Source organism: Pseudomonas sp. F9001 (assembly GCF_013385435.1).
Taxonomy (GTDB): Bacteria; Pseudomonadota; Gammaproteobacteria; order Pseudomonadales; family Pseudomonadaceae; genus Aquipseudomonas.
Map to the genome: position 1 here is coordinate 170548 of NZ_JACAPX010000005.1, position 95991 is coordinate 266538.

Consider the following 95991-nt stretch of genomic DNA (forward strand, 5'->3'; position numbering starts at 1 on the left):
TACGCCCTGCTGCCCAAGGACATCGAGCAACTGGCCGCCCTGCCCTTGCACGTGCTGATCCTTGACGAAGCGCAGTACATCAAGAACCCCAACAGCAAGGCGGCCCAGGCGGCCCGCGAGCTGAACGCCCGCCAGCGCCTGTGCCTCAGCGGTACACCGCTGGAAAACCACTTGGGCGAGCTGTGGTCGCTGTTCCACTTCCTGCTGCCGGGTTGGCTGGGGGACGTGAAGAGCTTCAACCGCGATTACCGCGTACCGATCGAAAAGCGCGGCAGCGATGTGCGATTGCAGCACCTTAATGGTCGGATCAAGCCGTTCCTGCTGCGTCGCACCAAGGAGCAGGTGGCGACCGAGCTGCCGCCCAAGACCGAGATCATCCACTGGGTCGACCTCAACGAAGCCCAACGCGACGTGTACGAAACCATGCGCCTGGCGATGGACAAGAAAGTCCGCGACGAGATTACCCGCAAGGGTGTGGCGCGCAGCCAGATCATCATCCTGGAGGCGCTGCTCAAGTTGCGCCAGGTGTGCTGTGATTTACGCCTGGTCAATGATGCAACCCTGCCGGCAAAGGGCAGTAGCTCGGGCAAACTCGACAGCTTGATGGAGATGCTCGAAGAGCTGTTTGCCGAAGGCCGCAGGATTCTGCTGTTTTCCCAGTTCACTTCGATGCTGAGCCTGATCGAGGCCGAGTTGAAGAAGCGCGGCGTGGCTTATGCGCTGCTTACCGGTCAGACGCGGGATCGGCGCACGCCGGTGAAAGACTTCCAGAGCGGCAAGCTGCAGATCTTCCTGATCAGCCTGAAGGCAGGCGGCGTCGGACTTAACCTGACGGAAGCCGACACGGTGATTCACTACGACCCGTGGTGGAACCCGGCCACGGAAAACCAGGCCACCGACCGTGCGTACCGCATCGGCCAGGAGAAGCCGGTATTCGTCTACAAGATGATTGCCCGGGGCACCGTGGAAGAGAAAATCCAGCATTTGCAGCAGGAAAAGTCTGATCTGGCGGCGGGCGTTCTGGATGGGCGGACGACGGGGGATTGGAAGTTGGGGAATGAGGATATCGAGGCGTTGTTTGCGCCGTTGCCTCACAAGCAAGAGAAGCGCTGACTGTTAGATCGCCTTCGCGAGCAAGCCCGCTCCCACATTTGACCGCATATACCCTGGAGGAATGCGGTCTGATGTGGGAGCGGGCTTGCTCGCGAAGGGCGCACCGCAGTTGTCAGTCGATCAACTGAGCATCTCGCAGCGCACCCAACGCCGCCAACCAACGCGGATCCTGCTTGTACTCGGTCGACGCCACAGCCTGACCACGCATCCGAGCGATACGCGCCGACGGAGTGACCTTCATGCGCTGGGCGGCACTCAGGGCCAGCTCGGCGGCGGCGCGGTCGTTGCACACCAAGCCCATGTCGCAACCGGCAGTCAACGCCGCCTCAATACGACTGGCAGCATCACCGACCACATGAGCCCCCGCCATCGACAGGTCGTCACTGAAGATCACCCCGTCGAACTGCAACTCGCCACGCAGGATGTCCTGCAACCAGCGCCGGGAGAAGCCGGCCGGTTGCGCGTCCACTTGTGGATAAATCACATGGGCCGGCATGACGGCTGCCAGTTGCTTGCTCAGGCGCGCGAAAGGCACCAGGTCATTGGCGCGAATCTGTTCCAGGCTGCGCTCGTCGTTGGGAATGGCGACGTGGGAATCGGCTTCGGCCCAGCCGTGGCCGGGGAAGTGCTTGCCGGTGGCCGCCATACCGGCGCTGTTCATACCACGGATGAAGGCGCCCGCGAGCACGGCGGCGCGCTCGGGATCGCCTTCGAAGGCGCGAGTGCCCACGACGGCGCTGCGTTGGTAATCGAGGTCCAGCACCGGGGCGAAGCTCAGGTCCAGGCCAACCGCCAGCACTTCGGTTGCCATGATCCAACCGCACTGCTCGGCCAGTTGCTCCGCATTCGGGTTGTCGGCCAAGGCACGCATCGCCGGCAGACGCACAAACCCCTGACGCAAGCGCTGCACTCGGCCGCCTTCCTGATCGACCGCCAGCAACAGGTCCGGGCGCACGGCGCGAATCGCCGCGCTCAATTCACGCACCTGCCGAGGATGCTCGATATTGCGTGCAAAAATGATCAGGCCGCCCACCTCGGGCTGACGCAACAAGTGGCGATCCTCAGCCGTCAGCCAGGTGCCGGCAACGTCCACCATCAAAGAGCCTTGCAGGGCTTGGGTCATATAGCTTCCTTAAATAACGCACGCAGCCCGAAGCCCCCGCGAGATCGCATCGCCAGGATTGAATCTGGAGACGGACGCTCAGCGAGCGCAACGGGCTGTGGATAAATAGCTGAAATCGGCATGGGCGGCTAGCTTAGCGGATGCAAGCGGCCGCGCACACCCGGGAGGGGTTAAACCTTGGCCGGGACCGGTACTGACTTGCTGCGCGGGCGCAATTGGGCGGCGGCCATGGCCTGGTCGGTGACGCCGGTTTCGGCACGCATGCCGGCGGCGAGAAACGGCACCATCAGGCGCATGACCTGCTCGATGGAGGTGTTGACGCCGAAGTCGGTCTCGGCAATCGCACGCAGTGCCTTGATCCCGGACATGCTGAATGCCGCGGCACCGAGCATGAAGTGCACGCGCCAGAACAGTTCGATTGGCGGGATACGCGGGGCGGCTTCGTTGACCAGCAACATATAGCGGCGGAACACCTTGCCGTACATGTCTTCCAGATAGCGGCGCAGGTGGCCCTGGCTCTGGCTGAACGCCAGGCCCAACAGGCGCATGAAGATCGACAGGTCGTTGCCGCTGCGTGGCTGAACCACCAGGGCTTGTTCGACGAGGATCTCCAGCAGGTCTTCCAGGCTTGGCTTGTTTTCAGGCTTGGCCTGGCGACGCTCCAGCTCACGGTCGAGGCTGATGCAGAAAGGCCCCAGGAACCGAGAGAACACGGCCTGGATCAGCGCCTTCTTGGAGCCGAAATGGTAGTTCACTGCCGCCAGGTTGACCCCGGCCTTGCTGGTAATCAGCCGCAATGAAGTTTCAGCAAATCCTTTTTCCGCGAACAACTGCTCGGCAGCATCGAGAATGCGTTCAACGGTTTCCGACTGGGCCATGGCTACTCCGCCTGACAAACACTTGTTTGAAACATACGTTTCAAGCTATGTCTTGTCAAGCCTGCAGGTCGGTTTGCGGCTGGCCGGTCAGCTAGTTCATGGCCATTTAATCACATTCGCCAAGGTCTGTAGGCAGCGCTGTCTCCAGTGTGTAGGACAGGTGATAAATGACCGTCCAGCGGAGTGACTGAAAACGGTGATTGCCAAGCGCAGTCCACTGTATATAATCCCAGTCACTGTATAAAAAGACAGAGCGATCAACATGCTAAAACTGACGCCACGCCAAGCTGAGATTCTGGCTTTTATCAAGCGCTGCCTCGATGACAACGGCTACCCGCCGACCCGGGCGGAAATTGCGCTGGAACTGGGATTCAAGTCACCCAACGCCGCTGAAGAACACCTCAAGGCCCTCGCCCGCAAAGGCGCGATCGAGATGACCCCGGGTGCTTCACGCGGTATTCGCATCCCTGGCTTCGAAGCCAAGGCCGACGAGTCGACACTGCCGATCATCGGCCGGGTCGCTGCCGGTGCGCCGATCCTGGCGCAACAGCACGTCGAGGAATCCTGCAACATCAACCCGACCTTCTTCCATCCCCGTGCCGACTACCTGTTGCGGGTCCATGGCATGAGCATGAAGGACGTGGGCATTTTCGACGGCGACCTGCTGGCCGTCCACACCACACGTGAAGCTCGCAATGGCCAGATCGTCGTCGCCCGTATCGGCGATGAAGTGACGGTCAAACGCTTCAAGCGCGAAGGCAGCAAGGTCTGGCTCCTGGCCGAGAACCCCGAATTCGCGCCGATTGAAGTGAACCTGAAGGATCAGGACCTGGTGATTGAAGGCTTGAGCGTCGGCGTTATTCGCCGCTAACGGAGGCATCATGCAGTTCCTACAGACCCCACAACACACTCAACTGTCGCTGTTTGAGGCCTTTATGGCCCAGCCCCTTGCGCCCATCCTCAAGGAAGTGGTCGAAGCGCCCTGGAGCGCCGAACCCGAGGCGTTCAGTGAACTGTCGTTGCGCGGTGCTGCCGGGAACTGCCTGAGCCTGTTGGCGCCGATCCTTCGCGAATTGAGCGAGGAACAGGACGCCCGCTGGCTGACGCTGATCGCCCCGCCGTCCAGCCTGACCCAGGCCTGGCTGCGGGATGCCGGCCTGAACCGCGAACGCATCCTGTTGCTGCAACCCCGTGGTGCTCAAAGCGCCCAGCAGTTGACCTGCGAAGCCTTGCGCCTGGGCCGTAGCCATACGGTGGTCAGCTGGCTGAACCCGCTGACCACGGCGGCCAGGCAGCAACTGATCAGCGCCGCCCGCACAGGTGATGCGCAAAGCTTGAACATTCGGTTGGGATAAAACGATACGCGGGTAACTGACAGCTGTCAGGATCCGCCATGACGCGAGGCTTCTTCAGAATTGAGAAGCCGATCTGCACAATTGAAGCCTGTAAAAAAGTCGACAGACGGACTCAGTGAAGAATCCGCGGACCGTCTTCCTTTTCCGGTTCGCCTTCAGCCAGGCGCCCCGCCATCTGCACACCTACGCTCAACATGGCTTTTGCCACTTCCACGTGCTGGCCCTGCAGGAACGCTTTTGCGTCCTCGGAAAAATCCAAGATCACCAGAGAACCCTCGTCCTCAGCCCGGCGCAGCTCGATTCGGCCGTCGGGCAACTCAACAATTTCCAGAAAGGACGTTGGCATAAAAGTCTGTTCTCCACGAAAGGCCGGCATTATATCAGTCTTGTGGCGAGCGGGCTTGCCCGCATTGGGCTGAGCCGCGGCCCTCCGACAGCTGACACTGCCAGGCCTGAAAAGCCTTGGGGCTGCTTCGCAACCCAGCGGGAGCAAGCTCCCTCGCCACAAGAGCGGTAGTTGTCAGCGAAAAGCCTTCAGCACTCGTTCAATCCATCCCGAAACCGAATGGCCAACTTCTTCAGCTCCTGCCGCCAGCTTTCCAGCTCTTCCCGGCTCAACGGCTCGGGTCCTTCTTCGTCCAGGCTTACGGCCACGATCAGCGGCTGGGTCACATCGCCTTTGGGCGTGTGCTTCACCCGTGGCGGTTGGAACATCTCCGCGTGGGCTACCAGCAAGCGCGCCAGCCAACTGTCCGGGCTTTGCGCCATCTCCACCAGTTCGGCCAACTCCGGGATGGCCATGGACTCCAGCACATCCCGGTGGATGATCATTTCCGCACGCGGCGAGCCGGCCTGCGGCAGACGGTAGAACCCGGCGATCTCATGGCATAAGCCAAGCAAGGCGCCATACAGGTGGAACAGCGCGGCTTCACGCCCGGCCTGTACCAGCGCGATAGCGTTCATCTCCTTTCCTTCCTCGGCACGGCCAAGGGCTTCCAGGGACAAACCCGCGAAGTAAATTTTCTGGTTGGTACGGGTATAGAGTTCGTTGGCCATGAAGGCAGTCTCCACAACGAATAAAGCGTGATGCTGGCTGAACAGTGTCACGGATCAGCCAAGGCCACTGCAAGCGCAAAAAAAGGCCGCCTATCAAGGCGGCCTTTGTGCATGTAGCTGATCGTATCAAGCGCCCTGGCGCTTGTCCTCGACCTTCCACTTGCCACCGTCGTAGAACGCTTTCCAGCCGGTAGGCTTGCCTTCAACCTCGGTCTGCACGTACTGCTCCTTGGTCTTGCGGCTGTAGCGGATTACGGACGGGCGACCGTCCGGGTCCTTCTTCGGCGCTTCGCAGAGGAAGTGGTACTTCGGATCGATCTCGTCCTTGTGGGGCACGATCTCCATCACCAGCGGTGCACGGGTCTCACGGTTTTTCGGGAACTGGCTGGCAGCCAGGAACAGCCCCGAAGCACCATCACGCAGGATGTAGGTGTCGTTGACCTTCTCGCACTTGAGCTCAGGCATCTTCACCGGGTCCATCTTCGGCGGCGCTGCGTCACCGCTTTTCAGCAGTTTGCGGGTGTTCTTGCACGTCGGGTTGGTGCAACCGAAGAACTTGCCGAAACGGCCGGTCTTGAGCTGCATCTCGCTGCCGCACTTGTCGCATTCCAGGCTCGGGCCTTCGTAGCCCTTGATGCGGTAAGTGCCTTCTTCGATCTCGTAGCCGTTGCAATCCGGGTTGTTACCGCAGATGTGCAGCTTGTGCTTCTCGTCCAGCAGGTAGGCATCCATTGCCGTGCTGCAGATCGGGCAACGGTGCTTGCCACGCAATACCAGTGACTCGGATTCACCCTCGTCATCGGCCGCGATTTCATCGCCCGGCACCAGGTTGACGGTGGCCTTGCAGCGCTCTTTCGGCGGCAGGCTGTAACCCGAGCAACCGAGGAACACACCGGTGGAGGCGGTACGAATCTGCATCGGGCGACCGCAAGTGAGGCACGGAATGTCCGTCATCACCGGCTGGTTGGCCCGCATGCCGTTCTCGGCGCTTTCAGCCACTTCAAGTTTCTTTTTGAAGTCGCCGTAGAACTCGTCGAGCACGTTTTTCCAGTCGCGTTCGCCCTGGGCCACGTCATCGAGGTTCTCTTCCATGCCGGCGGTGAAGCCGTAGTCCATCAGGTTGGAGAAGCTCTCGGACAGGCGCTCGGTGACGATGTCGCCCATCTTTTCCGAGTAGAAACGACGGTTGTGCAAGGCCACGTAGCCGCGGTCCTGGATGGTGGAGATGATCGCCGCATAGGTCGAAGGACGACCGATACCGCGCTTTTCCATCTCCTTGACCAGGCTGGCTTCCGAGTAACGCGCCGGCGGCTTGGTGAAGTGCTGGGACGGGTCGAGCTTGATCAGCTTCAACACATCGCCCTGTGCCATGTCCGGCAGTACATCGTCGTCGCCCGGCTTGGCGATTTGCGGCATCACGCGGGTGTAACCGTCGAACTTGAGGATACGGCCCTTGGCGCGCAGCTCGAAGTCACCAGCACCCACGCTGACAGTCGTCGACAGGTATTGCGCCGGCAGCATCTGGCAAGCCAGGAACTGGCGCCAGATCAGCTCGTAGAGGCGCTCAGCGTCGCGCTCCATGCCGCTCAGCTTGCTTGGCTCGGTATTGGCGTCGGAGGGACGAATCGCTTCGTGAGCCTCTTGTGCGCCTTCCTTGCTGCTATAGACGTTCGGCTTCTCCGGCAGGTACTTCTTGCCGAACTCGCTTTCAATATAAGTACGCGCCATCGCCACCGCGTCTTGCGACAGGTTGGTGGAGTCGGTACGCATATACGTGATGTAGCCCGCTTCATACAGACGCTGGGCCATCATCATGGTCTTCTTCACCCCGAAGCCCAGGCGGTTGCTCGCGGCCTGTTGCAGGGTGGAGGTGATGAACGGCGCCGACGGCTTGCTGCTGGTGGGCTTGTCTTCACGCTTGACGATGCTGTAGCTGGAAGCCTTGAGCTTCTCCAGCGCGGCCATGGCCTGGGCTTCGTTGAGCGGCTTGAAGGCCTCGCCTTTCTCGCGGGCCACTTCAAAGCGTACGTTGTTGCCCTTGGCAGTGCCCAGGTCAGCGTGCACTTCCCAATATTCTTCAGGGTTGAACGCACGAATCTCGCGCTCACGCTCCACCACCAGCTTTACCGCAACCGATTGCACACGGCCGGCGGACAGGCCACGAGCGATTTTCGCCCACAGCAGCGGCGAGACCATGTAACCCACGACGCGGTCGAGGAAGCGACGGGCCTGCTGGGCATTGACGCGGTCAATGTCCAGTTCGCCCGGCTTGGAGAAGGCTTCCTGGATCGCCTTCTTGGTAATTTCGTTGAACACCACGCGCTTGTAGCGGCTGTCGTCACCCCCGATGGCTTCCCGCAGGTGCCAGGCAATAGCCTCCCCTTCGCGGTCCAAGTCGGTTGCGAGATAGATGGTGTCAGCATCCTTGGCGAGCCGGCGCAGCTCTTCGATGACCTTTTCCTTGCCCGGGAGGATCTCGTACTTGGCTTTCCAGCCATGATCGGGATCGACACCCATGCGCGAGACCAGCTGCTTGCGCGCTTTCTCTTTAGGCGTGAGCACCGGACCTTCGCCCGCAGCCGCCTTGCCGCGCTTGGCGGCAGGCTCCTTGCTGGCGCTAGCCGAACCGCTGGTGGGCAGGTCTCGGATATGGCCGATACTCGACTTCACCACGTACTCGTTACCCAAGTACTTGTTGATGGTCTTGGCCTTAGCCGGGGATTCCACAATGACCAGCGATTTGCCCATGGATCGGAAAATTCCTGAATTCGAGAAGTGAAAGGCGGTTGGCGCCTGACGCGGCAACGCTATATATAGTGGCAACAAGGTGAGGTCAAGCGCAGCATTCTGCGCGGCCTGCCTTTATTGCACGGAAAAAAGGCTGGGTTCGGCCTGCATCAAAGCAAAGCGCGGGACCTGTTCGCCGTCAACTTCGACGGTCTCCAGGAACATGCTCAAGGGACGCACCCAAAAGCCGTAATCGCCATACAGTGCTTGGTAGAACACCACTTCCTCTTCGGTCTCGGAATGCCGCGCCACATTAAAAACGCGGTACTGCGGACCTTTATAATGCTGGTAGAGCCCTGGTTCGACTTTCATGCTCTGGCCCTCTTACAAAATTTGTTAAAAAAAAATATAAAAAATTCCAAAAAACAAAAACCGGGGCACTGGGCCCCGGCTTCCGTCAACGAAACGTTTAGATACGTTCGAAGACGGTGGAGATGCCTTGGCCGAGGCCAATGCACATGGTTGCAACCCCAAGGTTGCCGCCATTTTGCTTCATCACGTTAAGCAACGTGCCGGAGATACGAGCGCCGGAACACCCAAACGGGTGACCCAAGGCAATCGCGCCGCCGTGCAGGTTAACCTTCTCGTTCATCTTGTCGAGCACTTTCAAATCTTTCAGCACTGGCAGGGCCTGTGCGGCGAAAGCTTCGTTGAGCTCGAAGAAGTCGATGTCGGAGATAGTCAGGCCTGCGCGCTTCAATGCTTTTTGTGTGGCCGGTACTGGACCATAGCCCATGATTGCCGGGTCCACACCTGCGACTGCCATCGAACGAATCACGGCCATCGGCTGGATGCCCAGGTCCTGGGCACGCTGGGCCGACATCACGATCATGCACGAAGCACCGTCAGTGATCTGCGACGAAGTACCGGCTGTCACGGTGCCGCCCTTTGGATTGAAGGCCGGCTTCAGGGCCGCCAGGCTTTCCAGGGTGGTGTCCGGACGAATGGTTTCGTCGTAGTCGAACAGTTTCAGGAAACCGTTCTCGTCGTAGCCGTTCATCGGGATGATTTCATCCTTGAACTTGCCTTCCACGGTGGCCTTGTGGGCCAACTGGTGGGAACGCAGGCCGAATGCATCCTGGGCTTCGCGGGTAATGCCGTGCATTTTGCCAAGCATTTCAGCGGTGAGGCCCATCATGCCCGAGGCTTTCGCCGCGTACAGGGACATGTGCGGGTTCGGATCCACACCGTGCATCATGCTGACGTGGCCCATGTGCTCCACGCCGCCAACCACGAACACATCACCGTTACCGGTCATGATCGCTTGGGCAGCGGTGTGCAGCGCGCTCATGGACGAGCCACACAGGCGGCTGACGGTCTGGCCGGCAGCGGTGTGCGGGATCTGCGTCATCAGGGAAGCCATGCGGGCGATGTTCCAGCCCTGCTCCAGGGTCTGGTTGACGCAGCCCCAGATCACGTCTTCGACTTCGTTCGGGTCGACCTTGACGTTGCGTTCCAGCAATTTGCTGATCAGGTGCGCCGACATGTCTTCGGCACGGGTGTTGCGGTGCATGCCGCCCTTGGAGCGGCCCATCGGAGTACGACCGAAGTCGACAATCACGACGTCTCTTGGATTCAAGCTCATAAATATTCTCGCTCTAGTCGTCTGGGCACTTAACCGAAGAAGCTCTGGCCGTTCTTGGCCATCTCGCGCAGCTTCGCAGTCGGGTGGTACAGCGGGCCCAGATCAGCGTATTGATCAGCCAGGGCAACGAACTCGGCCACACCGATGGAATCGATGTAACGCAGCGCACCACCACGGAATGGAGGGAAACCAATACCGTAGACCAGGCCCATGTCGGCCTCGGCTGCGGTTTCAACGATGCCGTCTTCCAGGCAGCGCACGGTTTCCAGGCACAGGGCGATCATCATCCAGTTGACGATGTCCTCGTCGGACACTTCACGCTGTTCGTAGATGACCGGCGCGAGTACTTCGTGAACCGATGGGTCGGCCACTTTCTTCTGCTTGCCCTTCTTGTCGGTCTCGTAGGCGTAGAAGCCCTTGCCATTCTTCTGGCCCAGGCGCTTGGCTTCGTAGAGCGCGTCGATCGCCGAGCGGCGGTCGTCTTTCATGCGGTCCGGGAAGCCTTCAGCCATTACGTCGCGACCGTGGTGGCCGGTGTCGATGCCGACCACGTCCATCAGGTACGCCGGGCCCATTGGCCAGCCGAATTTTTCCATGACCTTGTCGATGCGCACGAAGTCCACACCGGCGCTGACCAGCTTGGCGAAACCGCCGAAGTACGGAAACAGTACGCGGTTGACCAGGAAGCCCGGGCAGTCATTGACGACGATCGGGTTCTTGCCCATTTTCTTGGCGTAGGCAACGGTGGTGGCAACGGCCAGCTCGCTGGACTTCTCGCCACGGATCACTTCCACCAGCGGCATCATGTGCACCGGGTTGAAGAAGTGCATGCCGACGAAGTTTTCCGGACGCTTGAGCGCCTTGGCCAGCAAGGTGATGGAAATGGTCGAGGTGTTGGACGCCAGGATCGTGTCTTCTTTCACCTGGGCTTCAACTTCAGCCAGTACCGCCTGCTTGACCTTCGGGTTCTCGACAACCGCTTCGACCACCAGGTCGACGTGGCCGAAATCACCGTAGGACAGGGTCGGACGAATGCCGTTAAGCACTTCAGCCATTTTCGCTGCAGTCATGCGGCCTTTATCAACGCGGCCTACCAGCAGCTTCGCGGCTTCTGCCAGACCCTGCTCGATGCCGTGCTCGTTGATGTCTTTCATCAGGATCGGCGTGCCTTTGGACGCCGACTGATAGGCGATACCGCCGCCCATGATACCGGCGCCGAGTACGGCAGCCTGTTTAACGTCGCGAGCGATTTCGTCGTAGGCCTTGGCCTTTTTCTTCAGTTCCTGATCGTTCAGGAACAGACCGATCAAGCTCTGCGCGGCAGAGGTCTTGGCCAGTTTGACGAAGCCGGCAGCTTCGACTTCCAGGGCTTTGTCGCGACCGAAGTTCGCGGCCTTCTGGATGGTCTTGATCGCTTCAACCGGCGCCGGGTAGTTCGGGCCGGCCTGGCCAGCCACGAAACCCTTGGCGGTTTCGAACGACATCATCTGTTCGATGGCGTTGAGCTTGAGTTTTTCCAGCTTTGGCTGACGCTTGGCCTTGTAGTCAAATTCGCCGCTGATGGCGCCCTTGATCAGGTTCAGCGCGGCTTCTGCCAGCTTGTCGGGAGCCACCACAGCATCCACGGCGCCGACTTTCAGCGCGTCTTCAGCACGGTTTTCCTTGCCGGCGGCAATCCACTCGATGGCATTGTCGGCACCGATGATGCGCGGCAGGCGCACGGTACCGCCGAAGCCTGGGTAGATGCCCAGCTTGACTTCCGGCAGGCCGATTTTCGCGGTGGCAGACATCACGCGGAAGTCGGCGGCCAGGCACATTTCCAGACCGCCGCCCAGGGCGATGCCATTGATCGCGGCAACGGTTGGCACGTTGAGGTCTTCGAAATCGCTGAAAATCTTGTTGGCTTCGAGGTTGCCAGCCACAAGCTCGGCATCGGGCAGCTTGAAGTTGTCGACGAATTCGGTGATGTCAGCGCCGACGATGAACACGTCCTTGCCGCTGGAGACGATCACGCCCTTGACCGAAGCATCTGCTTTGATGGTGTCTACGGCCTGACGCAATTCATTCAGGGTTAGACGGTTGAACTTGTTGACGGACTCACCCTTGAGGTCGAATTTCAATTCGACGATGCCACTTTCAAGAGCCTTAACCGTGATGGCTTTACCTTCGTAAATCATCAACTGATCTCCACGATATGGAAGCTGAACAGTACACGTCGGACGCAGGATTCAGCGTAGGCACTGACGTTACCGTCGATGCTAACGCCAATTTGCCAGGCACACCCGCCAACGCGATAGTCGGGATTCTGTACGAACGGTCTGAAAGACAAACGCTCAATTCATACGCCCGTTTGATTTGGGTACGTCACCTTCAGCCAAATCCGAAGAATTGTCAATCGCTCGAAAGGGCCGCAAAAACGCGACTTTTCAGTCATTTCAGAACCCGGGGCAGCCGGCATCGCCCCGCCAATGTTTAATCATTCGCGAAATCAATAATGTGAATTTTGATTTAAAGGGCTGTACAGAACCGAATATGCGGCTAGGCTAGCGGCACGTAAAACGAATTACCGGCCTGCCTGGCCAACTCCAGCCCGATGATACTTTCGGGCTTTTTAATGCCCGCAGGAATCTCAGGCCAGCGCCTTGAGCACCGCGTCAATGTCCTGCAACACGCTCAACTCGCCCTTCTCGCCCCAGTACAGGGTGATCATTTGCTTGTCGGCTTCGACTTTGTAGACGTTCGCCGGCAGCGTCGCAAAATGTGGCAACAACTTTTCATCGACGCAGGTTTCCTGCCACTGATTGACCCAAACCCCCGGCTCCAACTGCCAGTAACTCCAGGTCACCCGCGTGGTGCCACGCCGTGGCCGGTGATACTGGGCACACGGGCTTGGCGGCTCGTGCTTGAGCCAGTGTGGCCATTCCTGGGGCGTCAGTTGCATGGCCAGGCCAATGCGCCGCGCCTCCATGCGCAAAGCCATGCGCCCGCTCGAATGGCGCGAAGGACGCAGCCACGCCAGGGGGCTTAAAACCAGCGCAAGGATTGACACCACTATCCAGACCGTCATATGTGTACTCCCGAATTTCTTGATGAGCGGATTTGACCTGACGCAACCCCATCCGCTTGAAACCAGCCATACTGAACTTATCGCTTTCCCTTGGAGGACTCCTCATGCCCTACGAACATATTCTGGTCGCCGTGGACCTGACCGAAGAATGCGACCCCGTGATCAAGCGGGCCGTAGGCCTTGCAGGCGACTCGGTGAAGCTGTCCCTGGTGCATATCGTCGAACCGATGGCCATGGCCTTTGGCGGCGATGTGCCGATGGACCTTTCCCAACTGCAGCAGCAGCAGTTCGACCAGGCCAAGGAACGCCTTGACCGGCTGATCAACAAGTACCCTGCCCTGAAAAAAGACCAGAGCCACCTGACCTACGGCCAGCCGCGCCAGGAAATCCACCACCTGGCCAAGGAGCAAGGTTGCGACCTGATCGTGGTCGGCAGCCACGGCCGTCACGGCCTGGCCTTGCTGCTGGGCTCCACCGCCAATGACGTGCTGCACGGCGCACCTTGCGATGTGCTGGCCGTGAAACTGGTCAAGAGCTCGTAAGACCAACGGCAATCCAATGTGGGAGCGGGCTTGTGTGGGAGCGGGCTTGCTCGCGAATGCGGTGGATCAGTCGACAAATATATGGACTGACACACCGCATTCGCGAGCAAGCCCGCTCCCACATCTGAACCGCGTTTCATACAAAAAACCCGGCGCTCATACAAATGAGCGCCGGGTTTTTTATTGCGCTTGAATCACTCAGGCATCCAGCTCGGCCCAGCGTTCAACCAGGGCTTCAAGCTCGCTGTTAAGCTGCTCGAGGGATGCAATCACCTTGGCGGTTTCTGCAGCCGGACGCAGGTAGAAACCCGCGTCAGCCATTTCAGCTTCAACGGCAGCAATCTGCTGTTCCTTGGCGTCGATATCACCCGGCAGTGCTTCCAGCTCACGTTGCAGCTTGTAGCTGAGCTTCTTCTTCGCAGCAGGTGCTTCCTGGGCTGGTGCCGGAGCAGCAGCCACTGGAGCAACCACGGCCGAGGTCAAGTCAGCCTTGCCGGACTTGCTCTCGGTCACGCCCAGCAGGCGCGGCGAGCCGCCCTGGCGCAGCCAGTCCTGGTAACCACCGACGTATTCACGCACCTTGCCTTCGCCTTCGAAGACCAGGGTGCTGGTGACCACGTTATCGAGGAATGCCCGGTCGTGACTGACCATCAGCACGGTGCCGTTGAAGGTCAGCAGGACCTCTTCCAGCAGTTCCAGGGTTTCCACGTCGAGGTCGTTGGTCGGTTCGTCGAGTACCAGCAGGTTGGCTGGCTTGCTGAACAACTTGGCCAGCAGCAGGCGCGCACGCTCACCACCGGACAAGGCCTTGACCGGCGTACGTGCACGCTGCGGGCTGAACAGGAAGTCGCCCAGGTAGCTCAGCACGTGGCGGCTCTGGCCGTCGATGTCGATAAAGTCGCGACCTTCGGCGACGTTGTCGATCACGGTTTTTTCCAGGTCCAACTGGTGGCGCAGCTGGTCGAAGTAGGCCACGTCGATGCGCGTGCCCTCTTCCACGGTACCGCTGGTGGGTTGCAGGCCGTTGAGCATCAGCTTGAGCAAGGTGGTCTTGCCGGTACCGTTGGCGCCGAGCAGGCCGATACGGTCGCCGCGCTGCAGGACCATGGAGAAGTCCTTGATCAGGAACGGGCCGTCCGGGTGATGGAAGCTGACGTTTTCCAGGACCATCACTTGCTTGCCGGACTTGTCGGCGGTATCCAGTTGAATGTTGGCCTTGCCGGTGCGCTCGCGACGCTCGCTGCGCTCAACGCGCAAGGCTTTCAGGGCGCGTACGCGGCCTTCGTTACGGGTGCGGCGGGCCTTGATGCCCTGGCGGATCCAGACTTCTTCCTGGGCCAGCTTCTTATCGAACAGGGCATTGGCGGTTTCTTCCGCAGACAGCGCGGCTTCCTTGTGCACCAGGAAACTGGCGTAGTCGCCATTCCAGTCGATCAGGCCGCCACGGTCCAGTTCGAGGATGCGGGTTGCCAGGTTCTGCAGGAAGGAACGGTCGTGCGTGATGAACAGCACGGCGCCCTGGAAATCCTTGAGGGCTTCTTCAAGCCAGGCGATTGCGCCGATGTCCAGGTGGTTGGTCGGTTCGTCGAGCAGCAACAGATCCGGCTCGGAAACCAGGGCCTGGGCCAGCAGGACGCGGCGACGCCAGCCGCCGGACAATTCGGCGAGGGTCTTGTCGGCGGGCAGTTGCAGGCGACTCAGGGTGCTGTCGACCAATTGCTGCAAGCGCCAGCCGTCGCGGGCTTCGAGGTCTTGCTGGACGTGCATCAGCTTGTCCAGGTCGGCTTCGGTGACGCAGTTCTGTGCCAGGTGATGGTATTCGGCGAGCAGTGCGCCCACGCCGTCGAGGCCTTCGGCAACCACGTCGAACACTGTCCGTCCGTCGGCCACCGGCAATTCTTGCGGCAATTCGCCAATCTTGAGGCCCGGGGCGCGCCAGACAGAGCCGTCATCGGGCTTCTGGTCGCCTTTTACCAGCTTCATCATGCTGGACTTGCCGGTGCCGTTGCGGCCGATGATGCACACCCGCTCACCACGGGCGATCTGCCAGGACACCTTGTCCAACAACGGCATAGCGCCGAAAGCAAGGGACACATCGCTGAATTTGAGCAGGGTCATACGCTTCTCCAAAAACTGGGCGCGCATTCTACCTGACTTAGGGCTCGAGGCGGCCGGCATTTTCGCCGCTGACACGTTCTGTTGGACATTTCAGATGAACTTGAACGAAGCGACCGGCAAAGCTTTCACCGGTTGCGGGCAAAAGGCTAAGCTAGGGGCAATCAGTGTCGGCGACGTCGGCACTAGTCCAGATTCCTCTGCACGGACGTCTCATGCGCAGTCGCCTTTTCAGCTTTTTATCTTGTCTGCTTCTTTCTGCCACCGCCGTTCAATCCGCCCAGGCCGTGGACCTCACCACCCAACGTCAATATTACGATGAAGCCAAACGAGCCCTCGCCAAAGGCGACAGCGGCCCGTATTTCCAATACAGCCAGGCCCTGGCCGACTACCCGTTGACGCCGTACCTCGCCTACGACGAGCTCACGGCGCGACTGAAAACCGCCAGCAACGAGGAGATCGAACAATTCCTCGCCAAGAACGGCGACCTGCCCCAGGCCAACTGGATGAAACTGCGCTGGTTGCGCTGGCTGGCCGACCGTGGCGACTGGCAAACCTTTGAAAAGTACTACGACGCCAAACTCAATTTCGTCGAACTGGACTGCCTCCATGGCCAATTCCAGCTGACCCACAACCAAAAAGCCGAAGGTTATAAAACCACCGAGAAGCTGTGGCTGACCGGTAAATCCCAGCCTGCGGCCTGTGATGCCACCTTTGGCCAGTGGGCCGCCGACGGCCAACTGACCGAACAGAAAATCTGGGACCGCGCCAAGCTGGCCGCCGAAGCCCGCAACTATCCGTTGGCCAACAGCCTGGTGAAGACCCTGCCGACCCTCGGCGCCCAGGGCCGCCTGATGGTGGACGTGGCACAGAAGCCCGACATGCTCGGCGACCCATCGCGCTTTCTGCCGGCCAACGAAGCCATGTCCGACGCCGTAGGCCTGGGCCTGCGCCGCCTGGCACGCCAGGACCCGGACAAGGCCATGGCCCTGCTCGACGGTTATGCCAGCAGCATGCACTTCTCTCGTGACGAAAAAGTGTCGATCGCCCGGGAAATCGGCCTGACCCTGGCGCGTCGCTACGACCCGCGCGCCCTCGACGTGATGACCAAATACGATCCGGAACTGCGGGACAACACCGTTTCCGAATGGCGCCTGCGCCTGCTGTTGCGCCTGGCCCGCTGGGAAGACGCCTACCAGTTGACCCGCAAGCTGCCCCAGGATTTGGCCACCACCAACCGCTGGCGCTACTGGCAGGCCCGCAGCCTGGAACTGGCAGAGCCGAAGAACCCGCAAGCCCTGGTGATGTACAAGGGCCTGGCCAAGGAGCGCGACTTTTACGGTTTCCTGGCGGCGGATCGCTCCCAGTCCCCGTACCAACTGAACAACAAGCCACTGGTGATGAGCCAGGCGCTGATGAACAAGGTACGCAACACACCGGGCGTGCGCCGCGCCCTGGAGTTCTACGCCCGTGGCCAGATCGTTGATGGCCGCCGCGAGTGGTACCACGTCAGCCGGCATTTCAACCGCGACGAAATGGTCGCCCAGGCCAAGCTGGCCTATGACATGAAGTGGTACTTCCCGGCGATCCGCACCATCAGCCAGGCGCAGTACTGGGACGACCTGGACATCCGCTTCCCGATGGCCCACCGCGACACCCTGGTGCGCGAAGCCAAGGTCCGCGGCGTGCATTCCAGCTGGGTATTTGCGATCACCCGCCAGGAAAGCGCCTTCATGGACGACGCGCGCTCCGGCGTCGGCGCCACCGGCCTGATGCAACTGATGCCCGGCACCGCCAAGGAGACTGCGCGCAAGTTCAGCATCCCGCTGGCTTCGCAACAGCAGGTGCTCGACCCGGACAAGAACATCCAGCTCGGCGCCGCCTACCTGAGCCAGGTCCACGCCCAGTTCAACGGCAACCGCGTGCTCGCCACCGCCGCCTACAACGCCGGCCCGGGCCGTGTACGCCAATGGCTGCGCGGCGCCGATCACCTGAGTTTCGATGTGTGGGTGGAAAGCATCCCGTTCGACGAAACCCGCCAGTATGTGCAGAACGTGCTGTCTTATTCGGTGATCTACGGGCAGAAGCTCAATGCACCGCAGCCGCTGGTGGATTGGCATGAGCGGTATTTTGATGATCAGTAAGTAACGCTGTCCCATAAAAAATGCCCACATTGAGAGATGCGGGCATTTTTTGTGGGCGGTGAATCAGTGGGTGGTCGACTCACCATCACTGAACTGCAACGCCGCCAGCCGTGCATACAGCGGATTGCTGGCGATCAGTTGCTGATGCGTCCCAACCGCCACCAGCTTGCCCTGGTCCATCACGGCAATCCGGTCGGCATTCTTCACCGTGGCCAGCCGGTGGGCGATGACCAGGGTGGTGCGCCCTTCCATCAACTGCGGCAGCGCCTGCTGGATCAGGTGTTCGCTCTGGGCGTCCAGCGCGCTGGTGGCTTCGTCCAGCAGCAGGATCGGTGCATCCACCAACAAAGCCCGGGCGATGGCCAGGCGTTGGCGCTGGCCGCCCGAAAGGCCCATGCCGCCGTCGCCCAGGTGGGTCTGGTAGCCGTCGGGCATTTGCAAAATGAAGTCGTGGGCGTGGGCGATGCGCGCCGCCTCCTCGACCTGGGCAAAGGTGGCCGTCGGATTGCCGTAGCGGATGTTCTCCTCAACGCTGCCGAAAAACAGCGCCGGGCTCTGGGACACCAGGGCGAAACAGCGGCGCAGGTCCAGCGGATCCAGCTCGGTCAGCGGGTGGCCTTCAAGCAGGATGCGGCCTTGCTGGGGATCGTAGAAACGCAGCAACAGATCGAACATCGTCGATTTACCCGCGCCGGACGGACCGACCAGGGCCAGGGTTTCGCCGGCATTGATGCTCAGGCTCAAGCCGTCGATGGCAAAACGATCCGGACGCGAAGGATAGGAGAAGCGCAAATCCTGGATTTCCAGGCGGCCGCTGACCCGCTCCGGCAACTTGATCACGTTGGCTTCGGGCGCCTTGATCTCATTGCTCGACTGCAGCAATTCGCCAATCCGCTCCGCCGCACCGGCGGCGCGCTGCAACTCGCCCAACACTTCACTCAACGTACCGACGGCACTGCCGACGATCAGGCTGTAGAACACGAACGCCGCCAGCTCACCACCGGAAATGCGCCCGCCGATCACGTCCATGCCGCCGACCCAGAGCATCACGCCCACGGCGCCCAGCACCAGCATGATCACCAGGGTAATCAGCCAGGCGCGCTGCACGATGCGTTTGCGGGCGGTGGTGAAGGCCTCTTCCACCGTCAGCGCGAAGCGCTGTTCGTCCTGGACCTGGTGGTTGTAGGCCTGCACGGTCTTGATCTGGCCGAGGGTCTCGGACACATAGCTGCCGACATCGGCGATGCGGTCCTGGCTCTGGCGCGACAGGCTGCGCACCCGGCGGCCGAAGATCAGGATCGGCGCCAGCACCAGTGGCAGCGCTATCACGACGATGCTGGTGAGCTTGGGGTTGGTGACAAACAGCAGCACGATCCCGCCGATCACCATCAAGGCGTTGCGCAGGAACAGCGACAGCGAGGAGCCGATCACCGATTGCAGCAAGGTGGTGTCGGTGGTCAGCCGGGACTGGATTTCCGAGCTGCGGTTGTTTTCGTAGAAGCCCGGATGCAGGTAGATCAAGTGGTTGAACACCTGCCGCCGGATGTCCGCCACCACCCGCTCGCCGATCCACGATACCAGGTAAAACCGCGCAAAGGTGCCCACCGCCAGGCCCAGCACCAGGATCATGAACAGACCGATGGATTGGTTGAGCAGGTGCGGCGACTGGGTCATGAACCCCTGGTCCACCAGCAGGCGAATACCCTGGCCCATGGACAAGGTAATGCCGGCGGTGACGATCAGCGCCAACAAGGCGCCCAGGGCCTGCCAGCGGTAGGGAGCGACGAAGCGACTGGCCAGGCGAATCGCGCGGCGTTGACGGGCTGAGAGCATGGAGGGTTTCACCTGAAGGTTGGAGACGGGAACCTGCATAGCTACATGGGGGGAACTTGAGCGAATCACAATGAGTCAGGTTAATTATGCTCACCGAACCTAGGCCCTAGAGGCTATCGGTCTAAGGACCGGCTGGAAATTTGTATCGGTTTCTGCTGGACTGGGCATTCGATCTGCGGGCCGCGCAAGGAGTTGTAACAACGCGGTCACGCGGGGGTTTTAAAGTAGGTACACAACCTGATGAGGAGACGGGCCATGTCCTTGCAAAACAGCAGCAACGCCAAAATTCAAGTGATCCGCCAACCGCAGCAATTGCCTTGCTCGTACATCGACGCTCAGGGCCGCGAAGTGCAAATCACCGAAGAAATGATCCAGAGCGCGTGCGCCGAACTGGAACAGAAATTGGTCAAGCCTGCCAAGCGAGGCTGATTCGCCCACGCTCTCTTAAACCCGGCCTTGATGGCCGGGTTTTTTATGCCTTCAAATTGCCTGTGCGCCCAATGCTGCCACGATGCTCGACAAGGCGGCAGACTCGCCGTTGATCCGCACTTTCAAGCCGTCAATCTCACGCCGCTCGGGGTAGTGCTTGCGCAATAGGTCGAAGGCCTTGCGCTGCTCATCCACTGTGCCTACCAGGCTGCGGCGGAAATCCGCGTCATCACGGCGCGGGTCGTACACGCTGCGGCACAGGGTCGCCAGGGCCCAGGCCGGATCGGTATTGGCATTGAGGCTGACTTCGGCCAGCCACGGCTCCGGCAGCAAGTCGCTCAATTGAATCGTCGGGTCCTGACCAAGATGCCGGCAAAACGCCTGATAGATCTGCGCCGTGCCGCGCTGCTTGCCGTCCAGGCTGTAGCCGGCGATATGCGGGGTGGCCAGCACACACAGGTCGGCCAGGTCGACGTCCACCTGCGGCTCGCCTTCCCACACATCCAGCACGGCCTGCAGGTCTTCGCGCTCCAGCAGCACCTCCTTGAGGGCGGCGTTGTCCACCACCGGGCCACGGCTGGCGTTGATCAGCCAGGCACCGGGCTTGAGCTGGTTGAGGCGCTCGCGGTCGAACAAGTGCCAGGTGGAGCCGTTGCCGGATTTGTTCAGCGGCGTGTGCAGACTGATCACATCGCACTGCTCGACGATCTGCTCCAGGCTGACGTAATCACCGTCCTCGGCGATCTGCCGGGGCGGGTCGCACACCAGCACGTTCCAGCCCAACGCCTTGAGCACCTTGACCAGACGCCCGCCGACTTCACCGGCCCCCACCACACCGTAGGTGCGCTGGGCCAGGTCGGCGCCTTCGATCTCGGCCAGGGTCAGCAGGCTGCCCAGTACATAGTCGACCACGCCACGGGCATTGCAGCCGGGGGCGCTGGACCACTGGATGCCGGCGCGCTGGAAGTAATCGAGGTCGAGGTGATCAGTGCCGATGGTGCAGGTGCCGACAAACCGCACCGGCGTGCCTTCGAGCAAGGCCCGGTTGACGTTGGTCACTGAACGCACCAGCAGCACATCGGCCTGCTCGATAGTCGCGCGGTCAATGGACCGGCCCGGAACCCGGCGAATCTCGCCAAATCCTTCGAAGAATGCATCGAGCAGCGGGATATTTTCGTCGGCAACAATCAGCATGGCAGGCTCCTTTCGCGGATCAGCAGTGTACAGCGGTTTTCCTTGTGGCGAGGGAGCTTGCTCCCGCTGGAGTGCGCAGCGCTCCCAAATGCAGCACCGTGTTTTTTCAGGTACACATCGGTTGCCCGTTATGGGGCTGCTGCGCAGCCCAGCGGGAGCAAGCTCCCTCACCACAGCAAGCGCCCTCGCCACAAAACGCTGCATTTGCGCGGGGATGTGTTTACAAATCCACAACACAGGTTTTTTCCTGACCAACACGTCAAGGCGTAGAATGCGCCGTCCTGCGCTCCCCTATCGGACATCTGTACGTGAACACTGCCACAACCACCACCGCCCTTTCTCGCCCCGCCCGCGTCAGCCTTGAAGTGCGCAACCTGCTGGCCCTGGCGCTGCCGATCATGATCGGGCAACTGGCGACCACCGCCATGGGGTTCGTCGATGCCGTGATGGCCGGGCGTGTCAGCTCCCGAGACCTGGCGGCGGTCGCCCTGGGCAACTCCATCTGGATCCCGGTGTACCTGCTGATGACCGGCACCCTGTTGGCCACCACGCCGAAAGTCGCCCAGCGCTTTGGTGCCGGCACCCACGGTGAAATCGGCCCGCTGGTGCGCCAGTCGATGTGGCTGGCACTGGTGGTGGGAATTACCGCGCTGCTGTTGCTGATCAGCGCCGAACCGATCCTGCACCTGATGAAGGTCGATCCCGAGCTGATCAAGCCCTGCATGGGCTACCTGCACGGCATCGCTTCGGGCATGCCGGCCATTGCGTTGTATTACGTGCTGCGCTGCTTCAGCGACGGGCTGGGCCGAACGCGGCCGAGCATGGTCATGGGCCTGTGCGGGCTGGCGCTGAATATTCCGCTGAACTATGTGTTCATCTACGGCCACTTCGGCGTGCCGGCCATGGGCGGCATCGGTTGCGGCTGGGCCACGGCGATCGTGATGTGGGTGATGATGCTTGGCCTGGCCGCCTGGACCCGCTGGGCGCCGGTGTATCAGAGCAGCGAGCTGTTCAAGCGCTTTGACTGGCCGCAATGGTCGGTGATCAAGCGTGTGTTGAGCATTGGCTTGCCCATCGGGATCGCGGTGTTCGCCGAGTCGAGCATTTTTGCGGTGATCGCGCTGCTGATCGGCAGCCTCGGCGCCACGGTGGTGGCCGGGCACCAGATCGCGCTGAACTTCAGCTCGCTGGTGTTCATGATCCCCTACTCCCTGAGCATGGCGGTCACCGTGCGCGTGGGCCAGGCCCTGGGCCGTGGCGAACCCCGTGAGGCGCGCTTTGCCGCGGGTGTCGGAATGGGCACCGCGCTGGTGTATGCCTGCCTGTCCTGCAGCCTGATGCTGCTGTTTCGCGAACAGATCGCCACCATCTACACCCAGGACCCGCTGGTGATCCAGGTGGCGGCGATGCTGATTGTGTTTGCGGCGCTGTTTCAGTTCTCGGACGCGATCCAGGTCACGGCCGCCGGCGCACTACGTGGTTACCAGGACACTCGGGTGACCATGGTGCTGACGTTGTTTGCGTATTGGGGCGTGGGCTTGCCGGTGGGCTACGCGCTGGGGCTGACCGAGTGGCTGGGCGACGCCCGCGGCCCGAGCGGCTTGTGGCAGGGGCTGATCGTGGGCCTGAGCTGTGCCGCGGCGATGTTGGTGATCCGCCTGGTGCGCAGCGCACGCAAGCGGATTCGCCGGGCTTAAGCCGATTTCTTGCGGATCCAGTATAGGTAAGTACCGGCCTGTTCCTGCTGGTCCACCAGTTCATGGTCGAGAAACACGCAGAACTTGGGGATGTCGCGACGGGTCGACGGATCGGTCGCGATCACCTTGAGCAAGCCACCGGGCGCCAGGTCGCGGATGTGCTGGTGCAGCATCATCACCGGTTCCGGGCAGTTGAGGCCGGTGGCGTCGAGGACGGCATCGACGGGTAAATCAGGGGTCAGGCTCATGGTTTACTCCTAAACAGGCCGGCATTTTAACGGTAACGCGGGGCGCCAGGTAGCCAGCGGCGCCCTCGGTTTTTTCGCGAGCAAGCTCGCTCCTACATTGAGCAGCGTTTACCGGGCCTTTGGCTTCTTCACATCCAACCGGCGCAAATGGCAGGTCACTTCTTCACGGTCGTGGTACAGCTGCTTGCAGCCGATCTCCACCCGGATGCCACGTTCCTTGAAGCCTTCCGCGATGCGTTCAAGTAGGCGCTTCACTTCGGCATAACGCTGCTTCATCGGCAACTTCAGGTTGACCACTGCTTCGCGGCAATGTCCCTCGCCGATCCAGGTTTCCAACAGGGCCGCATTGCGCGCCGGTTTTTCGACGATGTCGCAGACCATCCAGTCCACCGGCTGCTTGGGGGTGTAGATGAAGCCGTCGGCCATCAAGTGCTGCACCAGCCCGGTGTCCATCAGGCTTTCGGCCATCGGGCCGTTGTCGATGGCGGTCACCAGCATGCCGCGGTTGACCAGTTGCCAGGTCCAGCCGCCAGGCGCTGCGCCGAGGTCGACGCCGGTCATGTCGCTGTGCAGGCGCTCGTCCCACTGATCACGGGGGATAAAGTGGTGCCAGGCCTCTTCCAGCTTCAAGGTCGAGCGGCTTGGCGCGTCCCGCGGGAATTTGAGGCGCGGGATGCCCATCGGCCACATGGCCGAGTTGTTCGACTCGGCCAGGCCCATGAACACTTCGCGGCCACTCTTGAAGGTCAACAGCAGGCGCGGCTTGCTGGCGTCTTCCACCAGTTTGCCGGCGGCCATCAGCGCCTTGCGCAAGTGAACTTCGAATTTCTTGCAGAAGTTCGACAGCTCCTTGCCGTCATTGGTGTCGACCATTTCCAGCCACAGGCTGCCGCACACCGGGAAATCCCGCAGGTGCGCGAGGATCACGCTGATACGGTCGGTTTCCGGCAAGTCGATGAACACCCCGCGCGCCCACTGCCTCGGGAAGATCAGCTCGGCAAAGCGTTGGCCGCGCATCAGGCGCTGGGCGCCGTCTTCTTCGGTGCAGACAAATTCGGCGCAGGCGCTGCCGGTCTTGGCCTTGGCATAGCCCGAAACGTTCAGGCGTGCGGCGTGTTCCGCGATCTCGGAACAGACTTCGCCTTCAAAACCCGGGCGGCAGTGCATAAAAAGGGTGTTCATCAACTCTCCTGGATCACGGGCTTGCTATAGCGCAATGCCTGTCATGAAAACGCGCGCATGATAGCCGAGTTCGGAACCTTGGACTTATTGATAGAGTCCAGTAATTAGCCAGCTACTTAAAACAGGGCTAATTTGTAAGCTCTGTTCGTCCCGTCAGGTCCGTAGCCGTGCGGACCATAAGGAGTCATGTAATGTCATCCCTTGATAGTCTGAGAACCCTTAAAACCTTACAGATCGACGACAAGACCTATCACTACTTCAGCCTGCCCGAAGCCGCCAAGAGCCTGGGTGATCTGGACAAGCTGCCGATGTCCCTCAAGGTGCTGCTGGAAAACCTGCTGCGCTGGGAAGACGAAAAGACCGTCACCGGTGCCGACCTCAAGGCCATTGCCGCCTGGCTCAAGGAGCGCCGCTCCGACCGCGAGATCCAGTACCGCCCCGCCCGGGTGCTGATGCAAGACTTTACCGGCGTGCCCGCCGTGGTCGACCTGGCCGCCATGCGCGCCGCCGTGGCCAAGGCCGGCGGTGACCCGCAACGCATCAACCCGCTGTCACCGGTGGACCTGGTGATCGACCACTCGGTGATGGTCGACAAGTTCGCCACCACCGGCGCCTTCCAGGAAAACGTCGACATCGAAATGCAGCGCAACGGCGAACGCTACGCCTTCCTGCGCTGGGGCCAGAGCGCCTTCGACAACTTCAGCGTAGTGCCACCGGGCACCGGCATCTGTCACCAGGTCAACCTGGAATACCTCGGCCGCACCGTGTGGACCAAGGATGAAGACGGCCGCACCTATGCCTTCCCCGACACCCTGGTCGGCACCGACTCCCACACCACCATGATCAACGGCCTCGGCGTATTGGGCTGGGGTGTGGGCGGGATTGAAGCGGAAGCCGCGATGCTCGGGCAGCCCGTTTCGATGCTGATCCCGGAAGTGATCGGCTTCAAGCTCACCGGCAAGCTGAAAGAAGGCATCACCGCCACTGACCTGGTGCTGACCGTCACCCAGATGCTGCGTAAAAAGGGCGTGGTCGGCAAATTCGTCGAATTCTATGGCGACGGCCTGGCCGACCTGCCTTTGGCCGACCGCGCGACCATCGCCAACATGGCCCCGGAGTACGGCGCCACCTGTGGCTTCTTCCCGGTGGATGAAGTAACCCTGGACTACCTGCGCCTGTCGGGCCGTCCTGCAGAAACCGTCAAACTGGTGGAGGCCTACACCAAGGCCCAGGGCCTGTGGCGCAATGCAGGTCAGGAGCCGATCTTTACCGACAGCCTGGCGCTGGACATGGCCAGCGTCGAAGCCAGCCTGGCCGGGCCTAAACGTCCGCAAGACCGTGTCTCACTGCCTAACGTCGGCCAGGCCTTCAGCGATTTCCTCGACCTGCAATTCAAGCCCACCAACAAGGAAGAAGGCCGCCTGGAAAGCGAAGGCGGCGGCGGTGTTGCGGTGGGCAACGCCGACCTGATCGGTGAAGCCGACTACGACTTCGAAGGCCAGACCTATCGCCTGAAAAACGGCGCGGTGGTGATCGCGGCCATTACCTCCTGCACCAACACCTCCAACCCGAGCGTGATGATGGCGGCGGGACTGGTGGCGAAAAAGGCCGTGGAGAAAGGACTGAAGAGCAAGCCCTGGGTGAAAACCTCCCTGGCGCCGGGCTCCAAAGTCGTGACTGATTACTACAAAGCGGCAGGCTTGACCCAATACCTCGACAAGCTGGGCTTCGACCTGGTGGGTTATGGCTGCACCACCTGTATCGGCAACTCCGGGCCGCTGCCCGAGCCGATCGAAAAAGCCATCCAGAAAGCCGACCTGGCCGTGGCCTCGGTGCTCTCGGGCAACCGTAACTTCGAAGGCCGGGTGCATCCCCTGGTGAAAACCAACTGGCTGGCCTCCCCGCCCCTCGTGGTGGCCTATGCCCTGGCCGGCACCGTGCGCATGGACATCAGCAGCGAACCACTGGGCACCGGCTCTGACGGAAAACCGGTGTACCTGCGGGACATCTGGCCCAGCAGCAAGGAAATCGCCGACGCCGTTGCGCAAGTCAGCACCCAGATGTTCCACAAGGAATACGCCGAGGTGTTTGCCGGTGATGAACAGTGGCAGGCCATTGAAGTGCCGCAGGCTGCAACCTACGTGTGGCAGAAGGACTCCACCTACATCCAGCACCCACCGTTCTTCGACGACATCGGCGGCCCGCTGCCGGTGATCGAAGACGTCAAGGGCGCCAATGTGCTGGCATTGCTGGGGGACTCGGTGACCACCGACCACATATCCCCTGCCGGCAACATCAAGACCGACAGCCCGGCCGGCAAATACCTGCGCGAGCAAGGCGTCGAACCGCGGGACTTCAACTCCTACGGCTCGCGTCGCGGCAACCATGAAGTGATGATGCGCGGCACCTTCGCCAACATCCGCATCCGCAACGAAATGCTCGGCGGCGAGGAAGGCGGCAATACGATCTACATCCCTACCGGCGAGAAAATGCCGATCTATGACGCCGCCATGAAATACCAGGCCTCGGGCACCCCGCTGGTGGTGATCGCCGGCCAGGAATACGGCACCGGCTCAAGCCGTGACTGGGCGGCCAAGGGCACCAACCTGCTGGGGGTCAAGGCGGTGATCGCCGAGAGTTTCGAGCGGATTCACCGTTCCAACCTGGTGGGCATGGGCGTGCTGCCCCTGCAGTTCAAGCTGGACCAGAACCGCAAGGCACTCAAGCTGACCGGCAAGGAGAAGATCGACATCCTCGGGCTGACCCACGCCGAGATCGAGCCACGCATGAACCTGACGCTGGTGATCACCCGTGAGGATGGCAGCAGCGAGAAGGTCGAAGTGCTGTGCCGCATCGACACCCTCAATGAGGTCGAGTACTTCAAGGCCGGCGGGATCCTGCACTACGTGTTGCGGCAGTTGATTGCCTCGTAACTGACACGCGCTACCCAAAACACCGCCTTCCCTGGCGGTGTTTTCATTTTTACCGTCGGTGACGCTCGGTATACTGCCGCCCTCAGATTTTGACTGTCACAAGGATTCCCCATGCTTGCATTGCCATGGCTGTACCTGGCGCTTCTTTCCATCGGCTATGTACTTGCCTTGAGCTACGGGCAATTGGGGTTAATGGCGGCACTGTCTGTCGCCATGCTGCTGTTGGCCGGGTTTGCCGTGCGGCAACAGCGAAACCCGTGGGTACGCTATCTGGGCCACGGGCTGTTTATCGTGCTGGCGCTGGGGCTGGCGATGCATTGGCTGCCGGGGTTCTACAACGGTCGCGGGATCGCGCCGCAGCGTTTTACGGACGACGCCGTGCCTTTCTCGATGTACCTGAACCAGGACAAACCGTTGATTGGCTTCTGGCTGCTGCTGGCCTGCCCGTGGATTGTTGCGCGCCGGTCCCTGCGCCTGTCGATCTACGCCACCGCCCTGGCGTTGACACTGACGGCGATTGCCGCCCTGGGCGGCGCTGCGTTGCTGGGCGTCATCAGTTGGGCCCCGAAGTGGCCGGAGCAGGCCTGGCTGTGGGTGTTGAATAACCTGCTGCTGGTGACCCTGGTGGAGGAAGCGCTGTTCCGCGGTTATATCCAGGGCGGCCTGAGCCGACGGTTCAAGCAATTGCCCTATGGTGAAAACCTCGCCCTGCTGTTGGCCGCCCTGCTGTTCGGCCTGGTACACCTGGGCGCAGGCTGGCAGTGGACCCTGCTGGCGACCATCGCAGGCCTGGGCTACGGCCTGGCGTATCGCTTTGGCGGATTGGGCGCGGCGATCGTTACGCACTTCGGGCTGAACCTGCTGCATTTCGGGTTGTTTACCTATCCGATGCTGGCGGGCTGAGGCTGCGCCGATTGTTGCAAAAAATAAGTTAAATAAAACCCCGCGACGGTCGACAACCTGTCAAAGCCTTGCGGATTGAACAATCATGCGTAATAACCAACCCGTTACCCAGCGCGAACGTACCTTCCCCGCTCAGCAACGGTTGATCTCCACCACGGATGCCAAAGGCGTGATCACCTACTGCAACGACGCCTTCGTCGAGATCAGCGGGTTTTCCCATGACGAACTGCTGCGTGCCCCGCACAACCTGGTTCGTCATCCGGATGTGCCGGCGGCAGTGTTCGCACACATGTGGTCCACGCTCAAACAAGGCTTGCCATGGATGGGCATCGTCAAGAACCGCTGCAAGAGCGGTGATCACTATTGGGTCAACGCCTATGTGACACCGGTCTTCGACGGCAACCAGGTGATCGGCTATGAGTCGGTGCGGGTCAAGCCCACCGCCGAGCAGATCCGCCGTGCCGAAGCGCTTTACCAGCGCATCAACCAGGGCAAGCCGGCCATCCCGCGCCGCGACAAGTGGCTGCCGGTGTTGCAGGATTGGCTGCCGTTTATCCTGGTCAGCCAGTTGAGCTTCCTGATTGGCGTCTGGCTCAATTCCCACTGGGGCTTTGCCCTGGCAGCGGCGCTGTCGGTACCGCTGGGCCTGTTGGGCCTGAGCTGGCAACAACGCGGGCTCAAGCGCTTGCTGCGCCTGGCCGAACAGACCACCTCAGACCCGCTGATCGCGCAGATGTACACCGACAGCCGCGGCGCCCAGGCGCGCCTGGAAATGTCGATCCTCAGCCAGGAGGCGCGCCTGAAGACGTGTCTTACCCGTTTGCAGGACACGGCTGAACACCTCAACTCCCAGGCGGCGCAGTCCAATACCCTGGCGCATAACAGCTCCAGCGGTCTTGAACGCCAGCGCGTGGAAACCGAACAGGTGGCCACCGCGGTCAACCAGATGGCCGCGACGACTCAGGAAGTCGCCAGCCATGTGCAACGCACCGCCGATGCCACCCAGGAAGCCAATCGCCTGACCGGGCGTGGCCGTGATATCGCCGGCGAAACCCGCGAAGCGATTCAGCGCCTGTCGGTGGCCGTGGGCGAGACCGGCGTGACCGTGACCCAACTGGCCAAGGACAGTGACGAAATCGGTGGCGTGGTGGATGTGATCAAAGGCATCGCCGACCAGACCAACCTGCTGGCGCTGAACGCGGCCATCGAAGCGGCCCGTGCCGGGGAGATGGGTCGCGGCTTTGCGGTGGTGGCCGACGAAGTGCGGCAACTGGCCCAGCGCACCAGCGAGTCCACCGGGCAGATTCATGCGCTGATCGCCAAGCTGCAACAGACCGCCAGCGCGGCCGTACAAACCATGGACGCCGGGCATCGCCAGGCGGAAGAAGGTGTGGCACGGGTGATGGAAGCGGATCAGGCGCTGATCGGGATCAGCGAGGCGGTGGCGCACATCACTGATATGACGGCGCAGATTGCGGCGGCGACCGAAGAGCAGAGCTCGGTGGCGGAAGAGATCAGCCGTAACATCAGCACCATTGCGCTGCTGGCGGACCAGACGTCGGAACAGGCGTTGAATTCGGCGCAGTTGAGTGAAGAGCTGACGCATACCGCCAATACTCAGTATTCGCTGGTAGAACGCTTTAACCGGTAAACCGCTTTCGCGAGCAAGCCCGCTCCCACATTTGGAATGCATTTCAAATGTGGGAGCGGGCTTGCTCGCGAAAGGGCCCTATCAGGCGCCGAGAAACCCGGCCACCTTCACCGCCGCAGCCTCCAGATGCTGCTCATGACTGAACCCCGAAGCCTTCAACGGCTTCAAATCATGATCCCCCGCCACCAGCCACATCACCTCGATGCTCGGCGACAACACGTACCCTTCCACCGCCGCCCGATTGCCCAGTGCATCCCGCTCACCCTGCACAATCAACGTCGGCGTCTTCAGCCCGGCCAGGTGCTCGGTCCGTGGCTTCTCCGGCTTGCCCACCGCATAGAACGGATAACCCAGGCACACCAGCGCGTCCGCGCCCAATTCATCCGCCAATAGACTGGCCATCCGCCCGCCCATGGACTTGCCGCCAACGGCCAGTTTCCCAGCGACATGACGTCGCACCTCGGCATACACCTCACGCCAGCATTCCAGCAGTTTCGGGGCTGGATTGGGTGGGCGTTTGCCCCCGTCCACACGGCGCTGGGCCATGTAGGGAAACTCGAAGCGCAACACGTTCACGCCATGCCCGGCAAGGCGTGCAGCCATGTCGTTCATGAAGCCCGAGTCCATCGGCGCACCCGCGCCGTGGGCCAGGATCAACGTCGTGGGCGTACGCGCGATAGACCCTGTGGCGACATCCCACAACCAGCCGCGTTCCCGCACACACTGCGCCCATTGATCCCCGTCAATACTGGCCTTGTGCTCTTTGCCCATGCTTGCCTCGCTTTTTAGTCTGCCTATAACTCCAGCCCAAGTGCCGCACTTGCTTGGGTTGAACCGTGGATGGGGAACCATGAACACTACTTTAAGTACCGCCTATAACTACAAGGTGGTCCGCCAATTCGCCATTATGACGGTGGTGTGGGGCATCGTCGGCATGGGGCTCGGGGTTTTTCTCGCTGCCCAGTTGGTATGGCCCGAACTCAACTTCAATTTGCCCTGGACCAGTTTCGGCCGCTTGCGCCCGCTGCACACCAACGCGGTGATCTTTGCCTTTGGCGGTTGCGCGCTGTTTGCCAGCTCCTTCTACTCGGTGCAACGCACCTGCCAGACCCAATTGTTCGCGCCAAAGATCGCGCAGTTCTGCTTCTGGGGCTGGCAGCTGGTGATTGTGCTGGCCGCGATCACCTTGCCGCTGGGCTACACCAGCTCCAAGGAATACGCCGAGCTGGAATGGCCGATCGACATCCTGATCACCATCGTCTGGGTGGCCTATGCCATCGTGTTCTTCGGCACGGTGATGAAGCGCAACACCAAGCACATCTACGTCGGTAACTGGTTCTTCGGTGCGTTCATCATCACCGTAGCGATCCTGCATATCGTCAACAACCTGGAAATCCCGGTCAGCCTGACCAAGTCCTACTCGCTGTACGGCGGTGCGACGGATGCCATGGTGCAGTGGTGGTACGGGCATAACGCGGTAGGCTTTTTCCTCACCGCCGGCTTCCTGGGGATGATGTACTACTTCGTGCCGAAACAGGCCGAACGTCCGGTGTATTCCTATCGCCTGTCCATCGTGCACTTCTGGGCACTGATCACCCTGTACATCTGGGCCGGCCCGCACCACTTGCACTACACCGCGCTGCCGGACTGGGCACAGTCCCTGGGCATGGTGATGTCGCTGGTACTGCTGGCACCGAGCTGGGGCGGGATGATCAACGGGATGATGACCCTGTCGGGCGCCTGGCATAAGTTGCGCAGCGACCCGATCCTGCGATTCCTGGTGGTTTCCCTGGCCTTCTACGGCATGTCGACCTTTGAAGGGCCGATGATGGCGATCAAGACGGTCAACGCCCTCTCCCACTACACCGACTGGACCATCGGCCACGTACACGCCGGGGCGCTGGGTTGGGTAGCGATGATCTCCATCGGCGCGCTGTATCACATGATCCCGAAAATCTTCGGTCGCGAGCAGATGTACAGCCTCGGCCTGATCAACGCGCACTTCTGGCTGGCCACCATCGGCACCGTGCTCTACATCGCCTCGATGTGGGTCAACGGCATCGCCCAGGGCCTGATGTGGCGTGCGGTCAACGAAGACGGCACCTTGACCTACTCCTTCGTCGAAACCCTGGTGGCCAGCCACCCAGGCTTCATCGTGCGACTGGTGGGCGGGGCGATCTTCCTCAGCGGCATGTTCCTGATGGCTTACAACACTTGGCGCACCGTGCGTTCGGCACAACCCGCCGAAGTCGCCGCTGCGGCGCAGATGGCCTGAGGAGTCGATGATGAAACACGAAACCATTGAAAAGAACGTCGGCCTGCTGATGCTGCTGATGGTGCTCGCCGTGAGTATCGGCGGCCTGACCCAGATTGTGCCGCTGTTCTTCCAGGATGTGACCAACAAGCCGGTGGAAGGCATGAAGCCCTACACCGCGCTGCAACTGGAAGGTCGCGACATCTATATCCGCGAAGGCTGCGTACAGTGCCATTCGCAGATGATCCGCCCGTTCCGCGCCGAAACAGAGCGTTATGGCCACTACTCGGTGGCCGGTGAAAGCGTGTGGGATCACCCGTTCCTGTGGGGCTCCAAGCGTACCGGGCCGGACCTGGCCCGCGTCGGCGCGCGCTACTCGGACGACTGGCACCGCGCGCACTTGTACAACCCGCGCAACGTGGTACCGGAATCGAAGATGCCGGCGTACCCATGGCTGGTCACCGCCCCGGTCGACAGCAGCCACACCGAGACCAAGCTCAAGGTGATGCGCACCCTCGGCGTGCCGTACACCGACGACGACATCGCCGGTGCCGTGGCCTCCCTCAAGGGCAAGACCGAGATGGACGCGCTGGTTTCGTACCTGCAAGTGCTCGGCACTGCCATCAAGAGCAAGAGGTGAGCCATGGGATTTGAATTCGATGCTGGAACCATCCGCGGCCTTGGCACGCTGGTCGTGGCCATCGCCTTCATCGGCCTGTCGCTGTGGGTGTTCAACTCCCGGCGCAACGCAGAGTTCGCCGAGGCGTGCCTGCTGCCGTTTGCCGATGAACCGCTACCGCCAACCCCCGACGCTCAAGAAGAGCCTGCAACAAGGAGCAACCGGCCATGACTACCTTCTGGAGTACATGGATCTGTGTACTGACCCTCGGCAGCCTGATCGGCCTGACCTGGCTGTTGATCGGCACCCGCAAGGGCGAGACCAAGGGCAGCGTGGACCAGACCATGGGCCACGCCTTCGACGGGATCGAGGAGTACGACAACCCGCTGCCACAATGGTGGTTCATGCTGTTCGCCGGCACCCTGGTGTTTGCCGTCGGCTACCTGATCCTCTACCCGGGCCTGGGCAACTGGAAAGGCGTGTTGCCGGGCTATGAAGATGGCTGGACCCAGACCAAGGAATGGGACAAGGAAATGGCCAAGGCCGACGCCAAATTCGGACCGATCTTCGCCAAATTCGCGGCCATGCCGGTGGAAGAAGTTGCCAAGGACCCGCAGGCGCTGAAAATGGGCGGCCGCCTGTTCGCCTCCAACTGCGCGGTGTGCCATGGCTCGGACGCCAAGGGCGCCTACGGCTTCCCGAACCTGGCAGACAACATCTGGCGCTGGGGCGGTTCGGCGGATGCAATCAAGATGACCATCATGAATGGCCGTCATGCCGCGATGCCGGCCTGGGGTGAAGTGCTGGGTGAGGACGGTGTGAAGAACGTCGCAGCCTATGTGCGTCATGAATTGGCGGGCCTGCCGCTGCCGGCTGACAGCACTGCGGATGTCGCCGCGGGCCAGGTGGCATTCAGCACCACCTGTGTCGCCTGCCACGGGCCGGAAGGCCATGGCGTGGAAGCCATGGGCGCGCCGAACCTGACGCAGCCAGGCGGCTTTATCTACGGCACCAGCCTGGCGCAGTTGCAGCAGACCATTCGCCACGGCCGCCAGGGCCAGATGCCTGCGCAGGAAGTACTGCAAGGCAATGACAAGGTGCACCTGCTGGCCGCCTATGTTTACAGCCTGTCCCACAATGCTGATGGCGCAACGCCTGACAGCCAACCCGAGTAATCCTGCACCCCCCAAAAGCCGCGCCTGATTCAGGCGCGGCTTTTTTTGCGACCCATTGTCGCACCCTTCCGATCACTGACTTTCCCCTCCTGCCATTCGGGTCTACGCTTGTTTGCACAGTGGACTGGCATTGGCCGGTCGACGGCCGACTTGCACTCGATGGGTTGAAACATTTCTGCTCGATGACAGGCGCAAAGGCTGGTACCTACCGGCTGTCGTGCCACTGGCCATTCGTCACCCGAGCTGCTTGTTTACACACACTCAGTTACAAGTACCTTCGACCCGTTTAAAATCCTGTCCAAGTCGTCAGCTTTTAACCCTGAATTTTGTCCTTACGCCAAACATGGAAAGGGCGCAGAATCTGGTTTGGAACGCATTGACGCAGGTCACCTTGCGTTGCAATGGAATCTTGCTTTCTCCATACTTGCGACCGATTTTTACCCTATAAAAAAACTAAACCGTGGAACCTTAGAATGAGCACAGCAATCAGTCCGACTGCTTATAACTATAAGGTAGTCCGCCAGTTCGCCATCATGACGGTGGTCTGGGGGATCCTTGGCATGGGGCTCGGCGTTTTCATTGCCTCGCAACTGGTTTGGCCAGAGTTGAATTTTGGCCTGCCATGGACGACATTTGGACGCCTGCGCCCGTTGCACACCAACCTGGTGATTTTCGCCTTCGGTGGATGTGCACTGTTTGCCACTTCTTACTACGTCGTGCAGCGAACCTGCCAAACGCGACTGATTTCCGATGCACTGGCGGCCTTTACCTTCTGGGGTTGGCAAGCGGTCATCGTGGGCGCGATCGTCACCCTGCCGCTGGGCTACACCACCACCAAGGAATACGCCGAGCTGGAATGGCCGATCGCCATTTTGCTGGCGATTGTCTGGGTGACCTACGCAGTGGTGTTCTTCGGCACCATCGTCAAGCGCAAGACCAAGCACATCTATGTCGGCAACTGGTTCTACGGGGCATTTATCCTGGTGACGGCGATGCTGCATATCGTCAACCATGCGTCCTTGCCGGTGAGCTTCTTCAAGTCCTACTCGGCCTACGCCGGTGCGACGGACGCAATGATCCAGTGGTGGTACGGCCACAACGCCGTAGGTTTCTTCCTCACCACCGGCTTCCTGGGGATGATGTACTACTTCGTGCCGAAACAGGCCGAGCGTCCGATCTACTCCTATCGCCTGTCCATCGTGCACTTCTGGGCCCTGATCACCCTGTACATCTGGGCCGGTCCGCACCACCTGCACTACACCGCATTACCGGACTGGGCCCAGTCCCTGGGCATGGCGATGTCGATCATCCTGCTCGCGCCAAGCTGGGGCGGCATGATCAACGGCATGATGACCCTGTCGGGCGCCTGGCATAAATTGCGCACCGACCCGATCCTGCGGTTCCTGGTGGTCTCCCTGGCGTTCTACGGCATGTCGACCTTCGAAGGCCCGATGATGGCCATCAAGACGGTCAACTCGCTGTCCCACTACACCGACTGGACCATCGGCCACGTACACGCCGGCGCCCTCGGTTGGGTAGCGATGATTTCCATCGGCGCGCTGTACCACATGATCCCGAAACTGTTCGGCCGTGCGCAGATGCACAGCGTCAGCCTGATCAACACGCACTTCTGGCTGGCCACCATCGGTACCGTGCTCTACATCGCCTCGATGTGGGTCAACGGCATCACCCAGGGCCTGATGTGGCGTGCAATCAACGATGACGGCACCCTCACCTACTCCTTCGTCGAAGGGCTGCAAGCCAGCCATCCGGGTTACATCGTGCGCGCCCTGGGCGGTGCGATCTTTGCCAGCGGCATGCTGTTCATGGCCTACAACGTGTGGCGCACCGTGCGTGCCTCCGACCCTGTAGAAGCCGAAGCCGCTACCAAGATCGCCGTTGTGGGAGCTCACTGATGAAGCATGAAGTAGTCGAGAAGAATATCGGCCTGCTGGCCTTCTTCATGGTCATCGCCGTGAGTATCGGCGGCCTGACCCAGATCGTTCCGCTGTTTTTCCAGGACGTGACCAACAAGCCGGTGGAAGGCATGAAGCCGCGCACCGCCCTTGAACTGGAAGGCCGCGACGTCTACATCGCCAACGGTTGTGTCGGCTGCCATTCGCAGATGATCCGCCCGTTCCGTGCCGAAACCGAACGCTACGGCCACTACTCGGTCGCCGGTGAAAGCGTGTGGGACCACCCATTCCTGTGGGGTTCCAAGCGTACCGGCCCGGACCTGGCCCGGGTCGGCGGTCGTTACTCCGATGACTGGCAGCGTGCGCACTTGTACAACCCGCGCAACGTGGTGCCCGAATCGAAAATGCCGGCGTACCCGTTCCTGGTCGAAAACAAACTCGACGGCAAGGACACCGCCAAGAAGATGGAAGTCTTGCGCACCCTGGGCGTGCCCTACACCGACGAAGACATCGCCGGCGCGGCAGCGGCCGTGAAGGGCAAGACCGAAATGGACGCACTGGTGGCCTACTTGCAAGGCCTTGGCACCATCATCAAAAGCAAACGGTGATCTGGATGGATATCGGGATGATTCGAGGCCTGGGCACCGTTGTCGTGATGGTGGCCTTTATCGGCCTGGCCTTGTGGGTGTTCAGCCCCAAACGCAAGTCGGAGTTTGAAGACGCGACGTTGCTGCCCTTCGCGGATGATCCCGAAGCCATCAAGCACGTCGTAGAAGCGTCTAGGAGTAACAAAGAATGACTACGTTCTGGAGTCTGTACGTCACAGTCCTCAGTCTGGGTACCATTTTCGCCCTGACCTGGCTGCTGCTGTCGACCCGCAAGGGCCAGCGCGCCGAGCAAACCGATGAAACCGTCGGCCACTCGTTCGACGGCATCGAGGAGTACGACAACCCGCTGCCCAAATGGTGGTTCATGCTGTTCGTCGGCACCATCATCTTCGCCCTCGGTTACCTGGCGCTGTACCCTGGCCTGGGCAACTGGAAAGGCCTGCTGCCGGGCTACAGCTACCTCGACAACGACAAGCAAACCCCGTTTGCCAATGGCCAGACCGGCTGGACCGGCGTGCACGAATGGGAAAAGGAAATGGCCAAGTCGGACGCCCGGTTCGGGCCGATCTTCGCCAAGTTCGCCGCCATGCCGATCGAAGAAGTGGCCAAGGACCCGCAAGCCTTGAAGATGGGTGGCCGCCTGTTCGCCTCCAACTGCTCGGTGTGCCACGGTTCCGACGCCAAGGGTGCCTACGGCTTCCCCAACCTGACCGACGCCGACTGGCGCTGGGGCGGCGACCCGGCCACCATCAAGGAAACCATCATGAAGGGCCGCCACGCGGTGATGCCGGCGTGGGCCGAAGTCATTGGCGAGCAAGGCGTGGCCGATGTGGCCGGCTTTGTGGTGACCAACCTCGATGGCCGCAAATTGCCGGAAGGCGCGAAGGCAGACGTGGCCAACGGCGAGAAACTCTTCGCCGCCAACTGCGTGGCGTGCCACGGTCCCGCCGGTAAAGGTACCCCCGCCATGGGTGCACCTGACCTGACCCACCCTGGCGCGTTCATCTACGGCTCGAGCTTCGCGCAACTGCAGCAGACCATCCGTTATGGCCGTCAGGGCCAGATGCCTGCGCAGGAGCAGTTGCAGGGCAATGACAAGGTGCACTTGCTGGCGGCGTATGTTTACAGCCTGTCCCATGGAGACAAGGCAGCTGAGGAGCAGTAAGCATTAAAACCAAAAAGCCCCGCGCAGCCAATGCTGCGCGGGGCTTTGGTAATGGGCATTGGTGGAACTCAACTTACCCCGAGGACGAGGCGTTACCGTTCTTCATGCACTTGGTCCACTCTTTTAATAGCAGCGTTGATCGCCCCCCGATCAGCCGATTTAGACCAATCCGTCAGTCCTAACTGTGCCACTAACTCAGGACGACTCAAGATTTCCCGCGCGACCATCGCTTCATCTGGGCCGCGATCATGACGCGTCCCATCCGCGATGTTCTTCAGTGAAGCGTAAGTCACACCCTCCCTGCGATCAATCCCACCCCAACTGCGCTCCGGGTAATAGGTGTCATATTCATTCAGGAGCTTTTGCGCCAGTTCTTTATCACTCATCGTGGCCAGGGGAAACCCCATATTCTGACCCACGGTTATGATACTTTCACGATCGATTTTGCCATCGTGCTTATGCTTTCCGTACCCATCGAGTTTCTCCATGAGTACAGGATTTTCCAGCAGCGAACGGGCGAAATTCATGTCGTCACTGCTGTAGCCACTCTGCGCAGAGGCATACGCTACCTGTCGTAGAGAGTCGCGGGTGATGTAGTCTGGTTGCGCAGGGTCGGCATACTTATCAAAGTTTCTGAGTAGACGGTCGGCCACCCGATAATCATTTCAACTACTGAATTGCTCTACGCTGATGCCAGAGGATACTGGCAGCGTCGAAGCCGATGGTGGAACGGCTCCAACATTATGCGTGTCATTAGCACGTTGAATGGTCATTGGTTTCCTCGATTTGAATAACGTCAAAACAAAATAAATTTATCGGCGCGCAAGAGACCTAGGCATAACGTTCAACAATTGCTCATCAAAGGTTTCATCGTGGTAACGCTACGCGCTGCTACAAAACATTGCCGAACACTGATCCAGACTTGATCTCAACGTCGGCATTTCCTGCGTGGCAATAACGCGATCAGCGTTCCTACAACAAACGTTTCATTCTGTGTAAACAAAGGCTCGTTTGGGCCTAAGAACTGATATCGCAGAAGCGTCAGCTTCCTAACCAATCGTTGTAGGTTATTTAACAGCGCAAAAAGCAGTTATAAAAACGCCACCACACCGGCCCGTAGACCTCTCCTGATTTACTTACTCAACACCAGGAAGTCGCAAGGGAAACGGCAAGGTGCACTTGCTGGCGGCGTATGTTTCGGACTGTCCCATGGGAACAAGCCGCCAGACGCCGTGTGAGGAAAAGCGGTGAAAAAAACGGCCCCGCCAGTGGAGATTGGCGGGCCGTTTTGTTTTCAAGTCGAAAAAGTCGTCACCGCCAGCAACGCATCTACATTTGAGATTGATCAAGAAAACCGCAGGTAGTAACGTGACTACATTCGTACTCCATACGGAGGTTAGCCCCCATGACCATCACCACCATTTCCAGCCGTGAATTCAATCAAGACACAAGCGGTGCCAAAAAAGCCGCCCGCCAAGGCCCGGTTTTTATCACTGACCGGGGCAAGCCTGCCCATGTACTGCTAAGCATTGAGGACTACCAAAAACTGACAGGCCTCAATGCCGACATCGTTGACCTGTTGGTGATGCCAGAAGCGGCAGATATCGAGTTCGAAACCGAACGCGCCGTGATCACTCATCGACCCGTGGACTTCACTTGATGTATCTACTCGACACCAACGTCATCTCTGAACTGCGCAAACCCCAGGCCGATGCCAAGGTCGTCGCCTGGGCCAAAAGTGTCATCGCGCCACGGATGTATATTTCAGCCATTACCTTGAAGGAACTGGAAACAGGAGTCCTGCGAATGGAGCGGCGTGATCCCGCCCAGGGGAAGGTTTTGCGCACATGGCTCAAGCGCCATGTCATGCCGGCGTTTGATGCCAGAATCCTGCCGATTGATGCAGCAGTTGCCCTGCGCTGTGCCAGCTTGCATGTGCCAGACCAAGCCAACGAAAGTGACGCGCTGATCGCTGCAACCGCGCTGGTTCATGGGCTGACAGTGGTCACGCGCAACACTGGCGACTTTCAATCCAGCGGCGTCGCGCTGATCAATCCATGGGACGAATGACCGGTAAGGCTGAAAAAACCGTCCATACTTCACAAGTCAATTGACCCAGATCACGTACACCATCAATTGATTTCCCCCAACGCGACCAAAGGTCGCACCCGTCGAAGGGTATCAGGGGCGTATCATTAGGCCACTGCAACACCCCTATTTTGACCCCGGCTGGCACGTACTGGCCGAGGCAAATCTCCACTGCCGTGGGATGCAATGATGAGCAACCAGATTCCGGTACATGACGTTACTCCGCCTGCCAAAAATTCGAATAACACCGTCGATCTCTACGCATCGCGGGAGAAAATCTACACCCGTGCCTTCACCGGTTTGTTCCGCAATCTGCGGATGCTCGGGGGGGCCGGTTTGTTCCTGCTCTACTTCGGCACCGTGTGGCTGAACTGGGGTGGCCACCAGGCTGTCTGGTGGAACCTGCCGGAGCGTAAATTCTTCATTTTTGGCGCGACTTTCTGGCCCCAGGATTTCATCCTGCTGTCGGGCATCCTGATCGTGGCGGCGTTTGGCCTGTTCTTCATCACCGTGTATGCCGGCCGCGTCTGGTGCGGCTACACCTGCCCGCAAAGCGTGTGGACCTGGATCTTCATGTGGTGCGAAAAGGTCACCGAAGGCGACCGCAACCAGCGCATCAAGCTGGACAAGGCGCCGATGAGCGCCAACAAGTTCCTGCGCAAGTTCGGCAAGCACAGCCTGTGGCTGATCATCGGCTTCGTCACCGGCATGACCTTTGTCGGCTACTTCTCGCCGATCCGTGAACTGGTGTTCGATTTCTTCACCGGCCAGGCGGATGGCTGGTCGTATTTTTGGGTCGGCTTCTTCACCCTCGCCACCTACGGCAACGCCGGCTGGCTGCGCGAGCAGGTGTGCATCTACATGTGCCCGTATGCGCGTTTCCAGAGCGTGATGTTCGACAAGGACACGATGATCGTTTCCTACGACCCGCGCCGTGGCGAAGTCCGTGGGCCGCGCAAAAAAGGTATCGACTACAAGGCCCAGGGCTTGGGGGACTGCATCGATTGCACGATGTGCGTGCAGGTGTGCCCTACCGGCATCGACATCCGTGACGGCCTGCAGATTGAATGCATCGGCTGCGCGGCCTGCATCGACGCCTGCGACAACATCATGGACAAGATGGAATACCCGCGCGGGCTGATCAGCTACACCACCGAGCACAACCTGTCCGGGCAGAAAACCCATAAGCTGCGCCCGCGCCTGATCGGTTATGCCCTGGTGCTGCTGGCGATGATCAGCCTGTTGGTGGCCGCCTTCTTCGTGCGCTCGCTGGTGGGTTTCGACGTCAGCAAGGACCGCGTGCTGTACCGCGAAAACGCCGAGGGCCGGATCGAAAACGTCTACAGCCTGAAGATCATGAACAAGGACCAGCGCGACCACACCTACGTGCTTGACGCCGCAGGCCTGCCAGACCTCAAGCTGCAAGGCCGGCGCGAGATCAAGGTAGCGGCCGGGGAAATCTTCAGCATGCCGGTGGAGTTGTCGAGCGCACCGGAACAACTGCCGTCGAGCACCAACGAGGTGAAATTCATCCTCAGGGATGCCGATGACGACAGCGTCCACATTGAAGCCAAGAGCCGATTCATCGGCCCACAAGTCCGTTAATAGAGAGCCGAACAATGCCCGCAGCTACTGCCGCAAGCCCCTGGTACAAGCACCTTTGGCCCTGGATCATCATTGGGATCCTGACCTGCTCGGTGACGTTGACCTTGTCCATGGTGACCATCGCGGTGAACAACCCCGACAACCTGGTCAACGACAACTATTACGAGGCCGGCAAAGGCATCAACCGTTCCCTGGACCGCGAACTGCTGGCCCAGACTCTGCAACTGCGGGCCAAGGTGCACCTGGACGAGTTGACCGGCGAAGTCGAATTGCACCTGACCGGCAACAGCGGGCCCGGCACCCTGGAGCTGAACCTGATTTCGCCGACCCAGCCGGAGAAGGATCGCAAGATCATCCTGACCCGCAGCGACAGCGAACCCGGCCGCTACATCGGCCAGGTGACCGACAAGGTCGAAGGCCGCCGCTTCGTCGAGCTGCTGGGGGTGGAAGGCGACCGGACCTGGCGTATGTTTGAAGAAGAACAGGTCAGCCATGACAAGGACTTGCTGCTGGGCGACGAGCCGCTGCAGGGTGCTGAAGACCTGAAAAAATAGAGCGTCACCTGTTTGATCGTTCCCACGCTCTGCGTGGGAATGCATCCCGTGACGCTCCGCGTCACAAGAGCGGACGCGGAGCGTCCAGCGAAGCGTTCCCACGCAGAGCGTGGGAACGATCATCGGAACTGAGCCATGACCACCCCGACCCCTTGCTACCACTGCGCCCTGCCCGTGCCGCCCGGCAGCCGGTTCACTGCCGTGATCCTCGGCGAGCCCCGCGAGCTGTGCTGCCCGGGCTGCCAGGCGGTGGCCGAGGCGATTGTGGCCGGTGGCCTGGAAAGCTATTACCAGCACCGCAGCGAAGCCTCGGCCAACCCCGAGGCGCTGCCGGTGCAACTGGTGGACGAGCTGGCGCTGTATGACCGTGCCGATGTGCAAAAGCCTTTCGTGCGCCACGACGGTGACCTGTCGGAAGCCACACTGTTGATGGAAGGCATCAGTTGCGCCGCCTGTGGCTGGCTGATCGAAAAACACCTGCGCAGCCTGCCCGCCGTGGCCGAGGCGCGGCTGAACCTGTCCAACCACCGCCTGCACGTGCGTTGGGCCGATGGGCAACTGCCCCTGAGCCAACTGCTCGGCGAGTTGCGCCACATCGGCTACGCCGCCCACCCGTATCAAGCCGACCGTGCCGCTGAACAACTGGCCAGCGAAAACCGCCTGGCCCTGCGTCAACTGGGGGTGGCCGGGCTGCTGTGGTTCCAGGCGATGATGGCGACGATGGCCACCTGGCCGGAATTCAATATCGACCTGAGCCCGGAGCTGCACGTGATCCTGCGCTGGGTCGCGATGTTTCTGACAACGCCCATCGTGTTCTACAGCTGCGCGCCGTTTTTCAAGGGGGCGATGCGCGACCTGCGCACCCGCCACCTGACCATGGATGTTTCGGTGTCCCTGGCCATTGGCGGTGCCTACCTGGCCGGAATCTGGACCGCCATCACCGGCACCGGCGAACTGTATTTCGATGCAGTCGGCATGTTTGCCCTGTTCCTGCTGGCCGGGCGTTACCTGGAGCGTCGCGCCCGGGAACGCACGGCGGCAGCCACCGCGCAGTTGGTCAACCTGTTGCCGGCCTCGTGCCTGCGCATGAGTGCCGATGGGCAGAGTGAACGGATCCTGCTCAGCGAGCTGGCCCTGGGCGACCGGGTACTGGTGCATCCGGGGGCGGTGCTGCCAGCAGACGGCATCATCCTCGACGGCCAGTCGAGCATCGACGAATCGCTGCTGACCGGCGAGTACCTGCCGCAACCACGCCAGGTCGGCGATGCCGTCACTGCCGGCACCCTCAACGTCGAAGGTGCGCTGACCGTCGAAGTCCGCGCCCTGGGCCACGACACGCGCCTGTCGGCCATCGTGCGCCTGCTGGAGCGGGCCCAGGCGGAGAAACCCCGGCTGGCGGAGATCGCCGACCGCGCCGCCCAATGGTTCCTGTTGTGCTCGTTGGTCGCCGCTGCGGTCATCGGCCTGGTGTGGTGGGAGCTGGATTCGTCACGGGCGTTCTGGATCGTCCTGGCGATGCTGGTTGCGACCTGCCCTTGCGCCCTCTCACTGGCAACACCCACCGCCCTGACGGCAGCCACCGGCACCCTGCACAAACTCGGCCTGCTGCTGACCCGCGGCCACGTGCTGGAAGGCCTGAACCAGATCGACACGGTGATTTTCGACAAGACCGGCACCCTTACCGAAGGTCGCCTGGCGTTGCGCGCGATCCGCCCGTTGAGCCTGCTGGGCAGCGACGAGTGCCTGAGCCTTGCGGCGGCGCTGGAGCAACGTTCGGAACATCCGATCGCCCGCGCATTCGGCCGCGCGCCGTTGGCGGCGGATGAAGTGCTCAGCACGCCGGGCCTGGGCCTGGAAGGCCGCGTCGGTGACCGCCGGTTGCGCATTGGCCAGCCGGGTTTTGTCTGCGAACTGAGCGGCTGCGCCCTCCCCGCCTCGCCGAAGGAAGCCGGCCAATGGCTGCTGCTGGGCGACACCGGCGGCGCCCTGGCCTGGTTTGTCCTGGATGACCGCCTGCGCAGCGACGCGCCCGCCTTGCTCGCCGCCTGCAAGGCACGCGGCTGGCGCACGTTGCTGCTGTCGGGAGACAGCTCGCCGATGGTTGCCAGTGTCGCCGCCGAGCTGGGCATCAACGAAGCCCATGGCGGCCTGCGTCCCGATGACAAGCTGCAAATGCTGCAACAGCTGCACAAGGAAGGCCGCAAGGTGCTGATGCTCGGCGATGGCGTCAACGATGTGCCGGTGCTGGCCGCCGCCGATATCAGCGTGGCCATGGGCTCGGCCACCGACCTGGCCAAGACCAGCGCCGACGCGGTGTTGCTGTCGAACCGCCTCGACGCCCTGGTGCAAGCCTTTACCCTGGCCCGGCGCACCCGCCGGGTAATCATTGAAAACCTGCTGTGGGCCGGGCTGTACAATGGCCTGATGTTGCCGTTTGCCGCCCTCGGCTGGATCACTCCCATCTGGGCGGCGATCGGCATGTCCCTCAGTTCGTTGACCGTGGTGCTCAATGCCCTGCGCCTGACTCGCATGCCGAGCACGCCAGCCGTGAGCCCCGCCCCCGTAACCCGCCCGCTGCCGGCTTGAGCCGCGCGGGCATGGAGTGCAGATGCCAGCTCTTTACGTGATGATCCCGGCGGCGCTGTTGATCGTGGCCATCGCCATTTACATCTTCTTCTGGGCGGTGGACAGCGGCCAGTACGACGACCTCGATGGCCCGGCCCACAGCGTGCTGTTCGATGACCAGGACCCGAACCACCTGGCGGCCGTCGATGAAGCCAACGGCCCTGAACAACCGCCCAAGCCGAAAGATCCGCCCCATGCTTGAACTGGCGCCCCTGCTGGTCTCGGCGGTGATCCTCGGCCTGCTGGGCGGCGGCCATTGCCTGGGTATGTGTGGCGGCCTGATGGGCGCGCTGACCCTGGCGATTCCCAAGGAGCAACGCAGTCGGCGCTTTCGCCTGCTGCTGGCCTACAACCTGGGGCGCATCCTCAGCTACGCCACCGCGGGCTTGCTGATCGGCCTGGCCGGCTGGGCCGTGGCCAACAGTCCGGCAGCGATGTTCATGCGCATCCTCGCCGGGCTGTTGCTGATCTGCATGGGCTTGTACCTGGCTGGCTGGTGGAGCGGCCTGACCCGTATCGAAAGCCTCGGGCGCGGCCTGTGGCGGCATATCCAGCCGGTTGCCAACCGTTTGCTGCCGGTGTCCAGCCTGCCCCGGGCGTTGCTGCTGGGTGCGCTCTGGGGCTGGTTGCCGTGCGGGTTGGTCTACAGCACGTTGCTGTGGGCGGCCAGCCAGGGCAATGCGCTGGACAGTGCGGTGCTGATGCTCGCGTTCGGCCTTGGCACCTGGCCCGTACTGCTGGCCACGGGCTTAGCCGCTGATCGAGTCACCGCGTTATTGCGCAAACGCAGCGTGCGGATGGCTGGTGGCCTGCTGGTCATCCTGTTCGGCATCTGGACCTTGCCCGGGCCGCACCAGCACTGGCTGATGGGCCACTAGATCGCCATGTGGCATAGCGCCGCTCCCCGTTGATGCAAATCAAGATGGCTTCCCCACCCAGCCCCTAGACTCGGCCCACTAGCCTATCCGGGGGAACGCCCGCATGCTCGACGCCATTCGTTGGGACACTGATCTGATTCACCGCTACGACCTGGCGGGGCCACGCTATACCTCGTACCCCACCGCCGTACAATTCGACAGCCAGGTCGGCACCTTCGACCTGCTCCACGCCCTGCGCGACAGCCGCAAGGCCGTACGGCCCCTGTCGCTGTATGTGCATGTGCCGTTTTGCGCCAACATTTGCTACTACTGCGCCTGCAACAAGGTCATCACCAAGGATCGCGGCCGGGCTCACGCCTATCTGCAACGCCTGGAGCAGGAAATCCAGTTGGTGGCGTGCCACCTCGACCCCAAACAGCCGGTGGAGCAGCTGCACTTCGGCGGCGGCACCCCGACCTTTCTCAGCCATGACGAGCTGCGTCAGGTCATGGGCCGCCTGCGCCAGCACTTCAACCTGCTGGACGATGACTCCGGCGACTACGGGATTGAAATCGACCCACGGGAAGCCGACTGGGCGACCATGGGCCTGCTGCGTGAACTGGGGTTCAACCGCGTCAGTATCGGCGTGCAGGACCTGGACCCCGAAGTGCAGCGTGCGGTGAACCGCCTGCAAAGCCTGGAAGAAACCCGCGCAGTGATCGACGCAGCGCGCACCCTGCAGTTTCGTTCGATCAATATCGACCTGATCTACGGTTTGCCCAAGCAGACACCGCTGAATTTCGCACGCACCGTGGAAGAAGTCATCAGCCTGCAACCCGACCGCCTCTCGGTGTTCAACTACGCACACCTGCCGGAACGGTTCATGCCCCAGCGACGGATCAACACCGACGACCTGCCCTCCCCGGCGGAAAAACTGCTGATGCTGCAAACCACCATCGAGCAGTTGACCCAGGCGGGCTACCGCTACATCGGCATGGACCACTTTGCCCTGCCAGACGACGAATTGGCCGTCGCCCAGGAAGAAGGCACGCTGCAACGCAACTTCCAGGGCTACACCACCCACGGGCATTGCGATTTGATCGGGCTTGGGGTGTCGGCGATCAGCCAGATCGGCGACCTGTACTGCCAGAACAGCAGCGACCTGAACCACTACCAGAATGCCCTCGCCGGCGCGCAACTGGCCACCAGCCGTGGGTTGTTATGCACCACGGATGACCGGCTGCGACGGGAAGTGATCCAGCAGTTGATCTGCACGTTCAGCCTGAATTTCGAGAAGATCGAACAGGCTTTCAACATCGATTTTCGCGGCTATTTCGACGAACTCTGGCCGCAACTGGAGGCGATGACCGAGGACGGACTGATCGAACTCGACCCACAGGGCATCCGCGTATTGCCGGCGGGACGCCTGCTGGTACGCTCGGTGTGCATGGTGTTCGATGCCTATCTGGAGCACCAGAATCGGCAACGATTTTCGCGGGTAATCTGAACCTGTCCTACTTCGCCAGCAGGGCCATCGCTTCCAGCTGCGACTCGGGAGACTCGTCCTTCAAGGCCTTTGTCAACTGCGATTGGGCCGTCATCAAGCCGGCCTGCAATGTCGCGATATCACTCTGCAAGGCGGCCACTCTGGCCTGCCTTGCCTGCGGGGTCTTTGAGGCGTCGGACATGGCAGCTGAGAGCTGAGCCATCTTCTCGGCGAGCTGTTTTCTCATCTCGCGAATCATTTTCAACAGCTGCTTGATGTTGTCTTTCAGGTTGCTGTCGTCAATGTCCTTGTTGGAGTTGGTGCTGGCCTTGGAGGCTTTCAGCCCCGCCCCCGAGATATCCACCACCAGTCCTTGGGGCTTGGTGTCAGTGGCCCGATCGGTAGAAGACGCTTGGTCTTTATCGTCTGCAGCGGGGTCTTTTTTCGCATCAGGCACGGTTAGCGAAGAAACAATGGCAGGGTTGGTTGCGCCAATGGAAAGCATGATCTGAGCCTCCAGCTCTAGGAGTGACAATCTTGTATCGACCTCGATACAAAATTCTTTATACCGCTGCTGCTTTTCTGTACACGCTGGCCTGATTGCCCCCCGGTGCGTTACCCTTACGTCTTATGTGTGTTTTCCCACAAGGATTTAAGAAATGTCCGAGCCAGTTAAACTGCGCGCTCATAGCCAGGCTCATTGCAAGGATTGCAGCCTGGCCCCCCTCTGCCTGCCACTTTCGTTGAATCTGGAAGACATGGAAGCGCTGGACGAGATCGTTAAACGCGGTCGCCCACTGAAAAAAGGCGAGTTCCTGTTTCGCCAGGGTGACAAGTTTGACTCCGTTTATGCAGTACGTTCTGGCGCGCTGAAAACCTTCAGCCTGAGCGATGGCGGCGAAGAACAGATCACCGGCTTCCACCTGCCGAGCGAACTGGTCGGACTGTCGGGCATGGACACTGAGATTCACCCCGTGTCGGCCCAGGCCCTGGAAACCACATCGGTGTGTGAAATCCCGTTCGAACGCCTGGATGAACTGGCCCTGCAGCTGCCGCAATTGCGTCGCCAGTTGATGCGCGTGATGAGCCGGGAAATCCGCGACGACCAACAGATGATGCTGTTGTTGTCGAAGAAAACCGCCGACGAGCGTATTGCCACTTTCCTGGTCAACCTTTCCGCACGTTTCCGCGCGCGGGGTTTCTCGGCCAACCAGTTCCGCCTGAGCATGTCGCGCAACGAAATCGGCAACTACCTGGGCCTGGCGGTGGAAACCGTGTCCCGGGTATTCACCCGCTTCCAGCAGAACGAGTTGATTGCGGCCGAAGGCAAGGAAGTGCATATCCTCGACCCGATCCAGCTCTGCGCATTGGCTGGCGGTTCGCTCGACGGTTGATCCAGACGCTTGCGGCCGAGCCAATCGGCTGGGCCGCAGGTATACTTCGAGTCCGCTTTCCTCCCCAGGACTCCTCGACGATGGTCTTCGATTCGTTCGACATCAAATCCCTGATTCGCCCAGTCATCGACTTCCCCAAGCCTGGGGTGATCTTTCGCGATATCACGCCGCTGTTCCAGTCGCCCAAGGCCTTGCGCCTGGTGGCCGATACCTTTGTGCACCGCTACGTCGAAGCCGACTTCACCCACATTGGTGCGATGGATGCCCGGGGCTTCTTGATCGGTTCGATCATTGCCTATCAGTTGAACAAACCGCTGATCCTGTTCCGCAAGCAAGGCAAATTGCCGGCTGACGTGCTGGCCGAGAGTTACCAGACCGAATACGGCGAAGCCTTCCTGGAAGTGCACGCCGACAGCCTGTGTGAAGGTGATTCGGTGCTGATGTTCGATGACCTGATCGCCACCGGCGGCACGCTGATCGCGGCGGCCAACCTGGCCCGGCGCATGGGCGCACGGATTTTCGAAGCGGCGGCGATCATTGACCTGCCGGAGCTGGGTGGGTCCCAGCGCCTGGAAGACATGGGCATTGCGACGTTCTGCCTGACGCAGTTTGCCCTGACAGACCAATAACCCGGGATTCGTGTGGCGAGGGAGCTTGCTCCCGCTGGAGTGCGCAGCGCTCCCAAAGATCTTGGGGCCGCTACGCAGCCCAGCGGGAGCAAGCTCCCTCGCCACAGCTCCCTCGCCACAAAAGCGCTTTCTACAAGCCCATCTGCTTGCTGATGATTTCGTTCATCACTTCCCGAGTCCCGCCACCGATGGACAGGATGCGGTTGTCGCGATACAGCCGCTCCACCAGGTTGCCGCGCATGTAGCCCTGGCCGCCGAGGATCTGCACGGCATCAAAGGTCACGCGGTCGGCGGTGTCGGTGGCGAGGTTCTTGGCCATCGAGATCTCCTTGATCACACTCTTGCCCGCGGCCATCTTGGCGGCCTGGCGGTAGGTGAATTCCCGCGAGACCTCCACCGCCGTGGCCATTTCCGCCAGGCGATGCTTGAGCACCTGGAACTTGCCGATGGGTTTGCCGAAGGCCTCGCGCTGGGCCGCCCACTTCAGGCTTTCCTCCAGGGCCATCTGCGCAGTCATATTGGCCATCAGGGCCAGGGCCAGGCGCTCGCTCTGGAAGTTGCCCATGATGCAGGCGAAACCCATGTTCTCGGCGCCGATCAGATTGCCTGCCGGTACGCGGCAATCGTCGAAGAACAGTTCGGCCGTGTCCGACGCCCACCAGCCCATCTTCTTCAGCGGTGTACCGGTGGTGAAGCCAGGGGTGTCCTTTTCGATCAACAACAGGCTGATACCGCCAAACCCCGGCCCACCGGTACGCACGGCGACGGTATAGAAGTCGGCACGCTGGCCGCTGGTGATAAAGGTTTTGCTGCCGCTGACGCGGTAATGGTCGCCGTCGCGCACGGCACGGGTCTGCAGGCTGGCGACATCGGAGCCGCCACCGGGCTCGGTGACGGCCAGGGCGGCGATCTTCTCGCCGGATAACACCTGCGGCGCCACACGATCGCGCACCTCGGGCCGGGCCCATTTGACGATGGGCGGCAAGCCGATATCCAGCGAGCCCAACCCTGCCACTACCCCGCCGGAGCCGCAGCGCATCAGCTCTTCGCTGGCCGCGACCTTGGCGAACAGGTCACCTTCGTGGCTGCCTCCAAGGGCTTCGGGGTAACCGATGCCCAGGATCCCCGCCGCACCGGCCTTGAGGTACAGCTCCCGGGGGAAGCTTTCCGCTTCCTCCCACTGCTCGATGCCCGGCAACATCTCGCGCTCGACGAAACGACGCACGCTGTCGCGGACCAATTGGTGGCTGGGGTCGAAGTATTCCTGATAGGCAGACATCGGCAAGCTCCACGGGACGGTAGAGCGAACTTACCAAGCGCTTGCTTGGTTATCAAGCAAGAGGAAAGACTCGTGAACGCCACAAAACAAATGTGGGAGCGGGCTTGCTCGCGAATGCGGTGTATCAGTCGCCAGATGCATTGACTGAACCACCGCATTCGCGAGCAAGCCCGCTCCCACATTTTGTTCTGCGGTGTTTGTTACAGGGCGATCGGCTTACGCCCGGCAAACGAATGCGCCAGGGTCCCGCCATCCACCAGTTCCAGCTCGCCACCCAACGGCACGCCGTGGGCGATGCGCGAGGTAATCAGGCCTTTGTTGGTCAGCAGCTGGGCGATGTAATGGGCCGTCGCTTCGCCTTCCACCGTGGGGTTGGTGGCCAGGATCACCTCGACGAACGTGCCCTGCTCCTCGATTCGCGTCACCAGTTGCGGAATACCAATCGCCTCCGGCCCCAGCCCGTCCAGCGGCGACAGGTGGCCCTTGAGCACAAAGTAGCGCCCGCGGTAACCGGTCTGCTCCACCGCGTAGACATCCATCGGCCCTTCGACCACGCACAGCAGCGTGTCGTCGCGACGCGGGTCGGCGCATTGCGGGCACAGCTCTTCCTCGGTCAGGGTGCGGCACTGGCGGCAGTGGCCGACCCCTTCCATCGCCTGGCTCAGGGCCTGGGCCAGTCGGGAGCCGCCGCTGCGATCACGCTCCAGCAGTTGCAGCGCCATGCGCTGGGCGGTTTTCTGGCCCACACCCGGCAAAGTGCGCAGGGCGTCGATCAGTTGACGAATCAGGGGGCTGAAGCTCATGGGGAAAGGTCCGACAAAACAACGAGACGCGGTTTATACCCGCGCCTCGGATTAGCGTCAAATGCTCAATCTTGTGCGACCCGCACCACCAACTTGCCGAAGTTGCGCCCCTCCAGCAAACCGATAAAGGCTTCAGGTGCCTGCTCCAGGCCTTCCACCACGTCCTCGCGGAACTTGATCTTGCCATCCCGCACCCACGGCGCCATGGCACTGAGGAATTCCGGTTGGCGGTCGCCATAGTCGTCGAACACGATAAAGCCCTGGATCCGCACACGCTTGGTCAGCAAGGTACGTTGCAACGCCGGCAGCCGGTCGGGACCGCTGGGCGCTTCGTGGGCGTTATAGCCGGCGATCAGGCCACACAAGGGAATGCGCGCCTTGGCATTCAGCAGCGGCACGACCGCGTCGAATACCTTGCCGCCGACGTTTTCAAAGTAGATATCGATGCCCTTGGGGCAGGCCTGGGCAAGCTCGTCGGCAAAGTTGTCGCTCTTGTGATCGACACAGGCATCAAAGCCCAGCTCGTCCACCACATAGCGGCACTTGTCGGCGCCACCCGCCACACCGACCACCCGCAGGCCCTTGATCTTCGCCACCTGGCCCACCACCGAGCCCACCGCACCGGAAGCGGCCGCCACCACCAGGGTTTCCCCGGACTTGGGCTGGCCGATATCGGTGAGGCCCATATAGGCGGTCATGCCGGGCATACCCAGCACACCCAGGGCCATGGACGGGCTGGCCAGTCCCTTCGGTACCGGGATCAGGTTGCGCCCATCGGAGATGCTGTGGCTCTGCCAGCCGGTGGAACCGACCACCAGGTCACCCACCTCGAACTTGGGATTTTGGGACTGTTCGATGCGGCTGACAGCGCCACCGGTCATCACTTCGTCGATTTCTACCGGCGCAGCATAGGACGGCGCATCACTCATGCGCCCGCGCATGTAGGGATCCAGGGACAGGTAAAGGGTCTTCAGCAAAACCTGGCCGTCGGCCAGTTCCGGCAGCGCGACGCGCTCCAGGCGAAAGTTTTCCGGCACCGGTGCGCCGTGGGGGCGTGAGACCAGCACAATGCGCTGGTTGAGGGTCAATGCTTCGGACATCAGCGAGGCTCCTTCTATCGGTGATTGAATTCAACGGTATAGGGTGCAGACCCCAACACAGGGCCCAGGGTTCGACAAAACTCTCGCAGTAGCAGTTGTCGAGCGCCAGCGAGGCTACGTTAGCCGCACCGCTGCTTTCATGCCAGACGTGGGACCGAGTCGCTGCCGACGCAGCCTCGCTGGCGCTCGACAGCTGCTACGGGTATGGAAAATAGCCGGCCAAAAAAATGCCAGGCGCGGGGCCTGGCATTTTCGGTGCTGCTTGCCGATCAGAACGGCAGTTTCATGCCCGGTGGCAGTTGCATGCCAGCGGTCACGCCGGACATCTTGTCCTGGCTGTTGGCTTCGATCTTGCGCACGGCGTCGTTGACGGCCGCGGCAAACAGCGCCTCGAGCATTTCCAGGTCGTCTTCGCCGACGCCCGGCAATACGCTTGGGTCGATGCTCACGCGCTTGATGTCGTGACGACCGGTCATCACCACGCTGACCATATCGCCACCGGCTTTACCGGTGACTTCGGCGTTGGCCAGTTCTTCCTGCATCTTGGCCATCTTTTCCTGCATCTGCTGCGCCTGCTTCATCAGGCCGGCCATGCCACCTTTCATCATGGGAATCACCTCAAAAGTACGTGGATCAATTATTGGCCCCGGGTTATGACGCTTGGGGTACCGGGGCTTCTACAGGTTCAATAGTATCGTGCCGCACCACCGCGCCAAACTGCTGCATCATCTGCTGGATGAGCGGATCACCATGGATCGACTCTTCAGCCTCACGCTGGCGGTTGACCCGGCGACGAGACGCCGCCTGGGCCGGGGTTTCCTGCTCGGGCTTGATCAGCTCGATGCTGATGGTCAGCGTGCGCCCGTGGAACTGGTTCAGGGCATCGTTGAGCCGGCGCTGCTGGGTCGCGTTGAACAGGGCGCTGTGGGCCGGGTCCAGGTGCAGCAGCCAGTGGTCGCCATCAACGGCAATCAGGGTGCAGTTGGCGGCGATGCTGCCGGTCATGCCGGAGATCGGCAGTTTCGGGAACAGCTCCAGCCATTGCAACGCCAGGCCGGTGGCCGGCATCGCGGCAGGTTCGGGTTCAGGCTCCGGGGCAGGCTCGGCGGTGTGTTCGCTGGCCAGGTCGTCCAGGTAGCTGTAGGCCGAATCCATGTCCGGCTCGATGTAATCTTCGTCCAGCGGCGGCTCGTCGTCGAGGTCGGTGCCCGGGGTGGCGGCGTCCACTTGCGCAACGGTCGGCTCCGGCACCGGGGCCGAAACCCACTCGGGGGCGTCCGGCACCACGCTGTCCGGGGTCGGCGCGGGCATGGGTGTCAGTTCAGGCTGCTCGCTGGTGGTTTCCAGCACCGGCTCGACGGCAGGCTGCAGCTCGACCTCGACCTCGACCTCGGCCTCTACCGGGTCGTTCCACGGCAGATCGACTTCAGGCACGGGCGCAGGCTCAACCACCGGCTCCGGCACCACCACAGGCGCCACGGGCTCGGCGACAACCGGGGCGGCGGCCTGTGCAACCGGCGCAGGCGGCGCAACCACTGGCGCGACAACAGCCGGGCCAGCCACTGGTTTGGCGGAATCAACTGTGGCCTGGCTGATCCCCACTGGCTTTAGCGGCTGTCTCGGCGCATCCGCCGTGTCGGCGGGCCTGAAGGCCAGCATCCGCAGCAGGACCATTTCGAAGCCGCCTCGCGGATCGGGTGCCAACGGCAGGTCACGTCGCCCAATCAGGCCCATCTGGTAGTAGAACTGTACGTCTTCGGCCGGCAGCGCCTGGGCCAGGGCCAACACGCGGTCGCGGTCGCCGTGGCCGTTGTCGACACCTTCGGGCAGGGCCTGGGCGATGGCGACGCGGTGCAGCACATTGAGGATTTCCGACAGCACGCCATTCCAGTCCGGGCCTTGCTCGGACAGGTGGCGCACGGCTTCGAGCAACGCCTTGGCGTCGCCTTCGATCAGCGCGTGCAGCACGTCGAACACCTGGCCGTGGTCCAGGGTGCCGAGCATCGCCCGCACGTCGGCGGCCAGCACCTTGCCTTCACCGAAGGCGATGGCCTGGTCGGTAAGGCTCATGGCATCACGCATCGAGCCGTCGGCGGCACGACCCAGCAACCACAGGGCGTCGTCTTCGAACGGTACGTTCTCGACACCCAGCACGTGGGTCAAATGCTCGACCACACGCTCCGGGGTCATGTTTTTCAGGGAGAACTGCAGGCACCGCGACAAAATCGTTGCAGGAAGTTTCTGCGGGTCGGTGGTGGCCAGGATGAATTTGACGTAGGGCGGCGGCTCTTCCAGGGTCTTCAACAAGGCGTTGAAGGAGTGGCTGGACAGCATGTGCACTTCGTCGATCAGGTAGACCTTGAAGCGGCCACGGCTCGGTGCGTACTGCACGTTGTCGAGCAGCTCGCGGGTGTCTTCGACCTTGGTGCGGCTCGCGGCGTCGATCTCGATCAGGTCGACAAAACGCCCTTCGTCGATTTCCCGGCACACCGAGCAGGTACCACACGGCGTCGAGGTGATGCCGGTTTCACAGTTCAGACACTTGGCAATGATGCGGGCAATGGTGGTCTTGCCCACCCCGCGGGTACCGGTGAACAGGTAGGCGTGGTGCAGCCGCTGGCTGTCCAAGGCATTGATCAGAGCCTTGAGCACATGGGTCTGGCCGACCATTTCGCGGAACGAGCGCGGACGCCATTTACGTGCAAGAACCTGATAACTCATCGAAAACCGTCGCAACTGGGAAGCGGAAGCGGGTAATGCTAGCGGAGCAAGGGGGAAATTGCATCCGGCACGCTCGTCTAATCTGACTAAGCTGGTCTGACCAAGCCTATAAAAGGCTGAACCCGGAGAATTTATGCGCGCAGTCCTGGGCGCCTTGTGGATGATTGCCACGGTCAGCCTGGCGGCACCCGCACCTCTGCGATTCTCCATTTCCGACAGCTGGACCATGCCCATGGTGCAACTTGACCAGGGCCAGCCCACCCAAGGGATTTTGTATGACCTGATGTTGAGCCTGGCCACCCAGGTCGGCCGTCCTGCGAAATTCCATGTGCTGCCGCGTGCGCGCATCGACACCGCCATGGAGCGCGGGGATGTGGACGTGCGCTGCTACGTGACACCGGCGTGGCTGAACAACCTGTCGGGGGACTACACCTGGAGCATCCCGCTGCTGGTCCAGCGCAATGTGCTGGCCGCCGGGCGCGTGCCCTCAACGTCAGTGGCACTGGACAGCCTTGCGCCGCAACACATCGGCACGGTACTCGGCTACAGCTACCCGACCCTGGAGGCGCGCTTCGCCAGCGGCCAGTTCAGCCGCGACGACAGCCGCAGTGAAGAGCAAGTGCTGCAAAAACTGGTGGCCGGACGCTTCAACTATGCAGTGATCAACGAATGGATCCTTGACCGCTTCAATCAGCAATTACCGCCCACACAGCGCCTGCATACGGTGGCCGTGATCGAGGAGCAACGCCTGGGCTGCTATGTGCGCAACGACCCGCAGGTGCCGGGGCAGCAGATCCTGCGCACGTTACTGCGGATGAAAATGTCCGGGGAGATTGATGAAATCATCCAGCTGTATATCGGGAACAGCGCCCCCGCCCCTTAAGATCACCTGATTGTCCTTGTGGCCAGGGAGCTTGCTGGCGAGGGAGCTTGCTGTGGCGAGGGAGCTTGCTCCCTCGCCACAGCAAGCTCCCTCGCCACAATAAACATCACTCAAGCTTTTGCCACTGCGGCGGCGGTGCAAATCCCTCGACCCAACCCGGCACGTCGTCCGCAGGCATCGGCCGGGCGATGAAATAGCCTTGGGCCACTTCGCAGCCCATGCGCATCAACAGCTGGCCGTGCTCCAGGGTTTCCAGGCCTTCGGCAATCACTTCGCGGCCAAACGCACGGGCCAGGCCGATCACGGCCTTGGTCAGCGCCAGGTCGTCCTTGTCGTGCAGGATGTCGCGCACGAACGACTTGTCGATCTTGATGGTCTGGGTCGGCAGGCGCTTGAGGTAGCTCAGGGAGGAATAGCCGGTGCCAAAATCATCCAGGGAGAACTGCACGCCCAAGGCCTGGCAGGCCTCCAGGTGCTGGGTGACACGCTGGATATTGTCGATGGCCACCGACTCGGCGATCTCCAGGTCCAGCCGGTGCGGCTCCACCTGCGGGTATTGCGCCAGCAAGTCTTGCAGGCGCTCGACAAAATCCTCGCGCTGGAAGTGCCGCGCCGCGATGTTCACGCTCACCGACCACCAATGCCCATGCACCTGCCAGCGATGCATCTGGCCCAACACCTGGGCGATCACCCATTCGCCGATATCGACAATCAGGTCGGTCTGCTCGATCAGTGGCAGGAAATCCCCCGGCTTCACCAGGCCACGCTCGGGGTGCTGCCAGCGTAACAACGCTTCGAACCCCACCACCGTGCCGCAGCGCAAGTTGACCTTGGGCTGGTAATGCAGGCACAACTGGCCCGCCGCCAGGGCCTGGCGGATCTGCTCCACGGTCTGGTGGCTGGCCTTGACCTCCTGTTCCAGGGATACATCAAACAACTGGTAGCGGTTGCGCCCGCTCTGCTTGGCCACATACATCGCCTGGTCGGCATGGCGCAGCAAGGTGTCGGCGTCCTCGTCATCCAGGGGGAACAGCGTGACGCCGATGCTGGCGAACACATTCAGCTCCGCCCCCTGGATCGAGTACGGCTCGGAAATCGCCTTGAGGATGCGCAGCAAGGCGCCGTTCAGCTCGTCGATATCGCGCACATAACGCAGGATCAACACAAATTCGTCACCGGCGAGCCGGGCGACCACGTCCTCGCCGCGGATGATCTCCCGCAACCGAGTGGCCACTTCCACCAACAACAGATCCCCACAGGCATGCCCATACCCGTCGTTGACCGCCTTGAAGCCGTCCAGGTCGAGCATGCACAACGCCAACGGGATGTCTTCGCTGCGGGAGAACTCCAGGGACTGGTTAAGCAACTCTGACAGATAGGCGCGGTTCGGCAAGCCGGTCAGCACATCGTGGCCGACCCGCCATTGCAGGGTGTGCAACAGCTGGCGCTTTTCGCTGACATCAAAGCGGATCGACACGTACTTCTGCACGCGCCCGGTCTTCTCATCGAGCAGCGGCACCATGGTGCTGTCCACCCAATACAACGTCCCATCCTTGGCCCGGTTGCAGATTTCCCCACGCCACACCCGGCCTTCGCTGATGGCTTGCCACATGCCCTGGAAGAACCCCGCAGGATGCAGTCCCGAGCTCAGAATGCGGTGATTTTGCCCCAGCAACTCGTCACGCCCGTAGCCGGACATGCCGCAGAACTGGTCATTGACGTAAGTGATGCAGCCCGCCAGGTCAGTCTCGGAGAAAATGGCGGCTGCATCCACGGCCCTGCGGTATTTCTCGTCCATGAGTCAGGCTCACTGTGGCTAGCGGTTGAACCGCTCGACCAGGGCGCGCAACCCGGAAGAGATGCTTTCGAGTTCCCGGCCACGGGTGACTGCAGCGTTGGCATTGCCCGCTGTCTTTTGCACCGTGGCGGCAACGTTATTGATCTGCTGTGAAACTTCCTCGGCGACGTGGGATTGTTCCTGTGAGGCAGCAGCCATTTGCTGACTCATACCGGTAATACGCTCCACCGCGTGGCGAATGCCTTGCAGCGCCTGCTGCGCCTCAAGTACTTGCTGCACGCCCTGCTCGGCCTCGTGAATGCCCAGGCTCGCGATCTCGACCGCCTCATCGGCGCCCGCCCGCAGGTTCTGGATGATGCCCTGGATCTGCTGGGTCGACTCCCGCGTCTTGCCCGCCAGGGCGCGCACCTCGTCGGCCACCACGGCAAAGCCACGGCCCTGCTCGCCGGCGCGGGCCGCTTCAATGGCCGCGTTGAGGGCCAGCAGGTTGGTCTGGTCGGCGATTGCCTGGATCATGCTCGCGGCCACCTGGATTTGCTGGGTCTGCCCGGCCAGGTTGCCCACCGCCTGGTTGATCTGCGTGACGGTGCCGGCCAGCAACTGGATCGCCTCGCGCGACGTGCCGGCCACCTGGCTGCCCTGCTCGGCGAGGGTGTTGGCGGTGTGAGCTTCGCTGGCGGTTTGCTGCACGTGCACCGCCACTTCGGCGATGGACGCAGCCATCTCGGTCATGGCGGCGGCGGTCATGTCGGTCTCGGCGCGCTGTTCCAGCAACGCCGATTCGGTGGTGCTCGACAACACGCTGGAATGGGCGGCTGCTTCGGCCATCTGGTTGGCCAGGTCGCTGAGGCGCGTCAGGGCGGTTTTAAGTCGCGCTTCTTCGCTGATCAGGATCATTTCGAGCTGCGCGGTCGGCCCCAGCGCGTCGCTGTAGGTCATGGCGCTGATGGGGTCGGAAAAGGTATTGGGCGTGTTCTGCACAATCTGCTTGAGCTGCAGCCCCAAGCGTTGATGCCCCCAGACGCCCAGGCCGAGAAACAAGCCGACAGTCAACGCCTGGGCCCATACACCCGGAACCCATTGGAAGGCGGCGACACTGGCAACGGCAGCCGCCAGTGGCAACGCCATGGCCCGGGACACAGACGCCACACGCCGCACCGGCGAGACCGCCGCACCACCGGCCTGCAACCGCGCGTACAGCGCTTCTGCGCGGCGCACCTGTTCGCGGGTGGGCTTGACCCGCACCGACTCGTAGCCCATCAGCCGCCCGTCTTCGAGAATCGGCGTCACATAGGCGCTGACCCAATAATAGTTGCCGTTCTTGCAGCGGTTCTTCACCACACCCATCCAGCTCTGCCCGGCCTTGAGGTAGCTCCACATCAGCTGGAACACGGCAGGCGGCATGTCCGGGTGGCGCACCAGGTTGTGGGTGCTGCCGATCAGCTCGGCCTGGGTAAAGCCGCTCATGGCGGCAAACTCGGCGTTGCAGTAGGTAATATGGCTGTTGACGTCAGTTGCGGAAATTAGCCGTTGCTGCTCCCCAAAAGTCTGTTCAACAGCAGTGACCGGCAAATTGAGACGCACGTTAAAGCTCCATGGACAGCATTCGATCGCCCTCTCGACCACCGGGTAGGCAGGACAGGCGGATTCGTATTTCCAGTCGGGCTGCGCCGTCGATCGGCTGATTGGCCGCAAAGGTACGCAAACCCACGATTTTGCACAGCAATTCATCATCCATTCAGTGATGATCAACTAGGCTTGAATTCGGGTATCCGGCACGTGAGGCGCAATGAAGCGTGGCACTGACGAGCGACATTTCAGTCCCTGCCAGGCGTCCGTTTTATGGGCACATTTATGAGAGTAAGGAGAGAGCAATGATTTCCTGTTTCATAAACCTGCCTTCTGAAACGAGACCACCAAATACTTGTCCTAGATGCCGATTCTACGAATTACATCACATTTTGCAAGAAAAGGTGATGGTACATGCGGTTGTCTAATTTTAAGATTTATCGTTAAGTTCTTGATTCTAAATGGGAATTGAGCGATGCACATTTCAAGTTTGGGTCCAGCCATCAGACGTTACCGCAAGGTCGCAGGGCTTACTCAGGCTGAACTAGGTGAAAAAACCGGTTTTGACCCTAAAACCATCAGCCGCTTCGAAACCGGCACCTATACACCCAGCGTCGAGGCACTGTTCTTGTTCGCAGAGGCGCTGGGAGTGAAGCTGAAAGTCTTTTTCGCAGACCTGGTCGACGAGGAGGAACAGCGCGCTTATCTGTTCGGTGTCATTCACAAAGCCACCCCGAAGGATCTGGGAAAGCTGATCGCAGCGGTAGACCAGGCCTTGTCCAAGCCTTAGAGCTCGCAACACACGTGCACGCAATAAAAAGAGCAGACAGCCAGATTGACTGTCTGCTCTTTGCTTGATGACTCCTGACATGAACTGACAGGACAGCCCCTTAGACTAGGGACTGAGCCGCGCCATTGCTGCGTCATTCCACGGAGTCATCATGAATAGCATTGCCCATTACTTTTTGTTGTACGTCGACAGCCCGGCCACCAGCGCCAACCTCTACAGCCGACTGCTGGACAAGCCGCCGGTGGAGCTGGGGCCGACCTTTGCGCTGTTCATCCTCGACAACGGGGTGAAACTCGGCCTGTGGTCGCGCCATACCGTGGAGCCTGCGGCCCAAGCCTCGGTTGGCGGTAGCGAGGCGGGTTTCTGCGTCGCTGATATCGCAACGGTCGACGATTTGCACACACGCTGGGTGCAACTCGGGATGAGCATCATCCAGTCACCGGTCGAGGCGGATTTCGGCTACACCTTTGTCGCCCAGGACCCCGACGGTCACCGCCTGCGGGTGTTCACCGTGAACCCGTAACGGCTTGCGGCGCCAGCGCCCTTCGAGGCTGATGGCGCCGACACTGGCCAGCACGATCAGGCCACCCAGCACCACGCGCAGCGAAACCTGCTCGCCCAGCAGCGTGGCGGCCATCACCATCGCCACCGGCGGCACCAGGTACAACGCCACTGACGCGCGGCTGACCTCGACATGCCGCAACACATAGGCCCAGGCCAGGTACGCCAGGGCGCTGGGAAAGGCGCCGAGCAACAACACCGCCCAGTTGGCTTGGGTCGATGATTGCGACACCACCGCCGGCAAACCCGGCAAATACACACACAACAGCAAGGTGCCCGACCACACGGTGTAGCACACCGTGGTCAGCGGGCTGTAGCGCCGGGAATAGTGTTTCTGGATGGTGAAGTAAAGGCTCCACGACAGCGCCGCCAGCAGGATCATCAGTCCACGGGGATCAATCTGCCCCAGGCCGTGCTCGCCCCAGATCACCACCAGCACCCCGCTCAAGCCCAGCAGCACGCAACCCCAGCGCCAGCCGGTAACTCGCTCCTTCAAGCCGAAAAACGCCACCAGCACCGTAAACAGCGGAACCGACTGCGCCAGCACACTGGAGGCCGCAGCCGTGACAAATTGCTGGCCGAAATTGATCGTCAGGTGATGCAGGAAAATCCCGAAGAAGCCCAGCACCAGCAACCATGGCAGGTCCCGCAGACGTGGCCGCTCGATCCTCATGACCAACGCCACGCCGGCCATCAATACCGAAGCAATCAGGAACCGCCCCAAGGCCAACTGGCCAGGGCTGTAGCTGTGCAAGGCCAGATGCACGCCAATCGGCGAATACGCCCAACAGAGGATGACGCTGGCAGTGACTAGCGTAAGCTTTACAGGTGACGGGGCTTTCATGAACGGCGTCCAGCAGTGGGAATGCCGTCAGTCTTGGCCCCGGCAAGGCGCAGGACAATTAACCGTTTCTGACTTCTGTAATCACTGGAACTGAGCGATGGAACTGGCCCAACTGAAAATGGTGAAAGCCGTGGCACAAACCGGCAGCGTGGCCCAGGCCGCCCTGCAACTGCACTGCGTGCCGTCCAACATCACCACACGCATCAAGCAACTGGAAAGCGAGTTGGGTACCCCGCTGTTCATTCGCGCCGGGCGCGGGTTGGCGATCAGTGCCGCAGGGGAAGTGTTTCTCGACTACTGCGAGCGCATCCTCGCGCTGGTGGAAGAGTCCAAGCGTGCCGTCGACAGCAACGCGATTCCCCGCGGCAAGCTGCGCATCGGCGCAGTGGAATCCAGCGCCAGTGGCCGCCTGCCGCCGCTGCTGGCCGAATACCATCGACGTTATCCACAAGTGGAGCTGGAACTGGTGACCGGTGCCTGGGCGCAGTTACTCGATGACCTGCAACATCACCGCATCGACGCCGCGCTGGTGGCCGCCGGCGGCAAACGCCCGAAGCTCGAACAAAGCGTGGTCTACAGCGAGCGCCTGGTGCTGATTACCAGCGCCTCCAGCGCACCCATCGAGGACGCCCGGGACCTGGCCGGCCGCACGCTGCTGGTGTGGCCGCCCGGCTGCCCGTATCGCGCCGCCCTGGAGAACTGGCTCAAGCCCCACGACATCAAGCCTGCCATCGCGAGTTATGCCAGTTGGGGCACGATCATTGGCTGCGTCAGCGCGGGGATTGGCGTGGCACTGGCGCCGGAAGGCATCCTGGCGCGCTACGAGCAGGCCAACCAATTGACGTCCTACCGCTTCGACGAATTGGCGGCGGTGGATAACCTGCTGTTCTGGCACAAAGACACCCAACGCCATCTGGCGCGGGATGCCTTTGCGGGGCTGTTGCGGGAAACTTTCGGCTAACCGGTTTTCGCCCCGCTACGCGCGGGCGCAGCAGCATCTTCAGCCTTTTGCGGGGACCAGCCTGGCGTACTGTTCCTGGCTGATCCAGCCCTTGGAAGAGCGGCCTTCGCCATTGATGAACTCGACCTGGGCCCAGCCATCCTTGAACGCCAGTACCGCGACCACATCGTCCTTGACCACGTAGGCACGATGACTGGCCTTGGCGTCCGGGGTCTTCTGCAGGAAGGCCTTGTCGGACGAAACGGTCACCAGGCCAATCCATTTCTTGGCAGCGGTTTGGGTCAGGTCCAGGCCGGTGGCAATTTCCGGCATCAACACGTTGATGCAGCCGGGATGTTCGCGGCCCTTCTCCACGGTCAGCATCACACCGTCCGAGGAAGCCGCGACGGTACCCGGATAGGCCTCATCCAGCCATGTCGACACCGATGCCTTCGCACCGTCGACCTTGCCCTGCAGGAAGAACGTGCACGAGCGGGTCACGCCCTCGCCCATTTCCTCGGCATAAAACCCCTCCACCTGATGCTCGGGCGTCACGGCCAGCATCAGCCCTTCGTACTTGCCCGAGTGCAGCGTAGCGGCAAACGCCGGCGCACCTGCAGCAACACACACGAAAGAGGCAACCAGCAATCGGGACACGCAACGTTTGAACGGCATTCTATTTTTTCCCTTCAAGTGCTTCGTAGGCTTTTTTGATGCGTTGGTCATAGTCGCCATAATCCTTGCCGTTATAGTTCAGCGCCATGGCGGCGTAATCCTTGTTCTTCATGGCCTTGACCAGGGCCGGGCTCTGGCTGCAAAAACCAAGGAAGGCCTTTAGTTGATGCCCGGCATTAATTTTCATGGCCACCACAAATTCAAACACCGTTTTATAACCGCATGCCGTGAAGTTGGAGCCCATAATCTGAAACATGCCCCAGGAGGCCGACTTCAAGGCCGCTTCCTGATCCAGCGCAAAGGCGGTGGCCATGGTTTCCCAGGCCTTGGTCTGGTCCTTGTTATTGGCCTTCCACTGGGGCCCGGCCTTCTTCACGTAGGGGTACGACAACAGCGGGTGGGTCTGGTCGTATTTACTCTTGGTGTACTTGCGAAAATGGTGCCCTTCAAAGGCGATCACCGGCAACTTGGCCGGGCCGAACCCGGAGCGCCCGCCCGACTCCACCGTGGCAAAGGCCTTGATGATATTGACGGAAATGCCGTTACCCAACTGCGTGGCAGCGTTCTGGAAGTCCGTATCCGTCAGCGTCGTGCCGCCGTCGCACGTGGCCTGGAGCATCATCTGCCGGTTGCGCCGCTCGGCCTCGATCATTGCCCGCATGCGGTCCAGATAGTGGTCGACCGTGGCCTGGACCATGTCCGCGCCGGTGTTGCCGAACACATTGAGGAACGTCGGAATACGCAGGGTCGGGTTCGGCTTGACCGGCACCTTCACCGCTTCTTCGATCAGGCTATTGAAGGTGCGCCCGGTAGGGTCGATGACACCATCGGGATGCGCGTATTTGAGGTGGCGGAACTGATACTGGCTGATGCACTGCACCAACTGGCCGTCGCATTTGCCATTTTCCGCCAGGGGGAAACCCAACTTGGGAATGATCAAGTTGAATAAATACTGGATGCATTGAACATCGGCGGGCAAGTTGCGGGCTTTGCCCGGCGCACCGACGGAAGCGCTGATGAGAGTGGGCAACCCTTGCAGGCTTTTCATTACTGACATCCTTGTTAGTTGGGGTGAATGAGCAATAAAGCGCCATCACTTTAATATCATCCATGCATTGACGACATATCTTGAAATATGTGACTGGCGCAAACTAGCAAGGCCTGTAGACGCTGTCCAGAAGGGATGCTTGAAGTTGTGAAAGAGTCCTCACGGTCGTTTGGCAGCGCGATTGCTGTCGGGCGTGCGAAGGATTTTCCGAAAGACGAACAGCAGAAATCGCTTCGCAGTTGACGATTGTCAGCGAAGGGTTTCATACGCGTATTTTTTTGAATCAAGGAGGGGTGGCGTTATGGAGGCAACCCCACCAGCCACACCCCGGCACACAATGTTCCCGCTGTGGCTGCTGCCTTCCGGCTCTGACCAGGTTCACGGGTAATCGTTGCGGGGGGACCGATGGGGTCACCATAACGACGCTCGCCTCTCGGCAAGCCGCGCCATTGTACCGATCTCATCGGAAGTTACAACCGTTGGCGCGGGATTAAAAATATCTGATGGTTCAAGTACTTGGCTGCAGGAGCAAGCTTGCTCCTACAAAAGCACGACCTCGTCCGCCCGACCGCCCTCTTGCTGGATCACCAGGTGAATGAAGTGCAGCTTGGCAATCACCGCCGGCGGCAGGACGAACGGATAGAAATCCGGCTGGCCCATGCTGCGGGACAGTTCGTTGAGCATGCCGGCCAGTTCGATCCACGCATTGACGAATGACAGGAACGCCGTGCCGCCGGGATGCCCGGGGTCGTAGAGGGTGCTGAGGGGGAACGGCTGGTAATCCAGGTCCATCTCCCGGGCGCTCATGCCGAAGCCCAGCGCGGTGTCGACGGCGTCCATCATGTGCAGGTAATGCGCCCAGGTTTCCGCCCAGTCTTCCCACGGGTGCATGGTGGCGTAGGCGCTGACGCAGGTTTGCTGCCAGTCCGGGCGCGGGCCGTTCTGGTAGTGCTGCTCCAGGGCGTCGGCGTAGCTGGCGCGCTCGTCACCGAACAGCGTTCGGAACGGCTCCAGCCAATGGCTATTGGCGATCAGGCGGTCCCAGTAGTAATGGCCGACCTCGTGACGGAAGTGACCGAGCAAGGTGCGGTAAGGCTCGCGCATCTGTACGCGAATTTTCTCACGGTGGGCGTCGTCGGCTTCCTTGATGTCGAGGGTGATCAGGCCATTGGCGTGGCCGGTGGTGGGCGCGTTGCCTTCCAGGTCGATGCCGACAAAATCGAAGGCCAGGCCGGTGTCTTCATCGACCGTCTTGGGAATCACCTGCAAGCCCAGGCTGATGAGTTGGGCCACCAGACGACGCTTGGCGGTTTCGACCTTGCGCCAGCGTTCGGGGTTTTCGGGGATCGACAGGTCGGGGATGGTGCGGTTCAGGCTGCAGGCCACGCACAAGGCCTGGCCGTTGTCGGCGGGCAGCAGCCAATTGCACGCGGCGGGCGTGTCAAGGTTGGCGCAGCGGCGAAAGGCACCGGCTTCAGGGTCGGCGTCCAACAGCCAGGTATCGGCGTACGGGCCGGGCTGCAGGGAGGACAGGCGACTCTGCTCCGGCTGATAGCCCAGCAGCGCCGAGCAGGCCAGGCACTGGCTGTTGCGAAAGAACAGCGATTGCCCACAGCGGCACTGCCAGACCTTGCTGTTGCGCGAGGTCTCGGCCATGAACGGTGCGGCGATGCGCGAACTGAGTTGTTCGAAGAAGCGGTACATGGCGATCTCTCCGGGAGGCTTGCCAATACTAGAGCATTGCCCGAGAGAGATCGTTCCCACGCTCTGCGTGGGAATGCATCCAGTGACGCTCCGCGTCGCACCTTTCAGAGCGGACGCAGAGCGTCCAGGGCGGCGTTCCCACGCAGAGCGTGGGAACGATCATCAGACTGTGATGTTGTGCTTGGCCAAAAATGCCACGAACGCCTCTTCATCCAGCACTTTCAAGCCCAGCTCAGTGGCCTTGGCCAGCTTCGAACCCGCGCCCGGCCCGGCGACCACGCAGTGGGTTTTCGCCGACACCGAGCCCGCCACCTTGGCGCCCAGGCTTTCGAGTTTTTCCTTGGCAACATCGCGACTCATCAGTTCCAGGGAGCCGGTGAGCACCCAGGTGTGACCGGCCTCGGGCAAGCCTTCGACGACTTTCTTCTCACTCTGCCAGTGCATGCCGAAGTCCTTGAGCTGTTGCTCGATGGCCAGCGCACGCCGGGCGTTTTCTTCAATATCAAAAAAGTCCCGGACGGCCTTGGCCTGCTTCTCCGGCAACGCCTGGCGCATGTCGAGCCAGTCGGCCTTGATCACGCCTTCGAGGGAGCCAAACTTGTCCGCCAGCTTCTGCGCGGCGCCCGGCCCTACGGACGGTACGTGCAGCTTGTCGAGCAAGCCGCCCAACGTGGTGCTGGCCGCAAACTCGGCGCTCAGGTCGCCCTGCTCCTGCAACTCCAGGCCGCACTCGTCCTTCGAGATCAGGGCGCCAATCACATCCTGGTTATGGCTGTCTTCAAAGAAGCTGTGAATCTCGTGGGCCACTTCCAGGCCAACGTCCGGCAAGTACGTCAGCACTTCCGGCAAGGCCTGCTGCACGCGCTCCAGGGATGCCAGCGAGCGCGCCAGCACCTTGGCCGTCTCCTCGCCCACATCGGGAATGCCCAGAGCGTAGATAAACCGTGCGAGGGTTGGCGTCTTGCTGTTTTCAATAGAGGCAATCAGCTTCTTGCTGGAAACGTCGGCAAAACCTTCCAGGTCGATGATCTGTTCGTACTTGAGCTTGTAGAGATCCGCCGGCGAGCCGATGAGTTTTTCGTCCACCAGTTGCTCGATGGTCTTGTCGCCCAGGCCATCGATGTCCATGGCCCGGCGCGAAACGAAATGGATGATCGCCTGCTTGAGCTGCGCACCACAGGCCAGGCGCCCGACGCAGCGGTACACCGCGCCTTCACTGACGGTTTCCTTGCCCTTGCTGCGCTTGACCAGTTGGGTACGCTCAACGTGGGAGCCGCACACCGGGCAACTCTCGGGGATCTGCACCGCGCGGGCGTTTTCCGGGCGACGCTCGGTGACAACCGACACCACCTGCGGAATCACATCACCGGCACGGCGGATGATCACCGTGTCGCCGATCATCAGGCCCAGGCGTGCCACCTCGTCCATGTTGTGCAGTGTGGCGTTGGACACGGTCACACCCGCGACCTTGACCGGCTTCAAGCGTGCCACGGGTGTCACAGCGCCGGTGCGGCCGACCTGGAATTCAACGTCAAGCAGCTCGGTCAGCTCTTCCATGGCCGGGAATTTATGGGCAATTGCCCAGCGCGGCTCGCGGGCACGAAAGCCCAGCTCCCGCTGGTAGGCAATGCTGTTGACCTTGAACACCACGCCGTCGATTTCATAGGGCAAGGCGTTGCGGCGCTCACCGATATCGCGGTAGTAGCCGAGGCAATCCTGAATCCCCTTGGCCAGCTTCAGCTCATGGCTGATGGGCATGCCCCACTTCTTCAGCTGTTGCAGGTTGCCGATGTGGGTGTCGCTGATATCCGTGGTCACGCCATAGCAGCAGAATTCCAGCGGACGGCTGGCGGTGATCTTCGAGTCCAGCTGACGCAGGCTACCCGCCGCCGCGTTGCGCGGGTTGGCGAAGGTCTTGCCGCCAACTTCCAGCTGGGTGGCGTTCAGCCGCTCGAAACCGGCCTTGGACATGAATACTTCGCCGCGCACTTCGAGGGTCGCCGGCCAGCCGGTGCCGTGCAGTTTCAAAGGAATGTTGCGCACGGTACGCACGTTGACGCTGATGTCTTCGCCAGTGGTGCCATCGCCGCGGGTGGCGCCACGCACCAGCTCACCGTCCTGATACAGCAGGCTGACCGCCAGGCCATCGAGCTTCGGCTCACAGCTGTACTCCACCGCTGCGCCACCGCCAAACAGGTCGCCCACGGGCAGGTCCAGGCCTTCAGTGACCCGACGATCGAATTCCAGCATGGTGCTTTCATCGAAGGCGTTGCCGAGGCTGAGCATCGGGATTTCGTGGCGTACCTGAGTGAACGCAGACAATGCCGCACTGCCGACCCGCTGCGTCGGTGAATCACGGGTTACCAGCTCCGGGTGCTCGGCTTCAAGCGCCTTGAGCTCGTGGAACAAACGGTCGTACTCGGCGTCCGGAATGCTCGGCTCGTCGAGGACGTGGTAACGGTAGTTGTGCTGATCCAGTTCAGCGCGCAGTTCGAGGATGCGGGTGTGGGCGGCGGTCATGGGTGTTCTCTCATAAAGCAAAAGAGCAGCCGAAGCTGCTCAATATGTTAGTGCATGGATTCTACAGGCAACGCTTAAGCTTGGACCTCAGCGCTTCTGTGTCAGGGCACGACGCTCGAATTCGACGATGCGCTGACGGTAATGCTCGATGGTCTGGGCGGTCAGGACGCTGCGTTGATCGTCCTTGAGTTCGCCGTTGAGTTCCTGGGACAGCTTGCGAGCTGCCGCCACCATCACGTCGAACGCTTGTTTCGGGTGACGCGGGCCTGGCAAGCCGAGGAAGAAACTCACCGCCGGAGTGCTGAAATGGTCGATGTCGTCCAGATCGAAGATGCCCGGCTTGACCGCATTGGCCATGGAGAACAGGACTTCGCCGTTGCCGGCCATGCTTTCGTGGCGATGGAAAATATCCATCTCGCCAAAGCGCAGACCGCTTTCCAGAATATTCTGCAGCAGGGCCGGGCCCTTGAAGCCGGCGGCGTCACGGCAGATCACGCTGATCACCAGCACCTCTTCGGCAGCCGGTTGGTCCTTGACGGATTCTTTATGGGCGCTCTTGGCCGGGGACTCATCCGGGAAGTCGTCATCACGGCTGCTGAAGCTCGGGCCTTCTTCCAGGTCCAGGTTCAGGTCGCCCTGGGATGGCTCGCTGGCCGCGCTGCGCTTGCCGCGCTTGGGTTCACGGGCTTCACGCACCGGTGCGCTCATCGACGGCAGGTCGTGCTCGTCCAGGTGCGGTTCTTTATGGTTGTCCAGGACACGCGGTGGCCCCAGCAGCTCGGCGCTGCCGTCGTCGTCCGGCAAATTGGACAGGTTGCGGTCCAGGCGAAATTTCAACTTGCCCTTGCCGCCACGCATCCGGCGCCAGCCATCAAAAAGAATACCGGCAATGACAATAATGCCGATGACGATCAGCCACTCGCGCAGACCGATTTCCATGTAATCCCGTGCCTCTAATAAAAAATGCTGAAAAATAAGGGGTTTAGCACCGTGCAAACCGCTTTAAAACGTGGCGCCAACTCTATGTTCTGAATGACGTTTTGCCCACGCATACGAAAATTTGACATTAAACTAGCACGACCAAAGATAACTTTACACCGTCTGTCAAAATGCCTTGAACAAATATGTCCATTTGCCACTTTTCCCAGACCGGTAAATCACCTTACGTCCTGCTGAAAATCCTCCTTCGACCTGCGGCTCAGGATTCCACCAGCGCCATCGCCTCTTCGACATCCACCGCCACCAATCGCGAACAGCCCGGCTCGTGCATCGTCACGCCCATCAATTGATCGGCCATTTCCATGGCGATCTTGTTGTGGGTGATATAGATGAACTGCACCGTCTGGGACATCTCTTTAACCAGTCGGGCGTACCGTCCAACGTTAGCGTCATCCAGCGGGGCGTCAACTTCGTCGAGCATGCAAAACGGCGCCGGGTTCAACTTGAAGATCGCAAATACCAGGGCCAATGCGGTCAGTGCCTTCTCGCCACCAGACAACAAATGGATGGTGCTGTTCTTCTTGCCCGGAGGCCGCGCCATGATCGTTACCCCTGTATCGAGTAGATCTTCGCCCGTCAGTTCCAAGTAAGCGCTGCCACCACCGAAAACTTTCGGGAATAACGCCTGTAAACCGCCATTAATCTGATCAAAGGTATCTTTGAAGCGATTACGGGTTTCCTTGTCGATCTTGCGGATCACGTTCTCCAGGGTGTCCAGCGCTTCGACAAGATCGGCGTTCTGCGCATCCAGATAACGTTTGCGCTCGGACTGCTGCTGGTACTCGTCGATGGCCGCGAGGTTGATCGCGCCGAGTCGTTGAATGCGCGCGGCAATCCGCTCAAGTTCTTCTTCGGCTTCTTTCTCGTTGGCCTCGGCGGTCAGGGTATTGAGCACGCCGTGCAGGTCGTAGCCGTCTTCCAGCAACTGGTCTTGCAGGGTTTTGCGGCGCACCGTCAGGGCCTGCCATTCCATGCGCTGCTGTTCGAGCTGGCCCCGGATCAGTTGCGACTGTTGCTCGGCCTGGGTCCGGCGTTTTTCCGCGTCGCGCAGTTCGCGGTCGGCGTCTTCCAGGGCGATCTGGGCGGTCTTGAGCTCTTCGTCGACGGTCATGCGCTTGTCGAGCAACTCTTCAAGCTTCAGGCGCAGCTCTTCCAGCGGGGCCTCCCCCTCCTCCAGGTTGAGGCTCAGTTGCTCGCGTTTTTCGGTCAGGCGTTCGGACTGCATTTCCAGGCGCTCAAGGGCCTGGCGCGTGGAGTCGTGCTGCGCCCGCAGGGAGCCGAGGCGCACGGCCAATTGATGGGCATGATCCTTGTGCTGGCGAGCTTCCTGGCGCACCCGGTCGAGGCGCTCGCGCAAGCTGTCGCGCTGGGCCAGCAGCAACTCGCGCTGCTCGGTGTCCAGGGCCATGCTGTCGAGGGCTTCCTGCAATTGCAGGCGTGCTTCGCCGACTTGTTCGTGTTCGAGGGCGCGTTGCTCGCCCATCTCGGCCACTTCTTCGTCGAGCCGGGTGCGGCGCAGGGTCAGTTGCTCGACCTTGGCCTTGCTCGCCGAGAGCTGGGCTTTCAATTCGCCCTGCTGGCGCGCTTCGTCCTGCAACAGCCGGCGCAGGTGTTCGCGGCCGGTCTCTTGCTGGCGCTGGGTGGCGCGCAGGGTTTGCAGCTGGTTTTCCAGGGACTCGAGTGTGGCTTCGCGCTCTTCGCGCTCGGCGGTCAGGTTGACGATTTCCTGGCCACGGGCCAATACGCCGCTTTCCGCTTCGCTGGCGCGCCGTACCCGCAAAAAGTGCCGGCCGACCCAAAAGCCATCACGGCTGATCAGGCTTTGCCCGGCGGCCAACTGGCCGCGCTGGGCCAGGGCCTGCTCAAGGCTGTCGACCGGCTTGACCTGGCCGAGCCAGGGCGACAGGTCAATCGCCGCCTCCACTTTATCCAGCAGGCTGCCCGGCACGCGAGTGCCGTCCGCCGCCGGGCTGAGCAAACGCAGATCGCCCTGGGCAAAACCCGCCAGGTCAAACCCGCCAAAATCATCCACCAGCACCGCTTGCAGGTCGGCGCCGAGCACGGTTTCCACCGCCAGCTCCCAACCGGCTTCAACCTTCAGGCCTTCGGCCAGGCGCGGGCGCTCGGCCAGGTGTTGGTCACGCAGCCATTCAGCCGTGCCGGTGCCCGGGTCGAGCGCCGCTTGCTGCAAGGCTTCCAGGGAAGCCAACCGGCCGTTGAGCCGCTGCAAATCGCCCTGGGCCTGCTGCTGTGCCTGGGTCGCCTGCTGCAGTTGCTGACGCAATTGCTCGAGGCGCTCCACTTGTTGTTCTTCGCTGGCTTCCAGCTCTTCCAGCGTCATTTCGCTTTCGGCGAGTTTCTCGCTCAGTTCGAGGATCGCTGCATCTTCCGGGTCGGCAGCGAGCAGCACGCGCTCTTCCACCAGGCGCCGCTGACGCTCGGCCAGGCGCTCCATGCTGGTTTCCAGTTGCTGGATGCGTGACTGCTGCACCTCAGCCTGGCGGCGCGGCTCGGCAGATTGCAGGTTGAACGTGTCCCACTGCTCCTGCCAGGCGTGCATGGTGGTTTCGGATTCTTCCAGGGCCGCAGCGGCTTCCTCGGCAGCGGCGCTGGTGACTTCCTGCTCGGGAGTGAGCATGTCCAGCTCCTCCCCAAGGGTCAGCAGCAAGGTGCGGTCGTGGCCCAGGTGCGATTCGGTTTCCAGGCGCGCACGCTCGGCTTCTTTCAAGTCGTCCTGCAACTGGCGCAAACGCTGCTGGCCGTGCTGGATGCTCTGCTCGACCCGGGCGATATCGCCGCCCACCGAATAGAAGCGCCCCTGCACCAGATTGAAGCGCTCGGACAGGTCATGGTGACCGTCCCGCAGGCGCTCGATGCTGGCGTCGGCATTGCGCTGCTCGGCCACCAGGGCTTCGAAGCTGATTTCCTGGGTGCCGATGATCGCTTCGCGCTGGCCCACCTGGTCATTCAACGCCTGCCAGCGCAGGGCCGACAGTTGCGCCTTGAGCTGACGCTCCTCGCCCTTGTATTCCTGATACTTCTCGGCGGCCTGGGCCTGGCGGTGCAGGCGCTCCAGCTGGCGCTCCAGCTCTTCACGCAGGTCAGTCAGGCGGGCAAGGTTTTCATGGGTACGGCGAATACGGTTTTCGGTCTCGCGGCGGCGCTCCTTGTACTTGGAGATGCCGGCCGCTTCCTCGATAAAGTTACGCAGGTCTTCGGGCTTGGCTTCGATCAGCTTGGAGATCATCCCCTGTTCGATGATCGAATAGCTGCGCGGGCCCAGGCCGGTACCGAGGAAGATGTCGGTGATGTCCCGGCGGCGACACTTGGTGCCGTTGAGGAAGTAGCTGTTCTGGCTGTCGCGGGTCACTTTGCGGCGAATGGAGATTTCCGCATAGGCCGCGTACTCGCCCACCAGGGTGCCGTCGGAATTGTCGAACACCAGCTCGATGCTGGCCTGGCTCACCGGCTTGCGGCTGGTGGAGCCGTTGAAGATGACGTCGGTCATCGACTCGCCACGCAGGTTTTTTGCGGAGCTCTCGCCCATCACCCAGCGTACGGCGTCGATGATGTTCGACTTGCCGCAGCCATTGGGCCCGACCACTGCCGCCATGTTACTGGGGAAGTTCACCGTGGTCGGGTCGACGAAGGATTTGAACCCCGCCAGTTTGATGCACTTGAGCCGCACGCTTAGGCTTCCGCCAACGCAGCAATGACCAGCGAGCAACTGCGCTCGCCGTAGGCCGAGAGCACCAGGCGAATCTGCGGCAGGTCACGGGCCAGCACGGCGGCGAGCAATTGCTCGAACAGCACCAGGTACTCGCTCATGGACGCCTTGCGCTGATCCAGCGCCAGGTAATAGGCGCGGTTCATCGCCGGCTGCAGGTTCTCGACGGTTTCCTGCAGGTACGGGTTGTTGGCGAACGGATAGGCGGCACGCATCACGTTGAAGCTCTCTTCGACGAAGGCGCGGATGTCCTGGCGTTCGAAGCTGGCGATCAGGCGCTGCTGGATTTGCACGAACGGCGCCATGTCGGCCTGGGTCTGCCAGCCGGCGGCGACCGCATTGCCCAGCAGGATGTACAGCTCGCCCATCAGCGTGCACAGGCTTTGCACCTTGTGGGCCGTCAGCTCGGTGACGTGGGCGCCACGGCGCGGCAGGATCGCAATCAGGTGCCGGCGCTCGAGGATCAGCAAGGCTTCGCGCACGGAACCACGACTGACATTCAGCGCCAGTGTGACCTTCTGCTCCTGGATCCGCTCCCCAGGCTTGAGATCGCCGCGAATGATACGTTCGGCGAGGTGGTGAGCGATTTGCTCGGCAAGACTATCCGGCGCCTTGAACGTCATGTTTTCCCTTCAAAATCTTCTATCGGTACAAGCGCGGCAGTGTAGCGCACTTGCCGGTTGATGGCGTACGGCCCACAGAGCGGAATTTGGCATGAAATAAGCAGCCATTAAAGTCCAGAAGCCCCCAAAAACGGCGGTTCCAGAGAACTGGACCATAATTAAGGATGTTGATATCGCATTTTCTTGACCTTTCGGTCAGAAAATCGTTGACCGAAAAGTCAGACATGACTAGATTCGGCGCAAAGCGGTTAACAACAATAATGAGTCTGCGAGGCCTTCCGTGATCCAGTTTTTACTAAACCAGGAGCTCCGTAGCGAGCACGCCCTGGACCCGAACCTGACTGTGCTCAACTATTTGCGTGAGCACCTGGGCAAATCCGGCACCAAGGAAGGCTGCGCCAGCGGCGACTGTGGCGCCTGCACCGTGGTAGTCGGCGAGTTGCATACCGACGATCAGGGCGCCGAGCAGATTCGCTATCGCAGCCTCAATTCGTGCCTGACGTTTGTCTCGTCCCTGCACGGCAAACAACTGATCAGCGTCGAAGACCTCAAGCACCAGGGCCAACTCCACAGCGTGCAACAGGCCATGGTGGAGTGCCACGGTTCGCAATGCGGCTTCTGCACCCCGGGCTTTGTGATGTCGCTGTTCGCCCTGCAAAAGAACAGTGATGCACCCGACAGCCAAAAGGCCCATGAAGCCCTGGCCGGCAACCTCTGCCGCTGCACCGGCTATCGCCCGATTCTTGCGGCCGCCGAACAGGCCTGCTGCAACAAGCCCCAGGACCAGTTCGACAGTCGCCAGGCCGACACCATCGCGCGCCTGAAAGCCATCGCCCCGACGCAAACCGGCGAGTTGAACAGCGGCGACAAACGCTGCCTGGTGCCGCTGACCGTCGCCGACCTGGCGGACCTTTACGACGCTTACCCACAAGCCCGGCTGTTGGCCGGCGGCACCGACCTGGCGCTGGAAGTCACCCAGTTCCACCGCACGCTGCCGGTGATGATCTACGTCGGCAATATCGAAGAGATGAAGCGCATCGAAAGCTTCGACGACCGCCTGGAAATCGGCGCCGCCACTCCCCTGTCCGATTGCTACAGCGCGCTCAACCACGAATACCCGGACTTCGGCGAATTGCTCCACCGTTTCGCCTCGTTGCAGATCCGCAACCAGGGCACCCTGGGCGGCAATATCGGCAACGCGTCGCCCATCGGTGATTCGCCACCACTGCTGATCGCCCTCGGTGCGCAGATCGTGCTGTGCAAGGGCAACACCCGCCGTACCCTGGCGCTGGAAGACTATTTCATCGACTACCGCGTCACTGCCCGCCAGGACAGCGAATTCATCGAGAAAATCATCGTACCCAAAGGCGTGCCGCTGTTCCGTGCCTACAAGGTTTCCAAGCGCCTGGACGATGACATCTCTGCCGTCTGCGCGGCCTTCAACCTGAAGATGACTAACGGTGTGATCGACGATGCCCGCGTGGCGTTCGGCGGCATGGCCGCCACCCCAAAACGCGCGAAGAACTGCGAAGCCGTACTGAACGGCGCCACCTGGAACTCCGCCACAGTGGAAAAAGCCTGCGCGGCCCTGGCCGAGGATTTCACCCCGCTGTCGGACTTCCGCGCCAGCAAGGAATACCGCCTGCTCAGCGCACAGAACCTGCTGCGCAAATACTTCATCGAACTGCAAACGCCGCACATCGAGACTCGGGTGACCGCTTATGTCTAACCATCACGCCGTGGAAAAATCCCAGGCCGAACTCGCCGAACTGTTTGCCAAGGACCTGACCAGCGGCGTCGGTCGCAGCGTCAAGCACGACAGCGCCGCCAAGCATGTCTCGGGCGAAGCGCAGTACATCGATGACCGCCTGGAATTTCCCAACCAGTTGCACCTCTACGCACGCATGTCGGACCGCGCCCACGCGAAGATCCTTAGCATCGACACCGCGCCCTGCTATGCATTTGAAGGCGTGCGCATCGTCATCACCCACGAAGACGTGCCGGGTCTGAAAGACATCGGCCCGTTGATGCCCGGCGACCCGTTGCTGGCCATCGACACCGTGCAGTTCGTCGGCCAGGTGGTGCTGGCCGTCGCCGCCCGCGACCTGGAAACCGCACGCAAGGCGGCGATGGCCGCTGTGATCGAATACGAAGACCTGGAGCCGGTGCTGGACGTGGTCGAGGCGTTTCGCAAAAAACATTTCGTGCTCGACAGCCACACCCACCAGCGCGGTGATTCGGCGGGCGCACTGGCGACCGCGAAGAACCGTATCCAGGGCACCCTGCACATCGGCGGCCAGGAACACTTCTACCTGGAAACCCAGATCTCCTCGGTGATGCCCACCGAAGACGGCGGCATGATCGTCTACTGCTCCACGCAAAACCCCACCGAAGTACAGAAGCTGGTGGCCGAAGTACTCGACGTATCGATGAACAAAATCGTGGTCGACATGCGCCGCATGGGCGGTGGTTTTGGCGGCAAGGAAACCCAGGCCGCCAGTCCGGCATGCCTGTGTGCGGTGGTCGCACGCCTCACCGGCCAGCCGACCAAAATGCGCCTGCCGCGTGTCGAAGACATGCTGATGACCGGCAAGCGCCACCCGTTCTATATCGAGTACGACGTAGGCTTCGACGACAGTGGCCGGCTGCACGGCATCAACCTGGACCTGGCGGGCAACTGCGGTTGCTCACCGGACCTGTCGAACTCGATTGTCGACCGCGCAATGTTCCACTCCGACAACTCGTATTACCTGGGCGACGCCACCGTCAACGGCCACCGCTGCAAGACCAACACCGCGTCCAACACCGCTTACCGTGGCTTCGGCGGCCCCCAAGGCATGGTCGCCATCGAGGAAGTGATGGACGCGATTGCCCGGCACCTGGCCCTCGACCCGCTGGCCGTGCGCAAGGCCAACTACTACGGCAAGACCGAGCGCAACGTCACCCACTACTACCAGACCGTCGAGCACAACATGCTCGAAGAGATGACCGCCGAACTCGAACAAAGCAGCCAGTATTTCGAGCGCCGCGAAGCGATCCGTCGCTATAACGCCAACAGCCCGATCCTGAAAAAAGGCCTGGCCCTGACGCCGGTAAAATTCGGCATTTCCTTCACCGCCAGTTTCCTCAACCAGGCCGGTGCGCTGATCCACATCTACACCGACGGCAGCATCCACCTGAACCACGGCGGCACCGAGATGGGCCAGGGGTTGAACATCAAGGTCGCGCAGGTAGTGGCCGAGATTTTCCAGGTGGAAATCGACCGCGTGCAGATCACCGCCACCAACACCGACAAGGTGCCCAACACCTCGCCGACGGCGGCTTCCAGCGGCGCCGACCTGAACGGCAAGGCCGCACAGAATGCCGCCGAAACCATCAAGCAGCGCCTGGTGGAGTTTGCCGCGCGCAAATATGAAGTCAGCGAGGCCGACGTTGAATTCCACAACGGGCATGTGCGGGTCCGCGATCACATCCTGACCTTTGAAGCGCTGATCCAGCAGGCGTATTTCGCCCAGGTGTCGCTCTCCAGCACGGGCTTCTACAAGACCCCGAAAATCTTCTACGACCGCAGCCAGGCACGTGGGCGGCCGTTCTACTACTTCGCGTTCGGCGCGGCCTGTTGCGAGGTGATCGTCGACACGCTGACCGGCGAGTACAAGATGCTGCGCACCGACATCCTGCATGACGTGGGCGCCTCGCTGAACCCGGCCATCGACATCGGCCAGGTCGAAGGCGGCTTCATCCAGGGCATGGGTTGGCTGACCATGGAAGAGCTGGTGTGGAATAACAAGGGCAAGCTGATGACCAACGGTCCGGCCAGCTACAAGATCCCGGCGGTGGCCGACATGCCGCTGGACCTGCGGGTAAAGCTGGTGGAAAACCGCAAGAACCCGGAAGACACGGTGTTCCATTCCAAGGCCGTGGGTGAGCCGCCGTTCATGCTTGGTATTGCCTCGTGGTGTGCGATCAAGGACGCCGTGGCGAGCCTGGGTGACTATCGCCATCAGCCGAAGATCGATGCACCGGCGACGCCGGAGCGGGTGTTGTGGGGCTGTGAGCAGATGCGCCAACTGACCGCTGCAAAAGCTGTAGAAACGGAAACCGAGCTGGCTTCGCTCTAGACCGAGGCGCTGCCATCGCGAGCAAGCCCGCTCCCACATTTTGATTTGTGAACACATTCAAATGTGGGAGCTGGCTTGCCTGCGATAGCGGTCGAACTGACAACAGAGATGCTGAGGTAAACATGAACAACTGGATCAGCGCCCTCGCCGACCTGCAGAACCAGGGTGAACCCTGCGTGCTGGTGACCATCATCGAAGAGCTCGGCTCCACGCCGCGCAACGCCGGCTCGAAGATGGTGATCAGCGCCGCCCACACCTTCGACACCATCGGTGGCGGGCACCTGGAATACAAGGCGATGCAGATCGCCCGGGACATGCTTGTTCGCGGCCAGCAAAACACCCACCTGGAGCGCTTCAGCCTCGGCGCCAGCCTGGGCCAGTGCTGCGGCGGCGTGACGGTGCTGTTGTTCGAACCCATGGGCCAGGTGCAGGCGCAGATCGCGGTGTTCGGCGCCGGCCACGTGGGCCGCGCGCTGGTGCCGTTGCTGGCCAGCCTGCCATGCCGGGTACGCTGGATTGATTCGCGGGAACAGGAATTCCCGGAACACATCCCCCAAGGCGTACGTAAAATCGTCAGCGAAGAGCCGGTGGATGAAATCGACCACTTGCCTGTGGGCAGTTACTGCATCGTCATGACCCACAACCACGCGCTGGACCTGGAACTCACCGCCGCCCTGCTCAAGCGCAATGACTTCACCTACTTCGGCCTGATCGGCTCGAAGACCAAACGCGTCAAGTTTGAACACCGCCTGCGGGATCGCGGTTTCGACACCGCGCAACTGCAACGCATGCATTGCCCGATGGGGCTGACTGAGGTTAAAGGCAAACTGCCTGTGGAAATCGCCATCTCCATCGCCGGCGAAATCATCGCCACCTATAACGCCAACTTCGGCCAGCACACTGCGAGCGCCGAACCCATTGCCAAACTGCTGCCGGTATCCCGCCGCAGCCAAGCGACTAACTGAGACGACCATGCCTTTGACACGCAAAGCCTACCGTGCCGCCATTTTGCACAGCATCGCCGACCCTGCCGAAGTGGGGATCGAAGCCTCCTATGAATATTTCGAGGACGGCCTGCTGGTGATCGACAACGGCCAGATCAGCGCCCTGGGCCATGCCAGCGACTTGCTCGCCAGCCTGCCCGCCGACATCGAAGTCACCCATTACCAGGACGCGCTGATCACCCCCGGCCTGATCGACACCCACATCCACCTGCCGCAGACCGGCATGGTCGGTGCCTATGGCGAGCAGTTGCTGGACTGGCTCAACACCTACACCTTCCCGTGTGAAAGCCAGTTCGCCGACAAGGCCCACGCCGAAGAAGTCGCGGATATTTTCATCAAGGAACTGCTGCGCAACGGCACCACCACCGCGCTGGTATTTGGCAGCGTGCACCCGCAGTCAGTGAACTCGTTTTTTGAAGCGGCCGAGAAGCTCGACCTGCGGATGATCGCCGGCAAGGTAATGATGGACCGCAACGCGCCGGACTATTTGACCGACACCGCCGAATCCGGCTACGCGGAGAGCAAGGCGCTGATCGAGCGCTGGCACGGCAAGGGCCGTTTGCACTACGCGGTGACGCCACGTTTCGCACCGACCAGTACACCTGAACAACTGACCCTCGCCGGGCAGCTGCTGGGGGAATACCCGGACCTCTACATGCAGACTCACATCAGTGAAAACCTGCAGGAAGTGGAATGGGTGAAAGAACTGTTCCCGGAGCGCAAGGGCTACCTGGACGTGTACGACCATTACAAACTGCTGGGTGAACGCTCGGTGTTCGCCCACGGTGTGCACCTGTGCGACGACGAATGCGCACGGTTGGCAGAAGCCGGTTCGGCAGTCGCGTTCTGCCCGACATCGAACTTCTTCCTGGGCAGCGGTTTGTTCAACCTGCCGATGGCCGAGAAGCACAAGCTGAATGTCGGCCTGGGTACGGACGTCGGCGGTGGCACCAGCTTCTCGCTGCTGCAAACCCTGAACGAAGCGTACAAGGTGATGCAACTGCAAGGGGCGCGCTTGAGTCCGTTCAAGTCGTTGTACCTGGCGACCCTGGGTGGTGCGCGGGCGCTGCGTCTGGAAGACAAGATCGGCACGCTGCAACCCGGCACTGATGCGGACTTCCTGGTACTGGATTACAACGCCACCCCGCTGCTCAGCTATCGCCTGAAGCAGGCCAATAACATCGCCGAGACGTTGTTTGTGTTGATGACACTGGGGGATGACCGGGCGGTGTTGCAGACGTATGCGGCGGGGCAATTGGTGCACCAACGCTGATTCAGCTAACACCACAAACCAAATGTGGGAGCTGGCTTGCCTGCGATGCAGACACCTCGGTGTATCAGTGATACCGAGGTGATGCTATCGCAGGCAAGCCAGCTCCCACATTTTTGATCGGGGTTACAACTTTACAGACGAGCGCCCCGGCTTCTTGGTCTGCAACAGATGCGAGAACACCGCATGCAGGTCATCCGACGCGCTTTCCTCATCGAGGTTGAGCTTGCTGTCGATGTGATCCATGTGATGCATCATCAGGTTCACCGCCAAATCCGCATCCCGCGCTTCGATCGCGTCGATCAACTGCGTGTGCTCATCGTAGGAACAGTGCGAGCGGTTGCCGCTTTCGTACTGGGCGATGATCAACGAGGTCTGGGACACCAGACTGCGCTGGAAACTGATCAGCGGCGCATTCTTCGCCGCCTCGGCCAGCTTCAGGTGGAACTCGCCGGAAAGCCGGATGCCCGCGCCGCGATCGCCCCGGGAGAAGCTGTCGCGCTCGTCGTTGACCATCTGCCGCAGCTCGGCCAGTTGCTCGGCCGTGGCATGCTGCACCGCCAATTCAGTGATCGCACGCTCCACCAGGCGCCGGGCGAGGAATACCTGGCGGGCCTCCTCGACGCTCGGGCTGGCCACTACCGCACCACGATTGGGCCGCAGCAGTACCACGCCTTCATGGGCCAGGCGCGACAGCGCGCGGCGAATGATGGTGCGGCTGACGCCGAAGATTTCGCCCAGCGCTTCTTCACTCAATTTGGTACCGGGCGCCAGGCGTTGTTCGAGGATCGCCTCGAAGATATGCGCGTAGACGATATCGTCCTGGGTTCCACTGCGACCGGCCTTACCGGCTCGCGGTTGTTTCTTGAGGGGCTGCAACTGTTCGTTCATGGGCACTCGGGTCGGGAGAACGGCGGCGAATTGACGTTGACTGTAATACGGCACAGAGGGTCGCTGGCAAGTATCGCGTAAAATCAGCGCACATTGTACACAACCCAGTGCGCCAACACACTGTACGGCTGTTTGCGGCGCCGGCTGTATTGCAATGAATCGTTACGTTTGAGTTTAGGCTTGATTCCGCACTTTCTCCTTTGTAGGAGCGAGCTTGCTCGCGAAAAACGTATAAGCACCGCATTCAGTCAGGATGCCAGCGTCATCGTTAACGACCTTCGCGAGCAAGCTCGCTCCTACAGACAGCCCGGTAAAAGGAACACCGCCCCATGTCCGACGTCCCCCAAGCGCGATTACGCCCACTGGCCGACACTTCGCCTTCGGCCATCGTCGCCGGTTTCATCGCCATGATGACCGGCTACACCAGCTCCCTGGTGCTGATGTTTCAAGCTGGCCAGGCCGCCGGCCTGACCACCGCGCAGATTTCCTCGTGGATCTGGGCGATCTCCATCGGCATGGCGGTGTGCAGCATTGGCCTGTCCTTGCGCTACCGCACGCCGATCACCATTGCCTGGTCCACACCGGGCGCGGCGCTGTTGATCACCAGCCTGGGCGGCGTCAGCTACGGCGAGGCCATCGGCGCCTACATCACCTGCGCGGTGCTGGTGACGATCTGCGGGCTCACCGGCAGCTTCGAAAAACTCGTCAAGCGCATCCCGGCGTCCCTGGCGGCCGCCTTGCTGGCGGGGATTCTGTTCAAGATCGGCAGCGAGATTTTCGTCGCCGCGCAGCACCGTACCGGGCTGGTACTGGGGATGTTCTTCACTTACCTGGTCATCAAGCGCCTGTCGCCGCGTTATGCCGTGCTCGCGGCACTGCTGATCGGCACGGCACTGTCCGGGCTGATGGGGCTGCTGGATTTCAGTGGCTTTCACCTGGAAGTGGCAACGCCGGTGTGGACCACGCCGCACTTCTCCCTGGCCGCGACCATCAGCATCGGCATCCCGTTGTTCGTGGTGGCCATGACCTCCCAGAACATGCCGGGTGTCGCGGTGCTGCGGGCCGACGGCTATAACGTACCGGCGTCGCCATTGATTACTACCACCGGCCTGGCCTCGCTGGTGCTGGCGCCGTTTGGCTCCCATGGCATCAACCTGGCAGCCATCAGCGCGGCGATCTGCACCGGCCCTCATGCCCATGAGGATCGCAACAAGCGCTACACCGCCGCGGTCTGGTGCGGGATTTTCTACGGGATCGCCGGGGTGTTTGGCGCGACATTGGCCGCGTTGTTCGCCGCCCTGCCCAAGGAACTGGTGCTGTCGATTGCGGCACTGGCGTTGTTTGGCTCGATCATCAATGGCCTGAGCATCGCCATGAATGAACCCAGGGAACGGGAAGCTGCGTTGATCACCTTCATGGTCACAGCGTCGGGGTTGACGTTGTTTTCCATCGGTTCGGCGTTCTGGGGAATTGTCGCGGGGGTGTTGACGCTGGTGATTCTGAACTGGCGCAAGGCCTGATTCTTTAGACCCAGTAACGAAAAAGCGACCCGGGCGGGTCGCTTTTTCATGACATCAGACTGCCGGGTTAATCGGCTTTTCTGGGTGCCAAGCGTCCAGCAGGGCGCTGACTTCAACGCGGGTCAGCTCTGGACGAGCCTTCAGCCACGCTTCAACAGCGGCACGCTGTTCTTCGTTGACCGAACCACGGGTGGCTTTGCAAACCAGACCGAAGTCATCACCGCCGACGTAGTCCAGGCCGTTGCCGTCCATCGCTTCAGTCAGGAATGCTTCGAGGAAAGCGTCAACCGCTTCATCGTCCAAACCTTCTTTGAAGTCCAGGTTCAGTTCGAAACCCAGCTCTTGAAATTCATCAACGCACAGTTTTTTGCGCAGACGCCGGGAACGGTTAGTCGCCATTGGAACAATCCTCTTAAGTAATAACGGGCGGCACTTTAGCAGTTTAAGCAGGCCTTTGCCCGATTCTCTGGGACAGGCGGCAGAGTGCCAGTAAAAAAAACCGCCAATTGCAGCTATCGTTCAGCCACAAGTGCGACAGCCTTGGGGCATAATGCCGACACTTTCATGACCATTGAGGGATTTTTCGTACATACCCCTCACCTTTTTACCCCCTCAGCAGTAGGGTTTTAATTCTTATGATCAAATCTTTGCGTCCACTGTTACTCGCCAGTTTTCTTCTGCCCCTGGCCTTTTCCGTTACCGCCGCCCCGATCAACACTTCCCTGCCGCCCAAGGTCCAGGAAGCCCTCCAGAAAGCCAAGCTGCAAAACAATGCCCTGTCCCTGGTGATGATTCCCCTCAATGGCCCGGGCACACCTACCGTGTTCAACGCCGACGTGTCGGTCAACCCGGCCTCGACCATGAAGCTGGTCACCACCTACGCGGCCCTGGAAATGCTCGGTCCCAACCATCAGTGGAAAACCGAGTTCTACACCGACGGCACCCTGAGCGGCGGGATCCTGAACGGCAACCTGTACCTCAAGGGCGGCGGCGACCCCAAGCTGAACATGGAAAAACTCTGGCTGCTGATGCGCGACCTGCGGGCCAATGGCGTGCAGCAAGTGACCGGCGACCTGGTGCTGGACCGTGGCTTCTTCATCCCGCCGCAACTGCCGGAGTTCAATGACGACGGCAACGACGAGAACAAGCCGTTCCTGGTCAAGCCCGATGCCTTGATGGTCAACCTCAAGGCGCTGCGCTTCGTCACCCGCAATGATTCGGGCAAGGTGCTGGTCTCGGTCGAGCCGCCGATTGCGAGCATCCGCATCGACAACCAGGTCAAGGTCTCCAACGCCAAGCAATGCACCGGCGATGTGCGCTACAGCCCGATGACCGCCGCCGACGGCAGCGTCACCGTGACCGTCAGCGGCCAGTTGGCGGACGGCTGCAGCTCGCAGACGTATCTGTCGTTGCTGGACCACGCCACCTACACCGCCGGCGCCGTTCGGGCGATCTGGAAGGAACTGGGCGGCAGCATCCAGGGCCGCGACATCCAGGCGCCGGTACCGAAGAACGCCAAAGTGCTGGCTCGTGCGTTCTCGCCGGACCTGGCGGAGATCATCCGCGACATCAACAAATACAGTAACAACACCATGGCCCAGCAGTTGTTCCTGAGCCTGGGTGCGCAGTACCGCACCGATGCCGACGGCGACGACGCCAAGGCCGCCCAGCGCGTGGTGCGCCAGTGGCTGGCGAAAAAAGGCATCACCGCGCCGCACCTGGTGATGGAGAACGGCTCCGGCCTGTCCCGTGCTGAACGGGTCAGCGCCCGCGAGATGGCGACCATGCTGCAAGCGGCGTGGAGAAGCCCGTACGCGGCGGAGTACATCAGTTCGCTGCCGATTGCCGGCACCGACGGCACCATGCGTAAACGCCTGAAGACCACGGCCATGCGCGGCGAAGCCCACGTCAAGACCGGCACCCTGAACACCGTGCGGGCGATTGCCGGGTTCAGCCGCGACAACAATGGCAATACCTGGGCTGTGGTGGCGATTCTCAACGATCCGAAACCGTGGGGCGCGTCCTCGGTACTGGACCAGGTGCTGCTGGACCTGTATCGCCAGCCGAAACTGGCGGCGGCGGCCCCGGTCCTCTAACAGCAGCAAATATCAAATGTGGGAGCTGGCTTGCCTGCGATGCAGACGCCTCGGTCTATCAGGAATACCGAGGTGATGCTATCGCAGGCAAGCCAGCTCCCACATTGATCTCTAATAGCTTGAATGGCCGTGCACTTCAGGCAAGCACCCGCTCTGCCTCAACTCTGTCCCTGCCCGCCTGCTTGGCGGCATAGACACCCGAATCCGCCCGCAGCAACAAGCTGTCGACGCCCTCCTCGACCCGCCAACTGGCGACCCCGAAGCTCGCCGTCACCGTGCCGACACCTTCCATCGGCTCACCGCGCAACGCCTGCCACAACTCCAGGGCAACACTGAACGCCTGGCTGCCGTCGGTATTGGCGCACAGCACCACAAACTCCTCGCCGCCCAGCCGGCAAAACACATCCGTGCGTCGTAACCGCTGGCTGATGCGCCGGCATAACTCCTTGAGCACTTCATCACCCACCGCGTGACCATGCTGGTCGTTGATGCGCTTGAAGTGATCGATGTCGAACATGATCACCGACAACGCCCCCGAGGCACGCTTGACCCGGATCATCTCGGCCTTCAGCCGGTCCTGGAAGTAGCGTCGGTTATGAATGCCGGTCAGGGAATCGGTAATCGACAGCGCCCGCAGCTCTTCCTCGACCCGCTTGAGATCGGAAATATCCGACACATAGCCATGCCATAACGTACCGCCACCGGCCAGCTCTTCCGGCGTCGCCTCACCGCGAACCCAGCGCAGCCCCCGATGGGGCAACTGCACCCGGTATTCTTCACGCCAATGGCTCAGTTGCAGGGTGGACAGGCGAATGGACTCCCGTACCCGCTCGACATCCAGCGGATGAATCCGCTCGAAGACCTTTCGCGCATCCTGCTGCAACACCCCAGGCTCGATTTCGTAGATGTCGCGGATGCCATCGCTGGCATAAATGAACCGCGAGACATTGTTCGGTTCCAGGACGAACTGGAAAATACCGCCGGGCACATGGGCGCTGAGTTTCTTCAGCAGGCGGTCCCGCGCGGCCAGTGCCTCATAGGCGCGCTTCTGCTCGGTGACATCCAGGCAGATCGCCAGGTGCCCGACCCACAGGCCATGCTCGTCCAGCAGAACAGTGGCGAGCATGTTCACCGTCAGTTGGCTGCCGTCCTTGCGTACCAGCGTCCACTCGCGGGCCTCATGCACTGCATCGGCGCTGTCCACCAGCATCGCCTGGGCTGGCGCGATGCGCTTGCCGAGGATTGCGCTCAATTGCGCGGCACGGGCTTCCAGCTCGGGGGCCAGGTGCAGGCTTTCGAGGGTCAGGTGGCCCAGTACCTCTTGTGCTTCAAAGCCCAGCATCTGCTCGGCGCCGGCGTTGAAGGTGGTGATCACACCGCGCAAGTCCGTCGCGATGATCGCCACCTGGGTGGCCGCATTGAGCACGCTGCGCAGTTGGCCGTGGGTGCCTCGCAGCTCCTGTTCCCGCTGACGCAATTGGGCGGTGCGCTGCTCCACCAGCTTCAATGCGCGCTGGCGCTGGCTGACCACCACGTAGAGCAACGCACTGAGCAGCACACTCAGCAGGCTGCCCATGACCAGGATACTGACCAGCGACGAGTGATTGCCCTGCTGGAACACCTGGCTGGGGCGCAGGCTCAAGGCGTAGACGTGGTCGCCGAGCGTCAGCCGGCGTGCTGCCACCAGGTCACTGTCTGCCACGGGGTTGCTGGATTCGTACAACACCCGTTGCTCTGCATCGGAGGTGTCGACAATCTGCATCACCAGGTTGTCCCGTGCGGCCTTGGGCAAGCCATCGGCCACCAGCTGGCGCATGCTGATCACCGCCATGACGTAGCCGTAAGGTTCACTGTTGGGCACTTGTGTCGTCGGTGCCCGGCTGACCGGTGCCACCAGCAATACACCCATGGCATAGGCCGGCTCCACACCCACCAGTTGCATGGGCTGGGACACCGCCATCTTCCCTGACTGTTGCGCACGCTCCACCGTCGAGCGCCGCAGTGGCTGGGCCAACAGGTCAAAACCCAGCGGCGAGCCGAGAATGCTCTGGGTCTGGCTGTACAGCACCGGCACATACTCATCGCGATCAGTCGCCGGGGTCAGTTCGCCCGCCGCATTCAATTCACGAATGGAGAAATTCGCACCGCGCTCCGCCGTGATTGCCTGCTCGAACGCACCGCGCTGGTCACGCAAAACCCGGGGAGCCCAGGCATAGGCGCGGGTACGCAACAGCAAGGGCTGCGCGAACCCTTCGAACTCTTTGCGCGAGACTGTATTTGAATTGACGAAGAACCGCCGCAGGCTGCCCAGGCGTTGTTCCTGGTCCTCGAAACGCTCCTGGAGACGGCTGTAGCGCTCGTTGACCAGCAGTTGAAAGCGCTGGCGCATCTGCTGCTGGTAAAGCTCTGACGCGGCCCAGGCGACGACAATCGTCAGCGCGATACCGGCCAGCAACACCACCACCGCCACCAGCCACGCCGACACCTGCTCACTGATAAAGCCTAGGATTTTCGGGCGGACGGCATGCAGCGGCATAGACAAGACTCGGAACGCCAGCGTGCGGGTGCGTCACTTTGGCCAGGTCCTAAGTTATAGCCACAGGACTTGCGTTTGACCAGCGCAAAAAAAAGCCGCAAGGCCGGCATGATCCGGGCCTGCGGCTTCAGAACGCAGTGATCAGCGCGCAGTGATTTTCCACGCCCGATGGATCTTGGCGTTACGCGCAAAATCCGGGTCGATGGTCTTGTCGCTGATCTCTTCGACGGCATACCGCTCGACGAGGTTGTCTTCCAGCTGGAACTTGCGGAAGTTGTTCGAGAAGTACAACACGCCGCCCGGTGCCAGGCGCGCCATGGCCAGGTCCAGCAACTGCACGTGGTCGCGTTGCACGTCGAAGATGCCTTCCATGCGCTTGGAGTTGGAGAAGGTCGGCGGGTCGATGAAGATCATGTCGAACTCATCGCGGCTGGCTTCCAGCCAGGCCATCACGTCGCCCTGCTCCAGGCGGTTCTTGTCGGAGAAACCGTTGAGGGAGAAGTTGCGGCGCGCCCAGTCCAGGTAGGTCTTCGACAGGTCGACGCTGGTGGTGCTGCGCGCGCCACCCTTGGCGGCGTGCACACTGGCGGTGGCGGTGTAGCAATACAGGTTGAGGAAGCGTTTGCCGGCCGCCTCTTTCTGGATGCGCATGCGCATTGGACGGTGGTCGAGGAACAGGCCGGTGTCCAGGTAATCGGTCAGGTTGACCAGCAACTTGACGCCGCCTTCGCTGACCTCGGTGAACTTGCCCTGGGCGCTCTGGCGCTCGTACTGCTTGGTGCCGCTCTGGCGTTCGCGACGCTTGACCACTACACGGTTCTTGTCGATGCCCAGCGCCTGGGGAATGGCCGCCAGGGCATCGAACATGCGTGCCGAAGCTTTTTCCGGGTCAATCGACTTCGGCGCCACGTATTCCTGGACGTGGACCCAGTCGTGGTACAGGTCGATGGCCATGGAGTATTCCGGCATGTCGGCATCGTACACACGGTAGCAATCGACGCCTTCGCGCTTGGCCCACTTGCCCAGCAGTTTCAGGTTCTTTTGCAGGCGGTTGGCAAACATCTGCCCGCCTTCGCTCAAGCGCGCCTGCTCGACCACTGGGGCCGGGGCGGGTTTGATCGGGTTCCCGTTCTTGTTGTACTGGCGCTCTTGCGGCTCGGTCGGCGCCTGGTCGTAGGCCGCTTGCTCGCGCTCGGCCTGGCGTTGTTCCGGGGTGCGACGCTCGCCGGTGACGAACTGGTCCGGGGTGACATTGATCAGCAGCAATTTGCACGGCAAGGCGCCGTTCCAGAACGAATACTGTTTGTGGCTGCGGATGCCCATGCGCTTGCCCAGGTCCGGAGCACCGGTGAACACCGCCGCTTCCCAGCCCAGGCACGCCTGGCGCAGACGCTCGCCGAGGTTCTGATAGAGGTACAACAGGCTGGCTTCATCACCCAGACGCTCGCCATACGGCGGGTTGCAGATCACCAGGCCTTTCTGGTTCTGGTCCGGACGCGGCTCGAAGGTACCGACTTCGCCCTGGTAGATCTTGATCCAGTGGCTAAGGCCTGCGCGTTCGATGTTGTTACGGGCGGGTTGGATCAGGCGAGGATCCGCCTCGTAACCACGAATCCACAGCGGTGGCTTGGCCATGCCGATGGCGGCACGTTCGCTGGCCTCTGTGTGAAGTTTTTTCCACAGCGCCGGAACGTGGCCAAGCCAGGCGGTGAAACCCCACAGCTCACGGTTCAGGTTGGGCGCCATGTCGGCGGCGATCATCGCGCCTTCCACCAGGAAGGTACCGACGCCGCACATTGGGTCCGTCAGCGCGCCGCCTTCGGCAGCGATGCGCGGCCAGCCGGAGCGAATCAGGATCGCCGCCGCCAGGTTCTCTTTCAACGGTGCCGCGCCCTGCTGCAGGCGGTAACCGCGCTGGTGCAGACTGTGGCCGGACAAATCAAGGGAAAGGATCGCTTCGCCACGGTCAAGGCGCAGGTGGATGCGCAGGTCCGGGTTGATCTTGTCGATGGATGGACGTTCGCCGGTCGGGGTGCGCAGCTTGTCGACAATCGCATCCTTGACCTTCAGCGCGCCGAAGTGGGTGTTGTCGATGCCCGAGCCATGGCCGCTGAATTCAACGGCCAGGGTGCCGTCGGCGAGCATGTGGTCTTCCCACTCGATGTCCAGCACCCCGTGGTACAGGTCTTCGGCGTCCTTCATCGGGAAGCGCTTGAGCACCAGCAACACGCGGTTGGCCAGGCGCGACCAGAGGCACAGGCGGTAGGCGGTCTCCATGTCGGCCATGCCGCGCACGGCCGAGGTGTGCTCGCGGGCTTCCTCAAGGCCAAGCCCGACGGCTTCCTCGATCAGCAGGCCTTCGAGGCCCTTGGGGCAGGTGAGGAAGAGTTCAAAACGGTCCGACATGGGGCATTCCAGGCTTTTCAGCAATAAGTGAACGGGCGACGCATCGCGCGTTCGGTTTTCAATCAAGCGCTTTTCTTGAAGAGCGCTCGTGTGGCACGAATGTGCCGTTCCACCCCGGCTACCGGCCTTTCGGGCCTTTATCGACGGGGCAGTTCAAGTATTTGAAGCAACAAGAAGAAACATTCCGACCCTTCGTCGAATAATAACCGACTGCAACAGGCGGACATTCTCACTAAAGGATTAAACCCATCCTCTTTGAAGGGCACATCATAGCTGGGTTTGCCCAATAAAAGGGGCGAAAAGCCATCCCAGCTTATGGCTATAGCATCGTTATCGTTACGTGCTTATGACAAAACGATCATTGAATCCATGTGACCTATTGGTTAGAACTCAACACAGGTTGGCGCCGTAACGACGCCGACACATAGCTCGCCACGCCGGCAGCGAGCGCACCAACGGCAGAAAAACTCTGCCCGGCCTCGGACGAGGCCGAAGGATATCAAGACAGTCAACAAGTGAGGGAAACACCCTATGAGAAGACTTAAGCGTGATCCGTTGGAAAGAGCATTTTTACGCGGATATCAATATGGCGTTCATGGCAAATCCCGTGAGCTTTGCCCATTTACTCTACCGTCGGTACGCCAAGCCTGGATCAACGGCTGGCGAGAAGGACGCGGCGACAACTGGGACGGTATGACTGGCACTGCGGGAATCCACAGACTCAACGAACTTCACGCCGTCGGCTAATCAAGGGCATTTAATTCCGACACCAGCACGAATACGCAACCACTTAACCACGCACGCCCCATCCGGGCGGCGGGCTTCGGCCCAGGGGCTCCTTCAAGGAGCCCTTTTTATTGCCTGTTGTCAGCCGCGCGGCAATGCCGCAATCGCATCCACCGCCTGGCGAATCAACGCCGGGCCCTTGTAGATAAAGCCGGAGTACAACTGCACCAGGCTCGCGCCGGCGGCGATTTTCTCGGCCGCGTGCTTGCCCTCGGTGATGCCGCCCACGGCAATGATCGGCAAGCGCCCTGCCAACTCGGCCGCCAGCACCTTGACGATGTGGGTACTCTGGTCGCGTACCGGCGCACCGGACAGGCCGCCCGCTTCGTCACCATACGCCAGGCCTTCGACACCGACGCGGCTCAGGGTGGTGTTGGTGGCGATCACCGCATCCATGCCCGAGTCCACCAGGGCCTGGGCCACCAGTACGGTCTCTTCGTCGTTCATGTCCGGGGCAATCTTGATTGCCAGGGGCACACGCTTGCCGTGGCGCACAGCCAAATCTTCCTGGCGCTGGCGCAAGGCTTCGAGCAGTTGCTTGAGGGAGTCGCCAAACTGCAGGCTGCGCAGGCCCGGGGTGTTAGGCGAGCTGACGTTGACCGTGACGTAGCTGGCGTGGGCGTAGACCTTGTCCAGGCAAATCAGATAGTCATCCACCGCACGCTCCACCGGCGTGTCGAAGTTCTTGCCGATATTGATCCCGAGGATACCGGTGTACTTAGCCGCCTGAACCCGTGACAGCAGGTTATCCACACCCAGGTTGTTGAAGCCCATGCGATTGATGATCGCCTCGGCTTCCGGCAGGCGGAAGATCCGCGGCTTCGGGTTGCCTGGCTGCGGCCGTGGGGTCACGGTGCCGATTTCGACAAAGCCAAAACCCAGCTGCGCAAAACCGTCGATGGCTGCACCGTTTTTGTCCAAACCCGCAGCCAGGCCTACCGGGTTGGGGAAATGGAGCCCCATCACCGACACCGGCATTTTCGCCGGGGCCTTGCACACCAGGCCATTGAGCCCCAGGCGGCCACCGGCACCGATCAAGTCCAGGGACAGATCGTGGGAAGTTTCCGGAGAGAGTTTGAACAACAGCTGGCGGGCCAGGGTATACATGGGCGGGCTTGACTCGGATGGCGGCGAAAGGTGGCGGCGATTATAGCCGGGGTGACGGGCTGCATGCGAGGCGTGCCGTCCAATCGTCAGTTACGGTGCGTCATCAGTTCCTCATAGCGGACCCAGATTTTTTGCGCATAGCGAAGACGCAGGGCCTCACGCTGAGGCCCGGGCCCGCCGCCCACATTGTAGGAACCGATTGCCGTCCAGTTGTAGCCGAACTGTTTGACGAAGTCGGCAAGGATCGACGCCCCCACCTCCACCGACAGGCACGGCTCATCCAGCAAGCGCTGCTCGGTAATGCCCTCCTTGAGCAGGCGCGGCAGGTGAATGCTGTTGATCTGCATCAGCCCGATATCACGGGTGCCGTTGTTGTTGGCGTAATTCATGGCCTTGGCGCGATAGCCCGACTCCACCGCGGCGATGGCCTGCAACAATTCCGGTTCCATGCCGTATCGGCTGGCAGCCTCGGCCCAACAATACGCCCGGGCTTCATTGCCGAAGCCGAGCGTGAGCATCAGCAGCAGCGCCCCCTTGCACCGCGCGCCGCTCATGCCTGCCCCCGACCGCAGGTGGAACAGACTGCGCCCACCGTCAGGCTGGTCATCCTGACCGCACAGGTCACCCGGTACCCCTTGCCGTATACCGTCTTGATCAGGCCCTTGCCGCCCTTCAAATATTTGCGCAGCGAACAGATGCAACGGGTCAGGGACTCTTCCGTGGCCTCGTTATGGGGCCATGCCTGTTCCAGCAAGTGGTCCTTGGTCACCAGCACTCCGGCCGAGGACAGCAACAGGCGCAACACCTGCCACTCCTTGGGCGGCAGTTGAATATCCGAGTCTTCACTGGTCAATCTACCGTCGCCGTGCAACGTCCAGCGCTCAAAGACCATGGGGGTAGCCAGTACCCCGTCGTTCACCACGGCCATTCGTACCTCCGCACCCAACTCACCCTCATTTCCAACACTGGTTTCCTGAAGGTCGCGACTATAAAAAGCCCACTCGCTGTATAGGAGAGGAAAAAACCCAATAGGCACTGATTTTTTCAGACTGGGCACGTAGGATCTTTCGGCGATGCCCGCCCAGGGGCGCCACCAACGTTCTTATCCTTCGGTCACCCGGGTAAATGCCCGCTTCACCTGCTCATGCTGGGAGCGCGTCAACGGCGGCGCCTGCCCCGGCTCGGCAGCGGTATGCAGCACACTTGCGACCGCCGTCGCCTGAATCACAAACAATCGCACACTGTTGGCCATGGGCCCGTTGTAGCGTCCGAGCAAGGCTGTGCCGGTATCGCGCTGAAAATTCCCCACCAGCAATCGCCTGCCCGGAGCCACACGCACCACCGTGTTGATCCCCATCCGCGCCACCCCCGCCGAGGGTTTGTCGCGACTGGCAGCCTTGCCCATCTGGCGGCCATCCTCGACGGTGAGCAGCATCTCGATTTCATTCGCCTCGGCGAAGCGCGGCAGAACACTGACCTGCGTACCAAAGACCACCGGTTGCCATTCGTCGTGGTCTTCACCCGGCCGGGGCAGATAGAACGTCTGGTTGTCGTTGAAAACCGCGGGCACATTCTCCTGGGTGAGAATCACCGGCAACGTCGTGACCCTCGCTCGCCTGCGCAACTCCAAGGCGGTGATCCGCTGCATGAATGCTTCGTCCTCGATGGGTGCCATGACCCGGGTAGCTGAAGGCTTGTCCGCCCCCTTGTGCATGGTCGCGCCGATCTTCTTGAGCTCATCGCGGTCCACATCCACCAGCCACATCGAAACCTCCACCGCGCGCTTCGGTACGTCCAGTTCTGCCACCAGACCTTCGATAAAGCTCACCTGCGCGGGCTTGCCCTTGATCAGCAGGCTGTTGGTGTCCGGGTACGCCAGCACCGAGATATTCTTGTCGGCCAGTAATCCGGGTTGCCGCGGGGACGCACTCTCCTGCTCGACGGCCAGCAGTTTTTCGATCATGGATGCCATGCCCGGCACCGTGACGGTTCTGTCGCCCATGTTGTACTCGCGGTCTGCAACGTGGGTGTTGAGCACCTGCACCACCCCGATCCGCTGCGGCCCCAGGCGCAGTTCCGCACGCTGGCGGTCCATCAGTTGGGCCAGGCGCAGCACATGGTCGACATAGTTCGGCGGCCCGGACACGTAGAACACCCGCGCCCCACTCGCACGCAGCGGGTAGCGCGCCTCTTCGAGCCCCGAACGGCGCATGAACCCGCGCAGGAGGTCGACCGAGATATGCCGCAGGGTCACCACGGAGCTTTTCGCCTCGTCGGCGTCATAGAGGTAAAGCACCTGGCCATCGGTGTACCAGATCAGGCCTTGCTGCTGGGCGACCGACTCCAGCAGCGGTTGGGGCGAGTCGAAATCGAACGCCCCGCTGATGCGCTTGCGAGCTGCCGCCTGACTGACAACGATCGGCTGCCCCAGCGGCAGGGACAACGCGGTAAAAAAAGTGTGCAGGCTTTCATCACGGGCCTGGTAGGAGCCCCCGAACGCGCCGGGGCTGCCCAGCAGCACCAGGCAGAAAAGCAGCGTCGAGAAACGGTGAAGGTGGCTGAACATGCCTGCATGGCCCGGGCTGAAAGAGCGGCCATACTGCGAGGCAGGCCAATTTCAATCCTGATGGAAAGCTGACGCCCAGCCCATCCTGTGCGCATCGTGGCATGTGCCTTGCTTTGCCTTGTCTATCGCAGCTCGCGCCAACGGCGGAACGGGCTCAAGGACACAGACGTCGTTACCCCGGGCTCTTCCTCTGAGTACCCGACGGAACGGCGTTTTTTTATGAAAGGTACGTATTGATGAGTGATCCCCTGGCTTGGGTCAACGGCAGCGATGCCCCGGAAAAGAGCAGCCTCAACCTGGGTTTCATGGCCCTGAGCGATTGCGCCTCGGTGGTGGTCGCCGCCACCCAGGGCTTCGCCCAGCCCTATGGCCTGACCTTGAATCTCAGGCGCCAGTCATCATGGGCCAGCCTGCGGGACAACCTGGTCAGCGGCGAACTGGACGCCGCCCACAGCTTGTACGGCCTGATCTACGCCGTGCACCTGGGCATCGGCGGCGTGGCACCCACCGATATGGCGGTGCTGATGGGCCTGAACCAGAACGGCCAGAGCATCAACCTGTCCCGTGGCTTGCAACAGCTGGGGGTGACCAGTCCTGAGGCACTGGACCGCCACGTGCACCAAAGCCGAACAAAACTCACCTTCGCCCAGACCTTTCCCACAGGTACCCACGCCATGTGGTTGTATTACTGGCTGGCCAGCCAGGGCATTCATCCCCTGCAGGATGTGGACAGTGTGGTGGTGCCGCCGCCGCAGATGGTTGCGCACCTGCAAGCCGGGCGCATCGACGGCTTTTGTGTGGGCGAGCCCTGGTGCGCCAGTGCGGTGAAGCAGAACCAGGGCTTTACCCTGGCCACCACCCAGGCACTGTGGCCGGACCATCCGGAAAAAGTCCTCGGCTGCACCCAGGCATTTGTCGAGCAATACCCCAATACCGCCCGGGTACTGGTGATGGCGATCCTGCAGGCCAGCCGTTTTATCGAACAGAGCACGGAAAACCGCCTCTCCACTGCACAGTTGCTGAGCGCCCCGCAGTACCTCGACGCCCCGCTCGATTGCATCGAACCGCGCCTGCTCGGCGACTACGATGACGGCCTCGGCAACCACTGGCAGGATCCCCACGCGCTGCGTTTTTATGGCGACGGCGAGGTGAACCTGCCCTACCTGTCTGATGGCATGTGGTTCATGACCCAGTTCCGCCGCTGGGGCCTGCTGCGGGAGGACCCGGACTACCTCGGCGTTGCCCGGCGTGTGCAACAACTGGACATCTATCGCCAGGCGGCCAGCGCCGTGGGCGTGCCTGCCGGTGGCGAGGCCATGCGCAGCAGCCAGTTGATCGACGGAAAAATCTGGGACGGTTCGGACCCGGCCGGGTATGCCCGCAGCTTTCGCCTGCATGCCATGGCAGATGTTGCCAGCCGCCAGGCCTTGCGCTGACAGGAGGAACCCATGCTACGAATCCTGTTGATCAATGACACACCGCGCAAGGTCGGTCGGCTCAAGGCTGCGTTGACCGAGGCCGGGTTTGAGGTGATCGATGAGTCGGGGTTGACGATCGACTTGCCGGCGCGGGTCGAAGCAGTGCGCCCGGACGTGATTTTGATCGATACCGAGTCGCCGGGACGCGATGTGATGGAGCAGGTGGTGCTGGTGAGTCGCGACCAGCCACGGCCGATTGTGATGTTTACCGATGAGCATGATCCGGGGGTGATGCGTCAGGCGATCAAGTCCGGGGTGAGTGCCTACATTGTCGAGGGGATTCAGGCGCAGCGGTTGCAGCCGATTCTGGATGTGGCGATGGCGCGGTTCGAGAGTGACCAGGCGCTGCGCGCGCAGTTGCAGGCGCGGGATCAGCAGTTGGCCGAACGCAAGCGGATCGAAACGGCCAAGGGGTTGTTGATGAAAATGAAGGGGTGTAATGAGGAAGAGGCCTACACGCTGATGCGGCGTCAGGCGATGAGTCGGCAGCAGAAGCTGATTCAGGTGGCGGAGCAGATTATTGCGATGAGTGAGTTGTTGGGGTGAGAGGGGGGCGGGGTGTATATCCGTTATTTAGGTAACGGCCGCTATTGGTTCCGCCCTTACGGCGGCTCACTTTTGAACAGCCGGGCTACAGGCCGGCTTGAGTGTTGTGAAGCAAAATCAAAATCTAAAGCGGGCACGGTTCAAATGTGGGAGCTGGCTTGCCTGCGATAGCATCAACTGGAAGTACCTGATGTACCGAGTTGTCTGCATCGCAGGCAAGCCAGCTCCCACAGAAAAGCAGAGCCACACCGCCCGTAGCAGCTGTCGAGC

The 95991-nt window shown here is 61.3% G+C and carries 82 protein-coding genes and 1 other RNA gene (1 of these 83 only partly in view); 41 read left to right on the forward strand and 42 right to left on the reverse strand.

Going from position 1 to position 95991, the window contains the following annotated elements; translation table 11 throughout:
• Positions 1–1113: the end of a DEAD/DEAH box helicase gene (locus HX818_RS03755; protein WP_008437598.1), read on the forward strand. Its footprint begins 1578 nt before the window's first position; 1113 of the gene's 2691 nt are visible here — the last part of the coding sequence; its start codon lies off the left edge, out of view; its stop codon occupies positions 1111–1113.
• A gap of 112 nt (positions 1114–1225) precedes the next feature.
• On the opposite strand, the gene nagZ is transcribed toward HX818_RS03755, so the two are convergent.
• Together nagZ and psrA are read right to left on the reverse strand one after the other, a co-directional pair.
• Positions 1226–2236 (reverse strand): beta-N-acetylhexosaminidase, encoded by a 1011-nt coding sequence (nagZ, locus tag HX818_RS03760; protein WP_003218962.1) that lies wholly within the window; start codon positions 2234–2236, stop codon positions 1226–1228.
• A 170-nt stretch (positions 2237–2406) separates the two neighbouring features.
• Positions 2407–3114: a transcriptional regulator PsrA gene (gene psrA / locus HX818_RS03765; protein WP_003218964.1), complete on the reverse strand. Its 708-nt coding sequence runs from the start codon at positions 3112–3114 to the stop codon at positions 2407–2409.
• 262 nt (positions 3115–3376) lie between these two features.
• Between psrA and lexA the strand changes: the two genes are divergently transcribed.
• Together lexA and sulA are read left to right on the forward strand one after the other, a co-directional pair.
• A complete protein-coding gene (gene lexA / locus HX818_RS03770) occupies positions 3377–3985 on the forward strand; it encodes a transcriptional repressor LexA (RefSeq protein WP_003172575.1) in 609 nt (202 codons plus the stop codon).
• A gap of 10 nt (positions 3986–3995) precedes the next feature.
• Complete coding sequence (sulA, locus tag HX818_RS03775; RefSeq protein ID WP_003218967.1) at positions 3996–4469, forward strand: SOS-induced cell division inhibitor SulA; 474 nt, start codon at positions 3996–3998, stop codon at positions 4467–4469.
• 112 nt (positions 4470–4581) lie between these two features.
• On the opposite strand, the gene HX818_RS03780 is transcribed toward sulA, so the two are convergent.
• From HX818_RS03780 to HX818_RS03810, 7 genes are all read right to left on the reverse strand, one after another.
• Positions 4582–4815 carry a hypothetical protein gene (locus HX818_RS03780; protein ID WP_003218969.1) on the reverse strand — a complete coding sequence of 78 codons (234 nt, stop codon included), beginning with the start codon at positions 4813–4815 and terminating at the stop codon, positions 4582–4584.
• A gap of 188 nt (positions 4816–5003) precedes the next feature.
• Positions 5004–5525 carry a DUF6586 family protein gene (locus tag HX818_RS03785; protein WP_003218971.1) on the reverse strand — a complete coding sequence of 174 codons (522 nt, stop codon included), beginning with the start codon at positions 5523–5525 and terminating at the stop codon, positions 5004–5006.
• A gap of 126 nt (positions 5526–5651) precedes the next feature.
• The gene (gene topA / locus HX818_RS03790; protein WP_003218973.1) at positions 5652–8273 is read right to left on the reverse strand and encodes a type I DNA topoisomerase; all 2622 of its coding nucleotides are present in this window, start codon (positions 8271–8273) and stop codon (positions 5652–5654) included.
• A 114-nt stretch (positions 8274–8387) separates the two neighbouring features.
• On the reverse strand, positions 8388–8624 hold the full coding sequence (locus HX818_RS03795; protein WP_008437597.1) for a DUF1653 domain-containing protein: 237 nt from the start codon (positions 8622–8624) through the stop codon (positions 8388–8390).
• A 97-nt stretch (positions 8625–8721) separates the two neighbouring features.
• Entirely contained in the window at positions 8722–9897 is a 1176-nt protein-coding gene (fadA, locus tag HX818_RS03800; protein ID WP_003218978.1) for an acetyl-CoA C-acyltransferase FadA, read from the reverse strand.
• Positions 9898–9926: 29 nt separating this feature from the next.
• Positions 9927–12074 (reverse strand): fatty acid oxidation complex subunit alpha FadB, encoded by a 2148-nt coding sequence (fadB, locus tag HX818_RS03805; protein ID WP_003218979.1) that lies wholly within the window; start codon positions 12072–12074, stop codon positions 9927–9929.
• A gap of 452 nt (positions 12075–12526) precedes the next feature.
• A complete protein-coding gene (locus HX818_RS03810; RefSeq protein ID WP_003218981.1) occupies positions 12527–12964 on the reverse strand; it encodes a hypothetical protein in 438 nt (145 codons plus the stop codon).
• 104 nt (positions 12965–13068) lie between these two features.
• Here HX818_RS03810 and HX818_RS03815 point away from each other — a divergent pair, with 104 nt between their 5' ends.
• Entirely contained in the window at positions 13069–13506 is a 438-nt protein-coding gene (locus HX818_RS03815; RefSeq protein WP_003218985.1) for a universal stress protein, read from the forward strand.
• Between the two features lie 198 nt (positions 13507–13704).
• Here the strand turns inward: HX818_RS03815 and HX818_RS03820 are convergent, their stop codons facing one another.
• Positions 13705–15624: an ATP-binding cassette domain-containing protein gene (locus tag HX818_RS03820; protein WP_003218986.1), complete on the reverse strand. Its 1920-nt coding sequence runs from the start codon at positions 15622–15624 to the stop codon at positions 13705–13707.
• 212 nt (positions 15625–15836) lie between these two features.
• Between HX818_RS03820 and HX818_RS03825 the strand changes: the two genes are divergently transcribed.
• Positions 15837–17765: a transglycosylase SLT domain-containing protein gene (locus HX818_RS03825; RefSeq protein WP_008437594.1), complete on the forward strand. Its 1929-nt coding sequence runs from the start codon at positions 15837–15839 to the stop codon at positions 17763–17765.
• Positions 17766–17828: 63 nt separating this feature from the next.
• Here the strand turns inward: HX818_RS03825 and HX818_RS03830 are convergent, their stop codons facing one another.
• Positions 17829–19637 (reverse strand): ABC transporter transmembrane domain-containing protein, encoded by a 1809-nt coding sequence (locus HX818_RS03830; RefSeq protein ID WP_177008120.1) that lies wholly within the window; start codon positions 19635–19637, stop codon positions 17829–17831.
• Positions 19638–19853: 216 nt separating this feature from the next.
• Here HX818_RS03830 and HX818_RS03835 point away from each other — a divergent pair, with 216 nt between their 5' ends.
• A complete protein-coding gene (locus HX818_RS03835) occupies positions 19854–20027 on the forward strand; it encodes a PA1571 family protein (RefSeq protein ID WP_003218992.1) in 174 nt (57 codons plus the stop codon).
• Positions 20028–20078: 51 nt separating this feature from the next.
• Here the strand turns inward: HX818_RS03835 and pdxB are convergent, their stop codons facing one another.
• Entirely contained in the window at positions 20079–21221 is a 1143-nt protein-coding gene (gene pdxB, locus HX818_RS03840; protein ID WP_008437589.1) for a 4-phosphoerythronate dehydrogenase PdxB, read from the reverse strand.
• Between the two features lie 308 nt (positions 21222–21529).
• On the opposite strand from pdxB, the gene HX818_RS03845 reads away from it, so the two are divergent.
• Positions 21530–22918: an MATE family efflux transporter gene (locus HX818_RS03845; RefSeq protein WP_032899660.1), complete on the forward strand. Its 1389-nt coding sequence runs from the start codon at positions 21530–21532 to the stop codon at positions 22916–22918.
• On the opposite strand, the gene tusA is transcribed toward HX818_RS03845, so the two are convergent.
• Both tusA and rlmM read right to left on the reverse strand, forming a co-directional pair.
• Positions 22915–23166, reverse strand: a complete 252-nt coding sequence (tusA, locus tag HX818_RS03850) for a sulfurtransferase TusA (RefSeq protein WP_003218998.1) — start codon at positions 23164–23166, stop codon at positions 22915–22917. The genes HX818_RS03845 and tusA overlap by 4 nt on opposite strands.
• 108 nt (positions 23167–23274) lie before the next feature.
• Positions 23275–24348, reverse strand: coding sequence for a 23S rRNA (cytidine(2498)-2'-O)-methyltransferase RlmM (gene rlmM, locus HX818_RS03855; RefSeq protein ID WP_003219000.1), 1074 nt, complete (start codon positions 24346–24348; stop codon positions 23275–23277).
• A gap of 191 nt (positions 24349–24539) precedes the next feature.
• Here rlmM and acnA point away from each other — a divergent pair, with 191 nt between their 5' ends.
• The 3 genes from acnA to HX818_RS03870 all read left to right on the forward strand — a co-directional run bounded on the left by acnA (position 24540) and on the right by HX818_RS03870 (position 29835).
• Positions 24540–27281, forward strand: coding sequence for an aconitate hydratase AcnA (acnA, locus tag HX818_RS03860; protein WP_177008122.1), 2742 nt, complete (start codon positions 24540–24542; stop codon positions 27279–27281).
• Positions 27282–27392: 111 nt separating this feature from the next.
• On the forward strand, positions 27393–28184 hold the full coding sequence (locus HX818_RS03865) for a CPBP family intramembrane glutamic endopeptidase (RefSeq protein WP_003219003.1): 792 nt from the start codon (positions 27393–27395) through the stop codon (positions 28182–28184).
• 85 nt (positions 28185–28269) lie between these two features.
• Positions 28270–29835: a PAS domain-containing methyl-accepting chemotaxis protein gene (locus tag HX818_RS03870; RefSeq protein WP_003219005.1), complete on the forward strand. Its 1566-nt coding sequence runs from the start codon at positions 28270–28272 to the stop codon at positions 29833–29835.
• 81 nt (positions 29836–29916) lie between these two features.
• On the opposite strand, the gene HX818_RS03875 is transcribed toward HX818_RS03870, so the two are convergent.
• Positions 29917–30606 (reverse strand): alpha/beta family hydrolase, encoded by a 690-nt coding sequence (locus tag HX818_RS03875; RefSeq protein WP_177019527.1) that lies wholly within the window; start codon positions 30604–30606, stop codon positions 29917–29919.
• 79 nt (positions 30607–30685) lie between these two features.
• Here HX818_RS03875 and ccoN (HX818_RS03880) point away from each other — a divergent pair, with 79 nt between their 5' ends.
• The 8 genes from ccoN (HX818_RS03880) (at position 30686) to ccoP (HX818_RS03915) (ending at position 37572) form a co-directional block, all read left to right on the forward strand.
• Complete coding sequence (ccoN, locus tag HX818_RS03880) at positions 30686–32110, forward strand: cytochrome-c oxidase, cbb3-type subunit I (protein WP_003219009.1); 1425 nt, start codon at positions 30686–30688, stop codon at positions 32108–32110.
• A gap of 10 nt (positions 32111–32120) precedes the next feature.
• Positions 32121–32729, forward strand: a complete 609-nt coding sequence (ccoO, locus tag HX818_RS03885; protein ID WP_003219010.1) for a cytochrome-c oxidase, cbb3-type subunit II — start codon at positions 32121–32123, stop codon at positions 32727–32729.
• Between the two features lie 3 nt (positions 32730–32732).
• A complete protein-coding gene (locus HX818_RS03890; RefSeq protein ID WP_003219012.1) occupies positions 32733–32939 on the forward strand; it encodes a cbb3-type cytochrome c oxidase subunit 3 in 207 nt (68 codons plus the stop codon).
• Positions 32936–33883 carry a cytochrome-c oxidase, cbb3-type subunit III gene (ccoP, locus tag HX818_RS03895; RefSeq protein ID WP_003219014.1) on the forward strand — a complete coding sequence of 316 codons (948 nt, stop codon included), beginning with the start codon at positions 32936–32938 and terminating at the stop codon, positions 33881–33883. Before HX818_RS03890 ends, ccoP (HX818_RS03895) begins: the two co-directional genes overlap by 4 nt.
• A 473-nt stretch (positions 33884–34356) precedes the next feature.
• Positions 34357–35799 carry a cytochrome-c oxidase, cbb3-type subunit I gene (ccoN, locus tag HX818_RS03900; RefSeq protein ID WP_003219015.1) on the forward strand — a complete coding sequence of 481 codons (1443 nt, stop codon included), beginning with the start codon at positions 34357–34359 and terminating at the stop codon, positions 35797–35799.
• Positions 35799–36407 carry a cytochrome-c oxidase, cbb3-type subunit II gene (gene ccoO / locus HX818_RS03905; RefSeq protein ID WP_003193167.1) on the forward strand — a complete coding sequence of 203 codons (609 nt, stop codon included), beginning with the start codon at positions 35799–35801 and terminating at the stop codon, positions 36405–36407. The genes ccoN (HX818_RS03900) and ccoO (HX818_RS03905) overlap by 1 nt, the downstream gene beginning before the upstream one ends.
• 5 nt (positions 36408–36412) lie before the next feature.
• Positions 36413–36598 (forward strand): CcoQ/FixQ family Cbb3-type cytochrome c oxidase assembly chaperone, encoded by a 186-nt coding sequence (locus HX818_RS03910; protein ID WP_008437575.1) that lies wholly within the window; start codon positions 36413–36415, stop codon positions 36596–36598.
• On the forward strand, positions 36595–37572 hold the full coding sequence (gene ccoP / locus HX818_RS03915) for a cytochrome-c oxidase, cbb3-type subunit III (RefSeq protein ID WP_177019528.1): 978 nt from the start codon (positions 36595–36597) through the stop codon (positions 37570–37572). Before HX818_RS03910 ends, ccoP (HX818_RS03915) begins: the two co-directional genes overlap by 4 nt.
• Positions 37573–37664: 92 nt before the next feature.
• On the opposite strand, the gene HX818_RS03920 is transcribed toward ccoP (HX818_RS03915), so the two are convergent.
• On the reverse strand, positions 37665–38225 hold the full coding sequence (locus tag HX818_RS03920) for a hypothetical protein (protein ID WP_177019529.1): 561 nt from the start codon (positions 38223–38225) through the stop codon (positions 37665–37667).
• Between the two features lie 752 nt (positions 38226–38977).
• Between HX818_RS03920 and HX818_RS03925 the strand changes: the two genes are divergently transcribed.
• The 8 genes from HX818_RS03925 (at position 38978) to hemN (ending at position 46808) form a co-directional block, all read left to right on the forward strand.
• Complete coding sequence (locus HX818_RS03925) at positions 38978–39232, forward strand: type II toxin-antitoxin system Phd/YefM family antitoxin (RefSeq protein WP_003219024.1); 255 nt, start codon at positions 38978–38980, stop codon at positions 39230–39232.
• Positions 39232–39642: a type II toxin-antitoxin system VapC family toxin gene (locus HX818_RS03930; RefSeq protein ID WP_087694843.1), complete on the forward strand. Its 411-nt coding sequence runs from the start codon at positions 39232–39234 to the stop codon at positions 39640–39642. The genes HX818_RS03925 and HX818_RS03930 overlap by 1 nt, the downstream gene beginning before the upstream one ends.
• Positions 39643–39849: 207 nt before the next feature.
• Positions 39850–41265: a cytochrome c oxidase accessory protein CcoG gene (gene ccoG, locus HX818_RS03935; RefSeq protein ID WP_003219028.1), complete on the forward strand. Its 1416-nt coding sequence runs from the start codon at positions 39850–39852 to the stop codon at positions 41263–41265.
• Between the two features lie 14 nt (positions 41266–41279).
• Entirely contained in the window at positions 41280–41819 is a 540-nt protein-coding gene (locus tag HX818_RS03940; RefSeq protein WP_008437568.1) for a FixH family protein, read from the forward strand.
• A gap of 135 nt (positions 41820–41954) precedes the next feature.
• Positions 41955–44405, forward strand: a complete 2451-nt coding sequence (locus HX818_RS03945) for a heavy metal translocating P-type ATPase (protein WP_177019530.1) — start codon at positions 41955–41957, stop codon at positions 44403–44405.
• 22 nt (positions 44406–44427) lie between these two features.
• Positions 44428–44646 (forward strand): cbb3-type cytochrome oxidase assembly protein CcoS, encoded by a 219-nt coding sequence (ccoS, locus tag HX818_RS03950; protein ID WP_003219033.1) that lies wholly within the window; start codon positions 44428–44430, stop codon positions 44644–44646.
• On the forward strand, positions 44639–45322 hold the full coding sequence (locus HX818_RS03955) for a sulfite exporter TauE/SafE family protein (RefSeq protein ID WP_008437566.1): 684 nt from the start codon (positions 44639–44641) through the stop codon (positions 45320–45322). The genes ccoS and HX818_RS03955 overlap by 8 nt, the downstream gene beginning before the upstream one ends.
• A 103-nt stretch (positions 45323–45425) precedes the next feature.
• Positions 45426–46808: an oxygen-independent coproporphyrinogen III oxidase gene (hemN, locus tag HX818_RS03960; protein WP_177019531.1), complete on the forward strand. Its 1383-nt coding sequence runs from the start codon at positions 45426–45428 to the stop codon at positions 46806–46808.
• Between the two features lie 7 nt (positions 46809–46815).
• Here hemN and HX818_RS03965 read toward each other — a convergent pair whose 3' ends face one another.
• The gene (locus tag HX818_RS03965; protein ID WP_003219041.1) at positions 46816–47292 is read right to left on the reverse strand and encodes a hypothetical protein; all 477 of its coding nucleotides are present in this window, start codon (positions 47290–47292) and stop codon (positions 46816–46818) included.
• Between the two features lie 154 nt (positions 47293–47446).
• On the opposite strand from HX818_RS03965, the gene fnr reads away from it, so the two are divergent.
• Positions 47447–48181: a fumarate/nitrate reduction transcriptional regulator Fnr gene (gene fnr, locus HX818_RS03970; RefSeq protein WP_003219044.1), complete on the forward strand. Its 735-nt coding sequence runs from the start codon at positions 47447–47449 to the stop codon at positions 48179–48181.
• Between the two features lie 80 nt (positions 48182–48261).
• The gene (locus HX818_RS03975) at positions 48262–48810 is read left to right on the forward strand and encodes an adenine phosphoribosyltransferase (RefSeq protein ID WP_003219046.1); all 549 of its coding nucleotides are present in this window, start codon (positions 48262–48264) and stop codon (positions 48808–48810) included.
• A gap of 130 nt (positions 48811–48940) precedes the next feature.
• On the opposite strand, the gene HX818_RS03980 is transcribed toward HX818_RS03975, so the two are convergent.
• From HX818_RS03980 to dnaX, 5 genes are all read right to left on the reverse strand, one after another.
• Positions 48941–50089: an acyl-CoA dehydrogenase family protein gene (locus HX818_RS03980; RefSeq protein ID WP_177019532.1), complete on the reverse strand. Its 1149-nt coding sequence runs from the start codon at positions 50087–50089 to the stop codon at positions 48941–48943.
• Positions 50090–50289: 200 nt separating this feature from the next.
• Positions 50290–50892, reverse strand: a complete 603-nt coding sequence (recR, locus tag HX818_RS03985) for a recombination mediator RecR (RefSeq protein ID WP_003219049.1) — start codon at positions 50890–50892, stop codon at positions 50290–50292.
• A 65-nt stretch (positions 50893–50957) separates the two neighbouring features.
• Positions 50958–51992 carry an NADP-dependent oxidoreductase gene (locus tag HX818_RS03990; protein WP_177019533.1) on the reverse strand — a complete coding sequence of 345 codons (1035 nt, stop codon included), beginning with the start codon at positions 51990–51992 and terminating at the stop codon, positions 50958–50960.
• 269 nt (positions 51993–52261) lie between these two features.
• Positions 52262–52600 (reverse strand): YbaB/EbfC family nucleoid-associated protein, encoded by a 339-nt coding sequence (locus HX818_RS03995; protein WP_003193199.1) that lies wholly within the window; start codon positions 52598–52600, stop codon positions 52262–52264.
• 43 nt (positions 52601–52643) lie between these two features.
• Positions 52644–54713, reverse strand: coding sequence for a DNA polymerase III subunit gamma/tau (dnaX, locus tag HX818_RS04000; protein ID WP_177019534.1), 2070 nt, complete (start codon positions 54711–54713; stop codon positions 52644–52646).
• A gap of 133 nt (positions 54714–54846) precedes the next feature.
• Here dnaX and HX818_RS04005 point away from each other — a divergent pair, with 133 nt between their 5' ends.
• The gene (locus HX818_RS04005; RefSeq protein WP_087694838.1) at positions 54847–55596 is read left to right on the forward strand and encodes an ABC transporter substrate-binding protein; all 750 of its coding nucleotides are present in this window, start codon (positions 54847–54849) and stop codon (positions 55594–55596) included.
• 106 nt (positions 55597–55702) lie between these two features.
• Here the strand turns inward: HX818_RS04005 and HX818_RS04010 are convergent, their stop codons facing one another.
• Genes HX818_RS04010 through HX818_RS04020 form a run of 3 tightly spaced genes read right to left on the reverse strand, consistent with a single transcriptional unit; the run spans position 55703 to position 59132 of the window.
• Positions 55703–57394, reverse strand: a complete 1692-nt coding sequence (locus tag HX818_RS04010) for a bifunctional diguanylate cyclase/phosphodiesterase (protein WP_003219057.1) — start codon at positions 57392–57394, stop codon at positions 55703–55705.
• Positions 57395–57412: 18 nt separating this feature from the next.
• Positions 57413–58978 (reverse strand): PAS domain-containing methyl-accepting chemotaxis protein, encoded by a 1566-nt coding sequence (locus tag HX818_RS04015; protein ID WP_177019535.1) that lies wholly within the window; start codon positions 58976–58978, stop codon positions 57413–57415.
• A gap of 1 nt (position 58979) precedes the next feature.
• Positions 58980–59132: a hypothetical protein gene (locus HX818_RS04020; RefSeq protein WP_157222851.1), complete on the reverse strand. Its 153-nt coding sequence runs from the start codon at positions 59130–59132 to the stop codon at positions 58980–58982.
• Positions 59133–59438: 306 nt separating this feature from the next.
• Here HX818_RS04020 and HX818_RS04025 point away from each other — a divergent pair, with 306 nt between their 5' ends.
• Positions 59439–59753, forward strand: coding sequence for a helix-turn-helix domain-containing protein (locus HX818_RS04025; protein WP_003219061.1), 315 nt, complete (start codon positions 59439–59441; stop codon positions 59751–59753).
• A gap of 151 nt (positions 59754–59904) precedes the next feature.
• Positions 59905–60276 carry a VOC family protein gene (locus HX818_RS04030; protein WP_003219063.1) on the forward strand — a complete coding sequence of 124 codons (372 nt, stop codon included), beginning with the start codon at positions 59905–59907 and terminating at the stop codon, positions 60274–60276.
• Here the strand turns inward: HX818_RS04030 and HX818_RS04035 are convergent.
• Positions 60190–61158, reverse strand: a complete 969-nt coding sequence (locus tag HX818_RS04035; protein ID WP_087694833.1) for a DMT family transporter — start codon at positions 61156–61158, stop codon at positions 60190–60192. The genes HX818_RS04030 and HX818_RS04035 overlap by 87 nt on opposite strands.
• Positions 61159–61255: 97 nt before the next feature.
• Between HX818_RS04035 and HX818_RS04040 the strand changes: the two genes are divergently transcribed.
• A complete protein-coding gene (locus tag HX818_RS04040) occupies positions 61256–62119 on the forward strand; it encodes a LysR family transcriptional regulator (protein ID WP_003219067.1) in 864 nt (287 codons plus the stop codon).
• 39 nt (positions 62120–62158) lie between these two features.
• Here the strand turns inward: HX818_RS04040 and HX818_RS04045 are convergent, their stop codons facing one another.
• The 8 genes from HX818_RS04045 to HX818_RS04080 form a co-directional block, all read right to left on the reverse strand.
• A complete protein-coding gene (locus HX818_RS04045; RefSeq protein ID WP_177019536.1) occupies positions 62159–62773 on the reverse strand; it encodes a hypothetical protein in 615 nt (204 codons plus the stop codon).
• Position 62774: 1 nt separating this feature from the next.
• Positions 62775–63821, reverse strand: coding sequence for an N-acetylmuramidase family protein (locus HX818_RS04050; protein ID WP_087694832.1), 1047 nt, complete (start codon positions 63819–63821; stop codon positions 62775–62777).
• Positions 63822–64132: 311 nt separating this feature from the next.
• An RNA gene (gene ffs, locus HX818_RS04055) (signal recognition particle sRNA small type) lies at positions 64133–64229 on the reverse strand.
• 132 nt (positions 64230–64361) lie between these two features.
• Complete coding sequence (locus HX818_RS04060; protein ID WP_008437560.1) at positions 64362–65525, reverse strand: putative zinc-binding metallopeptidase; 1164 nt, start codon at positions 65523–65525, stop codon at positions 64362–64364.
• Between the two features lie 162 nt (positions 65526–65687).
• Positions 65688–68045, reverse strand: a complete 2358-nt coding sequence (gene ligA, locus HX818_RS04065; RefSeq protein WP_177019537.1) for an NAD-dependent DNA ligase LigA — start codon at positions 68043–68045, stop codon at positions 65688–65690.
• An 87-nt stretch (positions 68046–68132) separates the two neighbouring features.
• A complete protein-coding gene (gene zipA / locus HX818_RS04070) occupies positions 68133–68984 on the reverse strand; it encodes a cell division protein ZipA (protein WP_003219080.1) in 852 nt (283 codons plus the stop codon).
• A gap of 259 nt (positions 68985–69243) precedes the next feature.
• The gene (smc, locus tag HX818_RS04075) at positions 69244–72732 is read right to left on the reverse strand and encodes a chromosome segregation protein SMC (protein WP_003219082.1); all 3489 of its coding nucleotides are present in this window, start codon (positions 72730–72732) and stop codon (positions 69244–69246) included.
• Between the two features lie 2 nt (positions 72733–72734).
• Positions 72735–73394, reverse strand: a complete 660-nt coding sequence (locus tag HX818_RS04080) for a GntR family transcriptional regulator (RefSeq protein ID WP_003219085.1) — start codon at positions 73392–73394, stop codon at positions 72735–72737.
• Positions 73395–73674: 280 nt separating this feature from the next.
• On the opposite strand from HX818_RS04080, the gene xdhA reads away from it, so the two are divergent.
• The 4 genes from xdhA (at position 73675) to guaD (ending at position 79792) form a co-directional block, all read left to right on the forward strand.
• A complete protein-coding gene (xdhA, locus tag HX818_RS04085; protein WP_008437558.1) occupies positions 73675–75123 on the forward strand; it encodes a xanthine dehydrogenase small subunit in 1449 nt (482 codons plus the stop codon).
• Entirely contained in the window at positions 75116–77515 is a 2400-nt protein-coding gene (xdhB, locus tag HX818_RS04090; RefSeq protein WP_003219089.1) for a xanthine dehydrogenase molybdopterin binding subunit, read from the forward strand. Before xdhA ends, xdhB begins: the two co-directional genes overlap by 8 nt.
• Before the next feature lie 122 nt (positions 77516–77637).
• A complete protein-coding gene (gene xdhC, locus HX818_RS04095) occupies positions 77638–78480 on the forward strand; it encodes a xanthine dehydrogenase accessory protein XdhC (RefSeq protein WP_102368368.1) in 843 nt (280 codons plus the stop codon).
• 7 nt (positions 78481–78487) lie between these two features.
• Complete coding sequence (gene guaD, locus HX818_RS04100; RefSeq protein ID WP_003219093.1) at positions 78488–79792, forward strand: guanine deaminase; 1305 nt, start codon at positions 78488–78490, stop codon at positions 79790–79792.
• A 123-nt stretch (positions 79793–79915) separates the two neighbouring features.
• On the opposite strand, the gene HX818_RS04105 is transcribed toward guaD, so the two are convergent.
• Positions 79916–80680 (reverse strand): GntR family transcriptional regulator, encoded by a 765-nt coding sequence (locus tag HX818_RS04105; protein ID WP_003219095.1) that lies wholly within the window; start codon positions 80678–80680, stop codon positions 79916–79918.
• A gap of 329 nt (positions 80681–81009) precedes the next feature.
• Here HX818_RS04105 and HX818_RS04110 point away from each other — a divergent pair, with 329 nt between their 5' ends.
• On the forward strand, positions 81010–82200 hold the full coding sequence (locus tag HX818_RS04110; RefSeq protein ID WP_008437554.1) for a benzoate/H(+) symporter BenE family transporter: 1191 nt from the start codon (positions 81010–81012) through the stop codon (positions 82198–82200).
• A gap of 54 nt (positions 82201–82254) precedes the next feature.
• On the opposite strand, the gene HX818_RS04115 is transcribed toward HX818_RS04110, so the two are convergent.
• The gene (locus HX818_RS04115; protein WP_003219101.1) at positions 82255–82599 is read right to left on the reverse strand and encodes a YggL family protein; all 345 of its coding nucleotides are present in this window, start codon (positions 82597–82599) and stop codon (positions 82255–82257) included.
• Positions 82600–82835: 236 nt separating this feature from the next.
• Between HX818_RS04115 and dacB the strand changes: the two genes are divergently transcribed.
• Positions 82836–84296, forward strand: a complete 1461-nt coding sequence (gene dacB, locus HX818_RS04120; RefSeq protein ID WP_003219103.1) for a D-alanyl-D-alanine carboxypeptidase/D-alanyl-D-alanine-endopeptidase — start codon at positions 82836–82838, stop codon at positions 84294–84296.
• A 136-nt stretch (positions 84297–84432) separates the two neighbouring features.
• Here dacB and HX818_RS04125 read toward each other — a convergent pair whose 3' ends face one another.
• Positions 84433–86832: a diguanylate cyclase gene (locus tag HX818_RS04125; protein WP_008437551.1), complete on the reverse strand. Its 2400-nt coding sequence runs from the start codon at positions 86830–86832 to the stop codon at positions 84433–84435.
• A 141-nt stretch (positions 86833–86973) separates the two neighbouring features.
• The gene (gene rlmKL, locus HX818_RS04130; RefSeq protein WP_177019538.1) at positions 86974–89238 is read right to left on the reverse strand and encodes a bifunctional 23S rRNA (guanine(2069)-N(7))-methyltransferase RlmK/23S rRNA (guanine(2445)-N(2))-methyltransferase RlmL; all 2265 of its coding nucleotides are present in this window, start codon (positions 89236–89238) and stop codon (positions 86974–86976) included.
• 531 nt (positions 89239–89769) lie between these two features.
• Between rlmKL and rmf the strand changes: the two genes are divergently transcribed.
• Entirely contained in the window at positions 89770–89985 is a 216-nt protein-coding gene (rmf, locus tag HX818_RS04135) for a ribosome modulation factor (RefSeq protein WP_002553055.1), read from the forward strand.
• Between the two features lie 120 nt (positions 89986–90105).
• Here the strand turns inward: rmf and HX818_RS04140 are convergent, their stop codons facing one another.
• From HX818_RS04140 to sctC, 4 genes are all read right to left on the reverse strand, one after another.
• Positions 90106–91131 carry a quinone-dependent dihydroorotate dehydrogenase gene (locus HX818_RS04140; RefSeq protein WP_177019539.1) on the reverse strand — a complete coding sequence of 342 codons (1026 nt, stop codon included), beginning with the start codon at positions 91129–91131 and terminating at the stop codon, positions 90106–90108.
• Positions 91132–91217: 86 nt separating this feature from the next.
• Positions 91218–91685, reverse strand: a complete 468-nt coding sequence (locus HX818_RS04145) for a transglycosylase SLT domain-containing protein (protein ID WP_177019540.1) — start codon at positions 91683–91685, stop codon at positions 91218–91220.
• Entirely contained in the window at positions 91682–92059 is a 378-nt protein-coding gene (locus HX818_RS04150; protein WP_023659087.1) for a winged helix-turn-helix domain-containing protein, read from the reverse strand. The genes HX818_RS04145 and HX818_RS04150 overlap by 4 nt, the downstream gene beginning before the upstream one ends.
• Positions 92060–92233: 174 nt before the next feature.
• On the reverse strand, positions 92234–93697 hold the full coding sequence (gene sctC, locus HX818_RS04155) for a type III secretion system outer membrane ring subunit SctC (RefSeq protein WP_177019541.1): 1464 nt from the start codon (positions 93695–93697) through the stop codon (positions 92234–92236).
• Between the two features lie 236 nt (positions 93698–93933).
• Between sctC and HX818_RS04160 the strand changes: the two genes are divergently transcribed.
• Together HX818_RS04160 and HX818_RS04165 are read left to right on the forward strand one after the other, a co-directional pair.
• Positions 93934–95133, forward strand: coding sequence for a CmpA/NrtA family ABC transporter substrate-binding protein (locus tag HX818_RS04160; RefSeq protein WP_177019542.1), 1200 nt, complete (start codon positions 93934–93936; stop codon positions 95131–95133).
• 12 nt (positions 95134–95145) lie between these two features.
• Positions 95146–95721, forward strand: coding sequence for an ANTAR domain-containing response regulator (locus tag HX818_RS04165; RefSeq protein ID WP_003219125.1), 576 nt, complete (start codon positions 95146–95148; stop codon positions 95719–95721).
• The last annotated feature ends 270 nt before the right edge of the window (positions 95722–95991 follow it).

Excerpts from the sequence above, each read along its gene's own strand:
- nagZ (WP_003218962.1), bottom strand. The coding sequence starts at position 2,236 with ATGACCCAAGCCCTGCAAGGCTCTTTGATGGTGGACGTTGCCGGCACC.
- psrA (WP_003218964.1), bottom strand. The coding sequence starts at position 3,114 with ATGGCCCAGTCGGAAACCGTTGAACGCATTCTCGATGCTGCCGAGCAG.
- lexA (WP_003172575.1), top strand. The coding sequence starts at position 3,377 with ATGCTAAAACTGACGCCACGCCAAGCTGAGATTCTGGCTTTTATCAAG.
- sulA (WP_003218967.1), top strand. The coding sequence starts at position 3,996 with ATGCAGTTCCTACAGACCCCACAACACACTCAACTGTCGCTGTTTGAG.
- HX818_RS03780 (WP_003218969.1), bottom strand. The coding sequence starts at position 4,815 with ATGCCAACGTCCTTTCTGGAAATTGTTGAGTTGCCCGACGGCCGAATC.
- HX818_RS03785 (WP_003218971.1), bottom strand. The coding sequence starts at position 5,525 with ATGGCCAACGAACTCTATACCCGTACCAACCAGAAAATTTACTTCGCG.
- topA (WP_003218973.1), bottom strand. The coding sequence starts at position 8,273 with ATGGGCAAATCGCTGGTCATTGTGGAATCCCCGGCTAAGGCCAAGACC.
- HX818_RS03795 (WP_008437597.1), bottom strand. The coding sequence starts at position 8,624 with ATGAAAGTCGAACCAGGGCTCTACCAGCATTATAAAGGTCCGCAGTAC.
- fadA (WP_003218978.1), bottom strand. The coding sequence starts at position 9,897 with ATGAGCTTGAATCCAAGAGACGTCGTGATTGTCGACTTCGGTCGTACT.
- fadB (WP_003218979.1), bottom strand. The coding sequence starts at position 12,074 with ATGATTTACGAAGGTAAAGCCATCACGGTTAAGGCTCTTGAAAGTGGC.
- HX818_RS03810 (WP_003218981.1), bottom strand. The coding sequence starts at position 12,964 with ATGACGGTCTGGATAGTGGTGTCAATCCTTGCGCTGGTTTTAAGCCCC.
- HX818_RS03815 (WP_003218985.1), top strand. The coding sequence starts at position 13,069 with ATGCCCTACGAACATATTCTGGTCGCCGTGGACCTGACCGAAGAATGC.
- HX818_RS03820 (WP_003218986.1), bottom strand. The coding sequence starts at position 15,624 with ATGACCCTGCTCAAATTCAGCGATGTGTCCCTTGCTTTCGGCGCTATG.
- HX818_RS03825 (WP_008437594.1), top strand. The coding sequence starts at position 15,837 with ATGCGCAGTCGCCTTTTCAGCTTTTTATCTTGTCTGCTTCTTTCTGCC.
- HX818_RS03830 (WP_177008120.1), bottom strand. The coding sequence starts at position 19,637 with ATGCAGGTTCCCGTCTCCAACCTTCAGGTGAAACCCTCCATGCTCTCA.
- HX818_RS03835 (WP_003218992.1), top strand. The coding sequence starts at position 19,854 with ATGTCCTTGCAAAACAGCAGCAACGCCAAAATTCAAGTGATCCGCCAA.
- pdxB (WP_008437589.1), bottom strand. The coding sequence starts at position 21,221 with ATGCTGATTGTTGCCGACGAAAATATCCCGCTGCTCGATGCATTCTTC.
- tusA (WP_003218998.1), bottom strand. The coding sequence starts at position 23,166 with ATGAGCCTGACCCCTGATTTACCCGTCGATGCCGTCCTCGACGCCACC.
- rlmM (WP_003219000.1), bottom strand. The coding sequence starts at position 24,348 with ATGAACACCCTTTTTATGCACTGCCGCCCGGGTTTTGAAGGCGAAGTC.
- acnA (WP_177008122.1), top strand. The coding sequence starts at position 24,540 with ATGTCATCCCTTGATAGTCTGAGAACCCTTAAAACCTTACAGATCGAC.
- HX818_RS03865 (WP_003219003.1), top strand. The coding sequence starts at position 27,393 with ATGCTTGCATTGCCATGGCTGTACCTGGCGCTTCTTTCCATCGGCTAT.
- HX818_RS03870 (WP_003219005.1), top strand. The coding sequence starts at position 28,270 with ATGCGTAATAACCAACCCGTTACCCAGCGCGAACGTACCTTCCCCGCT.
- HX818_RS03875 (WP_177019527.1), bottom strand. The coding sequence starts at position 30,606 with ATGGGCAAAGAGCACAAGGCCAGTATTGACGGGGATCAATGGGCGCAG.
- ccoN (WP_003219009.1), top strand. The coding sequence starts at position 30,686 with ATGAACACTACTTTAAGTACCGCCTATAACTACAAGGTGGTCCGCCAA.
- ccoO (WP_003219010.1), top strand. The coding sequence starts at position 32,121 with ATGAAACACGAAACCATTGAAAAGAACGTCGGCCTGCTGATGCTGCTG.
- HX818_RS03890 (WP_003219012.1), top strand. The coding sequence starts at position 32,733 with ATGGGATTTGAATTCGATGCTGGAACCATCCGCGGCCTTGGCACGCTG.
- ccoP (WP_003219014.1), top strand. The coding sequence starts at position 32,936 with ATGACTACCTTCTGGAGTACATGGATCTGTGTACTGACCCTCGGCAGC.
- ccoN (WP_003219015.1), top strand. The coding sequence starts at position 34,357 with ATGAGCACAGCAATCAGTCCGACTGCTTATAACTATAAGGTAGTCCGC.
- ccoO (WP_003193167.1), top strand. The coding sequence starts at position 35,799 with ATGAAGCATGAAGTAGTCGAGAAGAATATCGGCCTGCTGGCCTTCTTC.
- HX818_RS03910 (WP_008437575.1), top strand. The coding sequence starts at position 36,413 with ATGGATATCGGGATGATTCGAGGCCTGGGCACCGTTGTCGTGATGGTG.
- ccoP (WP_177019528.1), top strand. The coding sequence starts at position 36,595 with ATGACTACGTTCTGGAGTCTGTACGTCACAGTCCTCAGTCTGGGTACC.
- HX818_RS03925 (WP_003219024.1), top strand. The coding sequence starts at position 38,978 with ATGACCATCACCACCATTTCCAGCCGTGAATTCAATCAAGACACAAGC.
- HX818_RS03930 (WP_087694843.1), top strand. The coding sequence starts at position 39,232 with ATGTATCTACTCGACACCAACGTCATCTCTGAACTGCGCAAACCCCAG.
- ccoG (WP_003219028.1), top strand. The coding sequence starts at position 39,850 with ATGAGCAACCAGATTCCGGTACATGACGTTACTCCGCCTGCCAAAAAT.
- HX818_RS03940 (WP_008437568.1), top strand. The coding sequence starts at position 41,280 with ATGCCCGCAGCTACTGCCGCAAGCCCCTGGTACAAGCACCTTTGGCCC.
- HX818_RS03945 (WP_177019530.1), top strand. The coding sequence starts at position 41,955 with ATGACCACCCCGACCCCTTGCTACCACTGCGCCCTGCCCGTGCCGCCC.
- ccoS (WP_003219033.1), top strand. The coding sequence starts at position 44,428 with ATGCCAGCTCTTTACGTGATGATCCCGGCGGCGCTGTTGATCGTGGCC.
- HX818_RS03955 (WP_008437566.1), top strand. The coding sequence starts at position 44,639 with ATGCTTGAACTGGCGCCCCTGCTGGTCTCGGCGGTGATCCTCGGCCTG.
- hemN (WP_177019531.1), top strand. The coding sequence starts at position 45,426 with ATGCTCGACGCCATTCGTTGGGACACTGATCTGATTCACCGCTACGAC.
- HX818_RS03965 (WP_003219041.1), bottom strand. The coding sequence starts at position 47,292 with ATGCTTTCCATTGGCGCAACCAACCCTGCCATTGTTTCTTCGCTAACC.
- fnr (WP_003219044.1), top strand. The coding sequence starts at position 47,447 with ATGTCCGAGCCAGTTAAACTGCGCGCTCATAGCCAGGCTCATTGCAAG.
- HX818_RS03975 (WP_003219046.1), top strand. The coding sequence starts at position 48,262 with ATGGTCTTCGATTCGTTCGACATCAAATCCCTGATTCGCCCAGTCATC.
- HX818_RS03980 (WP_177019532.1), bottom strand. The coding sequence starts at position 50,089 with ATGTCTGCCTATCAGGAATACTTCGACCCCAGCCACCAATTGGTCCGC.
- recR (WP_003219049.1), bottom strand. The coding sequence starts at position 50,892 with ATGAGCTTCAGCCCCCTGATTCGTCAACTGATCGACGCCCTGCGCACT.
- HX818_RS03990 (WP_177019533.1), bottom strand. The coding sequence starts at position 51,992 with ATGTCCGAAGCATTGACCCTCAACCAGCGCATTGTGCTGGTCTCACGC.
- HX818_RS03995 (WP_003193199.1), bottom strand. The coding sequence starts at position 52,600 with ATGATGAAAGGTGGCATGGCCGGCCTGATGAAGCAGGCGCAGCAGATG.
- dnaX (WP_177019534.1), bottom strand. The coding sequence starts at position 54,713 with ATGAGTTATCAGGTTCTTGCACGTAAATGGCGTCCGCGCTCGTTCCGC.
- HX818_RS04005 (WP_087694838.1), top strand. The coding sequence starts at position 54,847 with ATGCGCGCAGTCCTGGGCGCCTTGTGGATGATTGCCACGGTCAGCCTG.
- HX818_RS04010 (WP_003219057.1), bottom strand. The coding sequence starts at position 57,394 with ATGGACGAGAAATACCGCAGGGCCGTGGATGCAGCCGCCATTTTCTCC.
- HX818_RS04020 (WP_157222851.1), bottom strand. The coding sequence starts at position 59,132 with ATGGATGATGAATTGCTGTGCAAAATCGTGGGTTTGCGTACCTTTGCG.
- HX818_RS04025 (WP_003219061.1), top strand. The coding sequence starts at position 59,439 with ATGCACATTTCAAGTTTGGGTCCAGCCATCAGACGTTACCGCAAGGTC.
- HX818_RS04030 (WP_003219063.1), top strand. The coding sequence starts at position 59,905 with ATGAATAGCATTGCCCATTACTTTTTGTTGTACGTCGACAGCCCGGCC.
- HX818_RS04035 (WP_087694833.1), bottom strand. The coding sequence starts at position 61,158 with ATGAAAGCCCCGTCACCTGTAAAGCTTACGCTAGTCACTGCCAGCGTC.
- HX818_RS04040 (WP_003219067.1), top strand. The coding sequence starts at position 61,256 with ATGGAACTGGCCCAACTGAAAATGGTGAAAGCCGTGGCACAAACCGGC.
- HX818_RS04045 (WP_177019536.1), bottom strand. The coding sequence starts at position 62,773 with ATGCCGTTCAAACGTTGCGTGTCCCGATTGCTGGTTGCCTCTTTCGTG.
- HX818_RS04050 (WP_087694832.1), bottom strand. The coding sequence starts at position 63,821 with ATGAAAAGCCTGCAAGGGTTGCCCACTCTCATCAGCGCTTCCGTCGGT.
- HX818_RS04060 (WP_008437560.1), bottom strand. The coding sequence starts at position 65,525 with ATGTACCGCTTCTTCGAACAACTCAGTTCGCGCATCGCCGCACCGTTC.
- ligA (WP_177019537.1), bottom strand. The coding sequence starts at position 68,045 with ATGACCGCCGCCCACACCCGCATCCTCGAACTGCGCGCTGAACTGGAT.
- zipA (WP_003219080.1), bottom strand. The coding sequence starts at position 68,984 with ATGGAAATCGGTCTGCGCGAGTGGCTGATCGTCATCGGCATTATTGTC.
- HX818_RS04080 (WP_003219085.1), bottom strand. The coding sequence starts at position 73,394 with ATGACGTTCAAGGCGCCGGATAGTCTTGCCGAGCAAATCGCTCACCAC.
- xdhB (WP_003219089.1), top strand. The coding sequence starts at position 75,116 with ATGTCTAACCATCACGCCGTGGAAAAATCCCAGGCCGAACTCGCCGAA.
- xdhC (WP_102368368.1), top strand. The coding sequence starts at position 77,638 with ATGAACAACTGGATCAGCGCCCTCGCCGACCTGCAGAACCAGGGTGAA.
- guaD (WP_003219093.1), top strand. The coding sequence starts at position 78,488 with ATGCCTTTGACACGCAAAGCCTACCGTGCCGCCATTTTGCACAGCATC.
- HX818_RS04105 (WP_003219095.1), bottom strand. The coding sequence starts at position 80,680 with ATGAACGAACAGTTGCAGCCCCTCAAGAAACAACCGCGAGCCGGTAAG.
- HX818_RS04110 (WP_008437554.1), top strand. The coding sequence starts at position 81,010 with ATGTCCGACGTCCCCCAAGCGCGATTACGCCCACTGGCCGACACTTCG.
- HX818_RS04115 (WP_003219101.1), bottom strand. The coding sequence starts at position 82,599 with ATGGCGACTAACCGTTCCCGGCGTCTGCGCAAAAAACTGTGCGTTGAT.
- dacB (WP_003219103.1), top strand. The coding sequence starts at position 82,836 with ATGATCAAATCTTTGCGTCCACTGTTACTCGCCAGTTTTCTTCTGCCC.
- HX818_RS04125 (WP_008437551.1), bottom strand. The coding sequence starts at position 86,832 with ATGCCGCTGCATGCCGTCCGCCCGAAAATCCTAGGCTTTATCAGTGAG.
- rlmKL (WP_177019538.1), bottom strand. The coding sequence starts at position 89,238 with ATGTCGGACCGTTTTGAACTCTTCCTCACCTGCCCCAAGGGCCTCGAA.
- rmf (WP_002553055.1), top strand. The coding sequence starts at position 89,770 with ATGAGAAGACTTAAGCGTGATCCGTTGGAAAGAGCATTTTTACGCGGA.
- HX818_RS04140 (WP_177019539.1), bottom strand. The coding sequence starts at position 91,131 with ATGTATACCCTGGCCCGCCAGCTGTTGTTCAAACTCTCTCCGGAAACT.
- HX818_RS04145 (WP_177019540.1), bottom strand. The coding sequence starts at position 91,685 with ATGAGCGGCGCGCGGTGCAAGGGGGCGCTGCTGCTGATGCTCACGCTC.
- HX818_RS04150 (WP_023659087.1), bottom strand. The coding sequence starts at position 92,059 with ATGGCCGTGGTGAACGACGGGGTACTGGCTACCCCCATGGTCTTTGAG.
- sctC (WP_177019541.1), bottom strand. The coding sequence starts at position 93,697 with ATGTTCAGCCACCTTCACCGTTTCTCGACGCTGCTTTTCTGCCTGGTG.
- HX818_RS04160 (WP_177019542.1), top strand. The coding sequence starts at position 93,934 with ATGAGTGATCCCCTGGCTTGGGTCAACGGCAGCGATGCCCCGGAAAAG.
- HX818_RS04165 (WP_003219125.1), top strand. The coding sequence starts at position 95,146 with ATGCTACGAATCCTGTTGATCAATGACACACCGCGCAAGGTCGGTCGG.